General features: G+C 75.3%; 110 protein-coding genes, 1 pseudogene and 2 riboswitches (2 of these 113 running past the window's edge). Of the genes and pseudogenes, 77 read left to right on the forward strand and 34 right to left on the reverse strand.

Going from position 1 to position 112,856, the window contains the following annotated elements; translation table 11 throughout:
* Together hisS and ACZ402_RS10185 are read left to right on the forward strand one after the other, a co-directional pair.
* Nucleotides 1-452, forward strand: partial view of a histidine--tRNA ligase gene (gene hisS / locus ACZ402_RS10180; RefSeq protein WP_375823566.1) — the end only. The gene continues 943 nt to the left of window position 1, outside the view; only the last 452 of its 1,395 coding nucleotides appear in the window; the start codon falls outside the window, past its left edge; the stop codon is at nt 450-452.
* Nucleotides 453-491: 39 nt separating this feature from the next.
* On the forward strand, nt 492-1,160 hold the full coding sequence (locus ACZ402_RS10185; RefSeq protein WP_375823567.1) for a peptidoglycan DD-metalloendopeptidase family protein: 669 nt from the start codon (nt 492-494) through the stop codon (nt 1,158-1,160).
* A gap of 62 nt (nt 1,161-1,222) precedes the next feature.
* Here ACZ402_RS10185 and ACZ402_RS10190 read toward each other — a convergent pair whose 3' ends face one another.
* Genes ACZ402_RS10190 through ACZ402_RS10200 form a run of 3 tightly spaced genes read right to left on the reverse strand, consistent with a single transcriptional unit; the run spans nt 1,223 to nt 4,588 of the window.
* On the reverse strand, nt 1,223-2,011 hold the full coding sequence (locus ACZ402_RS10190) for an energy-coupling factor transporter transmembrane component T family protein (RefSeq protein ID WP_375823568.1): 789 nt from the start codon (nt 2,009-2,011) through the stop codon (nt 1,223-1,225).
* Nucleotides 2,008-3,849 (reverse strand): ABC transporter ATP-binding protein, encoded by a 1,842-nt coding sequence (locus ACZ402_RS10195; protein WP_375823569.1) that lies wholly within the window; start codon nt 3,847-3,849, stop codon nt 2,008-2,010. Before ACZ402_RS10195 ends, ACZ402_RS10190 begins: the two co-directional genes overlap by 4 nt.
* Before the next feature lie 13 nt (nt 3,850-3,862).
* Entirely contained in the window at nt 3,863-4,588 is a 726-nt protein-coding gene (locus ACZ402_RS10200; protein ID WP_375823570.1) for an ECF transporter S component, read from the reverse strand.
* A 108-nt stretch (nt 4,589-4,696) separates the two neighbouring features.
* Nucleotides 4,697-4,816, reverse strand: a riboswitch (TPP riboswitch).
* Nucleotides 4,817-4,903: 87 nt separating this feature from the next.
* On the opposite strand from ACZ402_RS10200, the gene ACZ402_RS10205 reads away from it, so the two are divergent.
* Both ACZ402_RS10205 and ACZ402_RS10210 read left to right on the forward strand, forming a co-directional pair.
* Entirely contained in the window at nt 4,904-5,377 is a 474-nt protein-coding gene (locus ACZ402_RS10205; RefSeq protein WP_375823571.1) for a hypothetical protein, read from the forward strand.
* A gap of 31 nt (nt 5,378-5,408) precedes the next feature.
* Complete coding sequence (locus ACZ402_RS10210; RefSeq protein WP_375823572.1) at nt 5,409-7,073, forward strand: Rv2578c family radical SAM protein; 1,665 nt, start codon at nt 5,409-5,411, stop codon at nt 7,071-7,073.
* Between the two features lie 45 nt (nt 7,074-7,118).
* Here the strand turns inward: ACZ402_RS10210 and ACZ402_RS10215 are convergent, their stop codons facing one another.
* Both ACZ402_RS10215 and ACZ402_RS10220 read right to left on the reverse strand, forming a co-directional pair.
* Nucleotides 7,119-7,427 carry a DUF1330 domain-containing protein gene (locus ACZ402_RS10215; RefSeq protein WP_375823573.1) on the reverse strand — a complete coding sequence of 103 codons (309 nt, stop codon included), beginning with the start codon at nt 7,425-7,427 and terminating at the stop codon, nt 7,119-7,121.
* Between the two features lie 35 nt (nt 7,428-7,462).
* Nucleotides 7,463-7,930 carry a PPOX class F420-dependent oxidoreductase gene (locus ACZ402_RS10220; RefSeq protein WP_375823574.1) on the reverse strand — a complete coding sequence of 156 codons (468 nt, stop codon included), beginning with the start codon at nt 7,928-7,930 and terminating at the stop codon, nt 7,463-7,465.
* 206 nt (nt 7,931-8,136) lie between these two features.
* On the opposite strand from ACZ402_RS10220, the gene aspS reads away from it, so the two are divergent.
* Both aspS and ACZ402_RS10230 read left to right on the forward strand, forming a co-directional pair.
* Nucleotides 8,137-9,936, forward strand: coding sequence for an aspartate--tRNA ligase (gene aspS / locus ACZ402_RS10225; RefSeq protein WP_375823575.1), 1,800 nt, complete (start codon nt 8,137-8,139; stop codon nt 9,934-9,936).
* Nucleotides 9,933-10,742, forward strand: a complete 810-nt coding sequence (locus ACZ402_RS10230; RefSeq protein ID WP_375823576.1) for a GNAT family N-acetyltransferase — start codon at nt 9,933-9,935, stop codon at nt 10,740-10,742. The genes aspS and ACZ402_RS10230 overlap by 4 nt, the downstream gene beginning before the upstream one ends.
* A 34-nt stretch (nt 10,743-10,776) precedes the next feature.
* On the opposite strand, the gene ACZ402_RS10235 is transcribed toward ACZ402_RS10230, so the two are convergent.
* Nucleotides 10,777-13,023 carry an MMPL family transporter gene (locus ACZ402_RS10235; protein ID WP_375823577.1) on the reverse strand — a complete coding sequence of 749 codons (2,247 nt, stop codon included), beginning with the start codon at nt 13,021-13,023 and terminating at the stop codon, nt 10,777-10,779.
* Between the two features lie 126 nt (nt 13,024-13,149).
* Here ACZ402_RS10235 and ACZ402_RS10240 point away from each other — a divergent pair, with 126 nt between their 5' ends.
* From ACZ402_RS10240 to ACZ402_RS10280, 9 genes are all read left to right on the forward strand, one after another.
* The gene (locus ACZ402_RS10240) at nt 13,150-14,631 is read left to right on the forward strand and encodes a replication-associated recombination protein A (RefSeq protein WP_375823578.1); all 1,482 of its coding nucleotides are present in this window, start codon (nt 13,150-13,152) and stop codon (nt 14,629-14,631) included.
* 191 nt (nt 14,632-14,822) lie between these two features.
* Nucleotides 14,823-15,782 (forward strand): hypothetical protein, encoded by a 960-nt coding sequence (locus ACZ402_RS10245; protein ID WP_375823579.1) that lies wholly within the window; start codon nt 14,823-14,825, stop codon nt 15,780-15,782.
* 243 nt (nt 15,783-16,025) lie between these two features.
* A complete protein-coding gene (gene rpsD / locus ACZ402_RS10250; protein WP_047234514.1) occupies nt 16,026-16,652 on the forward strand; it encodes a 30S ribosomal protein S4 in 627 nt (208 codons plus the stop codon).
* Nucleotides 16,653-16,898: 246 nt separating this feature from the next.
* Complete coding sequence (locus tag ACZ402_RS10255) at nt 16,899-17,294, forward strand: DUF948 domain-containing protein (protein WP_087472004.1); 396 nt, start codon at nt 16,899-16,901, stop codon at nt 17,292-17,294.
* Nucleotides 17,294-17,653 carry a hypothetical protein gene (locus ACZ402_RS10260; RefSeq protein ID WP_375823580.1) on the forward strand — a complete coding sequence of 120 codons (360 nt, stop codon included), beginning with the start codon at nt 17,294-17,296 and terminating at the stop codon, nt 17,651-17,653. The genes ACZ402_RS10255 and ACZ402_RS10260 overlap by 1 nt, the downstream gene beginning before the upstream one ends.
* Before the next feature lie 69 nt (nt 17,654-17,722).
* Nucleotides 17,723-20,410, forward strand: coding sequence for an alanine--tRNA ligase (gene alaS / locus ACZ402_RS10265; RefSeq protein ID WP_375823581.1), 2,688 nt, complete (start codon nt 17,723-17,725; stop codon nt 20,408-20,410).
* Entirely contained in the window at nt 20,407-20,943 is a 537-nt protein-coding gene (gene ruvX, locus ACZ402_RS10270; RefSeq protein ID WP_375823582.1) for a Holliday junction resolvase RuvX, read from the forward strand. Before alaS ends, ruvX begins: the two co-directional genes overlap by 4 nt.
* A complete protein-coding gene (gene mltG / locus ACZ402_RS10275) occupies nt 20,940-22,094 on the forward strand; it encodes an endolytic transglycosylase MltG (protein ID WP_375823583.1) in 1,155 nt (384 codons plus the stop codon). Before ruvX ends, mltG begins: the two co-directional genes overlap by 4 nt.
* Entirely contained in the window at nt 22,091-22,969 is an 879-nt protein-coding gene (locus ACZ402_RS10280) for a shikimate dehydrogenase (protein ID WP_375823584.1), read from the forward strand. The genes mltG and ACZ402_RS10280 overlap by 4 nt, the downstream gene beginning before the upstream one ends.
* Before the next feature lie 48 nt (nt 22,970-23,017).
* Here the strand turns inward: ACZ402_RS10280 and ACZ402_RS10285 are convergent, their stop codons facing one another.
* Nucleotides 23,018-23,710, reverse strand: coding sequence for a prepilin peptidase (locus tag ACZ402_RS10285; protein WP_375823585.1), 693 nt, complete (start codon nt 23,708-23,710; stop codon nt 23,018-23,020).
* 113 nt (nt 23,711-23,823) lie between these two features.
* Here ACZ402_RS10285 and aroC point away from each other — a divergent pair, with 113 nt between their 5' ends.
* From aroC to aroB, 3 genes are read left to right on the forward strand one after another with little or no spacing between them, the layout of a single operon-like run.
* Complete coding sequence (gene aroC / locus ACZ402_RS10290; RefSeq protein WP_375823586.1) at nt 23,824-25,041, forward strand: chorismate synthase; 1,218 nt, start codon at nt 23,824-23,826, stop codon at nt 25,039-25,041.
* Nucleotides 25,041-25,649 (forward strand): shikimate kinase, encoded by a 609-nt coding sequence (locus ACZ402_RS10295; protein ID WP_375823587.1) that lies wholly within the window; start codon nt 25,041-25,043, stop codon nt 25,647-25,649. The genes aroC and ACZ402_RS10295 overlap by 1 nt, the downstream gene beginning before the upstream one ends.
* Nucleotides 25,646-26,818: a 3-dehydroquinate synthase gene (gene aroB, locus ACZ402_RS10300; protein ID WP_375823588.1), complete on the forward strand. Its 1,173-nt coding sequence runs from the start codon at nt 25,646-25,648 to the stop codon at nt 26,816-26,818. Before ACZ402_RS10295 ends, aroB begins: the two co-directional genes overlap by 4 nt.
* Before the next feature lie 19 nt (nt 26,819-26,837).
* On the opposite strand, the gene ACZ402_RS10305 is transcribed toward aroB, so the two are convergent.
* On the reverse strand, nt 26,838-27,620 hold the full coding sequence (locus tag ACZ402_RS10305; RefSeq protein ID WP_375823589.1) for a glycerophosphodiester phosphodiesterase family protein: 783 nt from the start codon (nt 27,618-27,620) through the stop codon (nt 26,838-26,840).
* On the reverse strand, nt 27,617-27,967 hold the full coding sequence (locus ACZ402_RS10310) for an alpha/beta fold hydrolase (RefSeq protein ID WP_375823590.1): 351 nt from the start codon (nt 27,965-27,967) through the stop codon (nt 27,617-27,619). The genes ACZ402_RS10305 and ACZ402_RS10310 overlap by 4 nt, the downstream gene beginning before the upstream one ends.
* Nucleotides 27,968-28,088: 121 nt before the next feature.
* On the opposite strand from ACZ402_RS10310, the gene ACZ402_RS10315 reads away from it, so the two are divergent.
* The 25 genes from ACZ402_RS10315 (at nt 28,089) to ACZ402_RS10435 (ending at nt 53,590) form a co-directional block, all read left to right on the forward strand.
* The gene (locus ACZ402_RS10315; protein WP_375823591.1) at nt 28,089-28,535 is read left to right on the forward strand and encodes a type II 3-dehydroquinate dehydratase; all 447 of its coding nucleotides are present in this window, start codon (nt 28,089-28,091) and stop codon (nt 28,533-28,535) included.
* Between the two features lie 94 nt (nt 28,536-28,629).
* Entirely contained in the window at nt 28,630-29,280 is a 651-nt protein-coding gene (locus tag ACZ402_RS10320; protein ID WP_375823592.1) for a hypothetical protein, read from the forward strand.
* Nucleotides 29,277-29,753, forward strand: a complete 477-nt coding sequence (locus tag ACZ402_RS10325) for a hypothetical protein (RefSeq protein ID WP_375823593.1) — start codon at nt 29,277-29,279, stop codon at nt 29,751-29,753. The genes ACZ402_RS10320 and ACZ402_RS10325 overlap by 4 nt, the downstream gene beginning before the upstream one ends.
* A 110-nt stretch (nt 29,754-29,863) precedes the next feature.
* Nucleotides 29,864-30,427, forward strand: coding sequence for an elongation factor P (gene efp / locus ACZ402_RS10330; RefSeq protein WP_205204232.1), 564 nt, complete (start codon nt 29,864-29,866; stop codon nt 30,425-30,427).
* Between the two features lie 48 nt (nt 30,428-30,475).
* On the forward strand, nt 30,476-30,895 hold the full coding sequence (gene nusB, locus ACZ402_RS10335) for a transcription antitermination factor NusB (protein ID WP_087472016.1): 420 nt from the start codon (nt 30,476-30,478) through the stop codon (nt 30,893-30,895).
* Nucleotides 30,896-31,076: 181 nt separating this feature from the next.
* Nucleotides 31,077-31,724, forward strand: coding sequence for a bifunctional pyr operon transcriptional regulator/uracil phosphoribosyltransferase PyrR (pyrR, locus tag ACZ402_RS10340; protein WP_375823594.1), 648 nt, complete (start codon nt 31,077-31,079; stop codon nt 31,722-31,724).
* Nucleotides 31,721-32,812, forward strand: coding sequence for an aspartate carbamoyltransferase catalytic subunit (locus tag ACZ402_RS10345; protein ID WP_375823595.1), 1,092 nt, complete (start codon nt 31,721-31,723; stop codon nt 32,810-32,812). The genes pyrR and ACZ402_RS10345 overlap by 4 nt, the downstream gene beginning before the upstream one ends.
* Nucleotides 32,809-34,173: a dihydroorotase gene (locus ACZ402_RS10350; RefSeq protein ID WP_375823596.1), complete on the forward strand. Its 1,365-nt coding sequence runs from the start codon at nt 32,809-32,811 to the stop codon at nt 34,171-34,173. The genes ACZ402_RS10345 and ACZ402_RS10350 overlap by 4 nt, the downstream gene beginning before the upstream one ends.
* Nucleotides 34,170-34,874 carry a PH-like domain-containing protein gene (locus tag ACZ402_RS10355; RefSeq protein ID WP_375823597.1) on the forward strand — a complete coding sequence of 235 codons (705 nt, stop codon included), beginning with the start codon at nt 34,170-34,172 and terminating at the stop codon, nt 34,872-34,874. The genes ACZ402_RS10350 and ACZ402_RS10355 overlap by 4 nt, the downstream gene beginning before the upstream one ends.
* Entirely contained in the window at nt 34,871-36,130 is a 1,260-nt protein-coding gene (gene carA / locus ACZ402_RS10360; protein ID WP_375823598.1) for a glutamine-hydrolyzing carbamoyl-phosphate synthase small subunit, read from the forward strand. The genes ACZ402_RS10355 and carA overlap by 4 nt, the downstream gene beginning before the upstream one ends.
* A gap of 2 nt (nt 36,131-36,132) precedes the next feature.
* Complete coding sequence (gene carB, locus ACZ402_RS10365) at nt 36,133-39,504, forward strand: carbamoyl-phosphate synthase large subunit (RefSeq protein WP_375823599.1); 3,372 nt, start codon at nt 36,133-36,135, stop codon at nt 39,502-39,504.
* Complete coding sequence (gene pyrF / locus ACZ402_RS10370) at nt 39,501-40,370, forward strand: orotidine-5'-phosphate decarboxylase (RefSeq protein ID WP_375823600.1); 870 nt, start codon at nt 39,501-39,503, stop codon at nt 40,368-40,370. The genes carB and pyrF overlap by 4 nt, the downstream gene beginning before the upstream one ends.
* Before the next feature lie 133 nt (nt 40,371-40,503).
* Nucleotides 40,504-41,394 (forward strand): tyrosine-protein phosphatase, encoded by an 891-nt coding sequence (locus ACZ402_RS10375; protein ID WP_375823601.1) that lies wholly within the window; start codon nt 40,504-40,506, stop codon nt 41,392-41,394.
* 232 nt (nt 41,395-41,626) lie between these two features.
* Nucleotides 41,627-41,938 carry an integration host factor, actinobacterial type gene (gene mihF / locus ACZ402_RS10380; RefSeq protein ID WP_021482878.1) on the forward strand — a complete coding sequence of 104 codons (312 nt, stop codon included), beginning with the start codon at nt 41,627-41,629 and terminating at the stop codon, nt 41,936-41,938.
* A gap of 61 nt (nt 41,939-41,999) precedes the next feature.
* Nucleotides 42,000-42,650, forward strand: coding sequence for a guanylate kinase (gene gmk, locus ACZ402_RS10385; protein WP_375823810.1), 651 nt, complete (start codon nt 42,000-42,002; stop codon nt 42,648-42,650).
* 178 nt (nt 42,651-42,828) lie between these two features.
* Entirely contained in the window at nt 42,829-43,107 is a 279-nt protein-coding gene (gene rpoZ / locus ACZ402_RS10390; protein ID WP_047234226.1) for a DNA-directed RNA polymerase subunit omega, read from the forward strand.
* A 106-nt stretch (nt 43,108-43,213) separates the two neighbouring features.
* Nucleotides 43,214-44,494 carry a bifunctional phosphopantothenoylcysteine decarboxylase/phosphopantothenate--cysteine ligase CoaBC gene (gene coaBC / locus ACZ402_RS10395; RefSeq protein ID WP_375823602.1) on the forward strand — a complete coding sequence of 427 codons (1,281 nt, stop codon included), beginning with the start codon at nt 43,214-43,216 and terminating at the stop codon, nt 44,492-44,494.
* 63 nt (nt 44,495-44,557) lie between these two features.
* Nucleotides 44,558-45,754, forward strand: a complete 1,197-nt coding sequence (gene metK / locus ACZ402_RS10400; RefSeq protein ID WP_375823603.1) for a methionine adenosyltransferase — start codon at nt 44,558-44,560, stop codon at nt 45,752-45,754.
* A gap of 145 nt (nt 45,755-45,899) precedes the next feature.
* Nucleotides 45,900-48,242, forward strand: a complete 2,343-nt coding sequence (locus tag ACZ402_RS10405) for a primosomal protein N' family DNA-binding protein (protein WP_375823604.1) — start codon at nt 45,900-45,902, stop codon at nt 48,240-48,242.
* Nucleotides 48,239-48,898: an HAD family hydrolase gene (locus tag ACZ402_RS10410; protein WP_375823605.1), complete on the forward strand. Its 660-nt coding sequence runs from the start codon at nt 48,239-48,241 to the stop codon at nt 48,896-48,898. The genes ACZ402_RS10405 and ACZ402_RS10410 overlap by 4 nt, the downstream gene beginning before the upstream one ends.
* Entirely contained in the window at nt 48,895-49,278 is a 384-nt protein-coding gene (locus ACZ402_RS10415) for a hypothetical protein (protein ID WP_375823606.1), read from the forward strand. The genes ACZ402_RS10410 and ACZ402_RS10415 overlap by 4 nt, the downstream gene beginning before the upstream one ends.
* An 81-nt stretch (nt 49,279-49,359) precedes the next feature.
* Nucleotides 49,360-50,313, forward strand: a complete 954-nt coding sequence (gene fmt / locus ACZ402_RS10420) for a methionyl-tRNA formyltransferase (protein ID WP_375823607.1) — start codon at nt 49,360-49,362, stop codon at nt 50,311-50,313.
* The gene (locus ACZ402_RS10425) at nt 50,310-52,007 is read left to right on the forward strand and encodes an RsmB/NOP family class I SAM-dependent RNA methyltransferase (protein WP_375823608.1); all 1,698 of its coding nucleotides are present in this window, start codon (nt 50,310-50,312) and stop codon (nt 52,005-52,007) included. Before fmt ends, ACZ402_RS10425 begins: the two co-directional genes overlap by 4 nt.
* An 87-nt stretch (nt 52,008-52,094) precedes the next feature.
* Nucleotides 52,095-52,322, forward strand: coding sequence for a helix-turn-helix domain-containing protein (locus ACZ402_RS10430; protein WP_253049387.1), 228 nt, complete (start codon nt 52,095-52,097; stop codon nt 52,320-52,322).
* On the forward strand, nt 52,319-53,590 hold the full coding sequence (locus ACZ402_RS10435; protein WP_375823609.1) for a type II toxin-antitoxin system HipA family toxin: 1,272 nt from the start codon (nt 52,319-52,321) through the stop codon (nt 53,588-53,590). Before ACZ402_RS10430 ends, ACZ402_RS10435 begins: the two co-directional genes overlap by 4 nt.
* Nucleotides 53,591-53,753: 163 nt before the next feature.
* Here ACZ402_RS10435 and ACZ402_RS10440 read toward each other — a convergent pair whose 3' ends face one another.
* On the reverse strand, nt 53,754-54,350 hold the full coding sequence (locus tag ACZ402_RS10440; RefSeq protein ID WP_375823610.1) for a GNAT family N-acetyltransferase: 597 nt from the start codon (nt 54,348-54,350) through the stop codon (nt 53,754-53,756).
* 52 nt (nt 54,351-54,402) lie between these two features.
* Here ACZ402_RS10440 and rpe point away from each other — a divergent pair, with 52 nt between their 5' ends.
* The 8 genes from rpe to ACZ402_RS10480 all read left to right on the forward strand — a co-directional run bounded on the left by rpe (nt 54,403) and on the right by ACZ402_RS10480 (nt 61,063).
* Nucleotides 54,403-55,071 carry a ribulose-phosphate 3-epimerase gene (gene rpe / locus ACZ402_RS10445; RefSeq protein ID WP_087472032.1) on the forward strand — a complete coding sequence of 223 codons (669 nt, stop codon included), beginning with the start codon at nt 54,403-54,405 and terminating at the stop codon, nt 55,069-55,071.
* A gap of 217 nt (nt 55,072-55,288) precedes the next feature.
* A riboswitch (FMN riboswitch) is annotated at nt 55,289-55,412 on the forward strand.
* Nucleotides 55,413-55,570: 158 nt separating this feature from the next.
* Nucleotides 55,571-56,692 carry a bifunctional diaminohydroxyphosphoribosylaminopyrimidine deaminase/5-amino-6-(5-phosphoribosylamino)uracil reductase RibD gene (gene ribD / locus ACZ402_RS10450; protein ID WP_375823611.1) on the forward strand — a complete coding sequence of 374 codons (1,122 nt, stop codon included), beginning with the start codon at nt 55,571-55,573 and terminating at the stop codon, nt 56,690-56,692.
* Nucleotides 56,692-57,327, forward strand: coding sequence for a riboflavin synthase (locus ACZ402_RS10455; RefSeq protein WP_375823612.1), 636 nt, complete (start codon nt 56,692-56,694; stop codon nt 57,325-57,327). The genes ribD and ACZ402_RS10455 overlap by 1 nt, the downstream gene beginning before the upstream one ends.
* 47 nt (nt 57,328-57,374) lie before the next feature.
* Nucleotides 57,375-58,742, forward strand: a complete 1,368-nt coding sequence (ribB, locus tag ACZ402_RS10460) for a 3,4-dihydroxy-2-butanone-4-phosphate synthase (protein ID WP_375823613.1) — start codon at nt 57,375-57,377, stop codon at nt 58,740-58,742.
* Nucleotides 58,739-59,206, forward strand: coding sequence for a 6,7-dimethyl-8-ribityllumazine synthase (gene ribH / locus ACZ402_RS10465; RefSeq protein ID WP_043651624.1), 468 nt, complete (start codon nt 58,739-58,741; stop codon nt 59,204-59,206). The genes ribB and ribH overlap by 4 nt, the downstream gene beginning before the upstream one ends.
* A gap of 73 nt (nt 59,207-59,279) precedes the next feature.
* Nucleotides 59,280-59,543, forward strand: coding sequence for a phosphoribosyl-ATP diphosphatase (locus tag ACZ402_RS10470; protein ID WP_024839663.1), 264 nt, complete (start codon nt 59,280-59,282; stop codon nt 59,541-59,543).
* A 109-nt stretch (nt 59,544-59,652) separates the two neighbouring features.
* Nucleotides 59,653-60,507 (forward strand): ATP phosphoribosyltransferase, encoded by an 855-nt coding sequence (gene hisG, locus ACZ402_RS10475; protein ID WP_375823614.1) that lies wholly within the window; start codon nt 59,653-59,655, stop codon nt 60,505-60,507.
* A gap of 61 nt (nt 60,508-60,568) precedes the next feature.
* Nucleotides 60,569-61,063: a PH domain-containing protein gene (locus ACZ402_RS10480; protein ID WP_375823615.1), complete on the forward strand. Its 495-nt coding sequence runs from the start codon at nt 60,569-60,571 to the stop codon at nt 61,061-61,063.
* Nucleotides 61,064-61,156: 93 nt separating this feature from the next.
* Here the strand turns inward: ACZ402_RS10480 and ACZ402_RS10485 are convergent, their stop codons facing one another.
* Nucleotides 61,157-63,067, reverse strand: a complete 1,911-nt coding sequence (locus ACZ402_RS10485; RefSeq protein ID WP_375823616.1) for a DEAD/DEAH box helicase — start codon at nt 63,065-63,067, stop codon at nt 61,157-61,159.
* A gap of 401 nt (nt 63,068-63,468) precedes the next feature.
* Here ACZ402_RS10485 and ACZ402_RS10490 point away from each other — a divergent pair, with 401 nt between their 5' ends.
* The 10 genes from ACZ402_RS10490 to ACZ402_RS10535 all read left to right on the forward strand — a co-directional run bounded on the left by ACZ402_RS10490 (nt 63,469) and on the right by ACZ402_RS10535 (nt 74,151).
* A complete protein-coding gene (locus tag ACZ402_RS10490) occupies nt 63,469-64,095 on the forward strand; it encodes a CDP-alcohol phosphatidyltransferase family protein (protein ID WP_375823811.1) in 627 nt (208 codons plus the stop codon).
* Nucleotides 64,092-65,063, forward strand: coding sequence for a DUF881 domain-containing protein (locus ACZ402_RS10495; protein ID WP_375823617.1), 972 nt, complete (start codon nt 64,092-64,094; stop codon nt 65,061-65,063). The genes ACZ402_RS10490 and ACZ402_RS10495 overlap by 4 nt, the downstream gene beginning before the upstream one ends.
* Complete coding sequence (locus ACZ402_RS10500; RefSeq protein WP_021483549.1) at nt 65,060-65,392, forward strand: small basic family protein; 333 nt, start codon at nt 65,060-65,062, stop codon at nt 65,390-65,392. The genes ACZ402_RS10495 and ACZ402_RS10500 overlap by 4 nt, the downstream gene beginning before the upstream one ends.
* The gene (locus tag ACZ402_RS10505; RefSeq protein ID WP_375823618.1) at nt 65,389-66,813 is read left to right on the forward strand and encodes a DUF881 domain-containing protein; all 1,425 of its coding nucleotides are present in this window, start codon (nt 65,389-65,391) and stop codon (nt 66,811-66,813) included. The genes ACZ402_RS10500 and ACZ402_RS10505 overlap by 4 nt, the downstream gene beginning before the upstream one ends.
* 177 nt (nt 66,814-66,990) lie before the next feature.
* On the forward strand, nt 66,991-67,473 hold the full coding sequence (locus ACZ402_RS10510; RefSeq protein WP_047234767.1) for an FHA domain-containing protein: 483 nt from the start codon (nt 66,991-66,993) through the stop codon (nt 67,471-67,473).
* The gene (gene ftsR / locus ACZ402_RS10515) at nt 67,470-68,231 is read left to right on the forward strand and encodes a transcriptional regulator FtsR (protein WP_375823619.1); all 762 of its coding nucleotides are present in this window, start codon (nt 67,470-67,472) and stop codon (nt 68,229-68,231) included. Before ACZ402_RS10510 ends, ftsR begins: the two co-directional genes overlap by 4 nt.
* Before the next feature lie 109 nt (nt 68,232-68,340).
* Nucleotides 68,341-68,814, forward strand: a complete 474-nt coding sequence (locus ACZ402_RS10520) for a bifunctional nuclease family protein (protein ID WP_024839673.1) — start codon at nt 68,341-68,343, stop codon at nt 68,812-68,814.
* A gap of 212 nt (nt 68,815-69,026) precedes the next feature.
* Nucleotides 69,027-69,617 carry a MerR family transcriptional regulator gene (locus ACZ402_RS10525; RefSeq protein ID WP_375823620.1) on the forward strand — a complete coding sequence of 197 codons (591 nt, stop codon included), beginning with the start codon at nt 69,027-69,029 and terminating at the stop codon, nt 69,615-69,617.
* Between the two features lie 192 nt (nt 69,618-69,809).
* Complete coding sequence (locus tag ACZ402_RS10530) at nt 69,810-73,208, forward strand: pyruvate carboxylase (RefSeq protein ID WP_375823621.1); 3,399 nt, start codon at nt 69,810-69,812, stop codon at nt 73,206-73,208.
* Nucleotides 73,209-73,308: 100 nt separating this feature from the next.
* Nucleotides 73,309-74,151 (forward strand): MBL fold metallo-hydrolase, encoded by an 843-nt coding sequence (locus ACZ402_RS10535; protein ID WP_375823622.1) that lies wholly within the window; start codon nt 73,309-73,311, stop codon nt 74,149-74,151.
* Between the two features lie 8 nt (nt 74,152-74,159).
* Here the strand turns inward: ACZ402_RS10535 and ACZ402_RS10540 are convergent, their stop codons facing one another.
* The 6 genes from ACZ402_RS10540 to ACZ402_RS10565 all read right to left on the reverse strand — a co-directional run bounded on the left by ACZ402_RS10540 (nt 74,160) and on the right by ACZ402_RS10565 (nt 79,969).
* Nucleotides 74,160-75,413 carry a phospholipase D-like domain-containing protein gene (locus tag ACZ402_RS10540; protein WP_375823623.1) on the reverse strand — a complete coding sequence of 418 codons (1,254 nt, stop codon included), beginning with the start codon at nt 75,411-75,413 and terminating at the stop codon, nt 74,160-74,162.
* Nucleotides 75,414-75,515: 102 nt separating this feature from the next.
* Nucleotides 75,516-75,785, reverse strand: a complete 270-nt coding sequence (locus ACZ402_RS10545) for a DUF7218 family protein (RefSeq protein WP_375823624.1) — start codon at nt 75,783-75,785, stop codon at nt 75,516-75,518.
* 102 nt (nt 75,786-75,887) lie between these two features.
* The gene (locus ACZ402_RS10550) at nt 75,888-77,357 is read right to left on the reverse strand and encodes an outer membrane protein assembly factor BamB family protein (protein ID WP_375823625.1); all 1,470 of its coding nucleotides are present in this window, start codon (nt 77,355-77,357) and stop codon (nt 75,888-75,890) included.
* Between the two features lie 32 nt (nt 77,358-77,389).
* Nucleotides 77,390-78,451 (reverse strand): tyrosine-type recombinase/integrase, encoded by a 1,062-nt coding sequence (locus ACZ402_RS10555; protein WP_375823626.1) that lies wholly within the window; start codon nt 78,449-78,451, stop codon nt 77,390-77,392.
* 116 nt (nt 78,452-78,567) lie between these two features.
* Nucleotides 78,568-79,272 carry a histidine phosphatase family protein gene (locus ACZ402_RS10560; RefSeq protein ID WP_375823627.1) on the reverse strand — a complete coding sequence of 235 codons (705 nt, stop codon included), beginning with the start codon at nt 79,270-79,272 and terminating at the stop codon, nt 78,568-78,570.
* 232 nt (nt 79,273-79,504) lie between these two features.
* Nucleotides 79,505-79,969 carry a hypothetical protein gene (locus ACZ402_RS10565; protein WP_375823628.1) on the reverse strand — a complete coding sequence of 155 codons (465 nt, stop codon included), beginning with the start codon at nt 79,967-79,969 and terminating at the stop codon, nt 79,505-79,507.
* A gap of 176 nt (nt 79,970-80,145) precedes the next feature.
* Between ACZ402_RS10565 and ACZ402_RS10570 the strand changes: the two genes are divergently transcribed.
* Nucleotides 80,146-80,568: a hypothetical protein gene (locus tag ACZ402_RS10570; protein ID WP_375823629.1), complete on the forward strand. Its 423-nt coding sequence runs from the start codon at nt 80,146-80,148 to the stop codon at nt 80,566-80,568.
* Nucleotides 80,569-80,613: 45 nt separating this feature from the next.
* Here ACZ402_RS10570 and ACZ402_RS10575 read toward each other — a convergent pair whose 3' ends face one another.
* Entirely contained in the window at nt 80,614-81,138 is a 525-nt protein-coding gene (locus ACZ402_RS10575) for a putative immunity protein (protein ID WP_375823630.1), read from the reverse strand.
* Nucleotides 81,139-81,400: 262 nt separating this feature from the next.
* On the opposite strand from ACZ402_RS10575, the gene ACZ402_RS10580 reads away from it, so the two are divergent.
* The gene (locus ACZ402_RS10580; RefSeq protein WP_375823631.1) at nt 81,401-82,180 is read left to right on the forward strand and encodes a DinB family protein; all 780 of its coding nucleotides are present in this window, start codon (nt 81,401-81,403) and stop codon (nt 82,178-82,180) included.
* On the opposite strand, the gene ACZ402_RS10585 is transcribed toward ACZ402_RS10580, so the two are convergent.
* Nucleotides 82,150-82,674: a CGNR zinc finger domain-containing protein gene (locus ACZ402_RS10585; protein ID WP_375823632.1), complete on the reverse strand. Its 525-nt coding sequence runs from the start codon at nt 82,672-82,674 to the stop codon at nt 82,150-82,152. The genes ACZ402_RS10580 and ACZ402_RS10585 overlap by 31 nt on opposite strands.
* 152 nt (nt 82,675-82,826) lie before the next feature.
* Between ACZ402_RS10585 and ACZ402_RS10590 the strand changes: the two genes are divergently transcribed.
* Nucleotides 82,827-83,738 (forward strand): alpha/beta fold hydrolase, encoded by a 912-nt coding sequence (locus ACZ402_RS10590; protein ID WP_375823633.1) that lies wholly within the window; start codon nt 82,827-82,829, stop codon nt 83,736-83,738.
* Nucleotides 83,735-84,217, forward strand: coding sequence for a nuclear transport factor 2 family protein (locus ACZ402_RS10595; RefSeq protein WP_375823634.1), 483 nt, complete (start codon nt 83,735-83,737; stop codon nt 84,215-84,217). Before ACZ402_RS10590 ends, ACZ402_RS10595 begins: the two co-directional genes overlap by 4 nt.
* Before the next feature lie 55 nt (nt 84,218-84,272).
* On the opposite strand, the pseudogene ACZ402_RS10600 reads toward ACZ402_RS10595, so the two are convergent.
* Nucleotides 84,273-85,025, reverse strand: a pseudogene (locus ACZ402_RS10600) (class I SAM-dependent DNA methyltransferase); the annotation flags it as partial.
* Between the two features lie 102 nt (nt 85,026-85,127).
* On the opposite strand from ACZ402_RS10600, the gene ACZ402_RS10605 reads away from it, so the two are divergent.
* Complete coding sequence (locus ACZ402_RS10605) at nt 85,128-85,568, forward strand: pyridoxamine 5'-phosphate oxidase family protein (protein ID WP_375823635.1); 441 nt, start codon at nt 85,128-85,130, stop codon at nt 85,566-85,568.
* A 25-nt stretch (nt 85,569-85,593) separates the two neighbouring features.
* Here the strand turns inward: ACZ402_RS10605 and ACZ402_RS10610 are convergent, their stop codons facing one another.
* The 3 genes from ACZ402_RS10610 to ACZ402_RS10620 all read right to left on the reverse strand — a co-directional run bounded on the left by ACZ402_RS10610 (nt 85,594) and on the right by ACZ402_RS10620 (nt 88,495).
* On the reverse strand, nt 85,594-86,343 hold the full coding sequence (locus ACZ402_RS10610) for a hypothetical protein (RefSeq protein WP_375823636.1): 750 nt from the start codon (nt 86,341-86,343) through the stop codon (nt 85,594-85,596).
* A 150-nt stretch (nt 86,344-86,493) separates the two neighbouring features.
* Nucleotides 86,494-87,132, reverse strand: a complete 639-nt coding sequence (locus tag ACZ402_RS10615; protein WP_375823637.1) for a CE1759 family FMN reductase — start codon at nt 87,130-87,132, stop codon at nt 86,494-86,496.
* A 175-nt stretch (nt 87,133-87,307) separates the two neighbouring features.
* The gene (locus ACZ402_RS10620) at nt 87,308-88,495 is read right to left on the reverse strand and encodes an LLM class flavin-dependent oxidoreductase (RefSeq protein WP_375823638.1); all 1,188 of its coding nucleotides are present in this window, start codon (nt 88,493-88,495) and stop codon (nt 87,308-87,310) included.
* A 365-nt stretch (nt 88,496-88,860) separates the two neighbouring features.
* On the opposite strand from ACZ402_RS10620, the gene ACZ402_RS10625 reads away from it, so the two are divergent.
* Nucleotides 88,861-89,205, forward strand: a complete 345-nt coding sequence (locus ACZ402_RS10625) for an RNA polymerase-binding protein RbpA (RefSeq protein WP_021483180.1) — start codon at nt 88,861-88,863, stop codon at nt 89,203-89,205.
* Between the two features lie 69 nt (nt 89,206-89,274).
* Here ACZ402_RS10625 and ACZ402_RS10630 read toward each other — a convergent pair whose 3' ends face one another.
* From ACZ402_RS10630 to ACZ402_RS10675, 10 genes are all read right to left on the reverse strand, one after another.
* Nucleotides 89,275-90,090: a polyprenol monophosphomannose synthase gene (locus ACZ402_RS10630; protein ID WP_375823639.1), complete on the reverse strand. Its 816-nt coding sequence runs from the start codon at nt 90,088-90,090 to the stop codon at nt 89,275-89,277.
* Entirely contained in the window at nt 90,087-91,871 is a 1,785-nt protein-coding gene (gene lnt, locus ACZ402_RS10635) for an apolipoprotein N-acyltransferase (protein WP_375823641.1), read from the reverse strand. Before lnt ends, ACZ402_RS10630 begins: the two co-directional genes overlap by 4 nt.
* A gap of 285 nt (nt 91,872-92,156) precedes the next feature.
* A complete protein-coding gene (locus ACZ402_RS10640; protein WP_375823642.1) occupies nt 92,157-93,797 on the reverse strand; it encodes an amidohydrolase in 1,641 nt (546 codons plus the stop codon).
* A gap of 127 nt (nt 93,798-93,924) precedes the next feature.
* On the reverse strand, nt 93,925-96,912 hold the full coding sequence (locus ACZ402_RS10645; protein ID WP_375823643.1) for a DEAD/DEAH box helicase: 2,988 nt from the start codon (nt 96,910-96,912) through the stop codon (nt 93,925-93,927).
* Between the two features lie 86 nt (nt 96,913-96,998).
* Nucleotides 96,999-98,117: a diacylglycerol/lipid kinase family protein gene (locus ACZ402_RS10650; protein ID WP_375823644.1), complete on the reverse strand. Its 1,119-nt coding sequence runs from the start codon at nt 98,115-98,117 to the stop codon at nt 96,999-97,001.
* A gap of 43 nt (nt 98,118-98,160) precedes the next feature.
* Nucleotides 98,161-98,904 carry a twin-arginine translocase subunit TatC gene (gene tatC, locus ACZ402_RS10655; RefSeq protein WP_375823645.1) on the reverse strand — a complete coding sequence of 248 codons (744 nt, stop codon included), beginning with the start codon at nt 98,902-98,904 and terminating at the stop codon, nt 98,161-98,163.
* Nucleotides 98,905-98,940: 36 nt separating this feature from the next.
* Nucleotides 98,941-99,207: a Sec-independent protein translocase subunit TatA gene (gene tatA / locus ACZ402_RS10660; RefSeq protein ID WP_375823646.1), complete on the reverse strand. Its 267-nt coding sequence runs from the start codon at nt 99,205-99,207 to the stop codon at nt 98,941-98,943.
* 57 nt (nt 99,208-99,264) lie between these two features.
* The gene (locus tag ACZ402_RS10665; RefSeq protein WP_375823647.1) at nt 99,265-99,591 is read right to left on the reverse strand and encodes a hypothetical protein; all 327 of its coding nucleotides are present in this window, start codon (nt 99,589-99,591) and stop codon (nt 99,265-99,267) included.
* Between the two features lie 10 nt (nt 99,592-99,601).
* Nucleotides 99,602-100,615, reverse strand: a complete 1,014-nt coding sequence (locus ACZ402_RS10670; protein ID WP_375823648.1) for a helix-turn-helix transcriptional regulator — start codon at nt 100,613-100,615, stop codon at nt 99,602-99,604.
* Nucleotides 100,608-101,705, reverse strand: a complete 1,098-nt coding sequence (locus ACZ402_RS10675) for a helix-turn-helix transcriptional regulator (RefSeq protein WP_375823649.1) — start codon at nt 101,703-101,705, stop codon at nt 100,608-100,610. The genes ACZ402_RS10670 and ACZ402_RS10675 overlap by 8 nt, the downstream gene beginning before the upstream one ends.
* Nucleotides 101,706-101,741: 36 nt before the next feature.
* Here ACZ402_RS10675 and ACZ402_RS10680 point away from each other — a divergent pair, with 36 nt between their 5' ends.
* The 10 genes from ACZ402_RS10680 (at nt 101,742) to ACZ402_RS10725 (ending at nt 111,496) form a co-directional block, all read left to right on the forward strand.
* Nucleotides 101,742-102,911 carry a DUF3866 family protein gene (locus ACZ402_RS10680; RefSeq protein WP_375823650.1) on the forward strand — a complete coding sequence of 390 codons (1,170 nt, stop codon included), beginning with the start codon at nt 101,742-101,744 and terminating at the stop codon, nt 102,909-102,911.
* Nucleotides 102,908-103,708 (forward strand): DUF4129 domain-containing protein, encoded by an 801-nt coding sequence (locus ACZ402_RS10685; RefSeq protein ID WP_375823651.1) that lies wholly within the window; start codon nt 102,908-102,910, stop codon nt 103,706-103,708. Before ACZ402_RS10680 ends, ACZ402_RS10685 begins: the two co-directional genes overlap by 4 nt.
* The gene (locus ACZ402_RS10690; protein WP_375823652.1) at nt 103,705-104,274 is read left to right on the forward strand and encodes a hypothetical protein; all 570 of its coding nucleotides are present in this window, start codon (nt 103,705-103,707) and stop codon (nt 104,272-104,274) included. Before ACZ402_RS10685 ends, ACZ402_RS10690 begins: the two co-directional genes overlap by 4 nt.
* Nucleotides 104,271-105,278 (forward strand): AAA family ATPase, encoded by a 1,008-nt coding sequence (locus ACZ402_RS10695; RefSeq protein ID WP_375823653.1) that lies wholly within the window; start codon nt 104,271-104,273, stop codon nt 105,276-105,278. The genes ACZ402_RS10690 and ACZ402_RS10695 overlap by 4 nt, the downstream gene beginning before the upstream one ends.
* Nucleotides 105,275-106,630 carry a DUF58 domain-containing protein gene (locus ACZ402_RS10700; protein WP_375823654.1) on the forward strand — a complete coding sequence of 452 codons (1,356 nt, stop codon included), beginning with the start codon at nt 105,275-105,277 and terminating at the stop codon, nt 106,628-106,630. The genes ACZ402_RS10695 and ACZ402_RS10700 overlap by 4 nt, the downstream gene beginning before the upstream one ends.
* Nucleotides 106,627-107,181, forward strand: coding sequence for a hypothetical protein (locus ACZ402_RS10705; protein WP_375823655.1), 555 nt, complete (start codon nt 106,627-106,629; stop codon nt 107,179-107,181). The genes ACZ402_RS10700 and ACZ402_RS10705 overlap by 4 nt, the downstream gene beginning before the upstream one ends.
* Nucleotides 107,182-107,285: 104 nt before the next feature.
* On the forward strand, nt 107,286-107,864 hold the full coding sequence (locus ACZ402_RS10710) for a Dps family protein (RefSeq protein WP_253049476.1): 579 nt from the start codon (nt 107,286-107,288) through the stop codon (nt 107,862-107,864).
* Between the two features lie 173 nt (nt 107,865-108,037).
* Entirely contained in the window at nt 108,038-108,526 is a 489-nt protein-coding gene (locus ACZ402_RS10715; RefSeq protein WP_375823656.1) for a VOC family protein, read from the forward strand.
* A gap of 734 nt (nt 108,527-109,260) precedes the next feature.
* On the forward strand, nt 109,261-110,709 hold the full coding sequence (argG, locus tag ACZ402_RS10720; RefSeq protein WP_375823657.1) for an argininosuccinate synthase: 1,449 nt from the start codon (nt 109,261-109,263) through the stop codon (nt 110,707-110,709).
* Nucleotides 110,710-110,839: 130 nt separating this feature from the next.
* On the forward strand, nt 110,840-111,496 hold the full coding sequence (locus ACZ402_RS10725) for a YigZ family protein (RefSeq protein ID WP_375823658.1): 657 nt from the start codon (nt 110,840-110,842) through the stop codon (nt 111,494-111,496).
* Nucleotides 111,497-112,009: 513 nt separating this feature from the next.
* On the opposite strand, the gene ACZ402_RS10730 is transcribed toward ACZ402_RS10725, so the two are convergent.
* Nucleotides 112,010-112,856 carry the 3' portion of a UTP--glucose-1-phosphate uridylyltransferase gene (locus ACZ402_RS10730; RefSeq protein ID WP_375823659.1) on the reverse strand. 575 nt of this gene lie beyond the right edge of the window, so only the last 847 of its 1,422 coding nucleotides appear in the window; the start codon falls outside the window, past its right edge; the stop codon is at nt 112,010-112,012.

Consider the following 112,856-nt stretch of genomic DNA (forward strand, 5'->3'; position numbering starts at 1 on the left):
TCTGCTCGGGCGGCCGGTACGACACGCTCGCGTCCGACGGCGCGAACACCTACCCCGGGGTCGGCCTGTCGATCGGCGTGTCCCGCCTCGTCTCGCGCCTGCTCTCGGCGGGCCTGGTCCGGGCGACGCGCTCCGTGCCGAGCGCCGTCGTCGTCGCGGTGACGAGCGAGGAGACGCGCGGTGCGTCCGACGCGGTCGCGACCGCCCTGCGGTCGCGGGGCGTCCCAGTCGAGGTCGCGCCCGCCGCCGCCAAGTTCGGCAAGCAGATCCGCTACGCCGACCGGCGCGGGATCCCGTTCGTCTGGTTCCCGGGGCGCGTCGAGGATGACGGGACGCGCTCGCCCGACCAGGTGAAGGACATCCGCTCGGGCGAGCAGGTGGACGCCGATGCCGCGACGTGGGCGCCGCCCGCCGAGGACCTGCACCCGCGGGTGGTGCCGGCGGGCGCCTGACGGACCGACCGGACGGCGTGCAGGGCGAGGGGAGACGACGTGGCGGACGCGGTCGAGCTCGCCCTGCCGTTCGCGGGCACGTGGCTCGTGCAGAACAGCCCGGCGCGGCGCGTCCCGAGCCACGGGACGCACCTGTTCGCCACCACCTACGCGATCGACTTCGTCGCGGTCCGCGGGCGCCGCACCGCGGACGTGCGCGACTGGCGCACCGTGCTCGGCACCGAGCCGCCCGAACGGTTCCTCGGCTTCGGCCTGCCCGTCCTCGCGCCCGGCGCGGGCACGGTCGTCGCGGCGCACGACGGCGAGCCCGACCACGAGGCCCGGCGCTCGCCGTTCGCGCTGCTCGGGTACGCGCTCACGCAGGCGTCCCGGGCGCGTGCCGGCCGCGCGGCGCTCGCGGGGAACCACGTGGTGGTCGCGCTCGACGTCCCGGGCGTGTTCGTGGTCCTGGCCCACCTGCGTCGGGGGTCGGTCGAGGTGCGCCCCGGGCAGCGGGTGACGACGGGCGACGTGGTGGGTCGGTGCGGGAACTCGGGGAACTCGACGCAGCCGCACGTGCACGTGCAGGCCATGGACGGTCCCGACGCGCACGCCGCGCGGGGCGTGCCGCTCGCGTTCCGCGCCTACCGCGAGCACGGGCGCGACGCGGGCGTCCGCGGCGTCGCGCTCGGGGTCCCGGGCGAGGGAACGGTCGTCGAGCCCGTGTGAGGCGGCTCGGCCGGTAGGTCGGCCCGGCGGGCTTGCCCGGGCGCGTCGACGGCGGTGTCGCCTCACGCGGTGAGCGCGCCGATCCCGGTCACCCACCCCCCGAGGACGCCCGCCGCGACCACCGCGCCGGCGACGGCCAGGACGGCGCCCGCCGCGACGACGTCGGGCACGCCGAGCGGGACGGGCCGCGAGGACGTCCGGGGGCCGCAGCCCAGCCCGCGCGACTCGAGCGCGACCGTCAGCCGCTCGGACCGGCGCACCGCCCCGACGAGCAGCGCGAAGGCGGCCGCGCCGAGCGACCGTGGCGACCGGGGGAGCCGGCCCGGCCGGCGCCGGGGGTCGCGGACCGCCTGGGCGCAGCGGATCGTGTGCCACGCGTCGGGGAGCTCGACGAGGAGCCGGTGCGCGGCGAGCACCGCGAACGTCCAGGTCGCGGGCAGGCGCGCGTGCTGGTGCAGGCTCGTCATGAGGCGCACGGGGTCGGTCGTCAGGACGAGCGCGAGGGACAGCGCGCCGACGAGCAGCGTGCGCAGCGCGAGCGCCGCGCCGATGGTCAGGCCGTCCGCGCCGACGGTGAACGGACCCAGCGGGACCGCGGCGCCCCCGGGCCGGGTGACGACGTTGACCACCAGGAGGCTCGTCGCGAACACCACGAACGGGACGTGGGCGAGCGCGAGGGTCCGGACGGGAACGCGTCCGAGCGTCAGCAGCGCGGCGACCGTGAGCACCCAGCCGGTCGCGGGCGTGACCGGGTCGGTGACGAGCAGCGCGGCCGTCGAGACGACGAGCACCGTCGCGAGCTTGACCGTCGGGTTCCACCGTTCGAGGGCCGTCGGGCGGTGACCGGTCACGGGGCGACCTCCGCGGCGACCGCGGCCGTGGGCGCGGGGAGTCTCGCGGTCCCGGGATCGGCGCCCGGCACGACGTCGCGCACGACGTCGTGCCGGGTGTCGCACGCGGCGTCGAGCGCACGGACGAGCGCGCCCGGGTCGAGGCCGCGACCGCGGCCCACGCGTGCCCACCAGTCGAGCAGCGGGGACCGGCGCAGGCCCGCGAGCGCGCACAGCGCGTCGTCGGCGAGGACCGTCGACGGCTCGGCGACCGTCGCGAGGGTGCCGCCGACGACCACGGCGACCCGGTCGGCGACCGCCGCGACGAGCGAGAGGTCGTGCGAGACGACGACCACCGCACCGCCCGCGTCGGCGCGCTCCCGCAGGACGCGGGCGACCGCGGCGGCCTGGGCCCGGTCCAGCCCGAACGTGGGCTCGTCGGCGAGGAGGACCGGCGGGTCCAGGACGGTCGCTGTCGCCAGGGACAGGCGCCGCTGCTCGCCGCCCGAGAGCCGGTACGGGTTCGCGTCGGCGAGGCGCGCGAGCCCGAACGCGGCGAGCTCCCGGTCGACGCGCGCGTCGACGTCGTCGAGGCGGGCGAGCCGCGCCGACCAGGCGACCTCCTCGCGCACCGTGCGGGCGACGAGCTGGTGCTCGGGGTCCTGGAACACCATCGCGACGGGCTCGCCGGTCGCGGTCGCGACCTCGCCCGTGGTGCGCTCGAGCCCGGCCATGCCGCGCAGGAGCGTCGACTTGCCGCCCCCGTTGGGCCCGACGACGGCGAGCACCTCGCCCGCGCGGACGTCGAGGTCCACGTCGCGCACGACGTCCGGGCCGCCGTGCCGGGACCGCCCCGCGCGGAGTCCGCCCCGATGGACGGCGAGGCCGCGGGCCCGGAGCGCCACGGGGCGCGCCGCGCCGGCCGGGGTCACGGCCGGGTCGGTGGTGGGGCGCGCGGGCGAGGACCGCGCGAGGTCGGCCAGCCAGTCGTCGGCCTCGGGGGAGCCGAGCGGCCCCGGGGCGCCCGCCTGCTCGAGGCGGACGGCGAGGGGCAGCCAGCACCCCAGCCCGGCGAGGTCGTGCGCGTGCTCGCGCAGGACGCGGTCGGTGGGGCCGTGCGCGACGACCCTGCCGTCGCGCCCGAGCACCAGGGTCGCGTCCGGCAGCGTGCCCAGGTCGTCCAGGCGGTGCTCGACGAGCACGACCGAGCGGTGCCGCGGCGCGGCGTCGTGACCGTCCCCGGGTCCGGGTCGGCGCGCGAGGCGGGCGACGAGGGCCCCGACGTCGTGGGCGGCGGCGGGGTCCAGCAGCGCGGTGGGCTCGTCGAGGACGAGGAGCTCCGGCTCGGCGACGAGCGCCGCGGCGACCGCGACGCGCTGGGCCTCGCCGCCCGACAGCGCGTGGGTCGGGCGGTCGTGCAGGTGCGCGGCGCCGACGGCGGTGAGCGCCGCGGTCGCGCGGGCGTCCATGCTGCGGGGGTCGGCACCGCGGTTCTCGAGCGCGAACCGCAGCTCCTCGTCCACTCGCGCCAGGCAGAGCTGGTCGCCGGGCCGCTGCTGGACGAGGCCGACGCGGGCGGCGAGCGCGGGCGGAGGCACCTCGCGCGGGTCGGCGCCGGTCACGCGGAGGCCGCCCAGGACGGCGCCCGGGAGGGTGTGCGGGACGACGCCGACGAGCGCGCGCAGGAAGGTCGACTTCCCGCACCCGGAGGGGCCGAGGACCAGCAGGCTCGTCCCGGCCGGGACGGTGACGTCGACGCCGTCGAGCACCCGGGTGCCGTGGTGCCCGAGGTGCACGGTCACGTCGGCGGCTGTGACAGCGTCGGGAACGTCGCGCGCGTGCGCGGTCACGTCAGCCACGTGCGCGGTCGCCTCACCCACGGCGGGCCGCGCCGATCGCGAACGCGTCGAGGGCGCCCGTGCGGGCGAGCGAGTCGCCGAGGAGGCGGGCCGCGAGGCCGCACAGCACGATGCACGACACGACCTGGATCCCGAGCCGGAGCATCGCGTAGTCCTGACCGAGCCAGCCGAAGCGCACGGCGTTGAACGCGAACGTGACGAGCGCGGCGCTCACGCCCGACGCGACGAACACCCACCAGCCGAACCGGCGGTAGCGCGTGAGCGCGAACGGCAGCTCGGCGCCGACGCCCTGGACCAGGCCCACGACGAGCAGCAGCGGCCCCGCGGGGGAGGCGAGGAAGACGACCTCGACGAGCGCGGCGAGGGTCTCGGCGAGGATGCCGACCCCCGGCTTGCGCACGATGTACGTGGCCAGGGGGCCGACGACGATCCACGCGCCCGCGAGGACGTTCGCGGCGAGGTCCGCGAGGGGGCCCATCGCGAGCTGGAGCGGGGCCCAGAGCTGGACGAACGCCCAGTACACGAACCCGAAGACGACGCCGAGGACGGCGATCAGCACCGTCTCGTGCAGCGTCAGCCCGCGACGTGGCGCGGGGCGCCCGGTCGGGCGGACCGCGGGACCGGGCGCCCCGCCGCCCGACACGCCGGGCGACACGCCGGCCGACCCGGCGGGCGGCTGGTCGGTGGGTACGGCGGCGCTCCGGGTCGCCTGCTGCGGGGTGGTGCGGGGCTCGGCCATGCGGGTTCCCTCCGTCGGGCCCCCGGGGCGAGGGGTGCACGACGGCGCGCCACCGCCGGGCCCGCGCGCACGGCACGGCGCGGGCGCGCGGGCACGAGCGCGCAGGGGACGGTGACGTCGGCCCTGCTCCCTTCGCTGGTACGAACCAGATCAGGTTCCACGGGTCTGCAGGAGGGACGGGTGTCCGGCCTGCACTCTCAGCGCTCGTGCGCTCCCCGGGGGCGTTCGGCCCGACCCTAGGCCCTCGGCGCGGCCCGGACAATCCCGGCGTCTCAGCCAGCGGGACGGGCCGTCGGGGCATGAGAGCGTGGCGGCATGACCACGGACAACGACCCTGCGGCGGTCGCCGAGCTCGACCGCCTCGACGAGGCCGTCCGGTCGGCGCCCGCCGGAGACACGACGGCGCAGATCGACCTCTGGCGGCAGGCGGCCCGGCTCGACACCTGGTTCTTCATCGCGCGCGGCCCCGAGGACCGGCCCCGCCCGTACGCGGTGGCCGCCGCCCAGGGGCCGATGATCTGCCTCTACAGCAGCGCCGGCCGCGCGAAGGAGGCCGCGCTGGCCCTCGGGCTCGCCGCAGAGGGCGACGCCGTGCCGCTCCTCGCGGTCCCGGTGCCGGCCGCGATCGACTACCTCGCCTCCTTCGGTGCGGCCGGCGTCGTCGGGGTGACGCTGGACCACCCGCGGATCGGGCACCACGTGCCGCTCGCGAACCTTTCCCTGCTCAAGGCGTGGGTCGCCGGGGACGCGGGGGTAGGCGTCGGGCGGGCGGCCGTCCCCGGGGCTTGACGTCGAATCGAACACCTGTTCGAATGTGCGGGTGAGGTGGGACGGACAGGCGCTCGGCGCGGACGACGGCGCTCTCCCGGGGCTGGAGCGGGCGGGCCTCGTGCGCAGCGTGCGCACGCCCGAGTTCGCGGGCATCACGTTCCACGAGGTGACGGCCAAGAGCGCGCTGTCGAAGGTCCCGGCGATGTCGCGCATGCCGTTCCGCTGGACGGTCAACCCGTACCGCGGCTGCAGCCACGCCTGCTCCTACTGCCTCGCGCCGTCGACGCCGGTGCTGCTCGCCGACGGCACGCAGCGGCCGATCGGCGAGCTGCGCGTCGGCGACGAGATCGTGGGGACCGCGCCGCACGGCGCCTACCGGCGCTACGTGCGCACGCGCGTGCTCGACCGCTGGACCACCCGCAAGCGCGCGTACCGCGTGACCCTCGCGGACGGCACGCGCCTCACGGCGAGCGGCGACCACCGGTTCCTCACCGAACGCGGCTGGCGTCACGTCGTCGGCGGGGCCGGGCGCCGCTCCCACCTGGCGCTGGGCGACGTCCTCCTCGGCCCGGGGGCGGCAGTGCTCGCGGACGGACGGGTCGCGCTCGAGGGCCGGGACGTCACGGGCGACGAGGCGCTGCGCGTCGACTCGCTCGAGGCGCTCGACGGGCCCGGGGAGGAGACCGAGCTCGTCGACATCACCACCGGGACGCGGGACTTCGTCGCCGCCGGGGTCGTGAGCCACAACTGCTTCGCCCGGCCCACCCACCAGTACCTCGACCTCGACGCGGGTGACGACTTCGACCGCGAGGTCGTGGTCAAGGTGAACGTCGACGAGGTGCTGCGCGCCGAGCTCGCCCGCGCGTCCTGGAGCCGCGAGCCCGTCGCGCTCGGCACGAACACGGACCCCTACCAGCGGGCCGAGGGGCGCTACCGCCTCATGCCGGGCATCATCGACGCGCTCGCGGGCTCCGGCACGCCGCTGTCGGTCCTGACCAAGGGCACGCTCCTGCGCCGCGACCTGCCGCTGCTCGCCGACGCCGCCTCGCGCGTCGAGGTGGGGATCGGCGTCTCGCTCGCGCTGCTGGACCCGGCTCTCCAGGCGAGCGTCGAACCGGGCACGCCCTCGCCGCGCGCACGCCTCGACCTGATCCGCGCGGTCCGCGAGGCGGGCCTGCCGTGCGGTGTCATGGTCGCGCCCGTGCTGCCGTGGCTCACCGACTCCACGCGCGCGCTGACCGACCTGCTCGACGCGGTCAAGGACGCGGGCGCGACGGGAGTGACGGTGCTGCCCCTGCACCTCAAGCCTGGCACGCGCGAGTGGTACCTGGATTGGCTCGCGCGCGAGCACCCGCAGCTCGTCCCCGGCTACGAGCGGGTCTACGCCCGTGGGGCGTACGCCTCGAAGGCGTACCGCTCCTGGCTGTGGGACCGCGTGCGCCCGATGCTCGAGGCGCGCGGCTTCGCGGTGTCCGGCCACCGCGGTCCCGCCGGCGTCGAGGGACGGTACCGCCGGGGCGAGCTCGGCGGTCTCGGCGACCGGCGCCGCGCGCCCGACCCGCCGACCGACGGTGCCTACCCGACCGGAAGCCTCGCCGGGGGCGCCCCGGAACGTTCCGACGGGCACGGGCACGACGGGGCGCTCGCGGGCATGCCGGTGGACGGCGGCGGGCTGGACGTCGTGGGCGGGGGAGTCGAGCAGGTGCTGTTCTGACTCCTGTGCGGTGGACGGCGGTGGCAGCCGGGCGACGGCGTCGGGTCAGGCGGGCCGGTCCGGGACGTCGCCGACGCGGACGATGTCCGTCCGCGCCACGGCCCGGTCGCGCACGGCTCCCAGCGCGACGCGCGCGGGGTCGGCCAGGTACGCGGCCAGCGCGTCGTCCCCCGGCATCTCGATGACCTGCACCTCGGTCGGCAGCGACGGGTCCTGACCGGGCAGCGTGCGCATGCGCGACAGCACGCGCCCGCCGTGCGCGGGCACGAGCGCGAGGACGTCGTCCTCGTACTCGCTCAGCAGGTCGGCGCTGCCCTCCGTGGGCCACAGCAACACGCACAGGGTGATCGGCACGACCGAACGGTACGCCGTGGTGCCCCGCGCCGCGCTCAGCCCTCCGCGAGACGCGCCGGGAAGCCGCCCGTCGCGACCGGGCCCCAGCGCGTGATCGTCAGGCGCACGAGCGACTTGCCCTGCGTCACCATGGCCTCGCGGTACTCGTCCCAGTCCGGGTGCTCGCCGCTGACGGAGCGGTAGTAGTCGACGAGCGGCTCGACCGACTCGGGCAGGTCGATCACCTCGGCCTCGCCGTCGACCTGTACCCACGGGTCCGAGAAGCGTTCGCCCAGCGAGAGCAGCGACGCGCGCGGGTCGCGACGCACGTTGGCCGCCTTGGCGCGCTCCGGGTACGTCGACACGACGACCCGGCCCGCGTCGTCGACCCCGTACGTGACCGGACTGAGCTGAGGCCGCCCGTCGGCGCGCGTCGTGACGAGGACGCCGTCGTGCCGGGACCGCAGGAACTGCTCGAGCTCGTCGCGCTCGACGCGCCGGTTCGTCGCGATGGTGCGTGCCACGATCACCCCTCCTCGTGCGGGCGGCGGGCCGGTCGGCGCACGCCGGTGCCGCCGGCCCGGACGCGCGACACGGTCGGCGCGCGGGTGGAGCGGCGGCACCGCCACGGTATCCGGTCGAGCACCGCGCCCGCCCGCACTAGACTCGTGCGGACGCGCGCCCGCCCCCGGGAGCGCCACCCCCACCGCCCACCTGGAAGGAATCCTCCGTGCTGCGCACCCGAACGGCCGGCTCACTGCGGGCCGAGCACACCGGTCAGACCGTCACCCTCACGGGCTGGGTCGACCGTCGGCGCGATCACGGAGGCGTGGCCTTCATCGACCTGCGGGACGCGTCCGGCATCGCCCAGGTCGTCATCCGCGACGAGGCCGTCGCGCACCCGCTGCGCAACGAGTTCGTCCTCCAGGTCACCGGCGAGGTCTCGCGCCGGCCCGACGGCAACGAGAACGCGGCCCTGCCCACGGGCGAGATCGAGGTCGTCGCGAGCGACGTCGTCGTGCTCAACACGTCCGAGGCGCTGCCGTTCCAGGTCTCCACGGCCCTCGCGGACACCGAGACGATCGGCGAGGAGGCGCGCCTCAAGCACCGCTACCTCGACCTGCGCCGCCCCGCCCCCGCGCACGCGCTGCGCCTGCGCGCCAAGGTCAACCAGGCCGCGCGCCGCGTGCTCGACGCGGAGGAGTTCGTCGAGATCGAGACGCCGACGCTCACGCGCTCGACTCCCGAGGGCGCGCGCGACTTCCTCGTGCCGGCACGCCTCGCGCCCGGCTCCTGGTATGCGCTGCCGCAGTCGCCGCAGCTCTTCAAGCAGCTCCTCATGGTCGCGGGCATGGAGCGCTACTACCAGATCGCGCGCTGCTACCGCGACGAGGACTTCCGCGCCGACCGGCAGCCCGAGTTCACGCAGCTCGACGTCGAGATGAGCTTCGTCGAGCAGGACGACGTCATCGCGCTCGCCGAGAAGATCCTCGTCGCGCTGTGGGAGCTCATCGGGTACACGATCCCGACCCCGATCCCGCGCATGACGTTCCACGACGCCATGCGCCTCTACGGGTCGGACAAGCCGGACCTGCGCTTCGGCAACCCGCTCGTCGAGCTGACGGACTACTTCAAGGACACGCCGTTCCGCGTGTTCCAGGCGGAGTACGTCGGCGCGGTCGTCATGGCGGGCGGGGCGTCGCAGCCGCGCCGCCAGTTCGACGCGTGGCAGGAGTGGGCCAAGCAGCGCGGTGCCCGCGGGCTCGCGTACGTCACGTTCCAGGAGGACGGGACGCTCGCCGGCCCGGTCGCCAAGAACCTGTCCGACGCCGAGCGCGAGGGCCTGCGCGACGTGACCGGCGCGCAGCCGGGCGACGCCGTGTTCTTCGCCGCGGGCAAGACGTCGGACTCGCGCGCGCTGCTCGGCGCCGCGCGCCAGGAGATCGCGAAGCGCACGGGTCAGATCGACGAGGACGCGTGGGCGTTCGTCTGGGTCGTCGACGCGCCGCTCTTCAAGCCGACCGGCGAGGACGACGACGTCGATCTCGGCAACTCTGCCTGGACCGCCGTGCACCACGCGTTCACGTCGCCCACGCCCGACTGGGTCGACACGTTCGAGCAGAACCCGGGCGAGGCGCTCGCGTACGCGTACGACATCGTCTGCAACGGGAACGAGATCGGCGGCGGCTCGATCCGTATCCACCGCCGCGACGTGCAGGAGCGCGTGTTCGAGGTCATGGGCATCGGGCCGGAGGAGGCGCAGGAGAAGTTCGGCTTCCTCCTCGACGCGTTCAAGTTCGGCGCGCCCCCGCACGGCGGGATCGCGTTCGGCTGGGACCGCATCGTCGCGCTGCTGACGAAGTCGGACTCGATCCGCGACGTCATCGCGTTCCCGAAGTCGGGCGGCGGGTTCGACCCGCTGACGCAGGCGCCCGCGCCGATCACGCCCGAGCAGCGCAAGGAGGCGGGCGTCGACGCGAAGCCCGCCGCACCGAAGAGCGACGCGGGAGAGCCGACGCCGGAGGCATGACGACCCGCACCGCGCGCGAGGGCGCGCCGACCCGCGACGACCGGGTCGGCGCGCCCTCGCGCGTCGTACCGAGCCTGGGGCGCTGGGCGGACCACCCGGTCGTCCGTGCGGAGCGGGACGGCTGGGACGTCCTCGACGCCGTGGAGCGCGACGACGCGCTCGTCGTGCGACGCGTGTTCGACGCGGGGTCCGCCGCGCTGTGGGGCCTCGGCACGCCGACGGGGGTCGCGCACCTCCTCCTCGACCGGCCGGACCTGGCCGCCGGGGTGGTGCGGTCGTCGCTCCCGCGCGGGACGACGACGGCCGCGGCCGCCCTCGGCGGTCGCACCGGTCGTGCGGTCCCCGACCACCTGCGCACGGAGCCCGTCTCGCGCTGGGACTGGTTCACCGCGACGGCCGACCCGCTCGTCCAGCCGGGGGAGCAGCGGGTGGTGGCGCTCGACGGGGAGGAGGGCCGGTCTCGCGTGCGCGCCGCGCTCGACGTGGCGAACCCCTCGGCGGAGCTCGACCCGTCCGAGCCCGGGACCCGCTGGTGGGGCTGGCGGGACGAGACGGGGACGGTCCGCAGCGTCGCGGGTGCGCGGCGCCCGGGGCCGGGCATCCCGTGGGCGCTCGGCGGGGTCGCCACGGAACCCACGGCGCGTGGCCGGGGTGCGGCCCGAGCCGTCGTGGCGGTCACGACGCGGGCGTGCCGGCGGGACGAGGGGATCGTCGTGCTCGGCATGTACGCCGACAACGACGCCGCCCGCCGCGTCTACGCCGCGCTCGGGTTCGTCGTGACGCAGGAGTTCGAGTCGCGCCGCTGACGGCGTCGTCTGCCCGTGCCGTCCGCGCGGACGCTCAGTGCGTGATCGCGAGCCTGCGGTGCACCCAGCGCAGGGGGCGTGGCGCCCACCAGTTGAACCGGCCGAGCAGCGTCATCGTCGCGGGCACGAGGAGGAGGCGGACGATCGTCGCGTCGATGAGCACCGCGACGGCGAGCGCGAACCCGACCTCCTTGATGACGAGGAGGTCGCCGAAGACGAAGCCCGCGAAGACGACGATGATGATCGCCGCCGCGGACGTGATGATCCGCCCGGAGCGCTGGAGCCCGAGGCGCACCGCCTCGTCGTTGGGGTGGCCCGCGTCGTAGAGCTCCTTGACGCGCGCGAGCAGGAACACCTCGTAGTCCATCGCGAGGCCGAACGCGAACGCGACGACCAGCGCGACCACGTAGGTCTCGATCCCGCCGACCGAGGAGAAGTCGAGCAGGCCCTCCAGGTGCCCGTCCTGGAACACCCAGACGAGCACGCCGAGCGACGCGGCGAGCGACAGCGCGTTCGTGAGCAGCGCCTTGACCGGCACGACGACGGATCCCGTCATGAGGAACAGCAGCACGAGCGTCGCGCCCACGACGATCCCGACGGCCCACCACACGCGCTCGCCGAGCGCGTCGAGGAAGTCGACCTGCCCGGCGGCCTGCCCGGTGACCCACACCTCGAACCCCGGGTCGGTGGCACGGACCTCCCGCACGACCGACACCGCCTCGGGGCCGCCGGCGTCGTCCGCGTCGACGTGCACGCCCACGACGGCGTAGTCGCCGAGCGGGGCTGCCGGGTCGACGCTCGCGACGCCGTCGAGCCCCGCGACCTCGTCGGCCCACGCCTGGGCGTCCTCGACGCTCGCGTCGACCACGGCCACGACCTGGGCGCTCTCGCTCGACGGGTACTGCGCGGCGAGCTCGTCGACGAACTCCCGCTGCGGGGACCCCTGGGGCAGCAGCTCGATGCCCGAGTTGCGCATGTGCAGGCCGAGCACGGGCAGCGCGAGGACGACGAGCACGACGACCGTCGTCAGCAGCACCCACACCGGGTGGCGCTGCACGCGCGCGGCGAGACGGGAGAACGCGCCCTCGTCGGACTGCACGTCCGCGGTCCGGGCGAGCACGCGGCGCAGGCCGGGGATCCGGCCGAGGATCCCCGGCTTCGCGAGGCGGCGGCCGGAGAACGCGAGGAGCGCGGGGACGAGCGTGAGCGCCGTCGCCACCGCGACGAGGACGACGCCGAGGCCGCCCGCGCCGACCGACCGCAGGATGTCCGGGCGGAACACCATGAGCCCGGCGATCGAGATCGCGACCGTGAGCGCCGAGAACGCGACCGTGCGGCCCGCCGTCTCCATCGTCCGGATCAGCGCCGCGTGGACCACGCCGTCCCCGCGACGTCGGCGCAGGGACGGGTCGTCGCCGGCGGCGACCAGCCGGTGCAGCTCCTCCCGGAACCGAGAGACGACGAGCAGCCCGTAGTCGATCGAGAGCCCGAGTCCGAGCAGGGTGACGACGTTGACCACGGACGCGTCGACGTCGAGCACGTACGTGAGGCCGAGCAGCACGCCCAGGCCCGTCCCGATGGACGCGACGGCCCCCGCCATCGGCATCGCGGCGGCGAGGAAACCGCCGAAGACGAGCACCATGATGAGCAGCGCGACCGGCAGCGCGACCTTCTCGCCCGTCGTCAGGTCCTCCTCGACCTGCCCCGTGATGGCGTCGACGATGAGCGCGTTCGAGCCCACGAGGCCCGTCGCGTCCCCGGCCGCGTCCGGAGCCGCCTCCGCGAGGACGCCAGGCACCGCCTCGAGCTGCTCGACGACGCGCTCGGCCACGGCGTCCGTCCGCTCCGCGCCGATGTCGGTGCGCAGCGTCACCACGGTGAGGAACCCGTCCCCGTCGTTCGCGACCAGCGACTGGGCTGCCGGGTCCTCGACCCCGCCGGGGATCACGTACGGATTGATGACCGTGTCCACGCCCTCGACCGCCACGAGGTCCGCGTTCACCTCGGTCATCGCCTCCACGACCTGCGCGTCCCCCGGGTCGACCTCGCTCACCAGCAGCGTGATCTCCGGACCGCCCTCGTCGTTCTCGGCGAGGATCTCGGTCGCGCGCTCGCTGTCCGAGCCGGGGATGGAGGGCGCCCCCGTGGTCACCCGGTCGAACACGCTCTCCCCGTGCACGCCGAACAGCGCGAGAGCGAACCCGAGCCCGGTGAGGACGACCCACACGACGACCGTGAGGCGGGGATGGCGGGCGACACGACGACCGAGGCTCGAGAACACGAGCGCCAGCATCCCATCCGTCCGCGCCGCGTGTCAGATCCCTCGCGGCGCCGTGGACGACGTTCACCCGACCTCCCCACGCCGGCGGCGTCCGGGCGCGTGGGCGGCGGTGCGTAGGCTCGGGGCATGTCCACCGGTGATCTGTTCGGCGGCGACCTCTTCGGCGCCGCCACCTCCGGCGCGCAGGGCACGCCGCGACCCGGACCGGGGGCCCCGCTCGCCGTGCGCATGCGTCCCGCCGCCCTCGACGAGGTCGCGGGCCAGGCGCACCTGCTCGTCCCCGGCTCGCCCCTGCGGCGCCTCATCGAGTCGGACGCGTCCGGCGGCCGGGCCGCGCCCGGCTCCGTCATCCTCTGGGGCCCGCCCGGCACGGGCAAGACGACGCTCGCCTACCTCATCGCGACCGCGTCCGGTCGCCGCTTCGTCGAGCTCTCCGCCGTCACCGCGGGCGTGAAGGACGTGCGCACCGTCGTCGAGGACGCCCGCCGCCGCCTCGCGACCGGCGGCGAGGAGACCGTCCTGTTCATCGACGAGGTGCACCGCTTCTCCAAGTCCCAGCAGGACGCCCTCCTGCCGAGCGTCGAGAACCGCTGGGTCACGCTCGTCGCGGCGACCACCGAGAACCCGAGCTTCTCCGTGAACTCGCCTCTGCTCTCCCGCTCGCTCCTGCTCACGCTCCAGCCCCTCGGGGACGACGACGTCCGCGCCCTCGTGCGCCGCGCCGTCGCCGACGACCGGGGGCTGGGCGGCCTCGTCGCGCTCACCGACGAGGCAGAGGACCACCTCGTGCGCCTCGCGGGCGGCGACGCGCGCAAGGCGCTCACCGTGCTCGAGGCGGCGGCCGGCGCCGCGCTCTCCGACGCCCCGGTCCCCGCCCCCGTGGCGGCCTCCGAGGACGCGACGACCGACGAGGACGGCGAGCCCGGCCCGGCGGACGGCTCGCCGGTGAGGGTGGACCTCGACGCCGTCGAGCGCGCCGTGGACGTCGCGGCCGTGCGCTACGACCGCGACGGCGACCAGCACTACGACGTCGTCTCCGCGTTCATCAAGTCGATGCGCGGCTCCGACGTCGACGCTTCGCTGCACTACCTCGCCCGCATGATCGCGGCGGGGGAGGACCCGCGCTTCATCGCCCGGCGCATCGTCATCGCCGCCGCGGAGGACGTCGGCATGGCCGACCCGTCCGCGCTCCAGACCGCCGTCGCCGCGGCCCAGGCCGTCCAGCTCATCGGCATGCCCGAGGGACGGATCGTCCTCGCGGAGGCCGTGGTGCACCTCGCGACCGCGCCCAAGTCCAACGCCGCCTACCTCGGCATCGACGCGGCGCTCGCGGACGTCCGTGCCGGGAGGGCCGGGTCCGTCCCGTCGCACCTGCGCGACGCGCACTACCCGGGTGCCAAGCAGCTCGGCCACGGCACCGGGTACCGGTACGCGCACGACGCGCCCCACGGCGTCGCGCCGCAGCAGTACCTGCCCGACACCCTTGTCGGATCCCGGTACTACACGCCGACCGACCGCGGCTACGAGCGCCAGGTCACGGACCGGCTCGGCCGCATCCGCGAGATCCTGGCTCGTGACGATGCTGACCCCGCCCGGACCGCGAGATAGCGATTCCCGGCCCAGATAGCGACCACCGACCTTGTCCGAGGCGGCATGAGGTCGGGGATCGCTATCTCGCGCTGCGCGGTTGCCCGACGACCGTTGTCGGTCGACCACAGGAGCGTCCCCACGGGTCGTCGTCCACAGGTGGCGGCAGTGCGGGGTGCCGTCGCTCGGCCGTCAGCGCTGAGATGGCTGCCATGCCGACGACACGTCCACCGTCCCGTCCAGGGAGCCCGATCCCGCGCCCGCGCAGCCTTCCCGCCGTCGTGCGCTCGACGCCCGAGCGCGAGGACGAGATCCGTGCGGCGCGGCGGCGCGGAGAGCTCCTCCGCCTGCGTCGCGGGGTGTACGTCGCGTCCGCTCCGCACGCAGAGGGCCCTGCGAGCGTGGCGCTCGAGCGTGAACGACAGCACCTCACCCATCTTGCCGCCGTGCTCGAGTCGCTCACCACCGACCTGTGGGTGAGTCACACGAGCGCCGCGCTGCTGTGGGGTTGCTGGACGTACGGGCTCCGACCCGAGGCGGAGATCACTCAGCTGCGGCCGCCCGACGTCCGGGCGTCGGCCGGGCCCGTGCGTCGTCACTGGACGGTGCTGCCCACGCGTGACCGCACGACACTCGCCGGTGTGCCCGTGACGACGCTCGAGCGCACGGTCGTCGACTGCGCGCTCACCCTGCCGGGCGAGCAGGCCGTGGTCGTCGCGGACTCGGCGTCGCGCATCGGGATCGACCGCTCGCTCGTCCGGCGGATCCTCGCGGAGTCGGTGGGCAAGAGGGGTGTGCGCTCGGCGCGCAGGGTGCTGGCGATCGCCGACGGCGCCGTGGAGTCTCCGGGGGAGTCCCGCCTACGCTGGGTTCTGGGTGAAGCGGGACTGCCTCCGTTGTCGGCCGCGATCGCGGTCTCGACGTGGGTGGGTCAGCGGTGGGTCGACCTCGGTTGGCAGGATCTCAAGGTCGGGCTCGAGTTCGACGGACGTCTCAAGTATCGGGGCGCGCCCGACGAGGTCGAGAGCGCTCTGTACGAGGAGAAACGGCGCCACGACGCGCTGGTCGAGGCGGGCTGGATCCTCCTCCGGGTCTCCTGGGAGGACCTCGACGACCCGGACCGGCTCATCGCGCGCGTCCTCACTGCCCGAGGACGGGCCTCCGCGAGATAGCGACGCCCGGCACGACCAGGGCCAGAATGATGGTCGAGCGTCGCTATCTCGGCGGGGGATCGCTATCTCGCGGGTGCGGTAGACTTCTCAGGTTGCCTTCACGGCGACCACCTGGGACCTCGGCCCCGACCCGCCCTCTCCCTCGGAGAGATGCGTGGTCCATCGGCTGGTCCCGCACCCGGACCCGATCTCTCGGGACCAGGTGTGACGTCAGTACCCACACGACAGGAATGAGATACCGCTGTGACGTCTGTCAAGCGCTCGCGCCGCCAGGTCCGCCTGAGCCGCGCCCTGGGCATCGCCCTCACCCCGAAGGCCGTCAAGCACTTCGAGAAGCGCCCGTACCCCCCGGGTGAGCACGGCCGCGCCCGCCGCCGCACCGAGTCGGACTACGCGGTCCGTCTCCGCGAGAAGCAGCGTCTGCGCGCCCAGTACATGCTCCGCGAGAAGCAGCTCGCGCGTGCGTACGAGGAGGCCCGCAAGGACAAGGGTCTGACCGGTGAGGCGCTCGTCGAGAACCTCGAGACCCGCCTCGACGCGCTCGTGCTGCGCGCCGGCTTCGCCCGCACCATCCTGCAGGCGCGCCAGGCGGTCACGCACCGCCACATCCTCGTCGACGGCAAGATCGTGGACCGCCCGTCGTTCCGCGTGAAGCCCGGCCAGACCCTCCAGGTCAAGCCGAAGAGCCAGGCGACGACGCCGTTCCAGGTCGCGGCCGCAGGCGCGCACCGCGACGTCCTCCCGGCCGTCCCGGGCTACCTGGACGTCCAGCTCGAGAAGCTGAGCGCGATCCTCACGCGTCGCCCGAAGCGCGCCGAGGTCCCCGTGCAGTGCGAGGTCCAGCTCGTCGTCGAGTACTACGCTCGCTGACCCTCGCTCCGGACGCCTCGCTCACCGCTTCGTCGGCGAGCGAGGCGTTCGTGCGTCCGGGCCGGTCCCGCCGGCCCTCGTGGTGAGACCGTCGGGGCCGTCGTGCCGTGCCCGACGGCGGTCCCCGCCCTGGTGCGGGTAGTGTTTCGCGAAGTCGTGGGCACGTCCGTGAGGACTCCCGCGGCGCCGTGGACCGTCCCGCGCGACGTCCGCGCACAAGGCACCGTGACTGGCACTGGAGGAAGAATGTCCCTGGGAGACGTGGCCGGCCTCATCGCAGCCATCGCGTTCGTGCTGCTCGTCGGCCTGCTCGCGGTGCCGCTCCTCAAGCTCGGTCGCGTGCTCGACGAGGCGCGCGCGAGCATCAAGGAGGTCACGGACCACTCCGTCCCGATCCTCGACGAGGCCGCGACGACGGTCGCAACGACCAACAGCCAGCTCGTCAAGGTCGACACGATCACGACGTCGGCCGCCCAGGTGAGCGAGAACGTCTCCGCCCTCACGGGACTGTACGCCGCGACGTTCGGCGCCCCGCTGGTGAAGGTCGCCGCGTTCACCTACGGCGTGCGCCAGGCGGCCGCCCGCTCGTTCGGTCGGCGCCGTTCGTCGGACGGCGCCGGACGTGCCGAGGGGTCGCGCTGATGCGCCGCGTCTTCTGGGTCGGCGTCGGGGTCGCGATCACGGTCGTGGTCGTCGTCCGCGGCAAGAAGATCCTCGCGCGCTACGCGCCGGCGTCGCTCGTGGACCAGGCGACGGAGCAGGTCAACGGGCTGGGCGAGAAGGTCGTCGGGATCGCCCGCGACTTCCGCGCGGAGTTCACGCTCGCGCGCGACGCGCGCGAGCAGGAGCTCATGGCTGCGCTCCTCGCGGAGGGCCAGGAGGACCCCGACGTCGTCCGAGCGCGCCGCGCGGCCGGCCGCCACACGCGCCCGGCCGCGGGAGACCCCAGCCCCTTCGACGACACCGACGACGTCGAGGACCTCCTCGGCTACTCGTTCTAGGACGCGCGGCCTGGCGCCGCGACCACAGCAAGCACCCCGCACGACCACCGACCGCACCCGAAGGACATCATGCGCACCGCCGAGATCCGCAAGCGCTGGCTCGACTACTTCGCCGACCGCGACCACACCGTCGTGCCCTCGGCGTCGCTCGTCTCCCCGGACCCGTCCACGCTGTTCACCATCGCGGGCATGGTCCCGTTCATCCCGTACATGACGGGCGAGCAGACCCCGCCCTGGGACCGTGCGACGAGCGTCCAGAAGTGCGTGCGCACGCTCGACATCGACGAGGTCGGCAAGACGACCCGTCACGGCACGTTCTTCCAGATGAACGGCAACTTCTCCTTCGGGGACTACTTCAAGGAAGGCGCGATCACCTACGCGTGGGACCTCGTCACGGGTTCGCGCGAGGAGGGCAAGTACGGGTTCGACCCGGAGACCGTCTGGGTGACCGTCTACCACGACGACGACGAGGCACGGCAGCTCTGGAAGCGCATCGCCGGCCTGCCCGACGAGCGCATCCAGGCGCGCGGCAAGAAGGACAACTACTGGTCCACGGGCCAGCCCGGTCCCGCCGGCCCGTGCTCGGAGATCTACATCGACCGCGGCCCGGAGTTCGGCCAGGAGGGTGGCCCCGTCGTCGACGAGGACCGCTACCTCGAGATCTGGAACCTCGTGTTCATGCAGTACGCGATCGACGACGTGAAGTCGAAGGAGGAGTTCCGGATCGTCTCGGAGCTCGCGCGCAAGAACATCGACACGGGCATGGGCCTGGAGCGCGTCGCCTACCTGCTCCAGGGCAAGGACAACCTCTACGAGATCGACGAGGTGTTCCCCGTCATCGCGGCCGCCGAGGCGCTCTCGGGCCGGCGCTACGGCGCGAACCAGGAGGACGACGTGCGCATGCGCGTCGTGGCCGACCACGTCCGTTCGGCGCTCATGATCATGAACGACGGCGTGCGCCCCTCGAACGAGGGCCGCGGCTACGTCCTGCGCCGCCTGCTGCGCCGCTCCGTGCGCGCGATGCGCCTGCTCGGCGTCGAGGACCGCGCGATGCCCGCGCTGCTCCCCGTCAGCCGCGACGCGATGGCGCCGTCGTACCCGGAGGTCGCGACCGACTTCGAGCGCATCTCGAACGTCGCGTACACGGAGGAGGACGCGTTCCGTCGCACCCTCACCTCGGGGACGACGATCCTCGACACGGCCGTCACCAAGGCCAAGGCCGCCGCGGGGACGGGCGGGGTGCCGCTGCTCGGCGGCGACCAGGCGTTCGCCCTGCACGACACGTACGGCTTCCCGATCGACCTCACGCTCGAGATGGCCGCCGAGCAGGGCGTCCAGGTCGACGAGAAGGCGTTCCGCGCCCTCATGACCGAGCAGCGCCAGCGCGCCCGCGCCGACGCGCTCGCCAAGCGTTCGGGCGGGGTCGACACGGCCGCCTACGAGTCGCTCGCGGGCGAGCTCTCCGCCCCCGTCGAGTTCCTCGGGTACACCGAGTCCTCCGCGTCGGTGCGCGTCGCGGGCCTGCTCGTCGACGGCGTGCCCGCGCCCGCCGCGACCGCGCCCGCGGACGTCGAGGTCGTGCTCGACCGCACCCCGTTCTACGCCGAGGCCGGCGGCCAGCTCGCCGACCACGGGACGATCGTGCTCGACGGCGGCGCGACCATCGAGGTGGACGACGTGCAGCGCCCGATCAAGGGCCTGTCGGTGCACCGTGGCCGCCTCGTCGAGGGGACGGCGGCGCTCGGCGACCCCGGCACCGCGACGATCGACCGCGACCGCCGCAAGGCGATCAGCCGCGCACACTCGGCGACGCACATGATCCACAAGGCGCTCCAGGAGTCGCTCGGCAAGGAGTCGACCCAGGCCGGCTCGGAGAACGCGCCGAGCCGCATCCGCTTCGACTTCCGCCGCTCGTCGGCCGTGCCCGCGGGCGCGCTGTCGGAGATCGAGGAGCGGGTCAACACCCAGCTCCAGGAGAACCTCGAGGTCACGGACCAGCTCATGCCGATCACCGAGGCGCGCGCCCTGGGTGCCATGGCGCTGTTCGGCGAGAAGTACGGCGACGTCGTGCGCGTGGTGTCGATCGGCGGTGACTGGTCGCGCGAGCTGTGCGCGGGCACGCACGTGCGCCAGACGGGCCAGCTCGGCCTCGTCACGCTGCTCGGCGAGTCGTCCATCGGCTCGGGCGTGCGTCGCGTCGACGCCCTGGTCGGCGACGGCGCCTACGGGTTCCAGGCCAAGGAGCACGCGCTCGTCGGCCAGCTCACCGGGCTGCTCAACGTGCGGACCGAGGAGCTCCCGGACCGCGTGGGCGCGCTCGTGTCGCGTCTGCGGGACGCGGAGAAGGAGCTCGCGCAGCTCCGGCAGTCCCAGCTCCTCGCGGTGGCGGGCACGCTCGCCGCCGGTGCGGAGCTCGCGGGCGGCACGCGCGTCGTCGCGCACGACGCCGGCGAGGTCGCCTCCGCGGACGACCTCCGTGCGCTGGCGCTCGACGTGCGCGGTCGCCTCGGCGAGTCGGAGCCCGCCGTCGTGGCGGTCGGGGGCGTCGCGAAGGACCGCCCGCAGGTGGTCGTCGTGACCAACGCGTCGGCCCGTGCGACGGGCCTGCGCGCCGGCGTGCTCGCCAAGGCGGCCGCCCAGACCCTGGGTGGTGGTGGCGGCGGCAAGGACGACATGGCCCAGGGCGGCGGCACGGACGTCTCGGCGCTGCCCGCCGCCCTGCAGGGCGTGCGCGACGGCGCTGCGGCGGCCGCGTGACGGCCGTCCCCCCGCTGCCCGCCGACGACGGGCGCGCCCCCGTCCCGCGCGGGGCGCGCCTGGGCGTCGACGTGGGCAGCGTGCGCGTCGGACTCGCGGCGAGCGACCCCGACGGGCTCGTCGCGACCCCGGTCGAGACCCTCGCGCGTGACACGAAGGCCGGAGCCGCGGTCCCGACGGACGTCGCGCGGATCGCGGCCGAGGTCGACGAGCGCGGCGCCCGGGTGGTCTACGTCGGCCTCCCGCGCCACCTCTCCGGGGGAGAGGGTGCCGCCGCCCAGGGGGCGCGGGCGTACGCTGGACTGGTGGCACGCGTCGTCGCGCCGGTGCCGGTGCACCTCGTCGACGAGCGGATGACGACCGTCAGCGCGCACCAGGCGCTGCACGCATCGGGGCGCGCCGGTCGCAAGCACCGGAGCGTCGTCGACCAGGCGGCCGCCGTTATCATTCTGCAATCCGCTCTCGAGGCCGAGCGGGGCGCGGGGGCGCGCGCCGGAGAACCTGTAGACCCGACAGGAGACCACCGACCGTGACCGACCTGTTCGAACGGCCCGCCGTCCAGGGCGAGCAGCAGCCCGCGCGCTCGTCGCGCTCGGAGCAGCGCGCCCGCCGGGCGGCGAAGAAGCGACGCCAGCGCCGGCGTCGCCGCGCGCTCGTCGTCCTGCTCGTCTCCCTCCTCGTGGTGGGCGGCGCGGGGTACCTGCTGCTCGACAACGCCTCCGACCTCTTCGGGTTCGCGAACCCGCTCGAGGCCAAGGACTTCGAGGGCCCGGGCACGGACCCCGTCGACGTCGTCATCGAGCCCGGCTCGACCGGCCGCGACATGGGTGCGGTCCTGACCGAGGCCGGCGTCGTCGCCAGCTCGGCGGCGTTCGCGAAGGCGTTCGAGGAGAACCCGAACGCGGGGAAGATCCAGCCGGGAACCCACACGCTGCTCCTCGGCATGCCGGCCAAGGACGCCGTCGCGCGCCTCGTGGCGAACGACTCGCGGGTCGAGACCAAGATCACGATCCCCGAGGGCTACACGGTCAAGCAGATCCTCGAGAAGGCGTCCTCCGTGACGGACATCCCCGTCGCCGACTTCGAGGCCGCGATGGCCGACACCGCCGCCATGGGCCTGCCAGCGGAGGCGAACGGCAACTACGAGGGCTGGCTCTACCCGACGACGTACGTCCTCGAGCCGGGCGACGTCAACGCGACGGGCATCATCCAGGGCATGGTCAGCCAGACCCTGAGCGAGCTCGCCGACCTCGGCGTCCCGCCGGAGCGCTTCCAGGAGGTGCTCACGATGGCGTCGATCGTCGAGTGGGAGGGCAAGAACGCCGAGCAGCGCGGGATGGTCGCGCGGGTGATCTACAACCGCATCGCGGACGGCATGCCCCTCGGCATGGACGCGATCGACGTCTACGGGCTCGGAAAGCCTCAGAACGAGATCACGACCGAGGAGTTCCAGAACCCCGACCTGCCCTACGCGTCGCGCGTGCACCAGGGCCTGCCGCCGACCCCGATCGGGAGCCCCAGCCGCGAGAGCGTGCAGGCGGTCATGAACGCGCCCGACGGCCCGTGGCTCTGGTACGTGACCGTCAACCTGGACACGGGCGAGACGAAGTTCACCGACACGTACGCCGAGTTCGAGCAGTTCAAGCAGGAGTACCGGCAGTGGCTCGCGGAGAACGGCGGGTGAGCGCCGCGCGCGCTCCGCGACGGGCGGCCGTCCTCGGCCACCCCGTCGCCCACTCGCTGTCGCCGGTGCTGCACCGGACCGCGTACGAGGCGCTCGGCCTGGACGGCTGGTCGTACGAGGCGATCGACACGACCGAGGAGCAGCTCTCGGCGCTGGTCAACGGGCTCGACGCGTCGTGGGCGGGCCTGAGTCTGACCATGCCGCTCAAGCACGCCGTGATCCCGCTGCTCGACCACGTCGACCCGCTCGCGAACGTCGTCGGCGCGGTGAACACGCTCGTCGTGCAGCCCACCGGCGGGCGGCGCCCGACGTTCGTCGGGACGAACACCGACGTGCACGGGCTCGTCGCCGCGCTCCGCGAGGGGCTGGGGGAGCGGGACGCGCGGACCGCCGTCGTGCTCGGCGCGGGCGCGACCGCCGCGTCCACGCTCGCCGCCCTCGCCGAGCTCGGCTGCACCACGCCGACGGTCATGGTGCGCGCGCTCGGGCGCACCGGCACGCTCCAGCGCGCGGCGCACCGCATGGGCGTCGAGCCGCGCTTCGAGATCCTCGACCCGTCGTCGCCCGCGCTCGTCGCCCGACTCGCGCAGGCCGACGCGGTCGTGGCGACCCTGCCGTCGCGCGCGGCCGACCCGGTGGCCGAGGCGCTGGCACAGGCGGCCGCGCCGGTCGCAGGCGTGCTGCTCGACGTCGTCTACGACCCCCGGCCCACGGCGCTCTCGGCGGCCTGGGCCGCGGCGGGAGGCACCGTGGTCGGCGGCGAGCGCATGCTCCTGCACCAGGCGGCCGAGCAGGTGCGGCTCATGACGGGCAGGGTGGCGCCGCTGGAGGCCATGGATCGGGCGCTCACGTCCGCGCTGAGCGTCCCGGCCTGACGCGCGTCCCCGCGTCGCAGGGCCCGCCGGCCCGGCATGAGGCACCGCTCACGCGAGCGCGTACGCCCCGGCCATCGCGCCACCGAGCACGGCGGCGAGGCCCGCGCCGGCGACCATGAAGGGCCCGAACGGGACGGCGGTGTCCCGACGGGCTCGTCGCAGGACGACCAGCCCGAGCGCCCACGCGCCCCCGAGCAGGAACGGCAGGACGAGCCCGGTGACCAGCTCGCCCCAGCCGATCCAGGCGAGCGGCGTGCCGAGCATCCCCGCGAGCTTCACGTCGCCGAAGCCGAGACCCGGCGGGTACGCGATCCGGAGCGCGGCGTAGGCGCCGAAGCCCAGGGCGCCCCCGAGAAGCGCGCGCACGAGGGCGGCGCCGTCCCCGGTCCCGAGCGCGGCGACGGCGAGGAGCAGGACCGACCCGAGCCACGTCGGCAGGAGGACGACGTCGGGCAGCCGGTGCGTGCGCGCGTCGACGACGGCCGCGAGCGTGCCGGCCGCGGCGACGAGCACGAGGGCGGGCGTCGCCCAGGAGGTCGCGGACCACCACGCCGCGCTGGCCGCCGCGAGGACCGCGAGGACGCCCCCGGCCGGCCCGGCCACCCGGAGCTCCCGGCTCAGGGCCGCACCACGGCGCCGGAGCCACGACCGCGCGTCGGCCTCCTCGTGCGCAGCCGCCACCGGAGCGTCGCCGCACGACCGCGTGCCGTCGACCGTCGTCCCGTCCCCCTGCTGGACCATGCGCGGCACCGTAGCGCGCCCGCGCGGGGGCGCGCCGTCGTCGTCCACAGCCCTCCGGTCCGCACTGCGGGCGGCCGCCGGGACGTGCGCGCCGACGTGGGAGGATGGCGATCATGCTGCGTTGGTTGACATCGGGTGAGTCGCACGGTGAGGCGCTGGTCGGGATCCTCGACGGGCTGCCCGCGGGCGTCGAGCTCACGACGGACGACGTGAAGGCCGCGCTCGCGCGTCGTCGCCTCGGGTACGGGCGCGGCTCGCGCCAGAAGTTCGAGCAGGACGTGCTGCGCGTCCTCGGCGGGCTGCGCCACGGCGTGACCCAGGGCGGCCCGCTCGCGCTCGAGATCGCGAACTCGGAGTGGCCCAAGTGGGTCGACGTCATGTCCGCCGACCCCGTGCCGCCCGAGGCTCTCCAGGTCGACGCCGGGACGGGCGACGTGCGCGAGATCGCCCGCAACCGGCCCCTCACGCGCCCGCGCCCCGGCCACGCCGACCTCGTGGGCATGCGCAAGTACGGCTTCGACGACGCCCGCCCCGTGCTGGAGCGCGCGTCGGCGCGCGAGACGGCGACGCGCGTCGCCCTCGGCGCGGCGGCTGCGAAGTTCCTCAAGCAGGCGCTCGGCGTCCGCCTCGTGTCGCACGTCGTGGGCATCGGCCCCGTCGAGGTCCCCGAGGACGCCGCGGTGCCCGGGCCCGACGACGTCGCCGCGCTCGACGCCGACCCGGTGCGCTGCTTCGACGCCGCGACGTCCGCGGCGATGGTCGCCGAGATCGACGAGTGCCAGAAGGCGGGCGACACGCTCGGCGGCGTCGTCGAGGTGCTCGCCTACGGCGTCCCGTCCGGGCTCGGCACCTACGCGCAGAGCGACCGGCGCCTCGACGCCCGTCTCGCCGCGGTGCTCATGGGCATCCAGGCGATCAAGGGCGTCGAGGTCGGCGACGGCTTCCGCACCGCGCGCCGCCGCGGCTCCGCCGCGCACGACGAGATCGAGCGCGGCACCGACGGCCGCATCCACCGCCTGAGCAACCGCGCGGGCGGCGTCGAGGGCGGCATGTCGAACGGCGAGGTCGTGCGCGTGCGCGCCGCGATGAAGCCCATCTCCACCGTGCCGCGCGCGCTCGCGACGGTCGACGTCGTCACGGGCGAGGTCGCCAAGGCCCAGCACCAGCGCTCGGACGTGTGCGCCGTCCCGCCGGCGGCGGTCGTCGCCGAGGCCATGGTCGCGCTCGTGCTCGCCGAGCAGGCGCTCGAGAAGTTCGGCGGCGACTCCGTCGCGGAGGTCCGCCGCAACGCCGAGGCGTACCTCGCGGCGATCCCGGAGCTGCAGCGCTGATGACGCCCGTCCCTCCGGGCACGCGCCCGGTCGTCGTCCTCGTCGGCCCGCCCGGCAGCGGCAAGTCGACGGTGTCGCGCCACCTCGCGGACCTGCTGGGCCTCGCGCAGCGCGACACCGACACCGACGTCGAGACCACGGCGGGCAAGCCCGTCGCCGACATCTTCGTCGACCACGGCGAGCCGCACTTCCGCGAGCTGGAGCGCGAGGCCGTGACGACGGCGCTCGCGACCCACGACGGCGTGCTCGCCCTGGGTGGTGGCGCCGTCCTCGACGAGCACACGCAGACCGCCCTCGCGGCGTACGTCGCGGCGGGCGGCGCCGTGGTGTTCCTCGACGTGAGCCTCGCGCACGCGGCGCCGCGCGTCGGGCTCAACCAGTCGCGCCCGCTCCTGCTGGGCAACCCGCGGGCACGGTGGGCCGCCCTCATGGAGGCGCGGCGTCCCGTCTACGAGCGCGTCGCGACGCTGCACGTCGTCACCGACGCGCGCACGCCCGCGCAGGTCGCCCAGGAGATCCGGGCGCACCTCGCGGGCGGCGGCGACGCGGCGGACCGTGCCGCGGCGCCCGCCCCCGCCGACACCCCGGCCGAACAGGAGAACGCGTGAGCGACACGACCCCCGCCCCGGAGTCCGACCAGAACCCCGCGCCGACGCGCGTGCGGGTCGACGGGCACCAGCCGTACGACGTCGTCGTGGGACGGCACCTGCTCGGCGAGCTGCCCACCATGCTCGGCGACCGGGTGCGCCGCGTGCTCGTGGTCCACCCCGCGGCCCTCGCGGCGACGGCCGAGGTGGTCCACGAGGACCTCAAGGCGTCGGGCTACGAGGCGTACGTCGCGGAGGTCCCGGACGCGGAGGAGGCCAAGACCGCGCAGGTCGCGGCGTTCCTGTGGGGCGTGCTGGGGCAGCTGGACTTCACGCGCACGGACGCGGTCGTCACGGTCGGCGGGGGCGCGACGACCGACCTCGGCGGGTTCGTCGCCGCGACGTGGCTGCGCGGCATCCGCGTGGTGCACGTGCCGACGACGCTGCTCGCGATGGTCGACGCGGCGGTCGGCGGCAAGACGGGCATCAACACCGCCGAGGGCAAGAACCTCGTCGGGTCGTTCCACCCGCCCGCGGGCGTGCTGTGCGACCTCGCGGCGCTCGAGTCGCTCGGGCGCTGGGACTTCGTCGCCGGCATGGCGGAGGTCGTCAAGACGGGCTTCATCGCCGACGAGCGCATCCTCGAGCTCGTCGAGGAGCACGCCGACGCGCTGAGCGCGTGGGGCACGCGCCCGACCACCGACGAGACGTGGGCGGTCGTCGCCGAGCTCGTCGAGCGCTCGATCGCGGTCAAGGCGCGCGTCGTGGGGGAGGACCTCAAGGAGGCCGGCCTGCGCGAGATCCTCAACTACGGGCACACGCTGGGCCACGCGGTCGAGCTCACCGAGCGCTACCAGTGGCGCCACGGCGCCGCCGTCTCCGTCGGCATGGTCTTCGCGGCCGAGCTGTCGCGCCTCGCGGGGAAGCTCGACGACGCGGTCGTCGAGCGCCACCGCGCGATCCTCGGCTCGCTCGGGCTGCCGCTCACGTACCGCGGCGACCGCTGGGAGCAGCTCCTGTCCGCCATGCGCCGCGACAAGAAGTCGCGCGGCGACCTCCTGCGCTTCGTCGTGCTCGACGACGTGGCGCGGCCCACGCGGCTCGAGGGCCCGGACCCGACGCTCCTCGCCGCGGCCTACGCCGAGATCGCGGCCGACGCGCCGGTGGGACGCGGCCCCGTCGCGCTCTGACGTCGCGTCGCCCGCTCGCTCACGCCCACAGGCCGCGCGCGAGGAGCACGTCGCGCAGCAGGTCCGCGCGGTCGGTGACGATCCCGTCGACCCCGAGGTCCAGCAGCCGGTGCATCGTCGCGCGGTCGTTCACGGTCCACGCGTGCACCGCGACGCCCGCCCGGTGAGCGGCGCGGACGAACCCCGAGTCGACGACGCGCACCCAGCCACCGCGCACGGGGACCTGCAGGCAGTCGACCGAGCGCGCCGCGAGGCGGGCGAGCGCGTCCGTGCGCGCCCGCCCGGCGAGGAACATGCCCAGGACGGCGCCCCGCGCCCCCGACACGGTGACGGGGCGCGAGAGCCGCGCCACCGTCGCCTCGCGGCGGGAGGCCGCGAACGACGCGACGCACACGCGGTCGTGCGCGCGCGTGCGCTCGATCGCCCGCGCCACCGGCTCGGCGGCGGCCGCCGACTTCACGTCGACGTTCACCCGCAGGTCCGGCCACGTGCCCAGCACGTCCTCGAGCGACGGCACGGGCTCCGTCCCGCCGATGCGGGCCGCGCGCACGGTGCGCCACGGGAGGTCGGCGACGAGCCCGCGGGCGTCCGTCGTGCGGTCCAGGGACGCGTCGTGGAGCGCGACCGCCACGCCGTCCGACGTCGCGTGGGCGTCCGTCTCGACGTACCGCAGCCCGAGGTCGCGCGCGGCGGCGAAGGCCGCCATGGAGTTCTCCAGGCCCGCGCGCGAGAACCCGCGGTGCGCGAGCGCGACGAAGGGTGCCTCCAGGTAGCCGCCGGCGCGGCCCGCGGCGACGCTCATGCCGCGACCCGCACGACGTGCTCGTCCAACCAGCCGGCGAGAGACCTCAGGTAGCTCGCGCGCGGCCCCTCGGCGGAGAGCGTGAGGTCGTGCACGGCGCCGGGGACGACGAGCTCCGTCACGTCGCGCCCGAGCCGCGGTGCGAGCCGGGCGATCTGGGCGACGTCGAGCACGGTGTCGGTCGTGCCCAGGTCCGGGCCGCTCGGTTCGTCCGTTCCCGAGCGTTCGGCCCGCGCCACGAGCACCGGGCACGCGACCTCCAGGCCACGCGCCACGCGCGCGTGCCCCTGGCGCACCGCCCGCAGCCAGCCCTCCCAGCGGGCGCGGGGGACGGCGACGAGGCTCACCCCGCCAGCGTGCCCGACGGCGCGGCCCGCCGCGCGTCGAGAAGCCCCCGTGCCGTGGGGCCCGACCACGGCACGAGCACGTACGCGCCGCGCGCCCACGGCGCCGCTAGGCTCGGGCGCCATGGAACGCGTGCTGGTCCTCAACGGACCCAACCTCGGCCGGCTCGGTGTGCGCGAGCCGGAGATCTACGGCTCGGCGTCGATGGCCGACCTCCAGGAGTCCGCGGTCGCGTGGGGGAGCGCGCTCGACCTCGCGGTCGACGTGCGCCAGACCGACGACGAGTCCGAGCTCGTCGGCTGGCTCCACGAGGCCGTCGACGCGCGCGCCCACGTCGTGCTCAACCCGGCTGCGTTCACCCACTACTCCTACGCCGTGCGCGACGCCGCAGCGCAGGTCACGACCTCCGGCCTCCTGCTCGTCGAGGTGCACCTGAGCAACCCCGCGGCGCGCGAGGCGTTCCGCAGCCACTCCGTCGTCGGTGCGATCGCCACGGGTACGATCGCCGGTTTCGGGTTCGACTCGTACCGCCTCGCGCTCGAGGCGCTCGCGGCCCGGCTGCGGGGCTGACGTGGCGTCGTCCGGTACGGACCGGCGACCTTGATCCCTCGCCATCAAGTCCCCATGCTTGATTCGTCTGTCTCAAGGGTCTAGCCTGGATCGTATGTTCGTCCTCACCGTCGACCAGCGCGGGAGCACGGGGCACCCGGACCGGGTGCCCGAGGTGCTCGCGCGCCTGGGCGAGCTCCTCGACGGCCGCCCCGGCGTCGTGATCCCGTTCGACCGGACCGTGGGCGACGAGGTGCAGGGCGTGCTCGACGACGCCGGCACCGTGGTCGAGGTCGTGCTGGACCTGCTGCGCGACGGCGGCTGGAGCGTCGGCGTCGGCACCGGGAGCGTCGACGAGCCCCTGCCCGCGGTCTCGCGCGAGGCGTCGGGAGAGGCGTTCGTGCGGGCGCGGGAGGCGGTCGAGCAGGCCAAGTCGCGCACGGCGACGGCGCCCGTCGCCGTCCGGGGCGAGCCGTCGGCGCGGGCGGCCGAGGTCGAGGCGCTCCTGCGCCTCCTCGCGGCGGTCGTGGAGCGGCGGACCGCGCCGGGGTGGGAGGCGGTCGACACGCTCGCGCGTGTGGGTGGTACCCAGAAGGATGTGGCCCGCGTGCTCGGGGTCTCCGAGCAGGCCGTGAGCCAGCGGCTGCGCGTCGCGCTGTGGCCCGAAGAGGCTGCGGTGCGGCCCGTGGTGGCGAGGCTGCTGGGCGAGCTCGGGGCGAGCCGACGGGGTGAGCCGTCGGAGGATCTGCGGGAGGGCGGGAGATGACGGACCCGGTGTCGGTCGTGCTGGTCGTGCTGGTGTGGGTCGTGGCGCTCGCGGCGAGCGTGCTCGGCGGAGGTGCCGTGACGCAGTGGGTGCTGCGCGCCGCGGCGCGCTCCGGCGACCCGGGCCGGGCGGGGCGCGCGAGGTCGCGGGCCGCCGCGGCGGACCCGGCCGCCGTCCCCGTCCCCCCGCCGCCGCCTCCGGCGACCGGGCCCATCGGCACCGAGGCAGTCAAGGCGCTGCGCGGCGGCACGTGGATCGGGATCCTCGAACGGTTCGCCATCACCGGCTGCCTCCTCGCCGGGGAGCCCGGCGGGATCGCCTTCGTCGTGGCGATCAAGGGCCTCGGGCGCTACCCGGAGCTGCGCGAGCACCCCGTCGCGTCCGAGCGGTTCGTCATCGGCACCCTCGCCTCGATGTGCTGGGCGGCGACCGTGGGCGTCGTCGCGAACGCGGTCCTCGTCGCGCTCCGGTAGGATCGTCAAGGCCCATTTCCGCATCCCGTCCTCGAGGACCCTGTCGTGCCGTCCCGGCACGCGGTTCCGCGTGGGGCGGAGACCGCAGACCCTCCGACAGGAAGACGAACGTGGCGACCACCAACGACATCAAGAACGGCACCGTGCTGCGACTCGACGGCCAGCTGTGGACCGTGATCGAGTTCCAGCACGTCAAGCCCGGCAAGGGTGGCGCGTTCGTCCGCACCAAGATCAAGAACGTCATGACGGGCAAGACGATCGACAAGACGTTCAACGCCGGCCTCAAGATCGAGACGGCCAACGTCGACCGCCGCGACTTCCAGTACCTGTACCAGGACGGTGCCGACTACGTGTTCATGGACACCTCGACGTACGACCAGATCACGATCTCGGCCGAGATCGTGGGCGACGCCAAGGACTACATGCTCGAGAACCAGAACGTGCTCGTCGCGTCCAACGACGGTCAGCCGCTCTACATCGAGCTCCCCGCCTCGGTGGTCCTCGAGATCACGTACACCGAGCCCGGCCTCCAGGGCGACCGCTCCACGGGCGGCACCAAGCCGGCGACGCTCGAGACGGGCGCACAGATCCAGGTCCCGCTCTTCCTCGAGCAGGGCACCAAGGTCAAGGTCGACACGCGCGACGGCTCGTACCTCGGCCGCGTGAACGACTGACCAGGCGCCCCGAGAGCCGCTGAGAGCAACGAGAGACAGCCGATCACCATGGCCGCACGCACCAAGGCGCGCAAGCGCGCGCTCGACGTCCTCTTCGAGGCGGAGCAGCGTCAGGTGGACCCGACGACCCTCCTCGCGGAGCGCGTCGCCGACCCCGGAACCGCGCAGACCGCCCTGCCGCAGTACGCGGTCGACATCGTCGAGGGCGTGCTCGCGCACCGCGACCGCATCGACGAGCTGATCGAGACGTACTCCCACGGGTGGACGCTCGAGCGGATGCCCGCGGTCGACCGGGCCCTGCTGCGCATCGGCGGCTGGGAGATCCTCTTCAACGACGACGTGCCCGACGTCGTCGCGATCGACGAGGCCGTCGACCTCGCGCGCTCGCTCTCGACCGACGACTCGCCGTCGTTCGTCAACGGGCTGCTCGCGCGGATCGTCGAGATGAAGCCGACGATCACCGCCTGAGCACCCCTGCGGCCCGCCGGGCCGCCACCATCCCGTCGCGGCGTCGGTCACCGAGTGTGACCGACGCCGCGTCTCGTCGGGCGGGACGAGCACCCGGCCTGGGATGGGCGGCGGTAGGGTGGGTGACCGTCAGACATCCTTTAAGGCCCGTCCCGTGAGGCGGGGAAGGAGGTCGCCGGACATGAGCTCTGGCGCTGCTGTGCCCACACCCGATTCACCGACCCCCGAGGCAGGGACCGTCGTCCTGACGGCCGCCGACATCTCCCGCGCGCTGACGCGCATCGCCCACGAGATCGTGGAGCGCAACAAGGGGGCCCACGACCTCGTCCTCCTCGGCATCCCGACGCGCGGGGTCCCGCTCGCGACGCGGCTCGCCGAGCGCCTCGCCGTGATCGAGGGGACGCCCGCCGACGACGACCCCGACCCCGCCGCGATCGTCGGCGAGCTCGACGTCACGATGTACCGCGACGACCTGCACCGCCACCCGACGCGCACGATCGGCGCGACGCGCCTGCCCGCGTCGGGCATCGACGGCAAGGTCGTGGTCCTCGTCGACGACGTCCTGTACTCCGGTCGCACGATCCGGGCCGCGCTCGACGCGATCAGCGACCTGGGCCGCCCGCGTGCCGTGCAGCTCGCCGCGCTCGTCGACCGCGGCCACCGCGAGCTGCCGATCCGCCCCGACTTCGTCGGGAAGAACCTGCCGACGTCGACGTCCGAGCGCGTCAGCGTGCGCCTCGCCGAGGTCGACGGCGCGCCCGCGGACGGGTCCTCCGCGGACGCGGTCGTGATCCGGTCCGCCACCACCGGGACGGAGGCCCTCGCATGAGGCACCTGCTGTCCACCCAGGACCTCGCGCGCGCCGACGCGGTGCGCATTCTCGACACGGCCGCGCAGATGGCCGCGACGCAGGCGCGAGAGATCAAGAAGCTCCCGACGCTGCGCGGCCGCACGGTCGTCAACCTCTTCTACGAGGACTCGACGCGCACCCGCATCTCGTTCGAGACGGCGGCCAAGCGACTGTCGGCCGACGTCATCAACTTCTCGGCCAAGGGCTCGAGCGTGTCCAAGGGCGAGTCGCTCAAGGACACGGCGCTGACCCTCCAGGCGATGGGCGCGGACGCGGTCGTCGTGCGGCACCAGGCGTCCGGCGCCCCGCACCTGCTCGCCCACGCGGGCTGGCTCGACGCCGCGGTCCTCAACGCCGGCGACGGCACGCACCAGCACCCGACGCAGGCGCTGCTCGACGCGTACACGCTGCGCCGCCACCTGTCCGGGACGGGCCTCACCGCTCCCGGCGCGAGCGGCCCGGACGACGCCGCCGCGCGCGGCGCGGGCCTCGACGGGCGTCACGTGGCGATCGTCGGGGACGTGCTGCACTCGCGCGTCGCGCGCTCCAACGTGCACCTGCTGCACACGCTCGGCGCGCACGTGACGCTCGTCGCCCCGCCGACGCTCCTGCCGGTCGGCGTCCAGACGTGGCCGTGCGAGGTCTCCTACGACCTCGACGCGACTCTCGCCGGCGACACCGCGCACGGCGGCCCGGACGCCGTGATGATGCTGCGCGTGCAGCGCGAGCGCATGAGCGGCTCGGGCGCCGGCGGGGGAGCGTTCTTCCCGAACCCCCTCGAGTACAGCCGCAAGTACGGGCTGGACGCGCGGCGGCTGGGCCTCCTGGCCGAGCACGCGATCGTCATGCACCCCGGGCCGATGAACCGCGGGCTCGAGATCTCCGCGCAGGCGGCGGACTCGCCGCGCGCCGTCATCGTCGAGCAGGTCGCGAACGGCGTCGCCGTGCGCATGGCCGTGCTCTACCTCCTCCTCGCGGGCAGCGACGAGACCGACGCCGCCCCGGCGACGGCCGTCCCGCTCTCGCCCGCCCAGCCTCCCGCCGTCGAAAGGGTCCCCGCCTCGTGAGCAGCGCCGCAACCACCACGTACGTCCTGCGCGGCGCGCGCCCGCTCGGCGGCGACCCCGTCGACCTCGTGCTCTCGGGCGGCGTGATCGCCGAGATCGCGCCGGTCGGCGCCGCGCGGGCCGGGTCCGCGGACGACGCGACGGTCGTCGTCGACGCGACCGGGCTCGTCGCCCTGCCCGGCCTGGTCGACCTGCACACGCACCTGCGCGAGCCGGGCCGCGAGGACGCCGAGACGATCGAGTCCGGCACGCGCGCCGCCGCGGCGGGCGGGTTCACCGCCGTCCACGCGATGGCGAACACGACGCCCGTCGCGGACACGGCCGGCGTCGTCGAGCAGGTGTGGCGCCTCGGTCGCGACGCCGGCTGGGTCGACGTGCACCCGGTCGGGGCGGTCTCCGTCGGGCTCGCGGGCCAGCAGCTCGCCGAGCTCGGGGCCATGGCCGACTCGGCGGCGCGCGTGCGCGTGTTCTCCGACGACGGCAAGTGCGTCGACGACCCGATCCTCATGCGCCGTGCCCTGGAGTACGTCAAGGCGTTCGACGGCGTCGTCGCCCAGCACGCGCAGGAGCCGCGCCTAACCGAGGGCGCCCAGATGAACGAGGGCGTCGTCTCGGCCGAGCTCGGCCTCGCGGGCTGGCCCGCGGTCGCCGAGGAGGCGATCATCGCGCGCGACGTGCTCCTCGCGGAGCACGTCGGCTCGCGCCTGCACGTGTGCCACCTGTCCACCGCGGGCTCGGTCGAGATCGTGCGCTGGGCCAAGGGCCGCGGCATCGACGTGACGGCCGAGGTCACGCCCCACCACCTCGTCCTCACCGACGACCTCGCGCGCGGCTACGACCCCACGTTCAAGGTCAACCCGCCGCTGCGCACCGCCGCGGACGTCGAGGCCGTGCGCGAGGGGCTCGCGGACGGCACGATCGACATCGTCGCGACCGACCACGCGCCGCACGCCCGCGAGGACAAGGACTGCGAGTGGGCGGCGGCCGCGTTCGGCATGACCGGCCTGGAGACGGCGCTGAGTGTCGTCCAGCAGACCATGGTCGACACCGGCCGCCTCACGTGGGCCGACGTCGCGCGCGTGCTCTCGAACGCGCCCGCGCGGATCGGCCGCATCGACACCGGCGAGCGCGCCCAGGGCCGCCCGCTCGAGGTCGGTGAGCCCGCGAACGTCACGCTCGTCGACCCGGCCGCGCGCCGCGTCGTCGACGGCGCCGGGCAGGTCACGGCGAGCACCAACACGCCGTTCCAGGGCCGCGAGCTGCCCGGTGCCGTCGTCGCGACGTTCCTGCGCGGGCGGGCCACGGTGCTCGACGGCGCACCCGTCCCGGCGGGCGCCGACGCGCAGGGGGTGGGGGCGTGAACCTGCCCCAGCCCGTCGCGGTCGGCATCTGGGTCGTCCTCGGCGTCGTCCTCCTGACGCTCGTCCTCGTCGGCCGCCGCCGCCTCGTGCGCCGCTCGGCCGGCGTCGTCCCGACGCCCCCGGCGGTGCCCGCCGAGACCGCGCGGGGCGCCGTCGTGCTCGGGCCGCTCGACGCGCTCTACGTGTCCAGCACGCTCGCGGGCGACTGGCTGGCCCGCGTCGGGGCCCACGGGCTCGGCGACCGGTCCCAGGCCCAGGTCACCGTGCACGACGGCGGCCTGCTCGTCGAGCGCAGCGGCGCCCCGGACCTGTGGGTGCCCGCCGCCGCGGTCGGGGGCGTGGCCCTCACGCCCGGGATGGCCGGCAAGTTCGTCGGCAAGGAGGCCATCGTCGTCGTGACGTGGACCGTGCCCGGGGAGCCGGTCCCTGCCGACGCGCCCGATGCTCCGGCGAACCCCGAGGTCCGGCTCGACACCGGCCTCCTGCCCCGCCACGACCACGACGTCGCGCGCCTCCTGGAGGCCGTCCGCGGTCTCGCCGGACGCGCCGACGCCGACCACGACGCACCCGCCGACGACGGCGCGCACGAGCGACGACCGGAGGCGCCGAGCGGCGCCGCCCCCGCAGACCCCGTAGACCCGGCGCCGGCGCGCGAGAGCGCCGCCCCCGGCACCGACGAGAACGACGAGGAAGCACCGTGACCGCCCCAGTGAACACAGCGACCACCCTGACCTCAGCTACCGCACCGCCCGCCGACCGGGCCCTGATCGTCCTCGAGGACGGGACCGTGCAGACCGGCCGCGCGTACGGCGCGCGCGGCACCACGGTCGGCGAGATCGTCTTCAACACTGGCATGACCGGCTACCAGGAGACGCTCACGGACCCCTCCTACCACCGCCAGATCGTCGTCATGACCGCGCCCCACATCGGGAACACCGGCGTCAACGACGAGGACCCCGAGTCCGGCAAGATCTGGGTCGCCGGGTACGTCGTGCGCGACGCCGCGCGGCGCGCGTCCAGCTGGCGTGCGCAGCGCACCCTCGACGAGGAGCTCGCGGCGCAGGGCGTCGTCGGCATCTGCGACGTCGACACGCGCGCCCTGACGCGCCACCTGCGCGAGCTCGGCGTCATGCGCGCGGGCATCTTCTCCGGCGACGCGCTCGTGCGCGACGGCTACCCGCGCACCGTCGAGGACCTCGTCGCCGAGGTCAAGGCGGCGCCCTCGATGGCCGGCGCCGACCTCGCGCGCGAGGTGAGCACGGACACGGCGTACGTCGTCGAGCCCTTCGAGGGCACGACGCCCGACGGCGAGCCCGTCGCGACCGTCGTCGCCGTCGACCTCGGCATCAAGTCCATGACGCCGCAGCGCCTCGCGCAGCGTGGGGTGCGCGTGCACGTGGTGCCTGCCGCCTCGACGATCGAGGACGTCATGGCGTACGCGCCCGACGGCGTGTTCTTCTCCAACGGCCCCGGCGACCCGGGCGCCGCGACGCACGAGGTCGATCTGCTCCGCGGCGTCCTGGACCGCGGCACCCCGTTCTTCGGGATCTGCTTCGGCAACCAGATCCTCGGCCGCGCCCTCGGGTACGGCACGTACAAGCTCGCGTACGGCCACCGCGGCATCAACCAGCCCGTCATGGACCGCCGCACCGGCAAGGTCGAGGTCACCGCGCACAACCACGGGTTCGCCGTGGACGCACCGCTGGATGGCGAGTCCGTGGCCCCGCACGACGGCGGCCGCTACGGGCGCGTCGTCGTGTCCCACGTCGGGCTCAACGACCAGGTGGTCGAGGGGCTCGAGTGCCTCGACCTGCCCGCCTTCTCCGTCCAGTACCACCCCGAGGCCGCGGCCGGCCCCCACGACGCCGCGTACCTCTTCGACCGCTTCGTCGAGCTCATGGCGTCCCGTCGCGCCGAGAGCTCCGCAGCCGCCGACCAGAACACCAAGGAGAGCTGACCGTGCCTCGCAGAACCGACATCTCCAGCGTCCTGGTCATCGGGTCCGGCCCGATCGTCATCGGCCAGGCGTGCGAGTTCGACTACTCCGGCACCCAGGCGTGCCGCGTGCTCAAGGAGGAGGGCCTGCGGGTCGTCCTCGTGAACTCGAACCCGGCCACGATCATGACCGACCCCGAGTTCGCCGACGCGACCTACGTCGAGCCCATCACGACCGAGGTGCTCACCTCGATCATCGCCAAGGAGCGCCCCGACGCGCTGCTGCCCACCCTGGGCGGGCAGACCGCGCTCAACGCGGCGATCGCGCTCGACGAGGCGGGCGTCCTCGCCGAGTACGGGGTCGAGCTCATCGGCGCGAACATCGAGGCGATCCAGAAGGGCGAGGACCGCCAGCAGTTCAAGGACGTCGTCGAGAAGTGCGGCGGCGAGTCGGCGCGCTCGGTCATCGTGCACACGGTCGACGAGGCGATCGCGGCCGCGGGCGACCTCGGCTACCCGATGGTCGTGCGCCCGTCGTTCACGATGGGCGGCCTCGGCTCGGGCTTCGCGTACGACGAGGAGGAGCTGCGCCGCATCGTCGGGCAGGGCCTGCACTACTCCCCGGTGACGGAGGTGCTCCTCGAGGAGTCGATCCTCGGGTGGAAGGAGTACGAGCTCGAGCTCATGCGCGACAAGCACGACAACGTCGTGGTCGTGTGCTCCATCGAGAACGTCGACCCCGTCGGCGTGCACACCGGAGACTCGATCACGGTCGCGCCGTCGCTCACGCTCACGGACCGCGAGTACCAGAAGCTGCGCGACATCGGCATCGCCGTCATCCGCGAGGTCGGCGTCGACACGGGCGGCTGCAACATCCAGTTCGCCGTCGACCCGGACACGGGCCGCATCATCGTCATCGAGATGAACCCGCGCGTCTCGCGCTCGTCCGCGCTCGCGTCCAAGGCGACCGGGTTCCCCATCGCGAAGATCGCGGCGAAGCTCGCCGTCGGCTACACGCTCGACGAGATCCCCAACGACATCACGCAGGTCACCCCGGCCTCGTTCGAGCCGACGCTCGACTACGTCGTCGTCAAGGTGCCGCGCTTCGCGTTCGAGAAGTTCCCGGCCGCCGACCCGACGCTCACGACGACCATGAAGTCCGTCGGCGAGGCCATGGCGCTCGGGCGCAACTTCACCGAGGCGCTCGGCAAGGCGCTGCGCTCGATCGACAAGGGCGGGTCGGTGTTCCACTGGGACGGCGAGCCCGTCTCGGGCGCGGACCTCGACGAGCTCCTCGTGCGCATCGCGCGCCCCACGGAGAACCGCATCATCGGTGTCCAGCAGGCGCTGCGCGCCGGAGCGAGCATCGAGCAGGTCTTCGAGGCCACGAAGATCGACCCGTGGTACCTCGACCAGATCCAGCTGGTGAACGAGGTCGCGGCGGCCGTCGCCGACGCGCCCGCGCTCACGGAGGACGTGCTGCGCGAGGCCAAGAAGCACGGTCTGTCCGACGCGCAGGTCGCCCGCCTGCGCGGCATGGGGCCCGCCGGCGAGGCCACGGTGCGCGAGGTGCGGTACGCCCTCGGCGTGCGCCCCGTCTACAAGACGGTCGACACGTGCGCGGCCGAGTTCGCGGCCCGCACGCCGTACCACTACTCGTCGTACGACCTCGAGACCGAGGTCGCCCCGCGCGAGCGCGAGGCCGTGATCATCCTCGGCTCGGGCCCCAACCGCATCGGCCAGGGCATCGAGTTCGACTACTCGTGCGTGCACGCGGCCCTCACGCTGCGCGAGCGCTACGAGACGGTCATGGTCAACTGCAACCCGGAGACGGTCTCGACGGACTACGACACGTCCGACCGCCTGTACTTCGAGCCGCTCACGTTCGAGGACGTGCTCGAGGTCTACCAGGCCGAGCTCGCGGCGGGGCCCGTCAAGGGCATCATCGTCCAGCTCGGCGGCCAGACGCCGCTGGCCCTGGCGCAGCGCCTCGCGGACGCGGGCCTGCCGATCCTCGGTACGAGCCCCGAGGCGATCGACGCCGCGGAGGACCGCGGCGAGTTCGGCCGCGTCCTCGTCGAGGCGGGCCTGCCCGCCCCGGCGTTCGGCACGGCGCGCTCGCTCGAGGAGGCGAAGGACGTCGCGGCCGGCATCGGCTACCCGGTCCTCGTGCGCCCGTCCTACGTGCTCGGCGGGCGCGGCATGGAGATCGTGTACTCGGCCGAGCAGCTCACGGGCTACGTCGAGCGCGCCCTCGCGGCGGCCGCGGCGGAGGACCGCACGGCCGGGACGCTGCCCGCTCCGCTCCTCATCGACCGCTTCCTCGACGACGCGATGGAGATCGACGTCGACGCGCTCTACGACGGCACCGAGCTGTTCCTCGGCGGCGTGATGGAGCACATCGAGGAGGCCGGCATCCACTCCGGCGACTCGGCGTGCGTCCTGCCGCCTGTGTCGCTGTCCGAGCAGGAGATCGAGCGCATCCGCCGCTCGACCGAGGCCATCGCGAAGGGCGTCGGCGTGCGCGGCCTGCTCAACGTGCAGTACGCGCTCGTCTCCGACGTGCTCTACGTCCTGGAGGCCAACCCGCGCGCGTCGCGCACCGTGCCGTTCGTCTCCAAGGCGACGGGCACGTCGCTCGCGAAGGCCGCGGCGCGCGTCATGGCGGGCGAGTCGATCGCCGAGCTGCGCGCGGCGGGTGTCCTGCCCGCCGACGGCGACGGCGGCACGCTCCCGCTCGACGCGCCGATCGCGGTCAAGGAGGCGGTCCTGCCGTTCAAGCGCTTCCGCACCGCGGACGGCGTGGTCGTGGACACGGTGCTCGGCCCGGAGATGCGCTCCACGGGCGAGGTCATGGGCTTCGACCTCGACTTCCCGCACGCGTTCGCGAAGTCGCAGGCCGCCGCGTTCGGGGGGCTGCCGACGTCGGGCCGGGTGTTTGTCTCGGTCGCCGACCGCGACAAGCGCTCGATCGTCTTCCCGGTCAAGCGCCTCGCGGAGCTCGGGTTCGAGATCCTCGCCACGGACGGCACGTCGAGCGTGCTGCGCCGCAACGGCATCGCGTCGCGCGTGGTGCGCAAGTTCTCCGCGGGCCGCGGCGACGACGGCGAGCCGACGATCGTCGACCTCATCACGGCCGGCGAGGTGGACATGGTCATCAACACCCCGTCCGGGCAGGGCGCGCGCGCCGACGGCTACGAGATCCGGGCCGCCACGACGGCGGCGGACAAGCCGATCGCGACGACGGTCGACCAGCTCGCCGCGGCGGTGCAGGGCATCGAGGCGGTCCTGGCCGGACCGTTCGCGGTGGCCAGCCTCCAGGAGCACATGGCGGGCGAGGGCCTGACGGCCGGCGTCACGCTGCCCGCGGCCCCCGGGGAGCGGGTGGGCGCATGAGCGCGGGCTTCGGCGCGCGGCTCGCTGCCGCGACGGACGACCACGGGCCGCTGTGCGTGGGCATCGACCCGCACCCGGGCCTGCTCGCGGACTGGGGCCTGACCGACGACGCCGCGGGGCTGCGCGAGTTCGGCCTGCGGGTCGTCGAGGCGGTCGGCGGGCGCGTGGCCGCGGTGAAGCCGCAGTCGGCGTTCTTCGAGCGGCACGGGTCGCGCGGCGTCGCGGCGCTCGAGGAGGTCCTCGCCGCGGCCCGTGCGGCGAGCACGCTCGCGATCATGGACGCCAAGCGCGGCGACATCGGCTCGACCATGGCGGCGTATGCCGACGCGTACCTGCGCGACGGCTCCCCACTGGCGGCGGACGCGCTGACGGTCTCGCCGTACCTCGGCTTCGGGTCGCTCCGGCCCGCGGTGGAGGCCGCGCTGGAGACCGGGCGCGGCCTGTTCGTGCTGTGCCTGACGTCGAACCCGGAGGGGGCCGAGGTGCAGCACGCGCGCCGCGGCGCCGGAGCGGGCGTGGAGTCGGTCGCGGCGCACGTCGCACGCGAGGCCGCGCGGGTCAACGCGCCGGTCGTCGAGTCGGGCGACACGCTCGGTCCGGTCGGTCTCGTGGTCGGCGCGACGATCGCGGACGCGGCGGCCCGCACCGGCACGGACCTCGCGGCGGTGCAGGGCCCGCTCCTGGCCCCCGGCGTGGGGGCGCAGGGCGCGGGCGCGGCCGAGCTCGCGGCCGTGTTCGGGGACGCGCGACGCCAGGTACTCGCGTCCTCCTCGCGCGGCGTCCTGCGCGCCGGCCCGGACGTCGACGCCCTGCGCGCGGCGGCCCGGGCGGCCACGGACGAGGCGGCGCAGGCTCTGCGCGGCTGAGCACCACCGACCCGGCGCGGCGGGGCCGGCACCGGCGGGTGCCGGCCCCGCCGTCGTGCTGCCGTCAGGATGCGGGCGCCGTCGTCGGGCCGGAACCGCACCGGGCGCCGTCGTGCCGTGCGAGACTGCGCCCATGACCTCCGACGACGCGACAGCGAGCCCTTCCGCCACGCCCCAGAGCGGTGGGGAGGCGTCGGCCGTACCCGTGCCGGTGGACGGTGCGGTGCCGGGCGCGCTCGACGTGCCGGGCACGTGGAACGCGCGCGACGTCGGGGGACGGGCCGTCCCGACGGGCCACGACGAGCCCCTGCGCACCGGCGTCCTGCTGCGGACGGCGAGCCTGTCGCGCCTGACGCCGGCGGGCCAGGCGGCGCTCTCCGACCTCGGGGTGACGACGGTCCTCGACCTGCGCGGGGACGACGAGCTCGAGCGCGACGGCGCGGACGCGGTGCCGGGCGGCGTCCTGGTGCTGCGCCGCGGCATGGACCCCGCACAGGGCCTGCAGGGCGGGGGCGGGGACGGCGGGGGAGCGTCGGCCGACCCCGCGGCGCTCATCGCGGGCTTGCTGGCGGCGGACGACCCGGCCGCGGTCGCGCGCCGCATGATGCACGGCGTGTACGCGACGTTCGTGCAGGACCCGGGCATCCGCGCGACGGTCGGGCGCGTGCTCGGCGAGGTCGCGTCGTCGGAGGGGGCCGCGGTCGTGCACTGCTCGGCGGGCAAGGACCGCACCGGGTGGGTGGTCGCGCTCGCCCAGTACGTGGCGGGCGTCGGCGAGGAGGACCGCCTGGCGGAGTACCTCGCGAGCCGCTCGGCCGTGGGGGGTCTCGCCGCGCTGGTCCCGCCCATCCCGGGGCTGTCTCCCGACGCCCTGGGCCCGGTCCTGACCGTCGAGCCGGAGTACCTCCAGGGCGCCTGGGAGCTCGCGGCCCGGGAGCACGGGAGCGTGGACGGCTATCTCGTCGCGTGCGGGGTGACGACCGCCGTGCGCGACGCGCTCGTCGCTCGCCTCGTGGCGTCCTGACCGCTGCTTCCCGCCACCTCCGGTCGCCTCGCGTCGCTCCTCGGCGCGCCGACCGGGCGCGACGCGCCACGCCCAGTCGTTGCCCGATCGGTCGAGGCTCGCTACTTTCGAGGGGTCGGCTCCGTGCGTCGGCGCAGGTCGCCCGGGTGATTCACCCGATTAGGGCTCCTCGTCGGGGCACGCCGGGGCGACTGAGTGGGCCCATCCGCCTGACGACGAGTAGGTGACTTGCGTGGCACTTCCACCCCTGACCCCAGAACAGCGCGCGGCGGCGCTCGAGAAGGCCGCAGAGGCCCGACGCGTGCGCGCCGAGGTGAAGAACAGGCTCAAGTACTCCCAGGGCTCCCTGAAGGAGGTCATCGAGCGCGGGCAGACGGACGACATGATCGGCAAGCTCAAGGTGGTCTCGTTGCTGGAGTCCCTGCCCGGCGTGGGTAAGGTGAAGGCTCGGGCGATCATGGAGGAGATCGGGATCGCCGAGACACGTCGTGTCCGCGGCCTCGGTCCCCACCAGTCCGCGGCCCTCATCGAGAGGTTTGGCTGACATTTCCGCGCACCCGTCCGACCCGACGCCGCACGCCCCCACCGAGGGGACGTCGGCGCCGGTGGTCTCGCCCGGCCCCGCCCGCCTGACCGTCCTGGCCGGTCCGACCGCCGTGGGGAAGGGGACCGTGTCGGCCGACATCCGGGCCCGGTACCCGGAGGTGTGGCTGTCGGTGTCGGCGACCACGCGCGACCCGCGGCCGGGTGAGGTGGACGGCGTCCACTACCTGTTCGTCGGCGCCGACGAGTTCGCCCGCATGGTCGCCGAGCGCGAGCTGCTCGAGTGGGCGGTGGTGCACGGTCGCAACAGCTACGGCACGCCCCGGCGCGCGGTCGAGGAGAAGCTCGCTGCGGGCGTGCCGGCGCTCCTGGAGATCGACCTCCAGGGCGCGCGTCAGGTGCGCGCCTCGATGCCCGAGGCGCGCTTCGTGTTCCTCGCCCCGCCGAGCTGGGACGAGCTGGTGCGACGGCTCGTGGGCCGCGGCACGGAGGACGCGGAGGAGCGTGAGCGTCGGCTCACGACGGCGCGGGTCGAGCTCGCGGCGGAGTCGGAGTTCGACCACGTGATCGTCAACGACGAGGTGCACCGCGCGACGGACGAGCTCGTGCGCGTCATGGGGCTCGAGCCGCGCCCGGCCGGGGCCACGCCCGGCGAGCGCGTCCCGGCGGCGGGTCCCGCGCCGTCCGGGCGCACCGAGCAGCACACCGAGTAGACTGTCCTGCGGTGCCCGTGCGCGGGCCCGCTCCCCGATGGGCCGCCGGCCCGGTCGGCGGCCCGTCAGCTCTGCGCGGTGCCGCGGCCGCCAGGCCCCGGACGGAGCGGTCGGCGCGCCGCCGCCATCGACCAGCTGCAGCCGTCGGCTGCAGACCCTTGAACCCACGGAGCGAACTGTGTCCGGAACCGTCGCCGCCCCCGAGGGCATCACCGACCCGCCGATCGACGACCTGCTGGAGCACGTCGACTCGAAGTACGCGCTCGTCATCTACTCGGCCAAGCGCGCGCGCCAGATCAACGCGTACTACTCGCAGCTCAGCGAGGGCCTGCTGGAGAACGTCGGGCCGCTGCTCGAGACGCGTAACCAGGAGAAGCCGCTGTCGATCGCGATGCGCGAGATCAACGCGGGCCTGCTGACGATCGAGGCCGAGCCCGACGAGGCCGACGAGGCCTGAGCCCGTACGCCGCGCACCTCCGCAGGGAGGGCGCGGCGTTCGTGCGTCCGCGGCCGTCCACGGCCGGGCGGGCGCGGTGCGGAGCCGGACCGGCGGGAGGAGCGACATGCGGATCGTGCTCGGGGTGAGCGGCGGGGTCGCGGCGTACAAGGCCGTGCTGCTGCTGCGGCTGCTGCGCGAGCAGGGCCATCGGGTGCGGGTCGTGCCCACGGCGTCGGCGCTGCGGTTCGTGGGCGCCCCCACGTGGGAGGCGCTGTCGGGCGAGCCCGCGACGGACCAGGTGTTCGAGGACGTGGAGCACGTGCCGCACGTCGCGCTGGGCCAGGGCGCCGACCTGGTGGTCGTGGCGCCCGCGACCGCGGACCTGCTCGCGCGGGCGGCGGCGGGCCGGGCGGACGACCTGCTCACCTCGACGCTGCTGACCGCGCGCTGCCCGGTCGTGATGGCGCCTGCGATGCACACCGAGATGTGGGAGCACCCGGCCACGCGCGCGAACGTGGCGACGCTGCGCGAGCGTGGCGTGCACGTGATCGAGCCGGCCTCGGGCCGCCTGACGGGTGCCGACACGGGCCCGGGCCGCCTGCCCGAGCCGGACGAGATCGCGCGCGTCGCGCTGGCCGTCGCGGCGGACGACGCTGGTCGTGCCGAGGACGCCCCGGCGGGGGGCGACCTCGCGGGCCGTCGGGTCGTGGTGTCCGCGGGCGGCACGCGCGAGCCGATCGACCCGGTCCGCTTCATCGGCAACCGGTCCAGCGGCCGGCAGGGGGTCGAGCTCGCGCGCGCGGCGCGCACGCGGGGCGCCCACGTGACGCTCGTCGCGGCGAACCTCGCCCCGGACGTCGCCGCGCTGGTGCAGGACGCGGGCCTGGACGACGTGGTCGCGGTCGAGACGACCGCCCAGCTGCGCGAGGCCGTGCGCGCCGCGGCGGCGGCGGCGGACGTCGTGGTGATGGCGGCGGCGGTCGCGGACTTCCGCCCGGCGCACGCCCCCGGGGCGAAGATCAAGAAGGTGCCGGGCCGCGGGCCGGAGCCGATCGCGCTCGTCGAGAACCCGGACGTGCTCGCCGAGCTCGCGCACGACCGGCTGCGCGCCGGCCAGGTCGTCGTGGGGTTCGCGGCCGAGACGGGCGACGCGGACGGGTCGGTGCTCGACCACGGCCGGGCGAAGGCGCGCCGCAAGGGCGCGGACCTGCTCGTCGTGAACGCGGTGGGCGAGGGGCTGGGGTTCGGCGTCGACGCGAACGACGTGACCGTCGTCGACGGCGCCGGCGAGGTGGTCGCGACGGCGGGCGGCACCAAGCGCGCGGTGGCGGACGCCGTGTGGGACGTCGTCGCGGGCCGCGTGGCCGCGGGATCGGCGGGTGGCGGGGTCGCGCGGGCCGAGTGACCCGCGTCTCGTCTCGCCTACCGGATGCCCGCGCCCACGCCTCGGGACAGTAGGCTGTGCGGCATGGCTGATCTGCGTCTGTTCACGTCCGAGTCCGTCACCGAGGGGCACCCGGACAAGGTCTGCGACCAGATCTCCGACTCCATCCTCGACGCGCTCCTGGCGCAGGACCCGACGTCCCGCGTGGCGGTCGAGACGATGGTCACCACGGGCCTCGTGCACGTCGCGGGCGAGGTGACCACGGACGCGTACGTCGAGATCCCGCAGATCGTGCGCGACGTCGTGCGCCGCATCGGGTACACGTCGTCCGCGATCGGCTTCGACGCGGACTCGTGCGGCATCTCGGTCTCGATCGGGCAGCAGTCCCCTGACATTGCGCAGGGCGTCGACAAGAGCCTCGAGGAGCGCGACGACCAGCGCGACCACGACCCGCTCGACGCGCAGGGCGCGGGCGACCAGGGCCTGATGTTCGGGTACGCGAGCGACGACACGCCGAGCCTCATGCCGCTGCCGGTCTGGCTCGCGCACCGCCTCGCGGAGCGTCTCGCGCTCGTGCGCCGCGACGGGACGGTGCCGGGCCTGCGCCCGGACGGCAAGACGCAGGTCACCATCGGGTACGACGGCGACCGTGCGGTCACGCTCGACACCGTCGTCCTGTCCACGCAGCACGACCCGGACGTGCGCCAGGACGCGCTGCACCGGCTCGTCGCGGACGACGTGGTCGCGCCGGTCCTCGAGGCCGCGGGCGTCGACCTCGACACGCGCGCGACCCGGCTGTTCGTCAACCCCACCGGGACCTTCGTCGTCGGCGGCCCGCAGGGCGACGCCGGCCTGACGGGACGCAAGATCATCGTGGACACCTACGGCGGCATGGCCCGCCACGGGGGCGGCGCGTTCTCCGGCAAGGACCCGTCGAAGGTGGACCGCTCCGCCGCGTACGCGACGCGCTGGGTCGCGAAGAACGTGGTGGCGGCGGGACTCGCGCGCCGCTGCGAGGTGCAGGTCGCGTACGCGATCGGCAAGGCGCACCCCGTGGGCCTGTACGTCGAGACGTTCGGCACCGAGAAGGTGCCGGTCGAGCGCATCACGGCCGCGATCCGCGAGGTGTTCGACCTGCGTCCCGCGGCGATCATCCGCGACCTGGACCTGCTGCGCCCCATCTACGCCGCGACGGCCGCCTACGGACACTTCGGGCGCGAGCTGGAGCAGTTCACGTGGGAGCGCACGGAGCGCGTCGCGGACCTGCAGTCCCAGGTGTGACGCGCCCGGCCGGGCCCCGCGCGGCCGAGAACGCCGGGACGCCCGTCGACCGGCCTGCCGTGTCCGTGACCGCCCGGGCGACCGCTCCGGTGGCGGCTCGGGCGACCGCCGGGGTCGTGACGGCGGCGCGTGGTTCGATGACGTCGTGAGCGAGCCCGAGGACACGTCGCAGGCGGTGCAGGACACCCTGCCGGGCGTCACAACGCCCGCGGCACGGCGCCCCGCCGTCCCGGCGTCCCTGCAGGTCGCCGACCGCCTGCCCGTCGCGCGCCTGGCGCTCGACCTGGCGCCCCCGCACCTGGACCGCGCGTTCGACTACCTCGTGCCCGCCACGATGTCCGACGACGCGCGGCCCGGCGTGCGGGTCAAGGTGCGGTTCGCCGGCCGTGACGTCGACGGGTACGTCCTGGAGCGGACCGAGCGCTCCGACCACGACGGCCGCCTGCTGCCGCTGCGCCGCGTCGTCTCGCCCGAGCCGGTGCTCTCGCCCGCCGTAGCGCGGCTCGCGCGCTCCGTCGCCGACCACTACGCGGGCACCCTCTCGGACGTGCTCCGCCTCGCCGTCCCGCCGCGGCACGCGCGCGCCGAGCAGGCGCTCGCGGCCTCCGTCGCCGCGGCGCCCGTCGGCGACGGCGCGGGAGGCGTGGCGCCGGACGACGGTGTGCCCGCTGCCCCGCCCGGTACGGACGGTGCGGGGGGCTCCCCGGGGGCGCCCGGCGGTTCGGTATGGACGCCGTACCGCGCCGGTGCGGCGTTCCTCGCGCACGTCGCAGGCGGGGGCGCCCCGCGGGCCGTGTGGACCGCGCTGCCCGGGCTCGCGCCCCCCGCCTCTCCTGCGCCGGGGTCGGAGTCCGCGTCAGGTGCGGACGAGCGAGGACGGGGCGTGGGCCGGGCGCGCCGCGGGGCGGACCCCCTGCCCGTGACGCACTGGGCCGCCGCGGTCGCGGAGGCGGTGCGCGCCGCGCGGTCGGGTGGCCGGGGGGCGCTCGTCGTCGTGCCGGACGCGCGCGACGTGGACCAGGTGTGCGCCGCCCTGGACGCCGCGGGCCTGCCCGCGTGGGACGCGGCCACGGGCGGGGATGTGGTGCGCCTCACCGCGGACGAGGGGCCCGCCCCCCGGTACCGCGGGTTCCTCGCGGTGCTGCACGGGCGGGCGCGCGTCGTCGTGGGGACCCGGGCGGCGGCGTTCGCCCCGGTGGCGGACCTCGGCCTCGTGGTGTGCTGGAACGACGGCGAGGACACGCTCGCCGAGCCGCGCGCCCCCTACCCGCACGCGCGCGAGGTCCTCGCGCTGCGCAGCGACCAGGAGGGGGCCGCGTTCCTCCTCGGGTCGCACGGCCGTACGGTCGCGGCGCAGGCGCTCGTGACCCGGGGCTGGGCGCACGACCTCGCCGCGCCGCGCGACGTCGTGCGGGCGCGGGCGCCCCGGGTCCGCGCCCTGACCTCCGTGGAGCTCGCGGCCGAGGGCCCGGGCGCCGCGGCCCGGATCCCGACCGCCGCGTGGCGGGCGGCGCGGTCCGCGCTGGAGCAGGGCCCGGTGCTGGTGCAGGTGCCCCGCTCCGGGTACGTGCCCGTCGTCGCGTGCGGGCGCTGCCGCACGCCCGCCCGCTGCACGGTGTGCCACGGCCCGCTCGCGCTGTCCGGTCCGCAGGCGACGCCGCAGTGCGCGTGGTGCGGGGCGCTCGCGGGCGGCTGGTCGTGCGCGGAGTGCCACTGGACGGGCCTGCGGTCGGTGCGCGTGGGATCGCAGCGCACGGCGGAGGAGCTGGGTCGCGCGTTCGCGGGCGTGCCCGTGCAGGTCTCTGGCGCGGCCGCCGCGGGCGGGGTGCTGGCTGCGGTGTCGTCGCGCCCGGCGCTCGTGGTCGCGACGCCGGGCGCGGAGCCGGTCGCCGAGGGCGGGTACGCGGCCGCCCTGCTGCTGGACGCCGCCGTGAGCACGGCGCACGTGGGGCTGGACGTCGCGCAGGACGCGCTCGCGCGCTGGCTCGCCGCGGCGGCGCTCGTGCGTCCGGCGACGGCGGGCGGGCAGGTGCTCCTCGTCGGGGACGCGGCGCCGGCGCCGACGAACGCGCTCGTGCGCTGGGACCCGGCGCTCCTCGCGGACCGCGAGCTCGACGAGCGGTCCGAGCTGTCCCTGCCGCCCGCCGTGCGGGTGGCGGCCGTGACGGGGGACCGTCCGGCGGTCGCGGCGCTGCTGGGGCGGGTCGAGCTGGCGCGGCCCGACGCCGTCCTCGGGCCCGTGGAGGTGCCCGCGCCCCCGCCGCGCGGGCGGGGGGGCGGCACGGGGGCGGGCGGCGCAGGAGGCGGGACCGTCGACGGCGCGGGGCCGGGCATGCTGGACGCCCCGCCGGTGCGCGCCGTCGTGCGGGTGCCCGTGCGCGACGGCCGCCGGCTCGCGCGCGAGCTCGCCGCGTCGCTCGCGGTGCGGTCCGCGCGCCGGGAGCCGGGTAGCGTGCGGGTGGAGCTCGACCCGAAGGAGATCCTGTGACGACTCACCCCGCGACCCGCGACACCCCCGAGCGCGCGATCGACGCCGTGCTGTACGACTTCGGCAACGTGCTGGTGGGGTGGGACCCGTACGGCGCCTTCGCCGGGCTGGAGCGGGAGGTGGTCGACGCGTTCTTCGCCGACGTCGACTTCCGGGTCCTCAACCACGAGCGCGACGCCGGGGCCACCTGGGCGGACGCGCGCACCGCCGTCGCGGCGTCCCACCCGCACCACGTGGCGCTCCTGGACCGGTACGTCGCGCAGTTCCCCGCGACGCTCACCGGCCCCGTGGAGGGCTCCGAGGAGCTCGTGCGCGAGCTGCGCGACCTCGGGCTGCGCCTGTTCGGGCTGACGAACTGGTCCGCCGAGCTGTACCCCCACGCCGGGCCCGCCGCCCCGGCCACGACGCTCATGGAGGACGTCCTCGTCTCCGGGCGCGAGGGCCTCGCCAAGCCCGACCCCGCGATCTTCGCGCTCGCGGTCGACCGGTTCGGCCTCGACCCGGCACGCACGCTCTTCACCGACGACAGCGCCGCGAACATCGACGCCGCGGCCCGGCTCGGCCTGCGCACGCACCTCTTCGACGGCACCCCCGGCCTGCGTGCCGCCCTGCGCGACCTCGGCGTGCCGGTCGCGCGGAGCCGCGAGGCGTCGTGACCCGCGGCGGGAGCCAGGCCGCCCCGCGCCGTCTCACCCTGCGTGAGCGGGACGTGCTCGTCCGGATGATCTGCGAGGGGTTCCGCGGCGAGCCCGTACCGCCGGGCCAGGACGCCGAGGACCGCCGCCGCTGGCTCGCGCAGGTCGACGCGACGCAGGTCCTCGGGACGTGCGGTTGTGGCACGTGCCCGACCATCGACCTCGCCGTCACCGGGATACCGGATGCGTCGGCAGCGCCACGCGTCGTCCTGGAAGGGGAGGTCGACCGCGCGCTCGTGCTGCTCTTCGTGGACGCCGACCGCCTGAGCTACCTGAAGCTCGCGCCGCTCGACGACACGGATTTCCTCGAGCTTCCGCCCGCGGGCGAGCTGCGGTTCTGACGGTCACAGTCGGGGCGGCGGGCCGAGCCAGCACCTGGGTCGGGGGTCGGTGGTCGGACCGGGCCACCTAGAATCGGGCCCATGCGCCTGCTGTTCGCCGGGACCCCGGATACCGCGGTCCCGTCCCTCGACGCCCTCCTCGACTCCCGACACGACGTCGTCGCCGTCCTCACGCGCGCCGACGCGCCGTCGGGCCGGGGGCGGCGTCTGACCCCGAGCCCCGTCCGCGTGCGCGCCGAGGAGGCCGGGATCCCCGTGATCACCGACCGTCCCCGCGGCGAGGACTTCCTCGCGCGCCTCGCGGAGCTCGACGTCGACGCCGCACCCGTCGTCGCGTACGGGGAGATCCTGCGCCCCGACGTGCTCGCCGTGCCGCGCCACGGGTGGGTGAACCTGCACTTCTCCGTCCTGCCGGCCTGGCGCGGTGCCGCGCCCGTGCAGCGCGCGATCATCGCCGGCGACGAGGTCACCGGTGCCACGACGTTCCTCATCGAGGAGGGCCTGGACTCCGGCCCCACGCTCGGCACGACGACCGAGACCATCCGCCCCCGCGACACCGCCGGGGACCTCCTCGGCCGCCTCGCCGTGTCCGGCGCGGGCCTGCTCGTCGCGACGCTCGACGCGCTCGAGGACGGGACGCTGCGCCCGCAGCCCCAGCCCGCCGACGGCGTCACCCACGCCGCGAAGCTCACGCCCGCCGACGCGGAGGTGCGCTGGGACCACCCGGCGCTCGCGGTCGACCGTCTCGTGCGCGGCTGCACCCCGGCGCCGGGCTCCTGGACCACGGTCCCCGGTCCGGACGGCGCGCCCGTCCGCCTCGGGCTCGGCCCGGTGACGCCGCGCCCCGACGTCACGGACCTCGCCCCCGGGCAGGTGCGCGCCGGGAAGAAGGAGGTGCTCGTCGGCACCGCGACGCACGCCGTCCGGCTCGGGGACGTCGCGCCCGTGGGCAAGAAGCACATGCCGGCCGCCGACTGGGCGCGCGGGGCCCGCCTCCCCGAGGACCTCGTGCTCGGCACGGAGGTCTCCCGATGAGCGGCGGCACGCCCGCGGACCGCGACCGCGACGCCGCGGACCGCCGGCCGTCGACCAGGGGATCGAACGCACGTTCGAGCGACCGGGCGGGCGGATCCGCCCGGGACGACCGCGAGTCGAACGCGCGTTCGAACGCGCGCGGAGAGACGGGGCGCGATGGCTCGAACGCCCGTTCGAACAGGTCGGACGGTGACCAGGACCGCCGTGCCGACGAGCGCCGCGACGCCCGAGGCCGCCAGCGCGGCGCCGCCCGCTCCCGCGGCGAGACGTCCCGCAGCTCGAACGCGCCGTCCCAGCGGCGCAAGGGCACCGACCTCGCCCGCGCCGTCGCCTACGACGTCCTGCGCCAGGTCGACGGCTCCGACGCCTACGCCAACCTCGTCCTGCCCCCGCTGCTGCGCGAGCGCGGCATCCGCGGCCGCGACGCCGGATTCGCCACCGAGCTCGCCTACGGCACCCTGCGCCTGCGCGGTCGCTACGACGCCGTCCTCGCGCTGTGCCTCGACCGGCCCCTCGACCGCCTCGACCCGCCCGTGCTCGACGTCCTGCGCCTCGGCGCCCACCAGCTCCTCGGCATGCGCGTGCCCCAGCACGCCGCCGTGTCCGAGACCGTCGGCCTCGCCCGGGAGCGCACCGGCGCCGGCAGCGCCCAGCTCGTCAACGCCGTCCTGCGCCGCGTCGCGCGCACCCCCCTCGACGACTGGCTCACCACCATCGCCGACGACGCCCCCGATGACCTCGCGGCGCTCGCGGCCACCCAGAGCCACCCGGTCTGGATCGCCCGCGCCCTGCGCGACGCGCTCGCCGGAAACGGACGCCCCGTCGCCGAGCTCGACGCGCTCCTCGCCGCCGACAACGACGCCCCCCGCGTCACGCTCGTCGCCCGCCCCGGCCTCGCCGCCCCCGACGAGCTGGCCGACGGCGACGACCGCGTCACGCCCTCGCGCTGGGCCCCCACCGCGCTGCGCCTCGAGGGGGGCGACCCCGCCGCGTTCGGCGCCGTGCGCGACGGCCGCGCCGGCGTCCAGGACGAGGGCAGCCAGCTCGTCGCCCTCGCCCTCGCCGCCGCACCGCTGACCGGTCCCGACGCGCGCTGGCTCGACCTGTGCGCCGGCCCCGGGGGCAAGGCAGCGCTCCTCGCGGCGCTCGCGGCCGAGCGAGGAGCCCGGCTCGTCGCCAACGAGGTCCAGCCGCACCGCGCACGCCTCGTGGAGAAGGCCCTCGCTGCCGTCCCGGCCGACGCCGTGGAGGCCGTCCGCACGGGCGACGGCCGCGCCGTCGGGCAGGACGAGCCGGGCGCCTACGACCGCGTGCTCCTCGACGCTCCCTGCACCGGCCTCGGTGCGCTGCGCCGTCGTCCCGAGTCCCGCTGGCGGCGCACCCCCGCCGACCTCGCGACCCTCACCGGGCTCCAGCGCGAGCTCCTCGACTCCGCCCTGGACGCCGTCCGGCCCGGGGGAGTGGTCGGCTACGTCACGTGCTCGCCCCACCTCGCCGAGACCCAGGTCGTCGTCGCCGACGTGCTGCGCCGCCGCGACGACGCCGAGCTGCTCGATGCCCCGGCGGCCGTGCGCGACGTCGTGCGCCCCGAGGCGCGCGACGCGATCGAGCTCGGCGACCGCTTGGACGTCCAGCTCTGGCCGCACGTCCACGGCACCGACGCGATGCACCTCACGCTCCTCCGTCGCATCTGACCAGGCCACAGTGCCTTTGTCAGGATATTCGGCGGAAGTCCATGTCATGATAGTCGGGCATAGTTCGCTGGCAGGAGGGTAGACGCGATGACAGGACACTGGACGGGCGCCCGGAGCGCACGCGACATCGGCGCGGCCGTCCGCAGGGTACGGCGAGCGCAGGGCATCACCCAGGCGGAGCTCGCCGACGACCTCGGAATCACTCGCCAGTATCTCTCTGAGCTCGAGAACGGCGTCGACAACCTCTACATCACCCGGCTCTTCGAGGTCCTCGACCACCTCGACATCTCCCTCCGCCTCGAGGATCGATCGTGAGACGGGCCGAGGAGCTCGACCTCTGGCTCTACGGGACTCACGCCGGGCGCTTCACGCGACGACGAGACGATCGCGTCGACCTCACATGGACCGACGAGGCCTACGAACGGTGGGGGATCGGCGCGCGAACGCTGTCCCACCTCCTCCCGATGGAACCCGACGAACCGCCACACCCCGCCCGGGCCACCGCATGGCTCGACGGGCTCATGCCCGAGGGCCGCGCCCGCGACCAGATGGCCATGGAAGCTGCCGTCGACCCCGAGGACCACCTCTCGTTCTTCACGGCGTACGCAGGCGACACCATCGGGGCCGTAGAGCTGCGCTCTCCAGGCCAAGCCGGCCATCGATCCGTTCCCGCCGAACGGCTCGACGACGCTGCGGTCGCCAGGCTCCTTCGAGAAGGCGTCGCGCGATTCGGCGGCGTCGGACGAAGCAAGCACCTCACCAGCTCCCTGCCCGGCATGGAACCCAAGATCACCCTCCTCCACGACGAGCACGGCTGGGCCCGCCCCCACGGATCTGCCCCCACCACCCACATCCTCAAGGTCGCCCGGCCCTCCGACTCACCCACCGCCGACCTCGTCAACACCGAAGCCGCCGCCCTCGACCTCGCCCGCCGCGTCGACCTCACCACCGTCGACGCCCACGTCACCGAGTTCGACGGTGAGCGCGCCATCGTCGTCACCCGCTACGACCGCATCCCCGAGCCCCGCGAACCCAGCGGCACCGCCCGCCTCCACCAGGAGGACGCGGCCCAAGCCCTCGGCATCAACACCCGCGACCCCGAACGCAAGTTCCAGCACGGACGCCGCTTCCCCTCCCTCGCCGCCATCGCCCGCACCCTCCGCGACGACGGCACCCGCCCCGACCCCCTCCTCGCCCTCACCACCTTCAACCTCGCCATCGGCAACACCGACGCCCACGCCAAGAACATCTCCGTCCTGCGCCACGCCGACGGCACCGTCCGCCTCGCCCCCGCCTACGACGTCTCCATGCACCTCCACCACGACCACGCCTCCCGCGTCTTCGCCATGGACGTCGCCGGAGAACGCGACATGGACCGCCTCACCGCCGAGGACCTCGTCACCGAAGGCACCACCTGGGGACTGCCCCGACGCCGCGCCCAGCGCGCCGTCACCCAGACCCTCGACGCACTCCTCGCGGCGCTCGCGGACGTCGACCGCGACGCCCACCCCGGCGTGAGCCGCCACGCCTGGCGCACCGTCGAGCAGCGCACCACCGACCTCCGCCGAGGCATCCTCGCCTGATCCCGGCTCGCCGAGGTAGAGGCGTGGTCGTGCGAGGTAGAGGCGTGGTCGTGCGAGGTAGAGGCGTGGTACTTGTGCTCGACGGCGTGTGGTCGCCCCTGGGTGGTCGGGGTGGGTGGTGGTGCCGCGTCCACCGTCCGCCGCTCGTTCCTCGGGGGGTGGGTCAGAGGGAGCGCTGGAGGAGGATCGTGTCGACCCAGCGGCCGTGCTTGAAGCCGACGGCGGTGAGGCGGCCGGTCTCGACGAAGCCGAAGCGCCGGTGGAGGGGGAGCGAGCCTGCCGCCTCAGGGACGTCGGCGACGACCGAGACGACCTGCCGGACGCCTGCGGAGGCGCACGCGTCGAGCAGCGCGCCGAGCAGGGCGGTGCCGATCCCGTGCCCGGCGTGGTCGGGGTCGAGGTAGATCGTGTCCTCGGCGGTGTGCCGGTACGCGGGCTTCGGGCGCCACGCGGACGCGTAGGCGTAGCCGGCGACCACCGGGTCGTTTGTGCCGTCGGCCCGGGGCCGCCCGGAGACCTCCGCGACGAGGAACGGCAGGCCGCGGGCGGTGACGTCGTCGAGCTTGCGCTCCCACGCGGGGACGTCCCAGACCTCCTCCTCGAACGTCACGCACGTGTCGCGGACGAAGGGCGCGGCGATCGCGGCGACGCGGCCGAGGTCGGCCCGCGTGGCGGCGCGCACCCGGACGTCCGCGGGGACCCGTGCCGGCCCTGTCGGCGCAGGTGGGCGTCGGGTCCCGGGGGAGGGGAGGCTGCTCACGGGACGAGCCTACGGGCGTCGGGGGCGGACGGAGGCACCCTAGGCTGGAGCCATGGCAGCCCTCATCGCACCGAGCATCCTGTCCGCCGACTTCGCGAACCTCGAGCGTGACCTGAACGCCATCTCGACGGCGGACTACGCGCACGTCGACGTCATGGACAACCACTTCGTGCCGAACCTCACGCTCGGGCTGCCGGTGTTCGAGCGCCTGGCGCAGGTGTCGCCGGTCCCGATCGACGCGCACCTCATGATCGAGGACCCGGACCGCTGGGCGCCGGCGTACGCGGAGGCCGGGGCCGCGTCCGTCACGTTCCACGCCGAGGCCGCTGCCGCCCCTGTGCGGCTCGCACGCGAGCTCCGGCGCCTCGGGTCCCGTGCAGGCCTCGCGCTGCGCCCTGCGACGCCCGTGGAGCCCTTCCTGGACCTCCTGGCGGAGGTCGACATGATCCTCGTCATGACGGTCGAGCCGGGCTTCGGCGGGCAGTCGTTCATCGACGGGACGCTCCCGAAGATCCGGCGGGCCCGCGAGGCCGTGAGCGAGTCGGGGCTGGACGTGTGGATCCAGGTCGACGGGGGAGTGTCGCGCTCGACCATCGAGCGGGCGGCCGACGCGGGGGCGAACGTCTTCGTCGCCGGGTCGGCCGTGTACGGGGCGGAGAGCGTGCCGGGAGAGATCCAGGCGCTGCGCGAGCTGGCGGAGGCGTCGGCGCACGCCCACTGACGAACGGAGGGGGAGCCCGCACGAGCCCGGGCTCCCCCTTCTCGTTCGGATAGAAATAGTGTGCCAAGCAGCCATCACCACCCCACCCCACCGAGATCCCTCACCACCAAGCACGGAGGGGAGGGGGTTGCCGGGTTCACGTCCGCTCGGCAGGCGGACGGGCCGGCCCCGGGGAATGCGCGAGTAGCATGCTCGGTTGGAAGCAGCAGTACGCACGAACGTGCTCCGGGGTCGGTGCAATTCCGAGCCGGCGGTGACAGTCCGCGACCCGCGCCCACGCGCGGTTGACCTGGTGGAACTCCAGGACCGACGGTGACAGTCCGGATGGGAGGAAGCACGTGCGGCGCGGCCACGCCCAAAGCGTGGTGCTCCGGCGACCCGTCGGAGCACCCGTCCGTGACGGCGACGGCCTCGCCGTGGTGAGCGACGCCGTCGGGCCGGTCCAGGCCTGACCCCGCCGCCCCCCTCACCCCGGAGCACGCGTGCCGGGAGGAGGACGATGGGCGAGCACCCCAGGACCCTGACGATCGACGCCGCGATGACGCGCGCGCTCGAGCTCGCGGGACACGGACCCGCGCACGGACCCAACCCCCGGGTCGGCTGCGTCCTGCTGGGGCCCGCCCCGCACGGCCGTGCCCTGCCCGACGGCGCCGCGCCCGGCTCGCTGGACCCGCACCCACGGCCTGTCCTCGCCGAGGGTTACCACCAGGGTGCGGGGACGCCGCACGCCGAGGCCGCCGCCCTCGCGGACGCGCGGGCGCGCGGCGTCGACGTCACCGGCGCGACCGCCGTCGTGACGCTCGAGCCGTGCGCCCACACCGGCCGCACGGGGCCGTGCGCGGACGCGCTCGTCGCTGCGGGAGTCGCGGAGGTCGTGCACGCCGTCGACGACCCGAACCCCGTGGCGACGGGTGGTGCGCACCGCCTGCGCGCGGCCGGGGTGCGCGTCGTGCGCGGCCTGCGCTCCGCCGAGGGCGAGGAGCTTCTCCGGGTGTGGCTGACGTCCGTGCGGCGCGGGGCCCCGTACGTGACGCTCAAGACGGCGACGACGCTCGACGGGTACGTCGCGGCCGAGGACGGCACGAGCCGCTGGATCACCGGGCCGGCCGCCCGCGAGCACGCGCACCGCGTGCGCGCCGAGGTCGACGCGATCCTCGTCGGCACGGGCACGCTCCTCACGGACGACCCGGCGCTCACCGCACGGGTGCGCACGCACGCCGCGAGCGCCGAGAGCCTCGCGGCGCACCAGCCCCTGCGGGTCGTCGTCGGGCTGCGGGGGATCCCGCCGACGGCGCGCGTGCGCGGGGAGGGCGGCGAGCTGCTGCACCTGCTGACGCGCGACGTCGGGCAGGTGCTGGAACGGCTCGGGGAGCGCGAGGTGCGGCACGTCCTCGTGGAGGGCGGTCCGACGCTCGCGACGGCGTTCCTCGTGGCGGGCGTGGTGGACGAGCTGCACGCGTACGTGGCCCCGGTGCTGCTGGGGAGCGGTCGGCGGGCCGTGGACGGGCTGGGCGTGGCGACGATCGCCGACGCGCACCGGTTCCGCACGGTCGAGGTGAGGCGGGTCGGGGACGACGCGCTGGTGGTGTCCAGGAAGAGCACGGAAGGACGGGACGGCTGATGTTCACGGGGATCGTGGAGGAGATCGGGAAGGTCCGGGACGTCGGGTTCCCGGGCGGCGAGGGGGCGGACGCGGTGCTCACGGTCGAGGGGCCGCTCGCCACGTCGGACGCGGCGCTGGGGGACTCGATCGCGGTCAACGGGGTGTGCCTGACGGTGACGAGCCTGGGGGGTGACGGATCGTTCACCGCGGACGTGATGCCGGAGTCGCTGCGCCGGACCGCGCTGGGCGACCTCGTCGCGGGTTCCCCGGTGAACCTGGAGCGTGCGGTGCGGGCGGACGCGCGGCTGGGGGGTCACGTGGTGCAGGGGCACGTGGACGGCGTCGGGACGCTCGTGAGCCGCGACCCGGGGGAGCGCTGGGACGACCTGGTGTTCTCGGCGCCCGCGGGCTTGACGCGGTACGTGGCGGAGAAGGGGTCGATCGCGGTGAGCGGGGTGTCGCTCACGGTGACGCACGTGGACGACGAGTCTTTCGGCGTCTCCCTCATCCCGACGACGCTCGAGGCGACGATCCTCGGCGGGCTCGTCCCGGGCGACCGGGTGAACCTCGAGGTCGACGTGCTCGCGAAGTACGTCGAGCGCCTGCTCGTGTCGGGCTCCGGTACCGGCGCCGTCGGCGGGAACGCGTCGTGACGGGCGCGGGGTCCGCGAGCGCCGCGGTGTCGGACGGTTCGGGAGGCGTGCGACTGGGGTCGGTGGAGGAGGCGCTGGCGGAGATCCGGGCGGGTCGTCCGGTGCTGGTGGCGGACTCGCCGGACCGGGAGAACGAGGCGGACGTGGTGTTCGCGGCGCGGGGGGTGTCGGCGGAGTGGGTGGCGTGGACGATCCGGCACTCGTCGGGGTACCTGTGCGCGCCGATGCCTGCGGTGCGGGCGGACGCGCTGGAGCTGCCGTTGATGGTGCCGCACAGCCAGGACCCGCGGCGCACGGCGTACACGGTGACGGTGGACGCGGCGACGGGGGTGACGACGGGGATCTCGGCGGAGGACCGGGCGCGGACGTTGCGGGTGCTGGCGGACCCGGCGTCGGGGCCGGTGGACCTGATCCGGCCGGGGCACGTGCTGCCGTTGCGGGCGGTGCCGGGGGGTGTGCTGCATCGTGCGGGGCACACGGAGGCTGCGGTGGACCTGGTGCGCCTGGCGGGGATGGGCGAGGTCGGGGGGATCGCGGAGCTGGTGCACGACGACGGGACGATGATGCGTCTGGGGGACGCGGCGGCCCTGGCGGAGCGGGACGGGCTGGTGCTCATCACGATCGCGGACCTGGTGGCGTGGCGGCGGGTGCACGACCCGGCGCCGGCGGCGGCTCCGGACGTGCCGGACCGGGAGTCGTTGGCCCGGCGGGTGCACCGGACGGCGGAGGCGGACCTGCCGACGGCGCACGGCCGGTTCCGGGTGGTGGGGTACCGGGATCTGCGGACGGGGGCGGAGCACGTCGCCCTGGTGCCGGCGGTGCCTCCGGCCGCGGGTGGTGACGCGGGCGCGGGGTCCGCGAGCGGCGTCGGGCCGGGAGGGGTCCCGGTGGTGCGGGTGCACTCGGAGTGCTTGACGGGGGACGCCTTCGGGTCGTTGCGGTGCGACTGCGGTCCGCAGCTGCAGGCGGCGATGGGGCGGGTCGCGGCGGAGGGCGGTGCGGTGGTGTACCTGCGGGGGCACGAGGGTCGCGGCATCGGGCTCCTGGCGAAGATCGGGGCGTACGAGCTGCAGGACGCGGGGCTGGACACGGTGCAGGCGAACCTGGAGCTGGGGTGGCCGGTGGACCGTCGGGAGTACGGGGCGGCGGCGGCGATCCTGGCGGACCTCGGGTTGTCGCGGGTGCGGCTGCTGACGAACAACCCGGCGAAGGTGACGGGCCTGGTGGCCTCGGGCATCGACGTGGTGGGGACGGAGCGGATCGAGGTGGGTCACGGTGAGCACAACCGGGCGTACCTGGTGACGAAGAAGGTGGCGATGGGTCACCTGCTGGACACGGTGGCGGTCCCGGACGGGGCCGTCCTGGTGGAGCCTGGCGACGAGCCGGGTGCGGAGACGAAGGAGGACGAGGGATGAGCGGGGCAGGTGCGCCGACGGTGAGGGTGGACGGGTCGGGGCTGCGGGTGACGGTGGTCGCGGCGAGCTGGCACACGGAGGTGATGGACGGCTTGCTGGCGGGAGCGCGCCGGGCGTTGGCGGCGGCGAATGTGTCGCACGTGAGCGTGGTGCGGGTGCCGGGATCGTTCGAGCTGCCGGTGGCGGCGGCGCGCGCGGTGGAGCACGGCGCGGACGCGGTGGTGGCGCTGGGGGTGGTGATCCGCGGGGGGACGCCGCACTTCGAGTACGTGTGCCAGGCGGCGACGTCGGGCCTGACGGACGTGAGCGTGCGCACGGGCGTGCCGGTGGGGTTCGGCGTGCTGACGTGCGACGACGAGCAGCAGGCGCTGGACCGGGCGGGCCTGGAGGGTTCGCGCGAGGACAAGGGCGCGGAGGCCGCGGAGGCGGCGGTCGCGACGGTCGTGGCGCTGCGCGACCTGTGACGGGGCGGCCGGGGCGTGCCCGCTGGGCGGACCGCGCCCCGGCCTCGCCCGGGCGGCGGATACCCTGGGGCCCGTGAAGACGTTCGAGTCCCTGTTCGCGGAGCTGTCCGAGAAGGCCACGACGCGACCTGCCGGTTCCGGCACGGTCGCGGAGCTGGACGCCGGCGTGCACGCGATCGGGAAGAAGGTGGTCGAGGAGGCCGCCGAGGTGTGGATGGCCGCCGAGTACGAGGGCGACGTGAAGACGGCGGAGGAGATCTCCCAGCTCCTCTACCACCTGCAGGTCCTCATGCTGGCGAAGGGTCTGAGCCTGCAGGACGTGTACGAGCATCTGTGAGCGGCCGTGCCGGTGAGCGTCCCCGCTCCCGGCCGCGAGCGCCGCTCGCCCCTCGCTGCTCCCTGCTGTTCCCCGCTCCCTGCCCGATCCCCTGAACGAAGGTCCTGTCATGCTGCGTATCGCCGTCCCCAACAAGGGGTCCCTGTCCGAGCCCGCCGTCGAGATGCTGCGCGAGGCGGGGTACCGCCAGCGTCGTGACTCGCGCGAGCTGGTGCTCGCGGACCCGGACAACGACGTCGAGTTCTTCTTCCTGCGGCCGCGCGACATCGCGGTGTACGTGGGGTCGGGCACGGTGGACGTGGGGATCACGGGCCGGGACCTGCTGCTGGACTCGGGCGCGGACGCGGTGGAGCACATGCAGCTCGGGTTCGGCGGGTCGACGTTCCGGTACGCGGCCCCGGCGGGCACGGTGACGTCGCTGGAGCAGGTGCAGGGCCTGCGGGTGGCGACGTCGTACGAGGTCCTGGTCGAGGGTCACCTGCGCTCGCACGGCGTGGAGGCCACGGTCGTGCACCTGGACGGCGCGGTGGAGTCGGCGGTGCAGCTCGGGGTGGCGGACGTCGTCGCGGACGTCGTGTCGACCGGCACGACGCTGCGGGGCGCGGGCCTGGCGGTGTTCGGCGACCCGATCCTCGTGTCGGAGGCGGTCCTCATCCGTCCGCGCGCGGTCGCGGAGGCGGACGTCCCGGCAGGGGTGGAGGTGCTGAGCCGGCGCCTGCAGGGCGTGCTCACGGCCCGCCAGTACGTCCTCATGGACTACGACGTGCCGGTGTCGCTCGTGGAGCGGGCGGTCGCGATCACGCCGGGCCTGGAGTCGCCGACGGTGTCGCCGCTGCACGACCGGGACTGGGCGGCGGTGCGGGCGATGGTGCGCCGCGACCAGACGAACCAGGTCATGGACGCCCTGTACGACGTGGGCGCGCGCGCGATCCTCGTGACCCGGATCCACGCGTCCCGCCTCTGACACCGCTCGCCCCCGGGGCGCGGCGCCGGTGGGCGTCGTGCGGGTGTGAGACGGTGGCGGCATGAGCACCGACCCGTTCCCTGATCCTGGTCTGCCGGGGGAGCGCCACGACGACCCGTACCGTCCGTTCCGGCCCCGGTTCGGCCTGGTGTCGGCGTGGGTGACGGGCGTCGTCGTGGTCGGCGGGTGCGTCGTCGTGGGCCTGTCCGCGACGGGCCCGCTCGGCACGTCCTGGGTGAACCGTCTCTCCCTGGCCGCGTTCGCGCTGTTCGCGGCGTGGCTGCTGTGGCGACTCGGGGGCGTGCACGCCGTCCCGACGCGCGGGGGGCTGCGGGTGCGCAACGTCATCTACACGCGCGAGCTGGTGTGGGCGCAGGTCGTGTCCGTCCGGTTCGGCTCCGGCGACGCGTGGGTGCGCCTGGACCTCGCCGACGGGTCGACGCTCGCCGTCATGGGGATCCAGCGGGCCGACGGCGCACGCGGGGACGCGGAGGCGCGCCGCCTCGCGGCGCTGGTCCAGGCGCACGGCGAGGCCCACGAGGGACCTCACGACTGAGGCGCGGCACGGGCACAGACAGGGACGGCCCCGGATCCAGCGGATCCGGGGCCGTCCGTCTGCTTGGCGTCGCCGGGCGGCGACGCGGGTGCGTCAGTACGCCGTGCGGTGGCGCGGCTTGCGCTCGCCCCGGTCGTCGGCGCGGTCGAAGCGGTCGCGACGCTCGTCGCGACGACCCGACGGGCCGTGACCGCCGCGCGGGCCGCGCGAGGCGGGCGCGCCCTCGTCCACGCGGATGCGCAGCGCCTTCCCGGCGACCCGGGCGCGGGAGATGCGGTCCATGGTCTCCGCGTCGAGCGGCGCGGTGATGTCGACGAGCGAGAACGAGGGGAAGATGTCGATCTTGCCGACGTCCGACCCGGCGAGGCCAGCCTCGTTCGTCAGGGCGCCGACGATGCCGCCGGGCATCACGCCGTCCTTGTGGCCCACGGACAGGCGGTAGCGGGTCCCGACGGCGTCGCGGCGGATGCCGCGCGTGCCGTCGCCCTCGCGGCGACCCGACGCACGGTCGCCGCGCGGGCGCTCGCCCGTGCGCTCGGTGCGGCGCGCCTTCGCCTGCTCGCGCGCCGCGGCACGCTCGGCCTCGAACCGCTCCTGCTCCTCGCGGGCGCGGGGGCCGTCGTCGCCGACCGCGAGCGCCGCCATGGCCGCGGCGAGGTCGACGGGGTCGACGTCGTGCTCGGCGAGGAACGTGCGCACCATGTCGGCGTACATGGACAGCCGGCCGGCCTCCTGGCGGGCCGGGACCTGGCCGAGGAGGGTGCGGACCTTGTGCGCGGACACGTCCGCGGGGGAGGGGATCTCCACCTCCTGCAGCGGGGTGCGGGTCGTCCGCTCGATGGCGCGCAGGCGTCCCCGCTCGTGCGGGGTGACGAAGCTCAGGGCCTCGCCGGTGCGCCCGGCGCGGCCCGTGCGGCCGATGCGGTGCACGTACGCCTCGGGCTCGCCCGGCAGGTCGAAGTTCACGACGAGGCCGATGCGGTCCACGTCGAGGCCGCGCGCGGCGACGTCGGTCGCGACGAGGACGTCGAGCGCGCCGGAGCGCAGGCGCTCGACGATCTTCTCCCGCTCCTTCTGCGCGACGTCGCCCGAGATGGTGGCGGCGGAGATGCCGCGCTCGACGAGCGCGGACCCGACCTCCTCGGCCGCGCCGCGCGTGCGGGTGAACACGATCGCGGCCTCGGCGTCGGACGTCGCGAGGACGCGCACGAGCGAGCCGGTCTTGTGCCGGAACGGGACGACGGCGTACGTCTGGCGCACGCTCGTCACCGTGGAGGACTGGCGGGCGACGGCGATCTCGACCGGGTCGGTGAGGTGCTCGTTCGCGACGCGGCGGATCGGGGCGGGCATCGTCGCGGAGAAGAGGGCGACCTGACGCTCGCGCGGGGCGCGGGAGAAGATCGTGTCGACGTCCTCCGCGAAGCCCATGCGCAGCATCTCGTCGGCCTCGTCGAGCACGAGGAAGCGCACGTCGTCGAGCACGAGGGTGCCGCGCTCGATGTGGTCGATGACGCGCCCGGGCGTGCCGACGACGACCTGCGCGCCGGCCGCGAGCGCCCGCTGCTGCGGCTGGTAGGGGGAGCCGCCGTAGACGGCGACGACGTCGACCTTGGGCAGGTGGGTCGCGAACGACTCGACGGCGTCGGCGACCTGCATCGCGAGCTCGCGCGTCGGGGTCAGGACGACGGCCTGCACGCGGCGCAGGGACGGGTCGATCGCGGCGAGCAGCGGGAGACCGAACGCGGCGGTCTTGCCGGTGCCGGTCTGCGCGACGCCGGTGATGTCGCGGCCCGCGAGGAGCGCCGGGATGGCCTCGGCCTGGATCGCGGACGGGGTGACGAAGCCGAGGTCGGCGACGGCGCGCTCCAGGGGAGCGGGCAGGCCGAGGTCGGCGAAGACGGGACCGGCGGGAGCGGCCGGCTCGGGGCGCGTGTGCTCCGCGCGCTCGGGGGCGTCGGCGGACTGGTCGAGGGCGTGCGAGGGCGCGAGGACGTCAGCAGTCATGAAAGGGTGAGGACCGTTCGTTTCGGGGTGTGGAGTGGCGTGCGGTCACCAGGACGGTTCTCGCAGGTCGCACTCCCGAACACACCAGGCCGGCCACCAGGACGATCAGGGACGATCGAGGGGGGACGGCCGCTCTCACGGACACACGCGGGACGAGCGACGAACTCCAGAGGTGTGCCCATCCTACCGGAGGGTGCGGTCGGGGAGCGGGCCGGGCCCGGTGACGTCCCTCACCGCGCCCCCGCTTCCCCGGGCGGTCGGGACGGGCGAAACGGGTGATTTCCGCCCGCGGCGGGCGCCGCGCCGCGAAATGAGGGTCCGGGTGCGGGGGCCCGGTACGTAGGATGGTCCGCGCGCGGCAGGTCGCCGCGACGGCGCGACGTGAGCACGGGGCGGTGGGTGTGTCAGCAGGGCAGCAGGTCAGCTCCCGCGTCCTGACCGTCCCGAACGTCATCAGCCTCCTGCGGCTGCTCCTCGTGCCCGTGTTCGCGGTCCTCATCGTGCGCGGCGACGACGTCTGGGCGCTGGTCGTGCTCGCGGTGTCGGGGGCGTCGGACTGGCTCGACGGCGTCCTCGCGCGGCGCCTGGACCAGGTGAGCCGCCTCGGGCAGATGCTCGACCCGGCCGCAGACCGGCTCTTCATCCTCGTCACCCTCCTGGGTCTCGCCTGGCGCGACGTCGTGCCCGTGTGGCTCGTCGTGGTCATCGTGGGTCGTGACCTGCTCCTCGTCGGGCTGCTGCCGCTGCTCGCGCGCCACGGGTACGGGCCCCTGCCGGTGAGCTTCGCGGGCAAGGCCGGGACGTTCGCGCTCCTGTACGCGTTCCCGCTCCTGCTCCTGGCCGAGATGCCGGGCTGGCCGGGCGACGTCGCCGCGGTCACGGGGTGGGCGTTCACCTGGTGGGGCGTGGGCCTGTACTGGCTCGCGGGCGCCCAGTACGTGCTGCAGACGCGCTCGCTCGTGGTGCGCGACCGGGCGGCCGCCGGAGAGAGCGACGACACCGGCACGACGACGCGGGAGGCGCCGTGAGCGAGAACCATCCGGACCCGGGCGGCGGCGCGCGCCGCGCCCCCGTCGACGCGTCGATGACGCTTCTCAACGAGGTCATGCACCGCCCGCTCGACCCCGGGTACGCGGACGCCGCGGCGCGCCGCGCCGCCGGGCAGTCGCCGCACCGCGGCCGCACGGGCACCGTGACCCTCGTCGCCCTCGCGGTCGTCCTCGGCGTCGTGACGACGGCGGCCGCCGTCGAGCTGCGCGCCCCGCAGCCGGGCGTCATCGCGGCGCGCGAGACCCTGGAGCAGGAGATCCTCGACCGGCAGGGCGCCGCCGAGGACCTCACCGCCCGCGGGGCGCAGCTGTCCGCGGAGATCGAGCAGCTCCAGGGCGCGGCGCTCACCGGCGCGAGCGCCGACGTGCTGCAAGGGCTCCAGGCGGAGGGTGCGCTGACCGGCACGCAGGCGGTCGAGGGCCAGGGCGTCGTCGTCACGCTCGACGACACGAGCGGCGGCCTGTCCTCCGACACCGTGGACTCGAGCTCGCTCGTGCACGACTCCGACCTGCAGCGCGTCGTCAACGCGCTCTGGGCCGGCGGCGCGGAGGCCGTCGCGATCAACGGGCAGCGCCTCACCGGGCTCTCGGCCATCCGCTCCGCCGGGGACGCGGTGCTCGTCGACCTGCAGCCCCTCGTCGGCCCGTACCGGGTCGAGGCGATCGGGGACCCGGACGCCCTGCGCACCTCGCTGCTGCGCTCCGGCACGTCGGACTACCTGCAGATCCTGGGGACCCAGTACGGCATCCGGTCGAGCGTGACGACGCAGAGCCGCCTCGACCTGCCCGGCCGGCCCGCGCCCACGCTGTTCTTCGCGGAGGCCCCGGCGGCGACCGTAGACTCCGACACGCCCGCCGGGAGCACCGACGGCACGACGGACGGCACGACCGACGGGTCCGGGACGGGCCCGGGACCGCACGAGACAGGGCAGGAGATCGTCGAATGATCGCAGTCGTCGGACTGGTGGTGGGCATCGTCGCGGGCCTCGTCCTGCAACCCACCGTGCCCGTGTCGCTGCAGCCCTACCTGCCGATCGCCGTCGTGGCCGCGCTCGACGCTCTGTTCGGGGGCCTGCGTGCCCGGCTCGACGGGCTGTTCGACGACAAGGTCTTCCTCGTCTCGTTCCTGTCGAACGTCGTTGTCGCCGCCCTCATCGTCTTCCTCGGCGACCAGCTCGGCGTCGGGAGCCAGCTCTCCACCGCCGTCGTCGTCGTCCTCGGCATCCGCATCTTCTCCAACGCCGCCGCGATCCGGCGCCACATCTTCAAGGCGTGAGCGTGACCCGCGACCCCCAGGACCCCCGCGACGCGGCCGCCGCCGACGTGACGCCGCACCCCACCCCGGACGACGCCCGCGAGCGCGCCGGCCAGACGGCCCACGGGACCGCCGCCGACGTCGTGCCCGCCCGGCCCGACCCGGTGGGTACGGACGAGGACCCGGTCGGGGCGGACACCGCGCCCGGGCCCGAGCATCAGCCCGAGGGCCAGCAGGTGCCCGCCGCCGCGCACACGACCACCGGCGAGGCGGTCGACGACGCTGCCGGCACGACCGACCCGGAGGCCGGCGACCCGGCGGACGGTCCCGCACGCGAGCCCGACGTCGCCCCCGAGGCGACGGACCGCGAGGTCGGCCACGACGGCGCCGTCGAGCAGGAAGGCGCCGTCGACGACGGCTCCTCGGGCGACCACGAGAGCGACGAGCCCTCCGCCGCCGCGGCCCCCGCGCCGGGCGCGGACCCCGAGGACGACCCGGCGAGCGCCGCACCGCCCGAGAGCGCCGACGGGGACGCGGAGGCGCCGGACCACGCTCCGGTCGACGCCGTCGCACCGGACGGCGACCCGCACCCCGACGCGACCACCGAGGGCACGACCACCGAGGGCACGACCGGCACCGACGCGTCGACGCCGGAGGAGCCGCCCGCGACGACCGGGACGATCGGCGCCGTGGGCCGCCACGGCGCCCCCACCCGGCCGGAGCCGCGCGGGCTGCGCGGGCTCGGCCGGGCGCTGCGCCCCCGCGCGTCCCGCTCCCAGATCGTCGTCGGCGTCCTGTGCGCGCTCCTCGGCTTCGCGCTCGTGGTCCAGGTGAGCCAGACGCAGGAGGACCAGCTCTCGTCCCTGCGCCAGAGCGACCTCGTGCGCCTCCTCGACGACGTCACGCAGCGCTCCGGCGAGCTCGAGGACCAGGTCTCCTCGCTCGAGTCGACGCGCGACGAGCTGCAGTCGGGGTCCGGGCGCGAGCGTGCCGCGCTCGAGCTCGCCGAGCAGCAGGCCGAGACGCTCGGCATCCTGTCCGGCCGCCTCCCCGCCGAGGGCCCGGGCGTCGAGATCGAGGTCGTCGAGGGCACGGAGGCGCTCGACGCGTTCGCGCTCTTCAACGTGCTCGAGGAGCTGCGCAACGCGGGCGCGGAGGCGATGGAGGTCAACGGGGTCCGCCTCGTGGCGAGCAGCTACTTCGAGGACTCGGCCGACGGCGTCGTGGTCGACGGGCAGACGATCTCCTCGCCGTACCGGTGGAACGTGATCGGCGACCCGTCCACGCTCGAGACGGCCCTCGAGATCCCCGGCGGCGCGATGGCGTCGCTGCGCGCGGACGGCGCGCGCACGACGATCACCCAGCGGGACCGGGTCGAGGTCGCCGCGACCGTCGAGCCCGGCGCGCCGCAGTACGCGACCCCGGTCCCCGCCGACGAGTGACTGCGGCTTCCCGCATCCCCGCAGGCCGGGGTAGGTTGGGACGACCGTGGGTCGCGCGCACCGCGTGACCTGCGGGTGTAGTAGTTTTCGAGCACGATTCCCGCACGACGGGGCCACGGCCCCGCGGTGCGGTGTTCCGAGGTCGAGCACGACGTGCGTGAGCCCCGAGGAGGCGAGATGAGTGTCCCAGGCGGTCCTGAGGTGCCGAACCGGGCGGGTAGCGACACGACGGTCAGCTTCGGCCGGATCGAGGCCCCGATCGAGGAGGGCGTGCAGCCCGGCGGTCTGAGCCCCGAGGAGCACGCCGCGGTCGCGGCCCTGCCGCGCCACTCCGCCCTGCTCATCATGCAGCGCGGTCCCGGGCAGGGGTCCCGCTTCCTCCTGGACGCCGAGCGCACCGTCGCCGGCCGGTCGGAGCGCGCGGACATCTTCCTCGACGACGTCACCGTGTCCCGCAAGCACGCCGAGTTCGTGCGCGAGGGCGAGCACTTCCTCGTGCGCGACGTCGGGTCGCTCAACGGCACGTACGTGAACCGCAGCCGCATCGACGCCGTCGCGCTCTCGACGGGCGACGAGGTGCAGATCGGCAAGTACCGGCTCACGTTCCACGCCAGCCCGCACGCGGGGGCACCGGCGGGCGGCACGGCCCCCCGGTCGTGAACGCCTCCACGGGCGCGGCGCACGCCACGGTCCCCGAGCCCGCCGACGGCGCGGAGCCGTGGCCGCAGGGGATCTCGCGTCGCGCGACCATGCGCATCTCCGACGTGCTGCGCGCGCTGCGGGCCGAGTTCCCCAACGTCAGCCACTCCAAGCTGCGCTTCCTCGAGGAGCAGGGGCTCATCGAGCCCGTGCGCACCGCGTCGGGCTACCGCCAGTACAGCCCCGCGGACGTCGAGCGGCTGCGGTTCGTGCTCGTCGAGCAGCGCGACCGGTACCTGCCGCTCAAGGTCATCAAGGAGCGCCTCGCCGCCCTCGACGCGGGCACCGACGTCGAGGTCCTCGCCCCGCGCCTGGCGACGAACGACGGCGAGCCCGGCTCGGCGACCGTCCGCCAGCGCTACACGGTGGACGCGCTCGTGTCCGCGGCGGGCGTGGAGCGCGACCTCGTCGAGGGGCTCATCGAGGCCGGCGTGCTGCGCCAGGCGCCGGGGGGCCAGCTCGACGCGCGCTCGCTCGACGTGGTCGTGCTCGCCGCGGGACTGTCGGAGTACGGCATCGAGCCGCGCCACCTGCGCTCCCTGCGCACCGCCGCCGACCGGCACGTGAGCCTCGTGCACCAGGTCGTCTCCCCGTGGCGCGGGCAGCAGAGCGCGTCCGCGCGCGCCCACGCGGGCACCGTGGCCTCGGAGGTCGGGGAGCTGTGCGCGCAGCTGCACACGGTGTTCGTGCGCCAGGGGATCGACGACCTCACACGCTGACCGTCGCGCCGGTCCCCGACGTCCGCGAGGCGCGCGGACGAGACGGGCCCCACCCCCTGCCGGATGCCGGTGGGCGACGTACCGTGGAGTGGTGAGCGACGACGTCCCGATGGTCCCCGTCGAGGTGCTGGGGGTCCGTCAGCAGCAGCGCGACCAGGAGATCGTGGTGCTGCTGCTCGACGACGCGTCCGAGCTCGTCGTGCCGATCGTCATCGGGCCCCGGGAGGCGAGCGCGATCGCCATGGCGCAGGCAGGGCTGCCGACGCCGCGACCCATGACCCACGACCTGCTGCGGGACCTCCTCGACGCCGTCGGGGTGCGCCTGGAGCGGGCGGAGATCGTCGCGCTCGACGGCGGCATCTTCTTCGCCGAGCTGGTCCTGAGCAACGGGGTCCGGCTCGACTCGCGCGCGTCGGACGCGATCGCGGTCGCGGTGCGCACCGGCAGCCCGGTGCTGTGCTCGGCCGAGGTCGTCGCGACGGCGGGGGTCGAGGTCGTCGACGTCGCGCAGCAGGAGGAGGTCGAGAAGTTCCGCGACTTCCTGGACCACGTCCAGCCGGAGGACTTCTCGGTGGACGAGTAGGGGACGGTCCGCGCGCGACGGGCCGACCGTCGGGCACGGATCCGACCTTCGGACACAACGGACAACACCGACGTTCGACCTCAGGTCGAGGGTTGGGCGGCCGGATCGCCGGACGTGCGGGCGCGACACGCCCGCACGCTCGGGTCGTCGGTCGTTGACGACCCCCGACGGCGCCCATAGCGTGGTCGTGGACATCACCCCAGGAGGCGACAGTGAACAGCAGCGGTGAGGCGAGCGTCGGTGCCGGCGCGGCGGTTCCCCACGGTGCGCAGGGCCTCCTCTTCGGGGAGGACATCACCGAGCAGGACACCACGACCGGGTACCGCGGCCCGACCGCGTGCCGTGCCGCGGGCATCACCTACCGCCAGCTCGACTACTGGGCCCGCACCGGGCTGGTCGAGCCCACCGTGCGGCCCGCGTCGGGGTCGGGCTCCCACCGCCTGTACAGCTTCCGGGACATCCTCGTCCTCAAGGTCGTCAAGCGGCTCCTGGACACCGGGGTCTCGCTGCAGCAGATCCGCACGGCCGTCGAGCACCTGCGCGAGCGCGGCGTCGACGACCTCGCGCAGATCACCCTCATGAGCGACGGGGCGAGCGTGTACGAGTGCACGTCGCCCGACGAGGTCGTGGACCTCGTCCAGGGCGGTCAGGGCGTGTTCGGCATCGCGGTCGGGCGCGTGTGGCGCGAGGTCGAGGGCACGCTCGCGGAGCTGCCCACCGAGTCGCTCGACGACGAGGACGACGCGGCGGCGAGCCCGCAGGACGAGCTCGCGCAACGCCGTCGGGCCCGCTCCGCCGGCTGACGTCCGCGAGCGCCGCTCCCTCCCGAGGGGGCGGGGGACTCCGGGCCCGGGCGGGCGCCGCAGCGCACGGGCCTGTGGAGCACGTCACAGCCGGTGCGACGGCCTGCCCCGCGAGGCCGTGGGAGGATCGCCCGGTACGCGGCGCGTCACGCTCTCCCCGGCGGCGTCGCACGGTCGACGGATGGAGTGCCGGTGTTCTCGAAGGTCCTGGTCGCCAACCGCGCGGAGATCGCCGTCAGGGCGTTCCGCGCCGCCTACGAGCTGGGGGCCCGCACCGTCGCGGTGTTCCCGCAGGAGGACCGCAACTCCGAGCACCGGCTCAAGGCCGACGAGGCGTACCTCATCGGGGAGCCGGGCCACCCGGTCCGGGCGTACCTCGACATCGAGGAGATCGTGCGCGTGGCGCGCGAGGCGGGCGCCGACGCGGTCTACCCGGGCTACGGGTTCCTCTCGGAGAACCCCGACCTGGCGCGCGCGTGCGCGGACGCCGGGCTGACGTTCGTCGGGCCGCCGCCGGAGGTGCTCGAGCTCGCGGGCAACAAGGTGCGCGCGCTCAAGGCCGCCCGCGAGGCGGGGCTGCCGGTGCTCGCGTCGAGCGAGCCGTCGTCGGACGTCGACGAGCTCGTCGCGGCGGCCGACCTGATCGGGTTCCCCGTGTTCGTCAAGGCCGTCGCCGGCGGCGGTGGCCGCGGCATGCGCCGCGTGGACACCCGCGAGGACCTGCCCGAGTCGCTGGCCGCCGCGATGCGCGAGGCCGACGGCGCGTTCGGGGACCCGACGGTGTTCCTGGAGCAGGCGGTGCTGCGCCCGCGGCACATCGAGGTGCAGATCCTCGCCGACGGTGCGGGGAACGTCGTGCACCTGTACGAGCGGGACTGCTCGCTGCAGCGGCGGCACCAGAAGGTCGTCGAGATCGCGCCGGCGCCCAACCTCGACCCGGCGATCCGGGACGCGCTGTGCGCGGACGCGGTGAAGTTCGCCCGGCACATCGGGTACCAGAACGCGGGCACGGTGGAGTTCCTCGTGGACACGGTGGGGGAGCGGGCCGGGCAGCACGTGTTCATCGAGATGAACCCGCGCATCCAGGTCGAGCACACCGTGACGGAGGAGGTCACGGACGTCGACCTCGTGTCCGCGCAGATGCGGATCGCGTCGGGGGAGACGCTGGAGGACCTCGGGATCCGGCAGGAGGACGTGCGCGTCAACGGCGCCGCCCTGCAGACCCGCATCACGACGGAGGACCCCGCGAACGGGTTCCGTCCCGACACGGGCCGCATCATCGCCTACCGTTCCCCGGGCGGTGCGGGCGTGCGGCTCGACGGCGCGACGGCGACGGCCGGGTCCGTCGTGTCGGGCCACTTCGACTCGATGCTCGTCAAGCTGACGTGCCGCGGCCGCGACTTCCCGACGGCGGTGCGGCGCGCCCGGCGCGCCCTCGCCGAGTTCCGCATCCGCGGCATCCGGACCAACATCCCCTTCCTGCAGGCCGTGCTCGCCGACCCGGAGTTCGTCGCGGGGAACGTCGCGACGTCGTTCATCGACGAGCGTCCCGAGCTGCTGGCCGCGCGCGAGAGCGCCGACCGCGGCACGCGCCTGCTCGCGCACGTGGGCGACACGACGGTCAACCGTCCGCACGGCGAGCCGCGGCGCACCACCGACCCCGCGACGAAGCTGCCCGCGCTGGACCTGTCGGTCGCGCCGCCGCCCGGCACCCGCCAGCAGCTCCTCGAGCTGGGCCCCGAGGGCTTCGCGCGCGCCCTGCGCGGCGAGCAGCGCCTGCGGGTCACGGACACCACGTTCCGCGACGCCCACCAGTCCCTGCTCGCGACGCGCGTGCGCACGCACGACCTGGCCGCCGTCGCGCCGTACGTGGCGCGGGCCACGCCGCAGCTGTGGTCGGTCGAGGCCTGGGGCGGGGCGACGTACGACGTCGCGCTGCGGTTCCTCGGCGAGGACCCGTGGGAGCGCCTCGCAACGCTGCGCGAGGCGATGCCGAACCTCGCGATCCAGATGCTCCTGCGCGGACGCAACACCGTCGGGTACACGCCGTACCCGACGCGCGTCACGGAGGCGTTCGTCGCGGAGGCCGCGGCGACGGGCATCGACGTGTTCCGCATCTTCGACGCGCTCAACGACGTGGACCAGACGCGACCCGCGATCGAGGCGGTGCGCGCCACCGGCACGACCGTCGCGGAGGTCGCGCTGTGCTACACGGGCAACCTGCTGGACCCGGCCGAGGACCTGTACACGCTCGACTACTACCTGCGCCTCGCCGACCGCATCGTCGACGCCGGCGCGCACGTGCTCGCGATCAAGGACATGGCCGGGCTGCTGCGCCCCGCGGCGGCGACGCGCCTCGTGACCGCGCTGCGCGAGCGCTTCGACCTGCCGGTGCACCTGCACACGCACGACACCTCGGGCGGCCAGATGGCGACGCTGCTGGCCGCGGCGGCCGCGGGCGTGGACGCGGTGGACGCCGCGAGCGCCGCCATGGCGGGCACGACCAGCCAGCCGTCGCTGTCGGCGCTCGTCGCGGGCCTGGAGCACACCGAGCGCGACACGGGCCTGTCGCTGGCCGCGGTCGCGGACCTCGAGCCGTACTGGGAGGCGGTGCGCCGCGTCTACGCGCCGTTCGAGTCGGGGCTGCCCGGGCCGACGGGGCGCGTGTACGAGCACGAGATCCCGGGCGGGCAGCTGTCGAACCTGCGCCAGCAGGCGATCGCGCTGGGCCTGGGGGACAAGTTCGAGCAGATCGAGGCGATGTACGCCGCGGCGGACCGCATCCTGGGGCGCCTGGTGAAGGTGACGCCGTCGTCGAAGGTCGTGGGCGACCTCGCGCTGCACCTCGTCGCGGCGGGCGCGGACCCGGCCGAGTTCGCGGCCGACCCGCAGGCGTTCGACATCCCGGACTCGGTGATCGGGTTCCTGGGCGGCGAGCTCGGTGACCCGCCCGGGGGCTGGCCGGAGCCGTTCCGCTCGCGCGCGCTCGCCGGTCGTGCCGCGCGCGGCGGCGTGACGCCGCTGTCGCCGGAGGACGAGGCCGAGCTCGCGCAGGCCGGGGAGGTGCGGCGCCGGCGGCTGAACCACCTGCTCTTCGCGGGGCCGACCAAGGAGTTCGAGCAGGTGCGCCAGGCGTACGGGGACGTCTCCGTGCTCGACACCCCCACGTACCTGTACGGGCTCGAGCCCGGCCAGGAGGTCGCGGTCGCGCTGGGCAAGGGCGTGCGCCTGCTCGTGGGGCTCGAGGCGATCGGCACGCCCGACGAGCGGGGTATGCGCACGGTCATGTTCACCCTCAACGGCCAGCTGCGCCCGATCCAGGTGCGCGACCGGGCGGTCGACGTCGACGCGCGCACGGCCGAGAAGGCCGACCCCACGCAGCCGGGGCAGGTCGCGGCGCCGTTCGCGGGCGCGGTGACGCCGGTCGTGGCGGCCGGGGACGTCGTCGAGGCAGGGCAGACGGTCGCGACGGTCGAGGCGATGAAGATGGAGGCCGCGATCACGACGCCGGTCGCGGGCACGGTCCAGCGCGTCGCGATCGGGGCGGTGCAGCAGCTCGAGGGCGGCGACCTGGTCCTCATCGTGGCCTGACCGGGCTGACGACCGGGCTGAGCGGTGGGCACCCGCGCGGTCGGGGTGGCAGCCTGAGGCGACGGCCGTCGCGCCGGGCAGGTCGAGCGGAGGAGGATCCATGCGAGTCACGTTCCACGGCCACGCGTGCGTCACGGTGCGTCACGGCGGGCAGGTCGTCGCGATCGACCCGGGCACGTTCAGCGACGCGCCGGGTGCGCTGCGCGACGCCGGCACGGTGCTCGTCACCCACCAGCACCCCGACCACGTCGACGCGGCCGCGCTCGGCGCCGCCCTCGCGGCCCGGCCCGGGCTCACGGTGTGGGCGCCGGAGGCGGTCGCCGCCGCCCTGCGGCCCTCCCTGCCGGAGGCCACCTCGGCGCGCGTGCACGTCGTCGCGCCGGGTGACGGGCTGGACCTCGGCGGGCTGGAGGTCGTCGTCGGCGGCGGGCAGCACGCGGTGATCCACCGCGACGTCCCCCGGATCGCGAACGTGACCTACCTCGTGCGCGGGGACGGTGCGACGCTCCTGCACCCGGGCGACTCGTTCGACGCGCCCGACGGCGACGCGCTCGGAGGGAAGCGGCTCGACGTGCTCCTCGCGCCCGTGGCCGCGCCGTGGCTCAAGCTCGCCGAGACGATCGACTTCGTGCGTGGGCTCGACCCGCGCGTCGTCGTCCCGGTCCACGACGCGCTCCTCTCGGCGGCCGGGCACGGCCTCGTCGACCGTCTCCTCGGGGAGCAGCGCACCGGCGGGACGTACGCGTACCGGCCGCTCACGCCCGGCGAGGCGCTCGACGTCGCGGCGGGCAGCCTCGACGGGGCCGCCGACGCCGCGGCGCGCGCCCTGCGGGACGAGCACCCGGAGTACGGCGAGGTGACCCTGCTCGAGCACGACGAGAGCGTGCCGCCACGTCCGGAGGAGGAGGCGGCCGACGCGCTGCGCTCCGACCCCGCCCGCTGAGCCCGGCGCTACAGCAGCGGGCGCAGGGGCGTGAGGACGACCTCGCTGAGCTTCGCCGCCACCGAGCGGGAGTCCCACTCGGCGAGCGTCAGCTCGCGGGAGTTCGACAGGTCGACGTCGAACACCTTCTCCATCTGCTCGGCCACCCCGGGGTCGGTGATCTCGAGGTTCACCTCGTAGTTCCCCGTCAGGGAGAGCCGGTCGATGTTCGCCGTCCCGATCGTGGTCCACGCACCGTCGATCGTCGCCGTCTTCGCGTGCACCATCGCGTCCCGGTACAGGTGGATCCGCACCCCGCCCTTGAGCAGCGCCGTGTAGAGGCCGCGCGAGAGCCAGTCGGCCAGCACGTGGTTGGAGCGCTCGGGGACCAGGACGCGGACGTCGACCCCCCGCGCGGCGGCCGCGAGGAGGGCCGCGAGGATCTCCCGGTCGGGGATGAAGTACGCCTGCGTGATGTAGACGTGCGAGCTCGCGCGGTCGATCGCGTCGAGGTAGATGCCGCGGATCGGGAAGACGAGGTGCGCCGGCGCGTTGCGCGCGGCGCGCAGGCGCGGCTCCCAGTGCACCGACCCGGGGTCGGCGAGCAGCGGCTGGCCGGGCTTCCGATTGGCGTTCCAGAAGTCGACGAACGCGTTGCGCAGCTCCCACGCGCTCGGGCCCACGAGGCGGATGTGCGTGTCGCGCCACTGCGTCGCGTACAGGGCGCCGATGTTGTACCCGCCGACGAACGCGATCTCGTCGTCGACGACGAGGATCTTGCGGTGGTCGCGACCCGACTTGCGCACGTTGAGCATGAGGACGCCTGGGCGGAACACCGGGTAGCGGATGACGTGGATCGGCTCCGGCAGGTCGAAGAACGCCTGCGGGACGACGAGGTTCGCGAACCCGTCGTAGACGACGAACACCTCGACGCCGCGTGCGCTCGCCTCCACCAGCGCCTGCTTGAACTCCTCGCCGAGCGCGTCGGCCTTCCAGATGTACGTCTCGAGCAGGATGCGGCGCCGCGCCCCGCGGATCGCGCCGAGCATCTCCCGGTAGACGTCCTCGCCGTACGTGAAGACCGTGGTCGTGGTGCCCGCGACCTCCACGTCCGCGGGGGAGGAACGAGGGAACGACGCCTCGGTCGTGTTGCGGCGCTTGCGGATCGCGTCGGCGGTGACGAGCACGCCCGCGACGGTGATCGGCGCCGCGACGGCGACCACGAGCGCACGGGAGAGCAGACGGCGGGCGGTGCGCAGGGCGGAGTCGGCGGACAGGTGCACGGACTCACCGTAGCGGGCACGCCTCCCGGCGCGACCGGAGGGCGTGCGCGCCGCGGGTGAGATCTCGCACCCCCGCCGCCACCGGGGTCGACGAGCGCCCGGTCAGTGCGAGCGCAGGGCCTTGATCAGCTCGGCCTTGCGCATCGAGGAACGGCCCTCGATGCCGATCTCGGCGGCGCGCTTGCGCAGCTTCTCGACCGTCCAGTCGTCGTAGTCGCCGGCCTTGCCGCCCTTGCGGCCGACGCTCTTGCGGGACGACCCTGCCGCGGCGTTCGCGATCCGCGCCGCCTTCTCCTTCGAGTCGCCCTCGTCCCGCAGCTTCTCGTACAGCTCGGGGTCCTTCACGCTGGGTCCCGGGTCGCGCTTCGGCACGGCGTCCTCCCTCGTCTCGGGTCGGCCGCATCGGGCGCGGCCGGTCTCCCGCCAGGCTCGCCCCGACGCCGCGCGCTCGCACGCGGACCTCGCGCGGGCACCTCACCCGAGCACGACGACGCGCGACGTGCCCGGGTCCACGTGCACGACCTGCCCCGCCACCGCGGCGAACCCGTGCGGGTCCGCGGCGTACCCGGCCTGCCAGCGCACCCCGCCGTCGTCGAGCGACAGGCCGACCAGGAGCGAGCGCCGCGAGGAGTCCGGGTCGGGCACGACCACGGCGAGCGTCGCGCCGTCGGTGAACGCGGCCGTCACGCCGCCCGCGGGGTCCGGCCGGGTCCCGGGATCGCCCACGGACGTTCCCGGGGTGGACCTCGACCACGACCACACCCGCTCGCCCGTGCGGGCGTCCAGGGCGACGAGCGCGCCGCCGGTGGCGAGGACCGCGCGGTCGTCCGCGAGCGCCACGGCCTGCACGACGGGCACGGCGGCGCGCCACAGCTCGCGCGGGGCGCGAGCCGTGCCGCCGGGCGGGGACGCGAGCGCGCGCACCCCGTCCGGGGTCGTGACGAGCCAGGTGGTCGCGTCGCGGCCCGGTCCGGCGAGCGGGACGAGCAGGCGTCCGGAGACGGCGGCGCGGACCGTCCCGTCGGGGGCGAGGAGCTGGGTGAACCCGGTGCGGTCCGAGGGCCGGACGGTCGTGCGCCAGAACGTGCCGTCGGCGCGGGCCGTGACGGTCGTCGTGATCGCGTCGCCGGGGGCGTCCAGCCGGGTCCCGGCGAGGGTGAGGACCGCGCTGAGCCGGCAGCCGCGCACGACGAGCAGGTCGTCCTCGACGGTGACGGCGGCCTGGCCGGCGACCTGGGGCCGGCACATCGCGGTGCGCTCCGCGTCGTCGGGCCGGACCTCCTGCTGCCAGCGCACGCGTGCGGTGCGGGCGTCCTGGAGCGCGAGGTGGACGACGCCGCCCGTGCGCGACCAGCGCAGGACGGTCGCGCCGGGTGCGGGGACCGCGCGCCCGAGCTCGTCGCCGAGGGGGACCGGGTCCGTCGTCGGTCCTCCCGGGCCGAGGACGTGCGCCACGGGTGCGAGGGCGGGGCCGGTCAGGCACGTGACGGCAGCCGGGTGGGGAGCCGGGGCCGAGGTCTCGTCGGCGGCGGGTCCGCACCAGGCGGTCGGGTCGAGCGCCCGCCAGCGCCGCGCACCGGACCCGACGTCGTACGCCTCCACGCCCGCGCCGGTGACCACGGCGAGGGCCACGTCGTCGCCGTCACCGACCACGGACAGCCGGGGCGCGGCGGCGTCCGTCTCCCAGTCGGGCTCCGGCGCCACCGCGAGGGAGGCGACGGCGCCGGGCCGGGCCAGGCGTCCCCGCTCGGCCGTGCTCGTGCGCCACGTCCCGACGGCGACGAGGGCGAGGACGAGGAGGACGAGCGGCGCGACGACGCGCAGGAGCAGCGCACGTCGTCGGGCCGGTGCCCCGGGCCCGTGGGCCCCCTCCGCGGGTGCGCCGCGCCCGGCCGGCGCGGGCTCGTCGTCCGGGACGAGCTCCACCCGGTGGAGCGAGGCCATACCGGTGACGCCACGCGCCCCGCGGGCCGGCGTCAGGTCTCGGCGGGCTCGAGCGCGGCCGAGAGGGGGTGCGCGCGGATCGCCGCGGCGAGCTCGCCCTCGATCCGGTCGAGGTACACGCCGGTGGTCGCGATGGACGCGTGCCCGAGGAGCTCGGCGACGACCTTGACGTCCCACCCCTCGGCAGCGAGGAGGGTCGCGGTCGTGTGGCGCAGGGCGTGCGGGGTCGCCTCGCGCCGGTACTGCGCCGGCATGCGCTCGACGCAGCGCCGCAGGAGGCCGCGGACCGCCTGCGCGTCGATGCGGCGGCCGCGCCAGGACAGCAGGAGCGCACGCCGCGCGTCCGGGTCGTCGGGGCGGCGGGCGAGCAGCGCGGGGCGCAGGCGCTCCAGGTACTCCTCGAGCGCGGCGGCGAGCGGGGGAGAGAGCGTGACGGTGCGGACGTGCCCGCCCTTGCCCTGGATGCGCCAGCGCGTCTGGTCGGGCTCGCGGGCGAAGTCGTCGAGGTTCGCGCGCTCCAGCTCGGAGACCCGCGGGCCGAGGACGAGCAGGAGCGCGACGACGAGGCGGTCGCGGAGCTGGAGGTCCTGGTCGCGCCGTGCCGTGGCCGGGTCTCCCGGAGCTCGGGCCGCGGACACCTCGAGCAGCGACGCCGCGGAGCCCGCGGACAGGGCGGTGCGAGCGACGCGCAGGCCGTCGCGCAGGCGGGCCGGGGGAGAGGCCCACTGCATCGGGTCGGCCTGGACCCAGCCCTCGCGCGCCGCGTGGGAGAAGAAGCGGGTGACGGACTGGCGGAACCGGTTGACCGTCGCGGCGGAACGGCCCGAGCTCCCGGGCTTGCGCGACGCGTCCGCGTACCGGCCGTCGGGAGTCGTCTGGTAGCGCAGGAGGACGTCGTCCACGTCCTCGCCGGCGACGTCGTCCAGCACCCGGGCCGGCCCGGCGAGCCGCGCGAACTCGGCCACGTCCCGCTCGTAGCTGCGGCGCGTCGTCGGCGACAGCACGCCCCGCAGCGTCTGGGCGGCCACGGACGCGAGGTAGCGGTCGGCGGCCTCGGCGACGGTGATCCGCTCGAGACGGGGCGGGGCGACCATGAGCGGGCCTCCTTCGGTGGGTGCGGTCGCCGCCAGCCTAGGTCGTGCCGCCCACAGCGTCGCCACCGAACGACGCCCTGACCTGCGCCGACGCGGGGAGCCGGGGGCCGACGGGGTCAGCGCGACGCACCCAGGTGCGCGACGTCGCCCACGCCCAGCACCCCGCGGTTGTGGAAGAACCCGTCCTCGCGCAGGGTCGTGACGCTCCCGGAGGCGACCGGGAACGCGACGTGACCGGCGGCCTCGACCGGCATCCCGATCCAGGCCGCGACGACGAACGTCGCCGCGAACCCGTGCGTGACCACCACCTGGTGGTCCGCGGCGCGGCGGAGCAGGTCCGTCGTCGCTGCGTACACCCGCAGGGCGACGTCGAGCCTCGTCTCCGCGCCGGCGACGCCCACGTCGTGCCGCAGCCGGTCGCCCACCGCCGGCGGCGGGACGAACCGCGCGTCGTGCCAGGCCTGAGGACGCCCGCCCGCCTCGCCGTAGGACGCCTCGCGCAGCCGGGCGTCCAGCCGGGGGACGACGCCGAGCTCCGCGCCGATCGCTGTCGCGGTGCGGCGCGTGCGCAGGAGGTCGGACGTGACGACGTCGACGGCGGCGTCGTGCGGGATCCGGGCACGCAGCGCCGTGGCGACCAGGGCCGCCTGCCGTGCGCCCCGCGCGGTGAGGTCGGAGTCGTGGACGCCGCCGACCAGGCCCTCGACGTGGTGCGTCGCCTCGGGGTGGGTCACGACGTGGACCGTGCGCTCGCGCGCGCCGACGACCTCGGGCAGCGGCGGGGGAGGGAAGGGCGTCCGGGGAGCGGTGGGGTCGGGCACGCGCCCAGGGTGGCACACGCCCCGGGGGCACCGGACAGCGGGAGCGAGAAGGCTGGCCCGGGGGACGGGGACCGCGGTGGGGTCGTGCGGGCCGGAGTGTTCCGAAGGACGCGCGGACGGTGGTGTGCACGGCGACGTGGGCTACCGGGGGCCGCCGAGGTCGCGAGGATCAGCAACGACGCGTCACCACGCTGTTGACCTAAACACAATGGTTTGCGGTGTATGTCCGATTCTAGGCATCGTAGCCCAGGGTGCGGTCCCGCACCAGCCGTCGCCGGGGCGCTCGGACGTCCGGGGCACCCGACGGCTCGAGCTCGTCCCGTGCTGCGCCGGCGCCACCGGACGCAGGCCGCGGCGCCTGCGCGGGGGACACCGAGCGCCAGACCCACACGGCGACGGTCGCCGCACCGGCGGCGACGCCGACGAGCACGAGCGCCACGAGGGTCAGGGCGAGCGCCGGGACCCAGGCCAGCGTCACCAGCGTCGTCGTGACGAGACGTCGAGGACGACGACCGTCCGGTGCGAGCCCGGCGAACGGCGACGTCGTGGCGAACGTCCCGGAGACGGTTCCTGACGACGTCCGGGACGGCGCGAGCGCCACCAGGCCCGCGAGCGACGGCCGGCCGTCGCTCCGGCCCACGGTGCGGGCGGCGGGACGGTGCGTTCCGAGCCGGGGTGCGTACGTCGTCGTGCTCATGCCGAAGGGGAGCGTGCGAGAGCCCTCCGTGATGCGCGGGGACCGCCTTCGTTCCGACGAAATGACATAATGTACATTATCGGCGCACTGCGGAAGGGGTCGATCAGGCCTCTCGCGCCGCGTCTCCCTGCGCGGTTCCCGGGCCGCCGTGGGTCCTCGGGTGTCTACTGGCTGCCATGGGATCCGCCGTCCTCGAACCGACCACCCGGTGCGCGATCGACGCCGTCACCGCGCTGCGCCTCGTGCAGGACGACGTCGGCCTCGGTGCCCGTCGCCCGCTCGTCGGCCCCGCCGTGCTCCGCAGCCACGCGCTCTCGATGCTCTACCGCGACGTGCGCCGCGGCGTGCTCGACGAGAAGACGGCGCGCGCTCATCTGGAGGGCGTCGCCACGCTGAAGATCCGCCTGCTCGGCGACCGCGTCTCGCGGGCCACGGCGTGGCGCGTCGCGCGCGAGCTCGACGCGGACGACACGGCGGTCGCCGAGTACGTGGCGGTGGCCGTGCTGCAGGCCGACGTCCTCGTCGCGGGCGACCAGGACGTCGCGGCCGCGGCGGACGGCCGGATCCCCCTCGCCACGTACGACGACCTCCTGGGCTGAGCCGGCGACGTCCGCCCGAAGCCCGATCCGGTCACCGGTCCGGTCTCAGTCGTCGAACACGTCCCAGCAGATCGCGCTGCGGCGCCGCTGGTCGTCGAGGACGAGCTCGCGCAGCTCCGCCGGGATACGTTCGCGCTGCCAGTCCCGCTCCGCGAGGCGCGCCGCCTCGGGGTCCTCACCCCGTGCCGCGGCGTCGGCGGCCGCCGCCCGGATCGCGTACGCTGCCGCCCCGAGGTCGTGCGCCGCGACGTGCGCGACCGCCACCGCCTGCCCGGCCGCGAGCGCCGTGAACCTGACGGGTGCGGGCTGGTCGCGGCCGGCGGCGTTGGCGACGAAGGCGGTGCTGTGCGCGGTCTTCATGGGGACCTCGCCGCGGATCCAGGCGCGCGCGACGTCGAGGGCGTCGCGGGGTCGGGTGTCGTCGGGGCGGGCGTCCTCGAAGATCGGCAGGACGTGCTCGGTGCACTCGACGGCCCACCGGGCGAGCTGGCGGTGGTGGTCGTCGGTGAGGGTGCCGCCGCGGCGGACGGTGATGAGCCGGCGGTCGCGTTCGGTGGGCAGGATCGGCATGGTCCGATGCTCCCCCAGTCCGGTGCCCGGCGACCAGCGCGTCACCGGTGCGGCGGAGTCGGGACGGCACGGTCGGGGCGCCGTGGTCGCGTCGTCTGGTGAGGGTGGGTGGGGCGGCGTACGGTGCGTTCGTCGTCCCCGCTCGCCGAGGTGCACGCCTCTCCCCCGCCCGGACGCCCGTGCGCGGCGCCGTCGCCGCGCACGGGGCTCTCCCCCGGACTGGTCGGGTCCGCGGGCGGGCCGCATCCCCGAGGAGGCGCTCATGGCCCGGTTCACCCGTTCCGACGACCTGCGTGGCGCGACGTTCGACGGCGCGGACCTGCGGGGTGCGCGGTTCGTGGAGTCCGACCTGTCCGGCGTGGTGATGCGGGGCGTGCAGGTGGAGGGGCTGGACGTGGACGCCCCGTGGCTCGCGGACGGCGACGCGACCTTCCGCGTGAACGGTGTCGACGTGACGGGCTTCGTGGAGGCGGAGCTGGACCGCCGGTTCCCGGGGCGGGAGCTGCGTCGTGCCGGCGACCCGGAGGGGCTGCGCGCGGCGTGGGCGGCGCTGGAGTCGACGTGGGCGGCGACGCTCGACCGGGCGGCGGCCCTGCCCGCGAGCGCCGTGGACGTGTCGGTGGACGGCGAGTGGTCGTTCGCGCAGACGTTGCGGCACCTGGTGCTGGCGACGGACGCGTGGCTGGGGCGGGCGGTGCTGGAGGTCGAGCAGCCGTTCCACCCGTTGGGGCAGGCGGGCCCGCAGGCGGCGGAGGACGGGCTGGACCTGTCGCTGTTCGTGACGGGGACGCCGTCGTACGGGGACGTGCTGGAGGCGCGCGCGGGCCGGGTGGCGATGGTGCGGGACTTCCTGGCGGGTGTGACACCCGAGGCGCTGGCGGTGGTGCGGCGCAACCCGTGGTCGCCGGAGTACCCGGAGACGACGTTGTCGTGCGTGCACGTGATCCTCGAGGAGGAGTGGGAGCACCACCGCTTCGCGGTGCGCGACCTGGACGGGGTGTCGCGGGGCGATCAGGGCGAGGGCGGCCGGTTGCGCCGGTAGTGGCGGGCCGCCTTGGCGCGGCTGCCGCACCCGTCCATCGAGCACCAGCGGCGGGTGCCGTTGCGGGAGGTGTCGAAGAAGTACAGGACGCAGTCCGGGTGCGCGCAGCGTCGGATGCGGTTCGGGGCTTGGCGCAGCAGGTCGAGGTAGTCGTGCGCGGCGCGCCAGGCCGCGGCCCAGCCGGGGTCGGTCCGGGCGTCCTCGTGCACGGACCCGTCGCGGAGCGTGTGCCGCAGGGCGCCGTGGGCGAGGACCGCGTTGAGGTCGCGCTCGGCCGGGGCGCCGGGGTCCTCGAGGACGCGGCGCAGGACCGCTCGGGTGTGGCGCAGCGTCTCGGTGGTGTCGGCGTGCTCGTCGGCCAGGTCGTGCTCCTGGAGCCACGCGTGGAGGTCTGCCGGCTCGTCGAACAGGTCGCGCGTGCGCCCGTGGTCGACCCAGTGGGTGTTGACCAGGTCGAGCGCGAGGGGCTCCCCCACGAGGGGTCGTGCCGTCATGCGCTGATCTTACCTGTGTCGAACGGTTGACAGGTAAGGCTGCCGCGATCTACGTTCTCACCACTCATCCAGATGACACCGGTAAGAATCGCTCGTTCCGGTGCGGTCCACCGGGACCGCGCGTCCCCGACCACCCTTTGTGGAGGCTCCTCATGCAGCACACCGTCGGCACCGGCACGCCCGAGACGCGGGCCGTGCACCACCGCACCGCCACGATCGACGGGCGCACCGTGTTCTACCGGGAGGCGGGCGACCGCTCCGCGCCCACGCTGCTGCTTCTGCACGGCTTCCCCACGTCGTCGCACATGTTCCGCCGGTTGATCCTCGACCTCGCGGACTCGTTCCACCTCGTCGCGCCCGACCACCTCGGCTTCGGGTACTCCGACGCCCCGCCCGTGACCGACTTCGACTACTCCTTCGACAACCTCACGGCGACCACCGAGGGCCTGATCGACCACCTCGGCCTCGACCGGTTCGCTCTCTACCTGCAGGACTACGGCGCGCCGATCGGCCAGCGCCTCGCGCTCCGAGACCCGGACCGGGTCACCGCGCTGGTCGTCCAGTCCGGCAACGCCTACGTGGAGGGCTTCACGCCGTTCTGGGACGTCCTGTTCGCGCACGCCAAGGACCGGGCGACCCACGAGGCCGAGGTCCGCACCCTCCTGTCGCCGGCGTCCACCCGCTGGCAGTACACCCACGGCGTGCCCGCAGACCGGCTCGACCGGCTCACCCCCGACACCTGGAACCTCGACCAGTCCCTCCTGGACCGCCCCGGCAACGACGCGGTCCAGCTCCAGCTCTTCTGGGACTACCAGTTCAACCTCGACGTCTACCCCGACTTCCAGGCGTACCTGCGTGCGCACCGTCCCCCGACCCTCGTCGCCTGGGGGGAGCACGACGAGATCTTCGGCGCCGACGGCGCCCGCGCCTTCCTGCGCGACGTGCCCGACGCCGAGCTCCACCTGCTCGACGCGGGCCACTTCGCGCTCGAGACCCACGGTGAGGAGATCTGCGCTCTCGTCCGTGACTTCCTCACCCGCGCGCTCGCCGGGGAGGACCGATGAGCGGCGCCGGATCTGACGCACCCCCGTCGGGTCGTGCCCCGCTGCCGCCCTTCACCGCACAGACCGCCCGCCGCAAGGTGCGGGCCGCCGAGGACGCCTGGAACACCCGTGACCCCCGGCACGTCGCCGCGGCGTACACCCCGGACAGCGTGTGGCGGAACCGGGGCACCTTCCTCACGGGGCGCGACGAGATCGTCGCCTTCCTCACCGCGAAGTGGGAGCGCGAGCTCGACTACAGCCTCCGCAAGGAGCTGTGGGCGTTCCACGAGCACCGGATCGCCGTCCGGTTCCAGTACGAGTGGCACGACGCCGCGGGCCGGTGGTGGCGCAGCTACGGCAACGAGCAGTGGGAGTTCGACGACCTGGGCTACATGGCGCGTCGTGAGGCCAGCATCGACGACGTCCGCATCGAGCCTGCCGAACGACGCATCCACGGGCCCCGTCCTGCGGCTGACACCACGGTCCTCCCCCTGCGCTGAACCACCCGCCGCCTCCGCAGCGGCACGCGCGCCCCGGCGCCGGGGATCGGGCGGCCGGGAGCCGGTACACGGACACGTGGGAGCGGGACTCGGCGGTGAACGGCTCCCCCGCCCATCCGGCGTGCCGGGTCTCGAGCCCGAGGCCGGCGAGGCGGGCCATGAGGTCGAGCTCGGCGGGCCAGACGTACCGGTGAGGTGTGCGCCCCACGGTGGCGCGGCCGTCGTCGTCGAACCGGACGTGGTGGGACACGACGCGTTGGTGCAGGACGTCGTAGGTGTCGACGCCGAGGTAGCCGGGCTCGTCGTGCCAGACGGTCGCGGTGCGGCCGGGTGGGAGGGCGCGCAGCTCGGGGACCCAGAGCTCGACGACGAACCGGCCCCCGGGGGCGAGGTGGCGGGCGGCGTTGCGGAAGCACTCGACCTGGGCGTCCTGGGTGAGCAGGTTCGCGATCGTGTTGTACACGAGGTAGACGAGCGTGTGCTCCCCCGGTACCCGGGCGGTGGCCATGTCGCCGACGACGACGGGCAGGGTCGTCTCGTCGGCCTTCTCGCGCAGGCGGGCGACCATGTGCCGGGAGATCTCGATGCCGGTGACGGGTACGCCGCGCGCGGCGAGCGGGATCGCGACCCGACCGGTGCCGACGGCGAGCTCGACCGCGCTCCCCCGGCCCGCGAGCCGGTCGACGGCGGGGTCGAGGACGTCGGGGGCGAACATGCCCTCGCCGGGGGTGTCGTACCGCGCGGCGGCACCGGCGTCCCAGAGGCGTTCCTGGTCGGTGCCGGCGAGGTCGGTGCGGGGGCGGGTCACCGTGCGACGGTGTCAGGTGGTGTCCGCGGCGGTCCAGGAATCTCGGGTGGTCGGGCGTCCTCGGTGTCTCCGGCCGGTGGGCCCGGACGCTACGGTGGCGGCATGGATCGTGAGGCGTTCGCGGGCTATGTCCGTTCTCAGGGGTGGGGCGTCGTGGCGTCCCTCGGCGACGACGGCGGGCCGCAGGCCGCGTTCCTCGCGGTGGCGGCGACGGGCGCGGGCGAGCTGGTGTTCGACGCGCGCGCGACGTCGCGCAAGGTGGCGAACCTAGCGCGGGACCCGCGCGTCGCCGTGACGGTGGGCGGGACGGACGGGACGACGTTGCAGTGCGAGGGCGTGGCGGACGTCCCGGTCGGCGCGGACCGGGACCGGTGCGCCGCGGCGTACGCGGCGGCGTTCCCGCAGTTCGCCGCCTCGCTGGCCGACGAGGGCATCGTGCTGCTGCGCGTCGCGGTGGCGTGGGCGCGGTACGGGGACTTCCGCGACGGCCGGTCGGTGATGACCGAGGTCGACGTCTCCGGGTGGGGCCCCGCTCAGGACTGACGGTGGCCCGTCCCGGGCGGACCCGTCAGGCGAGCAGCGCCCGCTTCGCGCGCGCGAACTCGGTGTCGGTGAGGTCGCCCGCGCGGTGCAGGGCGGCGAGCCGTTCGAGGCGGGCGACGAGCTCCGCTCCCCCGTTGCCGGTCGGGGCGCTCGCGGCGGGTGCGCCGCGCCCGACGACGCGCCACAGGGTGCGGGCGAACACGCCGGGGCGCCGCGCGGTGCCGGCCTGGCCGGGGTGCAGGCGCGGCACGCGCGGCGAGGGCACGGTCCGGTCGTCGACGACGATGCTCCCGGGGCGCGTGTCCGCGAGCGAGCGGGCGAAGCGTGCGAACCGGGCGGACGACCCGTCCAGCAGGACGGCGCGGGTGGTCCGGGCCCCGGGGTGCTCGTCCCGCCAGGTCACGACGACGGTGGGCCCGTCGCCCGTGACGGTCACGACGGGGCGCCCGGCGGGCTCGAGCACGGTGTCGTCGCCGCGGACGAGGCGCAGCCGTGCGCCGTCCCACACGAGCCGGCCGCCGGCGACGTGGAACATGGCCGGGTAGCGGGGTGCGGCGGCGAAGCGCGAGGTGTCGGGCGCCCTGCCGGGGATCGTGACGACGCCGACGGGCCGCCGTCGCGGCGGGGCGGCGGGGGCGGTCCCGTGCGCGTGCTCCGCGAGGGCCTCCACGACGGGGACCGCGACCGTGACGGGGGCGACGGGCTCGCGGCCAGGCTCCGGGGCGGGTCCTGCCGGGTGGGCCTCGGCGTGGCCCTCGGTCGCGCTGGTGCTCATGGTGCTCCCCCGTCGTCGTCGGTCCCCCGATCCTGCCGCGCGGCCCCCTCCGAGAGCAACCCCTCGGGTGGTGTCGCCGCAGGTCAGCGGACGTGAGCGCGCCCCCGGCCGGGAGCACCGGTGGCCGGGGGCGCGCGGTCTCGGGACGGGTCAGAGCCCGCCGAGCAGCGCCGTGAAGTCGGGCGTGGCCGCGAACGGGTCGGCGGGGCCGGTGTTCTTGCGCAGCGCGACCTTCTCCGCGAGCTCGCGCCCGGCGCGGGCGATCCGGGCGGGCAGCCCGCCGCCGCCGTCGGCCTCGGCGGCGGCCCAGTCGTCGGTGGCGGCGAACACGGACGTCGTGGCGACGTCGGCCCGCAGGTAGGTGAACAGCGGGCGCAGGGAGTACTCGAGCGCGAGCGAGTGGCGGGCGGTGCCGCCGGTCGCGCCGAGCAGCACGGGCGTGCCCGTGAGGGAGTCCTTGTCGAGGACGTCCACGAACGACTTGAGCAGCCCCGAGTACGTGGTCGTGAACAGCGGGGTCGTCACGACGATCCCGTCCGCGGCGGTGAGGCGCTCGAGGACCCCGGCGAGCTCGCCCGTGGGGAAGCCCGTGAGCATCGCGTCGACGACGGCGTGCGCGTGGTCGCGCAGCTCGACGGTCTCGGCCTCGGCGCTCACGCCGAGGCCCTGCAGCTCGCGCACCGTGGCCTCGCCGAGCCGGTCGGCGAGCAGGCGCGTGGAGGACGGCTTGGACAGCCCGGCGGACACCACGACGAGGCGGCGGTCCGGGGCGGGGGTGCTGGCGGTCATGCGGTGCTCCTGAGGTCTGGCGTGCGGTGCGGGTGCGGCCCGTCACCGGGCCGGGTGGTGCGGTCGCCCGACGGCGGCCGGTCGCCCGGGTGCGCGGGGCACCTGTCGACCGTACGCCGTCGGGCGGGTGGTCGTGCGGCCCGTGCGCCCCGGAGGGGGCGGCCGCGACGGCGGGCTACAGGCCGAACGCGGCGCCGGCCCTCGCCGGCTCCTGGTCGTCCTCGGCGGTGCGCCCGGTCCAGCGGTCCTCGGTGCCGCCGACGTGCGCGGCGCCCTCGGTCCCGGCGGCCCGGGCGGCGGCGACGCGCTCGGCGTGGCTCGGCGGGTTCGCCGGGACGTGCGCGGGGCGCGCGGCCTCCATCTCCTTGCGGAGCACGGGCACGACCTCGCCCGCGAGGAGGTCGATCTGCTCGAGCACCGTCTTGAGCGGCAGGCCGGCGTGGTCCATGAGGAAGAGCTGGCGCTGGTAGTCGCCCACGTGCTCGCGCATCGCGGCGTACCGGTCGATGACCTGCTGCGGGGAGCCGACGGTGAGCGGCGTCTCGCGCGTGAAGTCCTCCATCGACGGGCCGTGCCCGTACACGGGTGCGTTGTCGAAGTAGGGCCGGAACTCGTCCCACGCCTTCTGGGAGTCCTTGCGCATGAACACCTGGCCGCCGAGCCCGACGATCGCGGTGTCCGCGGGGCCGTGGCCGTGGTGCTCCCAGCGCTGGCGGTAGAACTGCACCATCTGCTTCGTGTGGCTGATGGGCCAGAAGATGTTGTTGTGGAAGAACCCGTCGCCGTAGTAGGCGGCCTGCTCGGCGATCTCGGGGCTGCGGATCGACCCGTGCCACACGAACGGCGGCACGCCGTCCAGCGGGCGCGGGGTCGAGGTGAAGCCCTGCAGCGGGGTGCGGAACTTGCCCTCCCAGTCCACGACGTCCTCGGTCCACAGGCGGCGCAGCAGGGCGTAGTTCTCGATCGCGAGCGGGATGCCGTTGCGGATGTCCTGCCCGAACCACGGGTACACCGGGCCCGTGTTGCCGCGCCCCATCATGAGGTCCATGCGCCCGTCCGAGATGACCTGGAGCATCGCGTACTCCTCCGCGAGGCGCACGGGGTCGTTCGTCGTGATGAGCGTCGTGGACGTCGACAGGACGATGTTCTTCGTCACACCGGCGAGGTAGCCGAGCATGGTCGTCGGCGAGGACGGGACGAACGGCGGGTTGTGGTGCTCGCCCGTGGCGAAGACGTCCAGGCCGACCTCGTCCGCGTGCTTCGCGATCGTCAGCATCGAGCGCACGCGCTCGGTGTCGTCGGGGGTCCGGCCCGTCGTGGGGTCCGTCGTGACGTCGCCGACGGTGAAGATGCCGAACTGCATGGTGTGCTCCCGTGAGTCCTAGGTCGATGCGTTTGCATGTACATGCGGCTCAACCGGGGACCCCCCAGGTTTGTTCCCGGGTCCTCCCGGCGCCCGTGTGAGCGTGCGCACGTCGGCGCCGCGACGGCCGCGACGAGTTGCGTCGGGCATCGAAACCCGGGAGCCTGGGACCGCGACGCGCCGAGGCGGACCGGCCGGGCGCCGTGGGGGGCGGCCAGGCCGCGGGCACCCGCGACGTTCACCGGACCTTCACGACGCGCCGGAACACCGACCGACGGTGAGGCGTTGCCTCTCGTAGACCGGGCCGCTGCCCGCACCCCACCGGGCGCGCCCACCCACCCCCGAAGACCCCTCAGGAGGACACCATGGCCGACCGTTCGCTGCGCGGGATGAGCATCGGTGCGAAGAGCATGGAGTCGGACGAGGGCGTCGACTTCGCCCCCCGCTTCCAGGCGCACTACGACTGCCCCAACGGGCACACCATCATCCTGCCGTTCTCGACCGACGCCGAGGTCCCCCCGGTGTGGGAGTGCCGCTGCGGCGCCGAGGCGCTCCTGCGCGACGCCGAGCGCCCCGAGCCCAAGGCCGGCAAGCCCGCCCGCACCCACTGGGACATGCTGCTCGAGCGCCGCACGATCTCCGAGCTCGAGGAGCTGCTCGACGAGCGCCTCGGCCTGCTCCGCGCCGGCAAGCTGCGCCGCAGCGCCTGACGCCGCACGCACGACGCACGCGAGGCCCGGACCCCACGGGGGTCCGGGCCTCGGCCGTGTCCGGGGGTCTCAGCGCGGGCGACGGCCCGTGACCGACCGCACCGCCCCCGCGAGCTGGGTCGCGCGCCGCCGCGCACCCCACACCGTCACCTTCCACAGGGCCTCGGTGACGATCGAGCGGCTCATCTTCGACCGGCCCGCGGTGCGCTCGACGAACGTGATCGGCACCTCGACCACCCGCCCGCCCGCCCGCACGACCCGCCAGGCCATGTCGACCTGGAAGCAGTAGCCGTGCGACTCCACGCTCGCGAGGTCGACGGCGCGCAGCGCGTCCGCACGGTACGCGCGGAAGCCCGCCGTCGCATCGCCCAGGCCGAGCCCGAGCGCGACGCGCACGTACACGTTCCCGGCGCGAGAGAGCACCTCGCGGTGCCACGGCCAGTTCTCCACCTGCCCGCCCGGCACCCAGCGCGAACCGATCACGAGGTCCGCGCCCGCGCCGTCGCCGGTCTCCCCCGTCGCGTCGAGCGCGGCCAGCAGGGACGGCAGCTGCTCGGGCCGGTGCGACCCGTCGGCGTCCATCTCGACCAGGACGTCGTACCCGGCGTCCAGGCCCCAGCCGAACCCCGCGACGTACGCGGCGCCCAGGCCCTCCTTGCCCGCGCGGTGCAGCACGTGCACGCCCGGGTCCGTGGCTGCCGCGGCGTCGGCGAGCTCGCCCGTCCCGTCGGGGCTCGCGTCGTCGACGACGAGCACGTCCGCGTCCGGCACCGCCGCACGCAGGCGCGCGAGCGTGCCCGGCAGGGTCAGCGCCTCGTCGTACGTGGGCACGACGACGAGCACGCGGCCGGGCGCACCGGCGACCTCCCCCGGGCGGCCGCTCACGTCTCGTCCCCCGTCGTGCGCGTCGGCGCCGTCGTCCGGGCGCCCGACGCCGTGACGGCGCGGGCGGCGCGGCGCTCGCGGACGACGCTCCCGACGCCCGCGGCCAGGAGGCCGAGCGCGAGGAGCTCGACGACGCGGCCCGGCCAGTCCCCCGCCCGCACGGCCGGGGTCAGGCTCGTGCGCAGCGGCAGGTCCGCGACCATCTGGTCGGCGGTGAACAGGTCGGTGCTCTGCAGGAGCTCGCCGTCCGGGGCGATGACGCCGCTGACGCCGACGGTCGAGACCTGCACGGTCGCGCGCCCGGTCGACACGGCGCGCAGGCGCGACATCGCGAGCTGCTGCGTGGACTCGGCGGTGTACCCGAAGGAGGCGTTGTTGGTCTGCACGACGAGCACCTCGGCGCCCGCGTCCACGGCGTCGTTCACGAGGCCGTCGTAGGCGACCTCGAAGCAGATGACGACGCCGAGCGGCACGGTGCGCCCGAGGCGCTCGGACGCGAGGTCCACGACCCCGGTCTCGGTGCCGGCGATCATGTCGATGCTCACGCGGTCGACCTGGTCGGAGAAGATCCGCAGCAGGGACCGCAGGGGGATGTACTCGCCGAACGGGGCGGGGTGCTGCTTGGCGTACCGGTCGACGACGCCCGCGCCCGGCTCCCACAGCAGCGACACGTTGTACCGGCCGCCGGCGTCGGGGTACTCCTGCGCGCCCACGAGGATCGCGGCCTCGACCTCGCGCGCGGCGTCGTCGATGGCGCGCGCCACGTCGGGCGCGGTCTGCGGGTCGAGGTCGGAGCCGTTCTCGGGCCACAGGACGACGTCGAGGCCGCCGGGCTCCACCTGGTCCAGCAGCGCGACGGTCCCCTGCAGGTGGTTGTTCAGCACCTCGGCCCGGTTCGCGAACGACCCGAGCCCGGGCTCGCCCACGTTGCCCTGCACGGCCCCCACGGCGAGCGTGCCGGCCTCGGCGCGCGCGTCGAGCGGAACGAGCAGGGGCGCGGCCACGAGCGCACCGGCCACGGCGACCGGGACGACGGCGCCCGTGACGACGTCGCGGCGACGCACCAGCGCGAGCACCGCGACCGCGAGCAGCGACCCGGCGAGCGCGACGAGCAGGGACACCAGAGCCTCTCCCCCGAGCCAGGCCGCGCGCCCGAGCGGGGAGTCCGCCTGGGAGAACGCGAGCCGGCCCCAGGGGAAGCCGCCGAACGGGACCTCGGTACGCGCCTGCTCGACGCCGACGAACAGCAGCGCGAACGCGACGGCCTGCGCCCACGGGCGCCCGGCCAGCCACGACCACCGCCGCGCCCACACCCAGGCGACGCCCAGCACGGCGACGAAGCACGCCTCCATGACGGACAGCGCGACCCACGGCACGGTCTCGGTCGCGTAGTTCGCCCACCACAGGTGCGGCAGGAAGAACGCGAGCCCCCACACGAGCCCGACGAGGAAGCCCCAGCGTGCACCGTCGCGCCGCAGCGACCAGAACAGCGCGGCGACGCCGACGAACGCGAGGGGCCACCACCCGCGGTCGGGGAACGCTGCGTCGGTGACGAGGCCGCCCGCGAGGGCCAGGAGGAGGGTGAGCGGCCGCGACGGGGGCCCGGCGAGCGTGCGGCCCTCCCCCGTGCCGGGGACGCGGCGGCCACTCTCGCCGGTGCCGGTGCCGGTGCCGGTGCCGGTCGCGGGCGTCGCGGGTGCCGGGGAGTCCGGGGCGGAGGTGTCCGGTCCTGCGGGTCGGGGGCGCCCGGCCGGGGCGGCCGTGGGCTCGGGGGCGTGCACGGGTGCACCCTACGCCACGCACCTGCGCCGGAACCGGTGCCGACCGGGGCCCCACGGGTGAACACGGGACCGAGCGGGGTGGAATGTGTGCGGGCTCGCGCGCCCTTCGGCCCGTACGACGCCGCCACCGGCGGAGCACGTTTTCTACTGAGCGCGCGAGCCCGGCCAGGTACCCGGCGCGGAACGCCGAGGGGTCGTCGTCGGTGGCTGATCCCCCTGCGGCCGCGGGGGCCGGAACACCCTGTCGAACCTACTCCGGCTCACGGCCCTGTCAAGCGGTAGCGGTCACACGAACGTGTCGAACAAGGGGACGCCGTCGCGCACCGTCTGCAGGCACCGCGGCCGCGGCACGTCCGGACCGAGCTCCGGCAGGAGCGGCTGCCCGGCGCGCGCGTCCGTGCTCCACGACGACGTCGTGCGCCCGAGCGCGCCCTGCACCACGAGGTGCTCGCCCCGCCACACGGCCAGGTGCGCGGGCGCCCCCACGCGCAGCTGCCCGGCGCCCGTGTGGTCCAGGCCCGCGATGCGCCACCCGCCGCGCGTGTGCGCGCGGAACGCGGCCCGCGCCGAGATCTGCTGGTCCGGGTCCACGTGCGACATCGCCGCGAGCACGCCCGCCCACGGGTCGAGCCGGGTCACCGGCGCGTCCGACCCGAACGCGAGCGGCACGCCCGCCCCCGCGAGGTCCGCGAACGGGCTCAGGCCCTCGGCCCGCGTCGCGCCCACGCGCGCCGCGTACATGCCCTGCGGCCCGCCCCACGCCGCGTCGAACCCCGGCTGGATGCTCAGGCTCACGCCGAACAGCAGCAGGGACGCCAGCGCCGTCGCGTCCACGAACAGCGCGTGCTCCACCCGGTGCCGCGCCGCCCGCACCGCGCCCTGCCCGTGGACCTCCGCGGCGACCTCGAGCCCGAGGACGAGCTCGTCCATCGCGCGGTCCCCGATGACGTGGAACCCGCCCTGCGTGCCCGCCGCGCCGACCGCGGACAGGTGGTTCGCGATCTGCTCCGCGCTCAGGTAGAGGTTCCCCCGGTCGGTGGGGTCGGGCCCGTCCTGGTAGGGCAGGCGCATCGCGGCGGTGCGCGACCCGATCGACCCGTCCACGTTGAGGTCGCCCGCGAGGCCCGTCAGGCCCGGCACGTCCGCGAGGACCTCCCGCGCGTCGTCGACCGTGGTGCACAGCTCGCCCCGGTACCCGACGACGTGCGCCAGCCCCGAGGACGCCTCGCCCGTGAGCGCGAGCAGCTCGCGCAGCCCGGCGCGCGTGTCGATGTGCGGGGCGCTCATCTCGTGCACCGACACGATCCCCTGCTCCGCCGCCGCGCGCAGCGCCGCCCGGTACAGGGCGGTGCGCCGCGCGGGCGACACGTCGCGCGCGACGTCCCGGGCGACGTGGTGCGCCTCCCCCGTGACCCAGCCCGACTCGTCCCACCCGGGGCGCTCCGCCAGGGCGCAGCGCCGCGCGAGCGTCGTGGAGACCGCGGCCGAGTGCACGTCGACCCGCGCCGCGTACACCGCGCGCCCGCCCGCGGCCGCGTCGAGCTCGTCGCGCGTCGGGGGGCGCCCCTCGGGCCAGGACCGCTCGTCCCACCCGAACGCGAGCACCACGTCGTCGTCCCCGACGCCCGCCGCCGCCTTCGCGACCGCCTCCAGCGCGGCCGCGAGCGTCGTCACGCCGGCGCTCGCGGACAGGTCGACGCCCGCGAGGGCGAGCCCGACCTCGAACAGGTGGACGTGCGCGTCGACGAACCCGGGCGCGACGAGCGCGCCGTCGAGCTCGATCACGCGGTCGGCGCGGGCGGCGAGCCCGTCGGCCGTGTCGTCGGCGCCGATCCAGGCGATGACGCCGTCGTCGACGAGGAGTGCTTCTGCGAACGGGTCGGCCTGGGAGTGGATCACGCCGCCGCGGTACAGGGTTGAGGCCACAATCCTTCACGATACCGCCACAACCGCCCGAAACGCGCCGTTCCGGTGTGACGTCCGTGCAGGTCGCGACGGGTGTCGCGCACGTCACGCACCCGGCCGGGCGCCCGGGGGCGCCCGCTCGGCCGGCTCAGACGCTCGAGTACGCGACGACGCCGCGCCGCAGCCTCTCGATCGCCTGGTGCGCGGTGCGCCGCACGGCGGGCGTCGGCGCCGCGGTCGCCACCTGGTCGAGGACGTCGATCACCTGCTTGCACCAGCGCACGAAGTCGCCGGCGGCGATCTCCGAGCCGCGCAGCACGGCGTCGAGGCTGCGGCCCACGGCCCAGCGGTGCACGGCCGTGACGAGGCCCTCGTCGAGGGCGCCGGTCGCGTCGATGTCGTGCGCCTCCTCCAGGTCGTCCACCTCGGACCACACGCGCGTGGTCGCCTCGAGCGCGCGGGCGAGCTTCCCGTGGGGGCCGCCGGGCACGTCGGGCTCGCCGTGGTCCTCGCGCCGCCCCGCGTACACGCACGTGGACACCACCGCCGCGAGGGCGGGTGCGTCGAGGTCCTCCCACACACCCCGGCGCAGGCACTCGGCGAGCAGCAGGTCGTTCTCCGCGTACAGGCGGCGCAGCCACTGCCCGTCGGGGGTGACGCGCAGCCCGGCCCGTCCTGCGCGGTCACGGTCACGGGCACCGTCGGGGTCGGGGTGCGTGCCGCCCGCGGGATCCTCCGCGTCCAGCGCGTCCTCCAGGGGCGCGACCGGGTCGTCCGCGACCTCGCCGGGGGCGAGGTAGCCGAGGGTGAGCAGGACGTCGCAGATGCGGTCGAACACGCGCGCGATGGACCCGGTGCGGCCCTCGACGCGGCGCACGAGCTGGTCGTGCTCCTTCTTGAGCCGGGCCCAGCGCTCGGCCCAGCGCGCGTGGTCCTCGCGGTCGGGGCAGTCGTGGCACGGGTGGGCGCGCAGCTGCGCGCGCAGGCGGGAGAGCTCGGCGTCGTCCGCGGCGGCGGACCGGGTGCGGGGGGTGCGCCCGGGTCGCGCGCCGGGCTCGTCGAGCGCCCCGAGGGCGTTGCGCAGCGTGGAGGCGAGGTCGCGCCGCTGCGCGGGCACGCGCGGGTTGAAGGACTTGGGGACCCGGACCGTGGCGACGGTGCGGATGCCGCCGGGCGCGTCGGCCACGGTGAGCTTCTTCACCTGCCGGTCCTGGGTGAGCACGGTGGGGCGCGGGCCGTCGAACCCGGCCCCCTCCCCCGGGTCGAGCACGACGACGTAGCCCGCGCGCCGCCCCGACGGCACCTCGACCACGTCCCCGGGCCGCAGCCGCTCGAACGCCGCCACGACCTCCGCGCGGCGCGACCGGCTCGCGGCGCGCGACAGGTCGCCCTCGCGCGCGGTGATGCGCCGCCGCAGCGCCGCGTACTGCGCGAAGTCGCCGCGGTCGCACGTCATGGCCTGCGCGTACCCGTCGAGCGCCTCGGCGTGCGCCTGCGCCTGCTTCGCGAGCCCGACGACCCCGCGGTCGGCCTGGAACTGCGCGAACGACGTCTCCAGCACCTCGCGCGCCCGGTCCCGCCCGACCTGCGCGACGAGGTTGACCGCCATGTTGTACGTCGGCCGGAAGCTGGACCGCAGCGGGTACAGGCGCTTGGACGCCAGGCCCGCGAGGTGGACGGGGTCCAGGCCCGCGTGGTCGACGACGACGGCGTGCCCCTCGACGTCGATACCGCGCCGCCCGGCGCGGCCGGTGAGCTGGGTGTACTCGCCGGGGGTGACGTCGACGTGCGCGGTGCCGTCCCACTTGACGAGCTTCTCCAGCGCGACGGACCGGGCGGGCATGTTGATGCCGAGCGCGAGGGTCTCGGTGGCGAACACGACCTTGACGAGGCCGCGGCTGAACAGCTCCTCGACCGTCTCCTTGAACACGGGCAGCATCCCGGCGTGGTGCGCCGCGATCCCGCGCGCGAGCGACTCGGTCCACGTCCAGTACCCGAGCACGTCCAGGTCCTCGGCCGGGATCGTCTCGGTGCGCTCCTCGGCGACCCGACGGATCTCCGCCTCCTCCGCGGGCGAGGTGAGGCGGAGCCCGGCGGCGAGACACTGCTGCACGGCCCCCTCGCACCCGGCGCGGGAGAAGATGAAGTAGATCGCGGGCAGCAGCCCGTCGGCGTCCAGCGCGTCCACGACGGCGAACCGCGCCGGGGTGCGGCGCGCCCCGAGCCCTGACCGGTCGGGGCCGGGACGCCGACCGCCCCGCCTCCGGTACCCGCGGTCGCCCGGGCCGCGGCGCCCGCCCGGCCCCGACGCGCTCGTGCGCGGGGCCGCGCGGAACGCGGCCAGCAGGTCCGGGTTGATGGGCGGGTTCACGCCCGGGTCCGTGGGGTCCACGTGCCCGGCGTACAGGTCGAGCAGGTCCGCGCCGAGCGCGCGCCCGCCGCCCGCGTGCGCGACCCCGGTCGCCGGGTTCGCCGACGCGACGAGGACGTGCTGCCACAGCGGCACGGGCCGGCGCTCGCTGACGACGACGGTCGTGTCGCCGCGCACCATCTCGAGCCAGTCGCCGAACTCCTCCGCGTTGGACACGGTCGCGGACAGGGAGACGAGCTGGACGTCGTCGGGCAGGTGGATGATGACCTCCTCCCACACCGGTCCGCGGAACCGGTCGGCGAGGTAGTGCACCTCGTCCATGACGACGAACGCGAGGCCGTCGAGCGTGCGCGAGCCCGCGTACAGCATGTTGCGCAGCACCTCGGTCGTCATGACGACGACGGGCGCCTCCCCGTTGATCGTCGTGTCGCCCGTGAGCAGGCCGACCGAGTCGGCGCCGTAGCGGCGCACGAGGTCGCCGTACTTCTGGTTCGACAGCGCCTTGATGGGGGTGGTGTAGAACGCCTTGCGCCCGCCCGCGAGGGCGAGGTGCACGGCGAACTCGCCCACGACCGTCTTGCCCGCGCCCGTCGGCGCGGCGACGAGCACGCCGCGGCCCTCCTCCAGCGCCTCGCACGCCCGTTCCTGGAAGTCGTCGAGGGGGAAGTCGAGGACCTGCCGGAACTCCGCGAGCCGGGTGCGGGACGCCGCCTGGCGGGCCCGGGACGCGGCGTAACGGGCGGCGGGCGATTCAGCGGCCGTCATGGTGCCAGCCTACGGTCCACCGCCCACCTTGCCGGTCGGCGCGCGGGCCGCCCGGCGACGGGTCGCGGGCCGTTCGTCCGCGGTCCTCAGCGTTGCGCGGCGGCGCCGGCCGGGGCGTCGAGGACGTGCAGCGCGCCCGGGACGACGTCGACCCGCAGCGGCAGGGGGCCCAGGTGCTCCCCGTCGGCGAACGCGTGGGGCGGGGTCGCGCCCGCCTCGGTCGCCGCGACCGTCACCGACGTCGCGCGCAGCGTCCCCACCCCCGGGTTCGCCAGGTGCCGACCCGCGTACATGCCGGGGAAGATGCGCGTCGCGCCCCAGCGCCCGAACGGGCCCGCGACGACGACGTCGAGCAGGCCGTCGTCGAGCGCGGCGCCCGGCGCGATCCGGATGCCGCCGCCGATGCGCGGCCCGTTCGCGACCGACACGAGCGCGCCCGGGGACTCCCACACCACGGTCCGCCCGTCCTGCGGTCCCGGGTCGGCCGGGTCCGCCGTGCCGAGGGCGGCACCGTCGCGCAGGAGGGGCGCCCCGGCGAGCAGGTCGGGCAGCTCGTCGCCCGCGGGGACGCCGCGCAGCGTGACCCGGTACCCGTACGGGCGGTACCGGGTGATCTCCGTGAGGGCCGAGCGCGCGTACCGGGACCGGCCGCGGGGCCAGGTGGCCGCGTTCGCGTGCGCGTTGACGGCCGCGTCGATCCCCGCGGACAGCACGCCCGCGTACCAGCGCGGGGCGGGCAGGTGCTCGCCCGTGACGCGCGCGGCGTCGACGGCGCGCACGGACGGCGCGGCGCTCGCCGAGGACACGGTGCCGGCGGCGGGGCCGAGGGCCGCGAGGAGGGCGTCCACGCACCGGTCGGCGCGGGTCGTGGGCAGCCCGAGGCCGTGCGCGAAGTCGTTGCCCGTCCCGACCGCGACGATCCCGAGCGGGACGCCGGTCCCGGCGGTCGCGTTCACGCCGAGGTGCACCATGCCGTCCCCGCCGACGACGACGAGCGCGTCCACCCCGGGCCGCGCACCCGCGCCGTCCCCGCCCGGTCCGCGCACGGCGGCGTCGGCGGACTCCTGCGCGAGGGGCAGGCTCGGGGCGCTGAGGTCCACGACGGCGTGCCCGGCGGCGCGCAGCGCGTCGGCGGTGCGCCCCCCGGCCGCGCGGCCGCGGCCGCGCCCCGCCGTCGGGTTGACGACGAGCGCGACCGTGCTCACGCGCGGCCCCCGCGCCCACGGGGGCGCGGCCGGGGCGCGGCGCTCACAGGGCGAGCCGTGCGGCGTCGAGCTTGTCGACGCGCCGGTCGTGGAGGTAGCTGATGCCGAGCGCCGCGAAGTACAGGCCGCAGATCGGCAGCGCCACGAAGATCATCGTCAGCGCGTCCGGCGTGGGGGTCATGACGGCCGCGAACAGGAACGCGACGAGCACCGCCCACCGCCAGCCCTTGGCCATCGCGGACGCGCGCATGATCCCGGCCGCGTTGAGCGCGACGAGCACCACGGGCATCACGAACGCGAGCCCGAACGCCAGCACGAGGCGCATGACGAAGCTCAGGTAGCCCTGCGCGTCGGCCAGGTTGGTCGCGCCCTCCGGCACGAACCCGGCGAGGATGTCGACCGCGTGCGGCAGGACCCACCACGCGAGGAACGCGCCGCCGAGGAACAGCGGGACCGACGCGCCGAGGAACGCGAACGCGTACCGCTTCTCCCGGGTCGTCAGACCCGGCGTGATGAACGCCCACAGCTGGTACAGCCACCACGGGCAGGTGACGATGACGCCGAGGAAGAGGGAGACCTTGACCTTCATGTCGAGCGCGGAGGCCAGGCCCGAGAAGTTCAGGCTGATGACCTTGTCCTGCTCCTCCGCCGCCTTGAGCAGCGGCGCCTGCAGGGCCTCGAGCAGCGGCTCGTAGAGGAACCACCCGACGATCGCGCCGACCACGAGGCCGCACGCGGCGAGAAAGAGGCGCTTGCGCAGCTCCAGGAGGTGCTCGCGGAGCGGCATCCGCCCCTCGGGGTCACGAGACGTACGTGACACCGACTATCCCTTCGAGGTGTCGCCCGGTTCGGGCGACGTCGTCCCTCCGGTCACGGTCGGCGAGGAGGTGCCGGTCGACGCGGACGTCGAGCCGGCGCCACCCGCCGCGGGCGGCGTGGTGTCGTCCTCGCGCAGGTCCTTGACCTCGCTCTTGAAGATCTTCAGCGACTGCCCGACGCTCTTGGCCAGGTCGGGGAGTCGACGCGCACCGAACAGGAGCAGGATGACGACGACCAGCACGATGATGTGCCAGGGCTTGAGCATGCCCATGGGCTAACTCCTCCTCGAGGCGAACGGCGCTACGCGAGCGAGTCTACGCGGTGAACCCTACGCGTTGAACCGGCGCCAGCGGGACCAGACCTGCTCGTCGCGCCGGCGCCGCTGCGCGCGCCGCTCCACCCGCTCGGCGCGCAGCAGGTCCACACGCTCCTGGAGCACGACCGGGTCGTCGAACAGGGTCGGCGCGGTCGAGGGCTGCGCCTCCTCCAGGGCGCGCGACAGCTCGTCCGCCCGCGCGCTCATGTCCGCCGCGACCTGCGAGGCGCGCGACAGCTCGCGCCCCAGCCCCTTCACGGACCGCCACAGGTGCCGCGTGAGGAAGAACGCGCCCACGAGCGTGCCGACGACGAGCAGCGTCCAGACCCAGAACCACATGCCGCCCACCCTAGCCAGCGGCCTGGTCGCCGGACGGGTCGGCGCCCGGCCCGTCGTCGGGTCCGCCGGGCAGGTGCGCGTACGCGGACAGGGCGGCGCTCGCGGCCTCGCGCACGTCGCGCGCGACCGACGCCGGCTCGACGGCGAGCACGTGCCGCGCCCGCTCGGTGAGGAGCTGTCGCAGCCACACGGGGTTGGTGACGCGCAGGCGGACCTCGAACGCGCCGTCGGGCAGGTTGCGCACGGACTCGACGGGGACCTGCTCCGCGACGGCGCGCGCGGGGCTGGCGAACGTGATCGTCGCGAGCGGTGCGTCGCCGGTGGGGGTGAAGTCGACGTCGGGGTCGACGTCGTGCCCCTCGACGGGCTGGTCGAGCTCGGTGGCGGCGAGGATGCGGTCGACGCGGAACGTGCGGCGCCCGCGGGCGCGGTGGCACCACGCGAGCAGGTACGCGTGCTCGTCCTGCGTGTGCAGGGACACGGGGTCGACCTCGCGCTCGGACTCCTCGTCGGCGGCCGTCACGTACCGGATGCGCAGCCGGTGGCCCGCGACGAGCGCGCTCGTGATGGCCGCGACGACGCGCGGGTCGCCCTCGGGCGCGAGCTGCACGTCGAGCGAGGCCGCGGCCTCGCCCGTGGCGTCGGTGAGCTTGCGCAGCACCGACTCCACGACGCCCGCGCGCTCGGGGTCGGCCTGCACCGCCGCCGTCTCCCGCATGGCCCGGAGCGCCGCGATGAGCGCCACGGCCTCGCGCGTGCCCAGGCGCAGGGGCCGGGTCATGCCGCGCGCCTCGGTGAGCCGCACGACGCCGCGCTCGATCGAGTCGGCGTCGAAGTCGATGAGGTCGTCCGGCCAGTACCCGGGGGTGCCGGACACCCAGAGGGCGTCGACGTCGTCCAGGACCTGGCGCTCGCTCACGCCGAAGTGCCGGGCGAGCTCGCCCACCGGCACCGGCCCCGCCCCGTCCAGGTACGCGACGATGCCCAGCAGGCGCACCAGCCGGTCGTCCGCGCGCTCAGCCACGCCCCGCCACCTCCGTCGACCCCTCGCCCTGCTCCGGCCCCTGCGCGGGCACCGACGACGAGCCCAGCGCCGCCGCGTCCCGCAGCCGGCGCACGACCGCCGCGCGCAGGTCCGGCGGCCCGAGCACGAGCACCGCGTCGCCGTACCCCACGACCTCGTCCGCCAGCGCGTACCGCACGTCGTACGCCACATCCAGCACGTCGCGGCCCGCGCCGTCGCCCGCCCGCGCGTCGGGCACCGACCCCACGACCGTGCCGCGCGCCCGCAGCGCACCCGCTCGCTCCGGCACCACCGCCAGGCGCGCCACCCCGCCCGCGTCGCGCGTGCCCAGCGCCGCGTCCACGTCCACGTCCGCCGGGACCTCGAACGCGTCGCGCGGACCCGTCGCCCGCACCCGGCCCTCGACCCGGCTCAGCCGGTACGACCGCGGCGCCCCCCGGTCCAGGTCGAACCCCACCAGGTACCAGCCCCCGCGCCGCGCCGCGATCCGCCACGGCTGCGCCCGCCGCGCCCGCACCTCGCCCGTGCTCGCCGCCCGGTACGTGAACGACACCGCCCGCCGCGCCGAGATCGCGTCCATGAGCGTCGCGTACGCGTCCCCCACCGGCCGCACCTGCGGCGCCAGACCCGCCACCACGTCCATCGCGGTCTCCCCCGCGCCCGCCGCCCGCAGCTTCGTCAGCGCCCGCGAGATGTCCGTCCGCAGCGTCTTGTCCTGCCAGAACTGCGCCGCCAGCGCCAGCACCCCCAGCTCCGCCGGCGTCAGGTCCACCGCGGGCAGCGCGTAGGCGTCCTGGTCGATCCGGTACCCCACCTCGTCCGCGTGCCCGCCCGCGTCCACCGTCACGATCGGGATCCCCAGGTCGCGCAACGTGTCCTTGTCACGCTCGAACATCCGTTCGAACGCGTCCGGGGACGGGGCGTCGCCGTACCCCGCCACGCTGGTGCGGATCTGCTGCTTGGTCATCGACGCGTTCGTGTTCACCAGCGCGATCACCAGGTTCAGCAGGCGCGCGGCCGGGTTCGTCGGCGACCCCGACGACGACGGCGCAGGGTCGGGCACGGACGAGGGGGGCGTGGGCTCGGACATCGGGCCCAACGCTAGTCGGTCGATAGGGTGTGCCGCGTGATCACGTGGCGGACCGCGACCGTGGTGTCGCACGCGAAGACCTGGACCGGCGCCCAGGAGCTGCACGTGCAGCTCCACGACCCCCTGCCCGGGCGCGACGACGACCCCGACGCGACCGTGCGCGCCCTCGCGTACACCCAGCTCGTCGGCACCCCCGACCCCGGCGACCACGTGCTCCTCAACGTCTCCGCCCTCGCGCGCGGCCTCGGCACCGGCGGGTACGCCCTCGTCGTCGGCCCCGCCCAGCCCGGCACCCCCCTCCCGCCCGACCCCGCACCCGGGCCCGGCCACCTCGTCAAGGCCCGCTACACCCCCCTCCAGGCCCTCGTCCTCGGCGTCGACGAGCAGGAGTCCCCCCACCACGACACCCTCCGCGACGCCGACGACCTCGACGGCACCCCCGTCGTCGTCGCCGACCTCCACTCCGCCCTGCCCGCCGTCGTCGCCGGCGCCCGGCACGCCGCGGCGCTCGCGGGCCGCCCCGCCCCCCGCGTCGCCTACGTCATGACCGACGGCGGCGCCCTGCCCGCCGCGTTCTCCCGCACCGTCGCCACCCTGCGCGACACCGGCTGGCTCGACACCTGCCTCACCGTCGGTCAGGCGTTCGGCGGCGACCTCGAGGCCGTCACCGTGCACACCGGCCTCCTCGCCGCGCGCCACGTCGCCGGCGCCGACCTCGTCGTCGTCGCCCAGGGACCCGGCAACCTCGGCACCGGCACGCGCTGGGGCTTCTCCGGTGTCGCCGCCGGCGAGGCCCTCAACGCCGTCGCCGCCCTGGGCGGCCGACCCGTCGCGTCCCTGCGCGTCTCCGGCGCCGACGCCCGCGACCGCCACCTCGGCGTCTCCCACCACTCCCTCACCGCGTACGGCCGCGTCGCCCTCGCCCCCAGCGACGTCCCCGTGCCCGTCCCCACGCCCGACGTCGAGCGGCTCGCCGGGTGGGGGGCCGGCCTCACGGGCCGCGTCGCCGAGCAGGCCGCGACCCTCGCGGCCCCCACCGGGCGCCACCACCTCGTCGACGTCCCAGCCGGCCTCGCCCTCCTCGACGCCCTCCACGACGTCCCCGTCCGGCTCTCCACCATGGGCCGCGGGCTCGACGCCGACCCCGCCGCGTTCGTCGCCGCCGCCGTCGCCGGCGTCCACGCCGAGTCGCTACGGCCCGCATGACCGCACCGCAGGGGGACAACCACCGCCGGCCCGGGCCGGGCCGCTTCGCCGTCGTCGCCGCGCTGGCGCTCGCGGCCGTGCTCGCCGCCGCCGTCGGCGCGCCGTGGGGCTGGGACGCGCCCGGCTGGTTCGACGACGTCGCGCAGGACCCGGTCGCGCCGCCGCCGGACACCGCCGCGACCGACGTCCTGTCGCAGGAGCGGGAGGACCTCCGTGCACTGATCGACACCGGCGGCCTGTCGTTCGACGCGTACCTGCTCTGGTTCCTGGTCGCGGTCGTGCTCGTGGTCCTCGTCGTGCTGGCGCGCCGCTACCTCCCGGCGCTCCTCGTGCGTCGGCGACGCCGACGCGACTTCCTCGTCACGGCGTCCGGCGACGTCTCCGTCCACGCGGCCGAGGACCCGGTCGTGCCGGAGCTGCGGGAGGCGGTCCAGCGGGCGCACGACGACCTGCGCGCGCCGGACGCGGACCCGCACGACGCCGTCGTCGCCGCCTGGGTCGCGCTCGAGCGCGCCGCGGAGCGGGCAGGCACCCGGCGCGACCCCGCGCAGACCCCGACCGAGTTCACGACCGCGGTCCTGGCGAGCACCCGGGTGGACCCGGAAGCGGTCGCGACGCTGCGCGGCCTGTACCACCGGGCCCGGTTCGGCGAGACGGCGCTCGGGGAGCGCGACCTGGAGGCCGCACGCGCGGCGCTCGCCCGCATCGCGGCCGACCTCACGACGCGGGTCGGCGGCGCCCAGGACCTGACCCCCGCGCCCCATGGCCGCCCGCTCCACGACGAGGCCCGGCCGTGAGGGCGCGCGGACGCTGGGACCGGCTGCGCCCGGCCGACCGGCACGCCCTGCTCGCGGCCACCGCCGTCGTCGGGCTCGGCGCGCTCCTCGTGCTGCTCGGGTTCTCGCCCGCGCACGCCCTCATGCTCACCGCGCTCGGCGTCGCGGGCGTCCTGCTGTGGCACCGCACCGGCTACGCCGGGGACACCGTGTGGCCGCGCGTCCCCGACGTGCGGCGCGACGGCAACCGGCGCGACGTGTCCGACCTCGGCTGGTCCGTCCTGGGCCGCGACGGGCGCGTCACGGCCGCCGCCGCCCGCCGCGTGCGCCACCTCACGGAGCGTCGCCTCGCCCGCCACGGCGTCGACGACCTCGCCGACCCCGGCGCCGCCACCGACGTGGCCCGCCTCCTCGGCCCCCGCGCCGCGCGCACCGTCCACGACCTCGTCACCGACGACCGCCTCCCCACGCCCGCCGAGCTCGACACCTGGCTCGCGGCGCTCGACCGGATCGACCAGCCTGACCAGCCCGAACCGACGACCATCCACGACCACCCGGACCGCCCCGACGGAGGGACACCCCGATGACCGCCGACCCCGCACCCCGCCCCGCCGGACCGGGCACGACCCTCGACGTGCCCACCGTCGCCGCGCACGGCCGCGCCGTCCTCGACGAGGTCGCGACCGCCGTCGTCGGCGCCCGCGAACCCCTCACCCTCGCGCTCGCCACCGTCCTCGCCGGCGGGCACGTGCTGTTCGAGGACGTCCCCGGGCTCGGCAAGACCCTCGCCGCGCGCAGCCTCGCCCGGGCCCTCGGCCTCGACTTCACCCGACTGCAGTGCACCCCCGACCTCCTGCCCTCCGACGTCACCGGGTCCTCCGTGTACGACCCCGCGACCCGGACGTTCGAGTTCCGGCCCGGGCCGGTCTTCACCGGGCTGCTGCTCGCCGACGAGATCAACCGCACCGCCCCCAAGACGCAGTCCGCGCTGCTCGAGTCCATGGCCGAGCGCCAGGTCACCGTCGAGGGCACCACCCACGCGCTGCCCCGCCCCTTCCACGTCGTCGCGACGTCCAACCCCGTCGAGCACGAAGGCACCTACCCGCTCCCCGAGGCACAGCTCGACCGCTTCATGGTGCGCCTCTCCGTCGGATACCCCGGCCGCGACGAGGAGCGCGAGGTCCTCACCCGCCGCATCGCCCGCCGCCACGACGACCCCGTCGTCCGCCAGGTCGTCGACCGCGACACCGTCCTCGCCATGCAGACCGCCGTCGAGCAGGTCGACGTCCACCCCGACGTCGTCGCCTACTGCGTCGACCTCGCCGCCGCCACCCGCACCCACCGCGACCTCGAGGTCGGCGCATCGCCCCGCGGCTCCCAGAACCTGGCCCTCCTCGCCCGCGGCGTCGCCGTCCTCGACGGACGCGACGTCGTCCTGCCCGAGGACGTCAAACGCGTCGCCGTCCCCGTGCTCGCCCACCGCCTCACCCTCACCCCCGGGGCGTGGGCCGCCGACCTGCGGCCCGAGACCGTCGTCGCCGGCATCCTCCAGACCGTCCCCGGACCCGCCACCGTCGGCGCTCGCGGATGAGCACCCCTGCGGCGGACCGCGACACCGACGCGCCCCGCTGGCGCACCACCGTCCACCTCGCCGCCGGCGTCCTCCTCGGCAGCACCCTCCTCGCCCTCGGCGTCCTCCTCCGCCGTCCCGACGTCGCACTCCTCGGGCTCGCGCCCCTGCTCAGCGCCGTCTGGGGCTGGACCCGCCGCCCGCACGGACCCGTCAGCGTGCGGGTCGTCCTCGACACCGACACCCCACCCGGCACCCTCGCAGCCCGCACCGTCGCCGACGTGCCGCCCGGCGTCGAGCTCCTGCGGCTGCGCGCCCTCGCCCCCGGCGGCCTCGTCACCGAACGGCTGGTCCGTGCCACGCCCGGAACCCACGAGCTCGCCTGGCGCGCGCCCTCCGCACGCACCGGCGTCACCGACAGCCTCCGCGTCGACTACGCCGCCTACGGCCCCGACGGCGTCGAGGAGCAGGTTCCCCGCGTCGCCCGCGGACCGCGCCGCCTCGTCCTGCCCCGCCCGCTCCCGCTCGGACGACTGCCCCTCTCCTCCCGACTTCGCGGACTCTCCGGACCCCACACCTCCCGACGCCCCGGCGACGGCACCGAGCTCCGCGACGTCGACGCCTTCCGCCCCGGCGACCGGCTCCGCCGCATCGACTGGCGCGCCACCGCCCGCCGCTCCCCCACCCTCGACACCCTCTACGTCCGCCGCACCTTCGGCACCGCCGAGGCGACCGTCGTCCTCGTCGTCGACTCCCGCGACGAGGTCGCCCCCGACCTCGCCACCTGGAACGGCGTCGGCGCACAGCGCCCCGACGAGGCCACCTCCCTCGACCTCGCCCGCCACGCCGCCGCGTCCGTCGCCCAGGCCGTCCTCGCCGACGGCGACCGCGTCGCCCTCGACGACCTCGGCCGACTCGCCCGACCCGTCCGCGCCGGCGGCGGGCGACGCCACCTGCGCCGCATCCTCCACGGCCTCGCCCTCGCCCGACCCGTCGGCGACCCCTCCGCCCGGCACCGCCCGCCCCAGGTCCCCGCCGGCGCCGCCGTCTACCTCTTCTCGACCCTCCTCGACGACGAGGCGCCCCGCCTCGCGCGCCAGTGGCACGACACCGGGCACGTGGTGGTCGTCGTCGACGTCCTCCCGCCCGTCTCCCTCGCCGGCGTGGACGACCACGTCGCGACCGCCTGGGCCGTCACGCGCCACGAGCGCGCGGACCGCGTGCACGACCTGCGCGAGCGCGGGGTCGTCGTCGCACGCTGGTACGACGGCACGCCCGGCGCCGACGGCGCTCGCGGGACGCTCGAGCTCGCGGCGCGCCGGCTCGACCGACAGGGTCCCGGTCGACCGAGCCCCGTCGGGGGTGCCCGATGAGACGCCTCGTCCGACGCGAGGTCGTCACCGCGGGGCCGCGTCCTCGCCTCGAGGTCGAGACCGGGCGCACCTTCGCGGGGTGGTGGCTGCGCGCCGTCCTCCTCGTCCTCGCCGGCGCCTTCACCGGAGCGGCGCTCCAGACGACGGGACTCGCACCGTCGTTCGTCTGGGGCACCGCCGTCGTCCTCGGGACCGCGACGACCTTCCTCCCCGCACCACCGGTGCCGCACGTGCTCGTGCTCCTCGGCGGCCTCCTCCTGCTCGTGGAGGGGGACGGTCCCTTCGACCCCGTCGTGCTCGTGCTCCTCCCGCTGGGCCACCTCGTCCTGCGCGCCGCCTGGTGGGCGGACCACGTGCCGCCCGACGCGCGTGCCGAGCTGCGGGCGGTGCTGCCCGACCTCCGTCGGGTGGTCGTGCTGCAGGCCGCGCTGCTCGTGGTGGCGCTCGGCGTCCAGGTCGTCACGGCGAGAGACGTCTCGTCGGCGGTCGCCACCGCGCTCGGTGGCGTCGCCGTGCTGGGCCTCGTGCTGCTCGTCACGCCGCGGGACTGACCTCGCCCTGCGAGCGGCCGAGGACCGCCCGACGATGGCGGGGACGGCACCCGAGACCGTCCCGCCGCCGCCGCGGCGTACGCACCCGACCCGAGGAGGCACCCATGGCCGCTCGCTCCGACCTGCCGAAGTACACCGTCCCGTCGCTCACCCCCGAGGAAGGGGCGAAGGTCGCCGGGATCCTCCAGGAGCGCCTGCACGCGCTCAACGACCTGCAGCTCACGCTCAAGCACATCCACTGGAACGTCGTCGGGCCGCACTTCATCGCGGTGCACGAGATGATCGACCCCCAGGTCGACGCCGTCCGGGCGATGGTCGACGCCGTCGCGGAGCGCATCGCGACCCTCGGCGTCTCCCCGAAGGGCACCCCCGGCGCGCTCGTCGCCGAGCGGACCTGGGAGGACTACTCCCTCGGCCGCGCGTCGACGATCGCTCACCTCGGCGCCCTCGACGAGGTGTACGTCGGGGTCATCACGGCGCACCGCGAGGCGGCGTCCGCGACCGAGGGCCTCGACGACGTCACGAACGACCTGCTCATCGGGCACCTGCACGACCTCGAGCTGTTCCACTGGTTCGTCCGGGCGCACCTCGAGTCGACCGGAGGCGACCTCTCCACCGACGGCGCGCGCACCGAGACCGGCGCCGCACGCAAGGCCGAGCAGGCGGCCGCCGGCCAGCCCTGACCCCGCTCCCCGTCTCGGCCGCTTCCCCCCAGGGCAGAGCCGGCCGCCCGCCTCGCTCGTCGGGGTGGGCGGCCGGCTCTTCCGTGCTCGTCGGTGAGCCGAGTACGGAGGGTGGGGTGGGTATGACCGCTTGGCACACTATTTTTTTCCGAGGTGCGACGTAGGGTCGACGCATGAGCGAGAACACGCCCCGACAGCCCGTCATCCGCCAGCTGCGCCTCGTCGTGGAGGCGGAGGACTACGACGCCGCCCTCACCTTCTACCGCGACGTGCTGGGCCTCCCCGAGCGCATCGCCTACGCCGACGGCGAGGACGACCGGGTGGCGATCCTCGACGTCGGGCGCGCGACGCTCGAGATCGCGAACCCGGCCCACAAGCGGGCGATCGACGACGTCGAGGTCGGGCGCCAGGTGGCCGGCCACCTGCGCGTGGCGTTCGAGGTGGACGACGCGCGGGCCGCCACCGAGCGCGCGGTCGAGGCCGGGGCAGACCTCGCCGCTCCCCCGACCCGCACCCCGTGGGGCTCGCTCAACTCACGGCTCGACGCCCCCGCCGGCCTCCACGTCACCCTGTTCCAGGAGCTCGGCGGCGAGGAGGGCGTCCCGCCCGGCGTCGTCGCCGAGCCCGGGTCCGGCGACGATCCCGCTGCCGACGGGCGCTGACGCCTCGACCCACGCCCGCCGGACCTGCTCGAAGCGCGTCGGCAACGGAGCCCGCACGGCGCCGTAGCGGGCGTTCGTCCGGTGCACGAACCGCCGCCACGAGAGCACGAGACCCTGCTTGGTGATGGGCAGGCCGCTGGAGACGGTCACGCCGTTGTCGTGCGTGTGGTGCACCGTGAGCAGCAGCGCGCGCGGCACCGACCCCTCGAGGTCCGCCGCGAGCACCTCGCGCACGGCCATCCAGCGCCGCAGCACCACGACCACGCTCGCGCTGAGCACGTGCTCGCGCACCGTGCGGTGCTTGCCGTGCGTGAGCACGACCCTCCCCTCCCCCGCGCGCGCCGTCGCGGGTCCGAGGTCGATCGCGTCCGCCGTGCACCGCAGGAGGTCGCCGTACCGGGCCCCGGTCGCACGCGTGAGGCCGGCGATCACGGCGAGGCGCACCGTCTCCGGCTTCGCCGCCTCGACCATCGCCTCGGTCGCGAGCGTGCGCCACACCCACTCGGCCTCGTCCAGCGAGACCGTCGGCCGGGGGTACCGGGACGGTGCGGCGGCGGAGCTGGAGCCGGTGTCGTCGGGGCCGCCGGGAGGCGAGGCGGCGGAGTCGGTGGTCACGGTCGAGAACCTACCCGCTTGGCACACTATTCGTGGCAGGACACACCGGAACGGGCTCGGAGGAGCCCGGCCTGTCGCGCGAGATTGAATACCTATGCAGATTCGCGCATACTTTGACCATGTCCAAGGTTCTCACCTCCCTCCCCGTCGGCGAGCGCGTCGGGATCGCGTTCTCCGGCGGCCTCGACACGTCCGTCGCCGTCGCCTGGATGCGCGACAAGGGCGCCGTGCCCTGCACCTACACCGCCGACATCGGCCAGTACGACGAGCCCGACATCGCGTCGGTGCCGGGACGCGCCACGGCGTACGGCGCCGAGGTCGCGCGCCTGGTCGACTGCCGCGCGGCGCTCGTCGAGGAGGGCCTCGCGGCCCTGGCCTGCGGGGCGTTCCACATCCGCTCCGGCGGGCGCGCGTACTTCAACACCACTCCCCTGGGCCGGGCCGTCACCGGCACCCTGCTGGTGCGCGCGATGCACGAGGACGACGTCCAGATCTGGGGCGACGGGTCCACGTTCAAGGGCAACGACATCGAGCGGTTCTACCGTTACGGCCTGCTCGCCAACCCGGCCCTGCGCATCTACAAGCCGTGGCTCGACGCCGACTTCGTCGCCGAGCTCGGCGGTCGCAAGGAGATGTCGGAGTGGCTCCTCGCCCACGACCTCCCCTACCGCGACAGCACGGAGAAGGCCTACTCGACCGACGCCAACATCTGGGGGGCGACGCACGAGGCGAAGACGCTCGAGCACCTCGACACCGGCATCGAGACCGTCGACCCGATCATGGGCGTCCGGTTCTGGGACCCCTCGGTCGAGATCGCGACCGAGGACGTGACGATCGGCTTCGTCCAGGGCCGACCGGTGACGATCGACGGTCGCGAGTTCGAGTCCGCCGTCGACCTGGTGAACGAGGCCAACGCGATCGGCGGTCGCCACGGCCTCGGCATGTCCGACCAGATCGAGAACCGCATCATCGAGGCCAAGAGCCGCGGCATCTACGAGGCGCCCGGCATGGCGCTCCTGCACGCCGCGTACGAGCGCCTCGTCAACGCGATCCACAACGAGGACACGCTCGCGCAGTACCACACCGAGGGCCGCCGTCTCGGCCGTCTCATGTACGAGGGGCGCTGGCTCGACCCGCAGGCGCTCATGATCCGCGAGTCGCTCCAGCGCTGGGTCAGCACCGCCGTCACGGGCGAGGTCACGCTGCGCCTGCGCCGCGGCGAGGACTACTCGATCCTCGACACCACCGGGCCCGCGTTCAGCTACCACCCGGACAAGCTCTCGATGGAGCGCACCGAGGACTCCGCGTTCGGCCCCATGGACCGGATCGGCCAGCTCACCATGCGCAACCTCGACATCGCCGACTCGCGCGCCAAGCTCGAGCAGTACGCCGGCATCGGGATCGTCGGGACGACGCACGCCGCGCTCATCGGGGCAGGTACCGGCGCGCCGACCGAGCTCATCGGCGCGATGCCCGAGGGCGGCGCCGAGGTCATCGCCTCGCGCGGCATGGCCGAGGGCGACGACGCGCTCCTGGACCGCGCCGCCATGGAGTCCGGCACGGACTGACCCCGGTGGCCGCACCCGCCGAGATAGCGGCGTACCGCACGGAACGCCGGTTCCGCACGGTCGCACGTCGCTATCTCGGCGGCAGGTCGCTATCTCACGGGGGCCCGGGGCGCACAGGTAGGGTCGCGGGATGAGCGCGGGCACCGGTGAGCTGTGGGGGACGATCGCCCGACCCGTCGACCACGAGCTCGTGGTCAAGAAGTCCCGGTTCCTCGCGCACCTCTCCCCCGTCACCTCGGTCGCCGAGGCAGACGCCGTGATCGCCCGGGTCCGCAAGGAGCACTGGGACGCGCGGCACCACTGCGTCGCGCTCGTCGTCGGCACCCACGCCGACCAGCAGCGCTCCACGGACGACGGCGAGCCCTCCGGGACCGCCGGCGTCCCCATGCTCGAGGTGCTGCGGCACCGGCAGGTCACCGACGTGGTCGCCGTCGTCACGCGCTACTTCGGGGGCGTCCTGCTCGGCGCGGGCGGGCTCGTCCGGGCGTACTCGTCCGCGGTGAGCGGGGCGCTCGACGTCGCGCGTCCCGTGCGCCGCGCGGTGCTCACCGAGGTGCGCGTCGACGTCCCGCACGCCGACGCCGGCCGCCTGCACGGCGTCCTGCGCGACTGGTGCGCCCAGCACGACGGCACGCTCGAGGGCGTCGGCTACGGCGCGACGGCCACGTTCACCGTCCTCGTCCCCCCGGCCGAGCTCGACCGTTTCGACGCCGACCTCGCCGCCACCTCCTCCGGCACCCTCGAGCCCCGCCGGGGCGAGGACCGCGTCGTCGACCTCCCGGCATGAGCCCACCCGTCGAGGTAGAGCCGTGCCCGGCCGAGGTACAGACCCGGTAGCGCGAGGTAGAGGCTCGGTAGCGCGAGGTAGAGACCCGGTAGCGCGAGGTAGAGCCTTGGTCATGCCCGATGGCGGTCGATCGTCCGCCGTCGCCGTTCGTCTCCCGAGGTGGTCGGGCGCCTGCGGCGGCTGGTGCGACGACTGCGCTCGGCCGGTTCTGTGACCAGGAGGGTCGACCAGGCGGCGGTTCCGGTCGGACGAGCGCGCGACGCTCGCACCTCAGGCGTACCGGTTGCGCCGGAACCAACTGCCGGACGCGAGGCCAGGGCCATGCGCTACACGGTGACCCATGGCACGGCGCGGGCGAGCCGCCACCATGGCCGACCACCCCAGGCGAACCATGCGCCGTCGAGCACCAGAACCACGCCTCTACCTCGTGCTACCAGGGCTCTACCTCGCGCTACCGGGCCTCTACCTCGCGGTACCAGGGCTCTACCTCGGCCATCCGGGGTGCTCCCTCGGTCAGTCGCTGACTCCGTCCGGGCCGACGACGGCGCCGTCGGGGACGCGCGAGGAGCCGCCCGGGTCGGCGAGCTCGGCGTCGCCGGTGACGGTGACGCCCGAGCCGAAGGTCCAGTCGCCGCGGACCGTGAGGGAGCGTGCCGCGCGCAGGGACGGGGTGCCGTCGTCGAACCGGGCGTCGAACGCGGCGATGGTCTTGTAGTGCGCCGGGTCGAGGTCGACGAGCGGAGCGTCGGTCCGGGCGACGAACCGGTACCGGTCGTCGAGGTCGTAGACGTCGGAGCGCAGGACCAGGAGGTCGTTCGTCGTCTTGACGGGCAGGAACCGGTCGCGCCCGACCTCGATGGCGACGGCGCCGTCGAACACCTCGACGGCGGCGCCCATGGCGGACTCGATCTGCACGACCTCGGGCGAGGTCGGGTCGGTCGGGTCGACGGTCTTGGTGTTCTTGATGAGCGGGAGCTCGAGCACGCCGCCGGTGCGGTCGAGCTCGGCCGCGAGCGCCTCGAGGTCGAACCAGAGGTTGTTGGTGTTGAAGTACCGGTGCGTGCTGATGTCGGCGGCGGCGTCCTGGTCGTCCTGCGGCGTCTGAGCGGTCTCGCGCAGGACGAGGCGCCCGTCGCTGCGGCGGACGGCGAGGTGGCCGCCCTTGCGGTCGGCGGGGGTGCGGCGCGCGACCTCGGCGGCGAAGGGGGCGCCGCTGGCGGCGAACCAGCCGGCCATGGCGGCGTCGGGCGCGGCGCCGAGGTTGTCGGAGTTGGAGACGCTGGCGTACCGGTAGCCGGCGTCGAGGAGGGCGCGCAGCGCGCCGGAGGCGAACAGGGCGGTGTAGAGGTCGCCGTGGCCG

The sequence above is a fragment of the Cellulosimicrobium sp. NPDC030954 genome (assembly GCF_055571305.1).

Excerpts from the sequence above, each read along its gene's own strand:
- ACZ402_RS10665 (WP_375823647.1), bottom strand. The coding sequence starts at position 99,591 with ATGTGGTTCTGGGTCTGGACGCTGCTCGTCGTCGGCACGCTCGTGGGC.
- ACZ402_RS10305 (WP_375823589.1), bottom strand. The coding sequence starts at position 27,620 with ATGAGCGTCGCCGCGGGCCGCGCCGGCGGCTACCTGGAGGCACCCTTC.
- ribH (WP_043651624.1), top strand. The coding sequence starts at position 58,739 with ATGAGCGGGGCAGGTGCGCCGACGGTGAGGGTGGACGGGTCGGGGCTG.
- ACZ402_RS10375 (WP_375823601.1), top strand. The coding sequence starts at position 40,504 with ATGACCTCCGACGACGCGACAGCGAGCCCTTCCGCCACGCCCCAGAGC.
- ACZ402_RS10615 (WP_375823637.1), bottom strand. The coding sequence starts at position 87,132 with ATGACCGCCAGCACCCCCGCCCCGGACCGCCGCCTCGTCGTGGTGTCC.
- ACZ402_RS10245 (WP_375823579.1), top strand. The coding sequence starts at position 14,823 with ATGCCGACGACACGTCCACCGTCCCGTCCAGGGAGCCCGATCCCGCGC.
- ACZ402_RS10555 (WP_375823626.1), bottom strand. The coding sequence starts at position 78,451 with ATGGTCGCCCCGCCCCGTCTCGAGCGGATCACCGTCGCCGAGGCCGCC.
- aroC (WP_375823586.1), top strand. The coding sequence starts at position 23,824 with ATGCTGCGTTGGTTGACATCGGGTGAGTCGCACGGTGAGGCGCTGGTC.
- pyrF (WP_375823600.1), top strand. The coding sequence starts at position 39,501 with ATGAGCGCGGGCTTCGGCGCGCGGCTCGCTGCCGCGACGGACGACCAC.
- ACZ402_RS10480 (WP_375823615.1), top strand. The coding sequence starts at position 60,569 with ATGAGCACCGACCCGTTCCCTGATCCTGGTCTGCCGGGGGAGCGCCAC.
- ACZ402_RS10590 (WP_375823633.1), top strand. The coding sequence starts at position 82,827 with ATGCAGCACACCGTCGGCACCGGCACGCCCGAGACGCGGGCCGTGCAC.
- ACZ402_RS10455 (WP_375823612.1), top strand. The coding sequence starts at position 56,692 with ATGTTCACGGGGATCGTGGAGGAGATCGGGAAGGTCCGGGACGTCGGG.
- rpe (WP_087472032.1), top strand. The coding sequence starts at position 54,403 with ATGGCAGCCCTCATCGCACCGAGCATCCTGTCCGCCGACTTCGCGAAC.
- tatA (WP_375823646.1), bottom strand. The coding sequence starts at position 99,207 with ATGGGCATGCTCAAGCCCTGGCACATCATCGTGCTGGTCGTCGTCATC.
- metK (WP_375823603.1), top strand. The coding sequence starts at position 44,558 with ATGGCTGATCTGCGTCTGTTCACGTCCGAGTCCGTCACCGAGGGGCAC.
- ACZ402_RS10570 (WP_375823629.1), top strand. The coding sequence starts at position 80,146 with ATGGGATCCGCCGTCCTCGAACCGACCACCCGGTGCGCGATCGACGCC.
- ACZ402_RS10585 (WP_375823632.1), bottom strand. The coding sequence starts at position 82,674 with ATGACGGCACGACCCCTCGTGGGGGAGCCCCTCGCGCTCGACCTGGTC.
- ACZ402_RS10700 (WP_375823654.1), top strand. The coding sequence starts at position 105,275 with ATGAGCACCCCTGCGGCGGACCGCGACACCGACGCGCCCCGCTGGCGC.
- ACZ402_RS10285 (WP_375823585.1), bottom strand. The coding sequence starts at position 23,710 with ATGGTCCAGCAGGGGGACGGGACGACGGTCGACGGCACGCGGTCGTGC.
- ACZ402_RS10610 (WP_375823636.1), bottom strand. The coding sequence starts at position 86,343 with ATGAGCACCAGCGCGACCGAGGGCCACGCCGAGGCCCACCCGGCAGGA.
- ACZ402_RS10200 (WP_375823570.1), bottom strand. The coding sequence starts at position 4,588 with ATGGCCGAGCCCCGCACCACCCCGCAGCAGGCGACCCGGAGCGCCGCC.
- ACZ402_RS10500 (WP_021483549.1), top strand. The coding sequence starts at position 65,060 with ATGATCGCAGTCGTCGGACTGGTGGTGGGCATCGTCGCGGGCCTCGTC.
- ACZ402_RS10620 (WP_375823638.1), bottom strand. The coding sequence starts at position 88,495 with ATGCAGTTCGGCATCTTCACCGTCGGCGACGTCACGACGGACCCCACG.
- ACZ402_RS10295 (WP_375823587.1), top strand. The coding sequence starts at position 25,041 with ATGACGCCCGTCCCTCCGGGCACGCGCCCGGTCGTCGTCCTCGTCGGC.
- pyrR (WP_375823594.1), top strand. The coding sequence starts at position 31,077 with ATGAGCTCTGGCGCTGCTGTGCCCACACCCGATTCACCGACCCCCGAG.
- ACZ402_RS10595 (WP_375823634.1), top strand. The coding sequence starts at position 83,735 with ATGAGCGGCGCCGGATCTGACGCACCCCCGTCGGGTCGTGCCCCGCTG.
- tatC (WP_375823645.1), bottom strand. The coding sequence starts at position 98,904 with ATGCCGCTCCGCGAGCACCTCCTGGAGCTGCGCAAGCGCCTCTTTCTC.
- alaS (WP_375823581.1), top strand. The coding sequence starts at position 17,723 with ATGCGCACCGCCGAGATCCGCAAGCGCTGGCTCGACTACTTCGCCGAC.
- nusB (WP_087472016.1), top strand. The coding sequence starts at position 30,476 with ATGGCCGCACGCACCAAGGCGCGCAAGCGCGCGCTCGACGTCCTCTTC.
- fmt (WP_375823607.1), top strand. The coding sequence starts at position 49,360 with ATGCGCCTGCTGTTCGCCGGGACCCCGGATACCGCGGTCCCGTCCCTC.
- ACZ402_RS10675 (WP_375823649.1), bottom strand. The coding sequence starts at position 101,705 with ATGTCCGAGCCCACGCCCCCCTCGTCCGTGCCCGACCCTGCGCCGTCG.
- ACZ402_RS10325 (WP_375823593.1), top strand. The coding sequence starts at position 29,277 with ATGACGGACCCGGTGTCGGTCGTGCTGGTCGTGCTGGTGTGGGTCGTG.
- ACZ402_RS10685 (WP_375823651.1), top strand. The coding sequence starts at position 102,908 with ATGACCGCACCGCAGGGGGACAACCACCGCCGGCCCGGGCCGGGCCGC.
- ACZ402_RS10485 (WP_375823616.1), bottom strand. The coding sequence starts at position 63,067 with ATGACTGCTGACGTCCTCGCGCCCTCGCACGCCCTCGACCAGTCCGCC.
- ACZ402_RS10695 (WP_375823653.1), top strand. The coding sequence starts at position 104,271 with ATGACCGCCGACCCCGCACCCCGCCCCGCCGGACCGGGCACGACCCTC.
- ACZ402_RS10255 (WP_087472004.1), top strand. The coding sequence starts at position 16,899 with ATGTCCCTGGGAGACGTGGCCGGCCTCATCGCAGCCATCGCGTTCGTG.
- ACZ402_RS10575 (WP_375823630.1), bottom strand. The coding sequence starts at position 81,138 with ATGCCGATCCTGCCCACCGAACGCGACCGCCGGCTCATCACCGTCCGC.
- ACZ402_RS10605 (WP_375823635.1), top strand. The coding sequence starts at position 85,128 with ATGGATCGTGAGGCGTTCGCGGGCTATGTCCGTTCTCAGGGGTGGGGC.
- ribD (WP_375823611.1), top strand. The coding sequence starts at position 55,571 with ATGGGCGAGCACCCCAGGACCCTGACGATCGACGCCGCGATGACGCGC.
- ACZ402_RS10710 (WP_253049476.1), top strand. The coding sequence starts at position 107,286 with ATGGCCGCTCGCTCCGACCTGCCGAAGTACACCGTCCCGTCGCTCACC.
- ACZ402_RS10230 (WP_375823576.1), top strand. The coding sequence starts at position 9,933 with ATGACGACCCGCACCGCGCGCGAGGGCGCGCCGACCCGCGACGACCGG.
- ACZ402_RS10535 (WP_375823622.1), top strand. The coding sequence starts at position 73,309 with ATGCGAGTCACGTTCCACGGCCACGCGTGCGTCACGGTGCGTCACGGC.
- ACZ402_RS10430 (WP_253049387.1), top strand. The coding sequence starts at position 52,095 with ATGACAGGACACTGGACGGGCGCCCGGAGCGCACGCGACATCGGCGCG.
- ACZ402_RS10580 (WP_375823631.1), top strand. The coding sequence starts at position 81,401 with ATGGCCCGGTTCACCCGTTCCGACGACCTGCGTGGCGCGACGTTCGAC.
- argG (WP_375823657.1), top strand. The coding sequence starts at position 109,261 with ATGTCCAAGGTTCTCACCTCCCTCCCCGTCGGCGAGCGCGTCGGGATC.
- ACZ402_RS10520 (WP_024839673.1), top strand. The coding sequence starts at position 68,341 with ATGGTCCCCGTCGAGGTGCTGGGGGTCCGTCAGCAGCAGCGCGACCAG.
- ACZ402_RS10240 (WP_375823578.1), top strand. The coding sequence starts at position 13,150 with ATGTCCACCGGTGATCTGTTCGGCGGCGACCTCTTCGGCGCCGCCACC.
- coaBC (WP_375823602.1), top strand. The coding sequence starts at position 43,214 with ATGCGGATCGTGCTCGGGGTGAGCGGCGGGGTCGCGGCGTACAAGGCC.
- ACZ402_RS10345 (WP_375823595.1), top strand. The coding sequence starts at position 31,721 with ATGAGGCACCTGCTGTCCACCCAGGACCTCGCGCGCGCCGACGCGGTG.
- ACZ402_RS10550 (WP_375823625.1), bottom strand. The coding sequence starts at position 77,357 with ATGGCCTCGCTCCACCGGGTGGAGCTCGTCCCGGACGACGAGCCCGCG.
- ACZ402_RS10510 (WP_047234767.1), top strand. The coding sequence starts at position 66,991 with ATGAGTGTCCCAGGCGGTCCTGAGGTGCCGAACCGGGCGGGTAGCGAC.
- hisG (WP_375823614.1), top strand. The coding sequence starts at position 59,653 with ATGCTGCGTATCGCCGTCCCCAACAAGGGGTCCCTGTCCGAGCCCGCC.
- ACZ402_RS10645 (WP_375823643.1), bottom strand. The coding sequence starts at position 96,912 with ATGACGGCCGCTGAATCGCCCGCCGCCCGTTACGCCGCGTCCCGGGCC.
- ACZ402_RS10260 (WP_375823580.1), top strand. The coding sequence starts at position 17,294 with ATGCGCCGCGTCTTCTGGGTCGGCGTCGGGGTCGCGATCACGGTCGTG.
- ACZ402_RS10425 (WP_375823608.1), top strand. The coding sequence starts at position 50,310 with ATGAGCGGCGGCACGCCCGCGGACCGCGACCGCGACGCCGCGGACCGC.
- ACZ402_RS10705 (WP_375823655.1), top strand. The coding sequence starts at position 106,627 with ATGAGACGCCTCGTCCGACGCGAGGTCGTCACCGCGGGGCCGCGTCCT.
- ACZ402_RS10625 (WP_021483180.1), top strand. The coding sequence starts at position 88,861 with ATGGCCGACCGTTCGCTGCGCGGGATGAGCATCGGTGCGAAGAGCATG.
- ACZ402_RS10725 (WP_375823658.1), top strand. The coding sequence starts at position 110,840 with ATGAGCGCGGGCACCGGTGAGCTGTGGGGGACGATCGCCCGACCCGTC.
- ACZ402_RS10205 (WP_375823571.1), top strand. The coding sequence starts at position 4,904 with ATGACCACGGACAACGACCCTGCGGCGGTCGCCGAGCTCGACCGCCTC.
- ACZ402_RS10315 (WP_375823591.1), top strand. The coding sequence starts at position 28,089 with ATGGAACGCGTGCTGGTCCTCAACGGACCCAACCTCGGCCGGCTCGGT.
- ACZ402_RS10565 (WP_375823628.1), bottom strand. The coding sequence starts at position 79,969 with ATGAGCACGACGACGTACGCACCCCGGCTCGGAACGCACCGTCCCGCC.
- ACZ402_RS10715 (WP_375823656.1), top strand. The coding sequence starts at position 108,038 with ATGAGCGAGAACACGCCCCGACAGCCCGTCATCCGCCAGCTGCGCCTC.
- ACZ402_RS10320 (WP_375823592.1), top strand. The coding sequence starts at position 28,630 with ATGTTCGTCCTCACCGTCGACCAGCGCGGGAGCACGGGGCACCCGGAC.